This is a genomic window from Niabella beijingensis (assembly GCF_020034665.1).
Lineage (GTDB): Bacteria > Bacteroidota > Bacteroidia > Chitinophagales > Chitinophagaceae > Niabella > Niabella beijingensis.
The window spans coordinates 2,595,215-2,710,557 of record NZ_JAIQDI010000002.1 but is presented as its reverse complement, the minus strand read 5'-3'; the positions used below and the strand labels follow the sequence as shown (position 1 = coordinate 2,710,557).

The 115,343-nt window shown below is 47.8% G+C and carries 90 protein-coding genes, 2 tRNA genes and 2 riboswitches (2 of these 94 running past the window's edge); of the genes, 47 read left to right on the top strand and 45 right to left on the bottom strand.

The window, feature by feature from the left end:
- Both K7B07_RS27340 and K7B07_RS27335 read left to right on the top strand, forming a co-directional pair.
- A protein-coding gene (locus K7B07_RS27340; RefSeq protein ID WP_223713836.1) for a SusC/RagA family TonB-linked outer membrane protein crosses the window boundary here: on the top strand, positions 1 to 2,736 show its 3' portion. 390 nt of this gene lie to the left of the window's left edge; only the last 2,736 of its 3,126 coding nucleotides appear in the window; its start codon lies off the left edge, out of view; its stop codon occupies positions 2,734 to 2,736.
- A 25-nt stretch (positions 2,737 to 2,761) separates the two neighbouring features.
- Positions 2,762 to 4,465 carry a RagB/SusD family nutrient uptake outer membrane protein gene (locus tag K7B07_RS27335; RefSeq protein ID WP_223713834.1) on the top strand — a complete coding sequence of 568 codons (1,704 nt, stop codon included), beginning with the start codon at positions 2,762 to 2,764 and terminating at the stop codon, positions 4,463 to 4,465.
- Between the two features lie 78 nt (positions 4,466 to 4,543).
- On the opposite strand, the gene K7B07_RS27330 is transcribed toward K7B07_RS27335, so the two are convergent.
- The 4 genes from K7B07_RS27330 to K7B07_RS27315 all read right to left on the bottom strand — a co-directional run bounded on the left by K7B07_RS27330 (position 4,544) and on the right by K7B07_RS27315 (position 7,806).
- Entirely contained in the window at positions 4,544 to 5,527 is a 984-nt protein-coding gene (locus tag K7B07_RS27330) for a DUF6620 family protein (RefSeq protein WP_223713832.1), read from the bottom strand.
- Between the two features lie 196 nt (positions 5,528 to 5,723).
- Entirely contained in the window at positions 5,724 to 6,533 is an 810-nt protein-coding gene (locus K7B07_RS27325; protein WP_223713830.1) for a hypothetical protein, read from the bottom strand.
- A 38-nt stretch (positions 6,534 to 6,571) separates the two neighbouring features.
- Entirely contained in the window at positions 6,572 to 6,832 is a 261-nt protein-coding gene (locus K7B07_RS27320; RefSeq protein WP_223713828.1) for a transposase, read from the bottom strand.
- A complete protein-coding gene (locus K7B07_RS27315) occupies positions 6,832 to 7,806 on the bottom strand; it encodes an SPFH domain-containing protein (RefSeq protein WP_223713826.1) in 975 nt (324 codons plus the stop codon). The genes K7B07_RS27320 and K7B07_RS27315 overlap by 1 nt, the downstream gene beginning before the upstream one ends.
- Positions 7,807 to 8,361: 555 nt before the next feature.
- Between K7B07_RS27315 and K7B07_RS27310 the strand changes: the two genes are divergently transcribed.
- Positions 8,362 to 8,967 carry a DNA-3-methyladenine glycosylase gene (locus K7B07_RS27310; RefSeq protein WP_223713825.1) on the top strand — a complete coding sequence of 202 codons (606 nt, stop codon included), beginning with the start codon at positions 8,362 to 8,364 and terminating at the stop codon, positions 8,965 to 8,967.
- Positions 8,968 to 9,026: 59 nt separating this feature from the next.
- Here K7B07_RS27310 and K7B07_RS27305 read toward each other — a convergent pair whose 3' ends face one another.
- Positions 9,027 to 9,854 (bottom strand): hypothetical protein, encoded by an 828-nt coding sequence (locus K7B07_RS27305; RefSeq protein WP_223713823.1) that lies wholly within the window; start codon positions 9,852 to 9,854, stop codon positions 9,027 to 9,029.
- A gap of 99 nt (positions 9,855 to 9,953) precedes the next feature.
- Here K7B07_RS27305 and K7B07_RS27300 point away from each other — a divergent pair, with 99 nt between their 5' ends.
- The 6 genes from K7B07_RS27300 to K7B07_RS27275 all read left to right on the top strand — a co-directional run bounded on the left by K7B07_RS27300 (position 9,954) and on the right by K7B07_RS27275 (position 18,151).
- Positions 9,954 to 10,529, top strand: a complete 576-nt coding sequence (locus K7B07_RS27300) for a helix-turn-helix domain-containing protein (RefSeq protein ID WP_223713822.1) — start codon at positions 9,954 to 9,956, stop codon at positions 10,527 to 10,529.
- A gap of 263 nt (positions 10,530 to 10,792) precedes the next feature.
- Positions 10,793 to 11,854 carry an efflux RND transporter periplasmic adaptor subunit gene (locus K7B07_RS27295; RefSeq protein ID WP_223713820.1) on the top strand — a complete coding sequence of 354 codons (1,062 nt, stop codon included), beginning with the start codon at positions 10,793 to 10,795 and terminating at the stop codon, positions 11,852 to 11,854.
- A gap of 21 nt (positions 11,855 to 11,875) precedes the next feature.
- A complete protein-coding gene (locus tag K7B07_RS27290) occupies positions 11,876 to 14,974 on the top strand; it encodes an efflux RND transporter permease subunit (RefSeq protein WP_223713818.1) in 3,099 nt (1,032 codons plus the stop codon).
- A 25-nt stretch (positions 14,975 to 14,999) separates the two neighbouring features.
- Positions 15,000 to 16,340: a TolC family protein gene (locus tag K7B07_RS27285; protein WP_223713816.1), complete on the top strand. Its 1,341-nt coding sequence runs from the start codon at positions 15,000 to 15,002 to the stop codon at positions 16,338 to 16,340.
- 21 nt (positions 16,341 to 16,361) lie between these two features.
- Complete coding sequence (locus K7B07_RS27280) at positions 16,362 to 17,783, top strand: MFS transporter (protein ID WP_223713814.1); 1,422 nt, start codon at positions 16,362 to 16,364, stop codon at positions 17,781 to 17,783.
- Positions 17,784 to 17,878: 95 nt separating this feature from the next.
- Positions 17,879 to 18,151, top strand: coding sequence for a heavy-metal-associated domain-containing protein (locus K7B07_RS27275; protein ID WP_223713813.1), 273 nt, complete (start codon positions 17,879 to 17,881; stop codon positions 18,149 to 18,151).
- A 133-nt stretch (positions 18,152 to 18,284) separates the two neighbouring features.
- Here the strand turns inward: K7B07_RS27275 and K7B07_RS27270 are convergent.
- The 4 genes from K7B07_RS27270 to K7B07_RS27255 form a co-directional block, all read right to left on the bottom strand.
- Positions 18,285 to 18,356: transfer RNA gene (locus K7B07_RS27270), tRNA-Arg, on the bottom strand.
- 74 nt (positions 18,357 to 18,430) lie between these two features.
- The gene (locus K7B07_RS27265; RefSeq protein ID WP_223713811.1) at positions 18,431 to 19,021 is read right to left on the bottom strand and encodes a MarC family protein; all 591 of its coding nucleotides are present in this window, start codon (positions 19,019 to 19,021) and stop codon (positions 18,431 to 18,433) included.
- 52 nt (positions 19,022 to 19,073) lie between these two features.
- Complete coding sequence (locus K7B07_RS27260; protein ID WP_223713809.1) at positions 19,074 to 19,772, bottom strand: Dph6-related ATP pyrophosphatase; 699 nt, start codon at positions 19,770 to 19,772, stop codon at positions 19,074 to 19,076.
- 5 nt (positions 19,773 to 19,777) lie between these two features.
- Complete coding sequence (locus K7B07_RS27255; RefSeq protein ID WP_223713807.1) at positions 19,778 to 21,712, bottom strand: TonB-dependent receptor plug domain-containing protein; 1,935 nt, start codon at positions 21,710 to 21,712, stop codon at positions 19,778 to 19,780.
- A gap of 137 nt (positions 21,713 to 21,849) precedes the next feature.
- Positions 21,850 to 22,063, bottom strand: a riboswitch (cobalamin riboswitch).
- A gap of 116 nt (positions 22,064 to 22,179) precedes the next feature.
- On the opposite strand from K7B07_RS27255, the gene K7B07_RS27250 reads away from it, so the two are divergent.
- Positions 22,180 to 23,613 carry a TolC family protein gene (locus tag K7B07_RS27250; RefSeq protein ID WP_223713804.1) on the top strand — a complete coding sequence of 478 codons (1,434 nt, stop codon included), beginning with the start codon at positions 22,180 to 22,182 and terminating at the stop codon, positions 23,611 to 23,613.
- A 25-nt stretch (positions 23,614 to 23,638) separates the two neighbouring features.
- The gene (locus K7B07_RS27245) at positions 23,639 to 25,015 is read left to right on the top strand and encodes an efflux RND transporter periplasmic adaptor subunit (protein WP_223713803.1); all 1,377 of its coding nucleotides are present in this window, start codon (positions 23,639 to 23,641) and stop codon (positions 25,013 to 25,015) included.
- A 117-nt stretch (positions 25,016 to 25,132) separates the two neighbouring features.
- Here K7B07_RS27245 and K7B07_RS27240 read toward each other — a convergent pair whose 3' ends face one another.
- A complete protein-coding gene (locus tag K7B07_RS27240) occupies positions 25,133 to 27,382 on the bottom strand; it encodes a TonB-dependent receptor (protein ID WP_223713801.1) in 2,250 nt (749 codons plus the stop codon).
- A 52-nt stretch (positions 27,383 to 27,434) separates the two neighbouring features.
- Positions 27,435 to 27,545: riboswitch (TPP riboswitch) on the bottom strand.
- Positions 27,546 to 27,780: 235 nt separating this feature from the next.
- Between K7B07_RS27240 and K7B07_RS27235 the strand changes: the two genes are divergently transcribed.
- Positions 27,781 to 27,852, top strand: a tRNA-Met gene (locus tag K7B07_RS27235).
- Between the two features lie 90 nt (positions 27,853 to 27,942).
- A complete protein-coding gene (locus K7B07_RS27230) occupies positions 27,943 to 28,986 on the top strand; it encodes a tyrosine-type recombinase/integrase (protein ID WP_223713799.1) in 1,044 nt (347 codons plus the stop codon).
- A gap of 433 nt (positions 28,987 to 29,419) precedes the next feature.
- Here the strand turns inward: K7B07_RS27230 and K7B07_RS27225 are convergent, their stop codons facing one another.
- The 3 genes from K7B07_RS27225 to K7B07_RS27215 form a co-directional block, all read right to left on the bottom strand.
- Entirely contained in the window at positions 29,420 to 30,034 is a 615-nt protein-coding gene (locus tag K7B07_RS27225) for a nucleotidyl transferase AbiEii/AbiGii toxin family protein (protein WP_223713798.1), read from the bottom strand.
- 35 nt (positions 30,035 to 30,069) lie between these two features.
- A complete protein-coding gene (locus K7B07_RS27220) occupies positions 30,070 to 30,546 on the bottom strand; it encodes a helix-turn-helix transcriptional regulator (RefSeq protein WP_223713796.1) in 477 nt (158 codons plus the stop codon).
- A gap of 102 nt (positions 30,547 to 30,648) precedes the next feature.
- The gene (locus K7B07_RS27215; protein WP_223713794.1) at positions 30,649 to 31,014 is read right to left on the bottom strand and encodes an exonuclease/endonuclease/phosphatase family protein; all 366 of its coding nucleotides are present in this window, start codon (positions 31,012 to 31,014) and stop codon (positions 30,649 to 30,651) included.
- Positions 31,015 to 31,581: 567 nt separating this feature from the next.
- Between K7B07_RS27215 and K7B07_RS27210 the strand changes: the two genes are divergently transcribed.
- Positions 31,582 to 34,080, top strand: coding sequence for an RCC1 domain-containing protein (locus K7B07_RS27210; protein ID WP_223713792.1), 2,499 nt, complete (start codon positions 31,582 to 31,584; stop codon positions 34,078 to 34,080).
- Positions 34,081 to 34,331: 251 nt separating this feature from the next.
- Here K7B07_RS27210 and K7B07_RS27205 read toward each other — a convergent pair whose 3' ends face one another.
- The gene (locus K7B07_RS27205; RefSeq protein ID WP_223713790.1) at positions 34,332 to 35,009 is read right to left on the bottom strand and encodes a response regulator; all 678 of its coding nucleotides are present in this window, start codon (positions 35,007 to 35,009) and stop codon (positions 34,332 to 34,334) included.
- A 46-nt stretch (positions 35,010 to 35,055) separates the two neighbouring features.
- Positions 35,056 to 36,966, bottom strand: a complete 1,911-nt coding sequence (locus K7B07_RS27200) for a sensor histidine kinase (RefSeq protein WP_223713788.1) — start codon at positions 36,964 to 36,966, stop codon at positions 35,056 to 35,058.
- Positions 36,967 to 37,199: 233 nt separating this feature from the next.
- Between K7B07_RS27200 and K7B07_RS27195 the strand changes: the two genes are divergently transcribed.
- The gene (locus K7B07_RS27195) at positions 37,200 to 37,415 is read left to right on the top strand and encodes an MPN domain-containing protein (RefSeq protein WP_223713786.1); all 216 of its coding nucleotides are present in this window, start codon (positions 37,200 to 37,202) and stop codon (positions 37,413 to 37,415) included.
- Between the two features lie 79 nt (positions 37,416 to 37,494).
- Positions 37,495 to 37,698 carry a hypothetical protein gene (locus tag K7B07_RS27190; protein ID WP_223713784.1) on the top strand — a complete coding sequence of 68 codons (204 nt, stop codon included), beginning with the start codon at positions 37,495 to 37,497 and terminating at the stop codon, positions 37,696 to 37,698.
- 805 nt (positions 37,699 to 38,503) lie between these two features.
- Here the strand turns inward: K7B07_RS27190 and K7B07_RS27185 are convergent.
- Positions 38,504 to 39,154, bottom strand: coding sequence for a dihydrofolate reductase family protein (locus K7B07_RS27185; RefSeq protein ID WP_223713782.1), 651 nt, complete (start codon positions 39,152 to 39,154; stop codon positions 38,504 to 38,506).
- Positions 39,155 to 39,416: 262 nt separating this feature from the next.
- Here K7B07_RS27185 and K7B07_RS27180 point away from each other — a divergent pair, with 262 nt between their 5' ends.
- Both K7B07_RS27180 and K7B07_RS27175 read left to right on the top strand, forming a co-directional pair.
- Complete coding sequence (locus tag K7B07_RS27180) at positions 39,417 to 40,313, top strand: aminoglycoside phosphotransferase family protein (RefSeq protein ID WP_223713781.1); 897 nt, start codon at positions 39,417 to 39,419, stop codon at positions 40,311 to 40,313.
- Between the two features lie 415 nt (positions 40,314 to 40,728).
- Positions 40,729 to 42,354, top strand: a complete 1,626-nt coding sequence (locus K7B07_RS27175; protein ID WP_223713779.1) for a sulfatase family protein — start codon at positions 40,729 to 40,731, stop codon at positions 42,352 to 42,354.
- Between the two features lie 330 nt (positions 42,355 to 42,684).
- On the opposite strand, the gene K7B07_RS27170 is transcribed toward K7B07_RS27175, so the two are convergent.
- Both K7B07_RS27170 and K7B07_RS27165 read right to left on the bottom strand, forming a co-directional pair.
- The gene (locus K7B07_RS27170; RefSeq protein WP_223713778.1) at positions 42,685 to 43,263 is read right to left on the bottom strand and encodes a Crp/Fnr family transcriptional regulator; all 579 of its coding nucleotides are present in this window, start codon (positions 43,261 to 43,263) and stop codon (positions 42,685 to 42,687) included.
- Complete coding sequence (locus K7B07_RS27165; RefSeq protein ID WP_223713771.1) at positions 43,264 to 44,292, bottom strand: SDR family oxidoreductase; 1,029 nt, start codon at positions 44,290 to 44,292, stop codon at positions 43,264 to 43,266. It abuts the gene before it with no gap.
- Between the two features lie 442 nt (positions 44,293 to 44,734).
- Here K7B07_RS27165 and K7B07_RS27160 point away from each other — a divergent pair, with 442 nt between their 5' ends.
- Both K7B07_RS27160 and K7B07_RS27155 read left to right on the top strand, forming a co-directional pair.
- The gene (locus K7B07_RS27160) at positions 44,735 to 44,947 is read left to right on the top strand and encodes a hypothetical protein (protein WP_223713770.1); all 213 of its coding nucleotides are present in this window, start codon (positions 44,735 to 44,737) and stop codon (positions 44,945 to 44,947) included.
- A complete protein-coding gene (locus K7B07_RS27155; RefSeq protein ID WP_223713768.1) occupies positions 44,944 to 45,873 on the top strand; it encodes a lysophospholipid acyltransferase family protein in 930 nt (309 codons plus the stop codon). The genes K7B07_RS27160 and K7B07_RS27155 overlap by 4 nt, the downstream gene beginning before the upstream one ends.
- Before the next feature lie 130 nt (positions 45,874 to 46,003).
- Here K7B07_RS27155 and K7B07_RS27150 read toward each other — a convergent pair whose 3' ends face one another.
- From K7B07_RS27150 to K7B07_RS27140, 3 genes are all read right to left on the bottom strand, one after another.
- A complete protein-coding gene (locus K7B07_RS27150) occupies positions 46,004 to 46,465 on the bottom strand; it encodes a c-type cytochrome (RefSeq protein ID WP_223713766.1) in 462 nt (153 codons plus the stop codon).
- Between the two features lie 728 nt (positions 46,466 to 47,193).
- Entirely contained in the window at positions 47,194 to 48,783 is a 1,590-nt protein-coding gene (locus K7B07_RS27145; RefSeq protein ID WP_223713764.1) for a hypothetical protein, read from the bottom strand.
- 261 nt (positions 48,784 to 49,044) lie between these two features.
- Positions 49,045 to 50,493, bottom strand: a complete 1,449-nt coding sequence (locus K7B07_RS27140) for an amidohydrolase family protein (RefSeq protein ID WP_223713762.1) — start codon at positions 50,491 to 50,493, stop codon at positions 49,045 to 49,047.
- 622 nt (positions 50,494 to 51,115) lie between these two features.
- On the opposite strand from K7B07_RS27140, the gene K7B07_RS27135 reads away from it, so the two are divergent.
- From K7B07_RS27135 to K7B07_RS27125, 3 genes are all read left to right on the top strand, one after another.
- Positions 51,116 to 51,475, top strand: coding sequence for a SnoaL-like domain-containing protein (locus K7B07_RS27135; RefSeq protein ID WP_223713760.1), 360 nt, complete (start codon positions 51,116 to 51,118; stop codon positions 51,473 to 51,475).
- A gap of 218 nt (positions 51,476 to 51,693) precedes the next feature.
- Positions 51,694 to 52,668 (top strand): aldo/keto reductase, encoded by a 975-nt coding sequence (locus K7B07_RS27130; RefSeq protein WP_223713759.1) that lies wholly within the window; start codon positions 51,694 to 51,696, stop codon positions 52,666 to 52,668.
- Positions 52,669 to 52,787: 119 nt separating this feature from the next.
- Complete coding sequence (locus tag K7B07_RS27125) at positions 52,788 to 53,519, top strand: helix-turn-helix domain-containing protein (protein WP_223713757.1); 732 nt, start codon at positions 52,788 to 52,790, stop codon at positions 53,517 to 53,519.
- Positions 53,520 to 53,564: 45 nt separating this feature from the next.
- Here K7B07_RS27125 and K7B07_RS27120 read toward each other — a convergent pair whose 3' ends face one another.
- The 3 genes from K7B07_RS27120 to K7B07_RS27110 all read right to left on the bottom strand — a co-directional run bounded on the left by K7B07_RS27120 (position 53,565) and on the right by K7B07_RS27110 (position 55,277).
- Positions 53,565 to 53,864: a type II toxin-antitoxin system RelE/ParE family toxin gene (locus K7B07_RS27120; protein WP_223713755.1), complete on the bottom strand. Its 300-nt coding sequence runs from the start codon at positions 53,862 to 53,864 to the stop codon at positions 53,565 to 53,567.
- The gene (locus K7B07_RS27115) at positions 53,864 to 54,112 is read right to left on the bottom strand and encodes a type II toxin-antitoxin system ParD family antitoxin (RefSeq protein WP_223713753.1); all 249 of its coding nucleotides are present in this window, start codon (positions 54,110 to 54,112) and stop codon (positions 53,864 to 53,866) included. The genes K7B07_RS27120 and K7B07_RS27115 overlap by 1 nt, the downstream gene beginning before the upstream one ends.
- A gap of 340 nt (positions 54,113 to 54,452) precedes the next feature.
- Positions 54,453 to 55,277 (bottom strand): helix-turn-helix domain-containing protein, encoded by an 825-nt coding sequence (locus K7B07_RS27110; RefSeq protein WP_223713752.1) that lies wholly within the window; start codon positions 55,275 to 55,277, stop codon positions 54,453 to 54,455.
- Between the two features lie 453 nt (positions 55,278 to 55,730).
- Between K7B07_RS27110 and K7B07_RS27105 the strand changes: the two genes are divergently transcribed.
- Positions 55,731 to 56,255, top strand: a complete 525-nt coding sequence (locus tag K7B07_RS27105; protein WP_223713745.1) for a VOC family protein — start codon at positions 55,731 to 55,733, stop codon at positions 56,253 to 56,255.
- A gap of 36 nt (positions 56,256 to 56,291) precedes the next feature.
- On the opposite strand, the gene K7B07_RS27100 is transcribed toward K7B07_RS27105, so the two are convergent.
- The 4 genes from K7B07_RS27100 to K7B07_RS27085 all read right to left on the bottom strand — a co-directional run bounded on the left by K7B07_RS27100 (position 56,292) and on the right by K7B07_RS27085 (position 59,056).
- Positions 56,292 to 57,575, bottom strand: a complete 1,284-nt coding sequence (locus K7B07_RS27100) for a retropepsin-like aspartic protease (RefSeq protein WP_223713744.1) — start codon at positions 57,573 to 57,575, stop codon at positions 56,292 to 56,294.
- A 221-nt stretch (positions 57,576 to 57,796) separates the two neighbouring features.
- Positions 57,797 to 58,243 (bottom strand): DoxX family membrane protein, encoded by a 447-nt coding sequence (locus tag K7B07_RS27095; protein WP_223713742.1) that lies wholly within the window; start codon positions 58,241 to 58,243, stop codon positions 57,797 to 57,799.
- A 93-nt stretch (positions 58,244 to 58,336) separates the two neighbouring features.
- Positions 58,337 to 58,498 (bottom strand): hypothetical protein, encoded by a 162-nt coding sequence (locus K7B07_RS27090; RefSeq protein WP_223713740.1) that lies wholly within the window; start codon positions 58,496 to 58,498, stop codon positions 58,337 to 58,339.
- A 9-nt stretch (positions 58,499 to 58,507) separates the two neighbouring features.
- Entirely contained in the window at positions 58,508 to 59,056 is a 549-nt protein-coding gene (locus tag K7B07_RS27085; protein WP_223713739.1) for a hypothetical protein, read from the bottom strand.
- 270 nt (positions 59,057 to 59,326) lie between these two features.
- Here K7B07_RS27085 and K7B07_RS27080 point away from each other — a divergent pair, with 270 nt between their 5' ends.
- The 3 genes from K7B07_RS27080 to K7B07_RS27070 all read left to right on the top strand — a co-directional run bounded on the left by K7B07_RS27080 (position 59,327) and on the right by K7B07_RS27070 (position 63,716).
- Positions 59,327 to 59,704 carry a hypothetical protein gene (locus tag K7B07_RS27080; RefSeq protein ID WP_223713737.1) on the top strand — a complete coding sequence of 126 codons (378 nt, stop codon included), beginning with the start codon at positions 59,327 to 59,329 and terminating at the stop codon, positions 59,702 to 59,704.
- Positions 59,705 to 59,817: 113 nt separating this feature from the next.
- Entirely contained in the window at positions 59,818 to 62,097 is a 2,280-nt protein-coding gene (locus tag K7B07_RS27075) for a TonB-dependent receptor (protein ID WP_223713736.1), read from the top strand.
- A 50-nt stretch (positions 62,098 to 62,147) separates the two neighbouring features.
- The gene (locus tag K7B07_RS27070) at positions 62,148 to 63,716 is read left to right on the top strand and encodes a hypothetical protein (protein ID WP_223713734.1); all 1,569 of its coding nucleotides are present in this window, start codon (positions 62,148 to 62,150) and stop codon (positions 63,714 to 63,716) included.
- Positions 63,717 to 63,733: 17 nt separating this feature from the next.
- Here K7B07_RS27070 and K7B07_RS27065 read toward each other — a convergent pair whose 3' ends face one another.
- Both K7B07_RS27065 and K7B07_RS27060 read right to left on the bottom strand, forming a co-directional pair.
- Complete coding sequence (locus tag K7B07_RS27065) at positions 63,734 to 64,291, bottom strand: GNAT family N-acetyltransferase (RefSeq protein WP_223713733.1); 558 nt, start codon at positions 64,289 to 64,291, stop codon at positions 63,734 to 63,736.
- Positions 64,292 to 64,388: 97 nt separating this feature from the next.
- Positions 64,389 to 64,775: a hypothetical protein gene (locus K7B07_RS27060; RefSeq protein WP_223713731.1), complete on the bottom strand. Its 387-nt coding sequence runs from the start codon at positions 64,773 to 64,775 to the stop codon at positions 64,389 to 64,391.
- Positions 64,776 to 64,948: 173 nt separating this feature from the next.
- Here K7B07_RS27060 and K7B07_RS27740 point away from each other — a divergent pair, with 173 nt between their 5' ends.
- The 4 genes from K7B07_RS27740 (at position 64,949) to K7B07_RS27025 (ending at position 73,470) form a co-directional block, all read left to right on the top strand.
- On the top strand, positions 64,949 to 68,968 hold the full coding sequence (locus K7B07_RS27740) for a hybrid sensor histidine kinase/response regulator transcription factor (protein WP_262903594.1): 4,020 nt from the start codon (positions 64,949 to 64,951) through the stop codon (positions 68,966 to 68,968).
- Between the two features lie 173 nt (positions 68,969 to 69,141).
- Complete coding sequence (hepC, locus tag K7B07_RS27035; RefSeq protein WP_223713729.1) at positions 69,142 to 71,112, top strand: heparin-sulfate lyase HepC; 1,971 nt, start codon at positions 69,142 to 69,144, stop codon at positions 71,110 to 71,112.
- 82 nt (positions 71,113 to 71,194) lie between these two features.
- Positions 71,195 to 72,070: a heparin lyase I family protein gene (locus K7B07_RS27030; RefSeq protein WP_223713728.1), complete on the top strand. Its 876-nt coding sequence runs from the start codon at positions 71,195 to 71,197 to the stop codon at positions 72,068 to 72,070.
- A gap of 458 nt (positions 72,071 to 72,528) precedes the next feature.
- Entirely contained in the window at positions 72,529 to 73,470 is a 942-nt protein-coding gene (locus tag K7B07_RS27025; RefSeq protein ID WP_223713726.1) for a YihY/virulence factor BrkB family protein, read from the top strand.
- Between the two features lie 39 nt (positions 73,471 to 73,509).
- Here the strand turns inward: K7B07_RS27025 and K7B07_RS27020 are convergent, their stop codons facing one another.
- Positions 73,510 to 73,968 carry an NUDIX hydrolase gene (locus tag K7B07_RS27020; protein ID WP_223713724.1) on the bottom strand — a complete coding sequence of 153 codons (459 nt, stop codon included), beginning with the start codon at positions 73,966 to 73,968 and terminating at the stop codon, positions 73,510 to 73,512.
- 292 nt (positions 73,969 to 74,260) lie between these two features.
- Here K7B07_RS27020 and K7B07_RS27015 point away from each other — a divergent pair, with 292 nt between their 5' ends.
- Both K7B07_RS27015 and K7B07_RS27010 read left to right on the top strand, forming a co-directional pair.
- Complete coding sequence (locus K7B07_RS27015) at positions 74,261 to 75,058, top strand: 3-keto-disaccharide hydrolase (protein WP_223713723.1); 798 nt, start codon at positions 74,261 to 74,263, stop codon at positions 75,056 to 75,058.
- 44 nt (positions 75,059 to 75,102) lie between these two features.
- The gene (locus K7B07_RS27010) at positions 75,103 to 76,440 is read left to right on the top strand and encodes a Gfo/Idh/MocA family protein (protein ID WP_223713721.1); all 1,338 of its coding nucleotides are present in this window, start codon (positions 75,103 to 75,105) and stop codon (positions 76,438 to 76,440) included.
- A 345-nt stretch (positions 76,441 to 76,785) separates the two neighbouring features.
- Here K7B07_RS27010 and K7B07_RS27005 read toward each other — a convergent pair whose 3' ends face one another.
- Entirely contained in the window at positions 76,786 to 76,980 is a 195-nt protein-coding gene (locus tag K7B07_RS27005) for a hypothetical protein (RefSeq protein ID WP_223713720.1), read from the bottom strand.
- A 192-nt stretch (positions 76,981 to 77,172) separates the two neighbouring features.
- Between K7B07_RS27005 and K7B07_RS27000 the strand changes: the two genes are divergently transcribed.
- From K7B07_RS27000 to K7B07_RS26980, 5 genes are all read left to right on the top strand, one after another.
- A complete protein-coding gene (locus K7B07_RS27000) occupies positions 77,173 to 81,537 on the top strand; it encodes a CusA/CzcA family heavy metal efflux RND transporter (protein WP_223713718.1) in 4,365 nt (1,454 codons plus the stop codon).
- Positions 81,538 to 81,557: 20 nt separating this feature from the next.
- Positions 81,558 to 82,706 carry an efflux RND transporter periplasmic adaptor subunit gene (locus tag K7B07_RS26995; RefSeq protein WP_223713716.1) on the top strand — a complete coding sequence of 383 codons (1,149 nt, stop codon included), beginning with the start codon at positions 81,558 to 81,560 and terminating at the stop codon, positions 82,704 to 82,706.
- A gap of 825 nt (positions 82,707 to 83,531) precedes the next feature.
- Complete coding sequence (locus K7B07_RS26990; protein WP_223713715.1) at positions 83,532 to 84,116, top strand: DUF4142 domain-containing protein; 585 nt, start codon at positions 83,532 to 83,534, stop codon at positions 84,114 to 84,116.
- 348 nt (positions 84,117 to 84,464) lie between these two features.
- Positions 84,465 to 84,932, top strand: coding sequence for a low affinity iron permease family protein (locus K7B07_RS26985; protein ID WP_223713713.1), 468 nt, complete (start codon positions 84,465 to 84,467; stop codon positions 84,930 to 84,932).
- Positions 84,916 to 85,425 (top strand): CinA family protein, encoded by a 510-nt coding sequence (locus K7B07_RS26980; RefSeq protein ID WP_223713711.1) that lies wholly within the window; start codon positions 84,916 to 84,918, stop codon positions 85,423 to 85,425. Before K7B07_RS26985 ends, K7B07_RS26980 begins: the two co-directional genes overlap by 17 nt.
- A 20-nt stretch (positions 85,426 to 85,445) precedes the next feature.
- Here K7B07_RS26980 and K7B07_RS26975 read toward each other — a convergent pair whose 3' ends face one another.
- On the bottom strand, positions 85,446 to 85,841 hold the full coding sequence (locus K7B07_RS26975; protein ID WP_223713709.1) for a hypothetical protein: 396 nt from the start codon (positions 85,839 to 85,841) through the stop codon (positions 85,446 to 85,448).
- Positions 85,842 to 86,371: 530 nt separating this feature from the next.
- Here K7B07_RS26975 and K7B07_RS26970 point away from each other — a divergent pair.
- Positions 86,372 to 86,761: a VOC family protein gene (locus tag K7B07_RS26970; RefSeq protein ID WP_223713708.1), complete on the top strand. Its 390-nt coding sequence runs from the start codon at positions 86,372 to 86,374 to the stop codon at positions 86,759 to 86,761.
- A 125-nt stretch (positions 86,762 to 86,886) separates the two neighbouring features.
- Here K7B07_RS26970 and K7B07_RS26965 read toward each other — a convergent pair whose 3' ends face one another.
- Both K7B07_RS26965 and K7B07_RS26960 read right to left on the bottom strand, forming a co-directional pair.
- Positions 86,887 to 87,873 carry an alpha/beta hydrolase gene (locus K7B07_RS26965; protein ID WP_223713706.1) on the bottom strand — a complete coding sequence of 329 codons (987 nt, stop codon included), beginning with the start codon at positions 87,871 to 87,873 and terminating at the stop codon, positions 86,887 to 86,889.
- A gap of 211 nt (positions 87,874 to 88,084) precedes the next feature.
- On the bottom strand, positions 88,085 to 88,645 hold the full coding sequence (locus K7B07_RS26960) for an AraC family transcriptional regulator (RefSeq protein WP_223713704.1): 561 nt from the start codon (positions 88,643 to 88,645) through the stop codon (positions 88,085 to 88,087).
- Positions 88,646 to 88,846: 201 nt separating this feature from the next.
- Between K7B07_RS26960 and K7B07_RS26955 the strand changes: the two genes are divergently transcribed.
- The gene (locus K7B07_RS26955) at positions 88,847 to 94,636 is read left to right on the top strand and encodes an alpha-2-macroglobulin family protein (RefSeq protein ID WP_223713703.1); all 5,790 of its coding nucleotides are present in this window, start codon (positions 88,847 to 88,849) and stop codon (positions 94,634 to 94,636) included.
- A gap of 32 nt (positions 94,637 to 94,668) precedes the next feature.
- Here K7B07_RS26955 and K7B07_RS26950 read toward each other — a convergent pair whose 3' ends face one another.
- Positions 94,669 to 96,006: a GTP-binding protein gene (locus K7B07_RS26950; protein WP_223713701.1), complete on the bottom strand. Its 1,338-nt coding sequence runs from the start codon at positions 96,004 to 96,006 to the stop codon at positions 94,669 to 94,671.
- Between the two features lie 15 nt (positions 96,007 to 96,021).
- Complete coding sequence (locus tag K7B07_RS26945) at positions 96,022 to 96,228, bottom strand: hypothetical protein (RefSeq protein ID WP_223713698.1); 207 nt, start codon at positions 96,226 to 96,228, stop codon at positions 96,022 to 96,024.
- Between the two features lie 221 nt (positions 96,229 to 96,449).
- On the opposite strand from K7B07_RS26945, the gene K7B07_RS26940 reads away from it, so the two are divergent.
- Positions 96,450 to 97,859, top strand: coding sequence for an alkaline phosphatase (locus K7B07_RS26940; RefSeq protein WP_223713697.1), 1,410 nt, complete (start codon positions 96,450 to 96,452; stop codon positions 97,857 to 97,859).
- A 157-nt stretch (positions 97,860 to 98,016) separates the two neighbouring features.
- Entirely contained in the window at positions 98,017 to 98,721 is a 705-nt protein-coding gene (locus K7B07_RS26935; RefSeq protein WP_223713695.1) for a class I SAM-dependent methyltransferase, read from the top strand.
- Positions 98,722 to 98,791: 70 nt separating this feature from the next.
- Here the strand turns inward: K7B07_RS26935 and K7B07_RS26930 are convergent, their stop codons facing one another.
- The 6 genes from K7B07_RS26930 to K7B07_RS26905 all read right to left on the bottom strand — a co-directional run bounded on the left by K7B07_RS26930 (position 98,792) and on the right by K7B07_RS26905 (position 106,296).
- Positions 98,792 to 99,466, bottom strand: a complete 675-nt coding sequence (locus K7B07_RS26930) for a hypothetical protein (RefSeq protein ID WP_223713693.1) — start codon at positions 99,464 to 99,466, stop codon at positions 98,792 to 98,794.
- A 310-nt stretch (positions 99,467 to 99,776) separates the two neighbouring features.
- Positions 99,777 to 100,922 carry a PepSY-associated TM helix domain-containing protein gene (locus tag K7B07_RS26925; RefSeq protein WP_223713691.1) on the bottom strand — a complete coding sequence of 382 codons (1,146 nt, stop codon included), beginning with the start codon at positions 100,920 to 100,922 and terminating at the stop codon, positions 99,777 to 99,779.
- Positions 100,923 to 100,933: 11 nt separating this feature from the next.
- The gene (locus tag K7B07_RS26920; RefSeq protein ID WP_223713689.1) at positions 100,934 to 102,157 is read right to left on the bottom strand and encodes a hypothetical protein; all 1,224 of its coding nucleotides are present in this window, start codon (positions 102,155 to 102,157) and stop codon (positions 100,934 to 100,936) included.
- Positions 102,158 to 102,174: 17 nt separating this feature from the next.
- Positions 102,175 to 104,541, bottom strand: coding sequence for a TonB-dependent receptor (locus K7B07_RS26915; protein ID WP_223713687.1), 2,367 nt, complete (start codon positions 104,539 to 104,541; stop codon positions 102,175 to 102,177).
- 105 nt (positions 104,542 to 104,646) lie between these two features.
- Complete coding sequence (locus tag K7B07_RS26910; protein WP_223713685.1) at positions 104,647 to 105,411, bottom strand: LytR/AlgR family response regulator transcription factor; 765 nt, start codon at positions 105,409 to 105,411, stop codon at positions 104,647 to 104,649.
- A gap of 27 nt (positions 105,412 to 105,438) precedes the next feature.
- On the bottom strand, positions 105,439 to 106,296 hold the full coding sequence (locus K7B07_RS26905) for a GLPGLI family protein (RefSeq protein WP_223713683.1): 858 nt from the start codon (positions 106,294 to 106,296) through the stop codon (positions 105,439 to 105,441).
- A 192-nt stretch (positions 106,297 to 106,488) separates the two neighbouring features.
- On the opposite strand from K7B07_RS26905, the gene K7B07_RS26900 reads away from it, so the two are divergent.
- The 4 genes from K7B07_RS26900 to K7B07_RS26885 all read left to right on the top strand — a co-directional run bounded on the left by K7B07_RS26900 (position 106,489) and on the right by K7B07_RS26885 (position 113,086).
- Complete coding sequence (locus tag K7B07_RS26900; protein ID WP_223713681.1) at positions 106,489 to 108,066, top strand: sensor histidine kinase; 1,578 nt, start codon at positions 106,489 to 106,491, stop codon at positions 108,064 to 108,066.
- Positions 108,067 to 108,075: 9 nt separating this feature from the next.
- Positions 108,076 to 108,762, top strand: coding sequence for a response regulator transcription factor (locus tag K7B07_RS26895; protein WP_223713679.1), 687 nt, complete (start codon positions 108,076 to 108,078; stop codon positions 108,760 to 108,762).
- Between the two features lie 109 nt (positions 108,763 to 108,871).
- A complete protein-coding gene (locus tag K7B07_RS26890) occupies positions 108,872 to 111,664 on the top strand; it encodes an outer membrane beta-barrel protein (protein ID WP_223713677.1) in 2,793 nt (930 codons plus the stop codon).
- Between the two features lie 120 nt (positions 111,665 to 111,784).
- Positions 111,785 to 113,086, top strand: a complete 1,302-nt coding sequence (locus K7B07_RS26885) for an esterase-like activity of phytase family protein (RefSeq protein ID WP_223713672.1) — start codon at positions 111,785 to 111,787, stop codon at positions 113,084 to 113,086.
- Between the two features lie 98 nt (positions 113,087 to 113,184).
- Here the strand turns inward: K7B07_RS26885 and K7B07_RS26880 are convergent, their stop codons facing one another.
- Positions 113,185 to 113,691 (bottom strand): transposase, encoded by a 507-nt coding sequence (locus tag K7B07_RS26880; RefSeq protein WP_223713670.1) that lies wholly within the window; start codon positions 113,689 to 113,691, stop codon positions 113,185 to 113,187.
- A gap of 53 nt (positions 113,692 to 113,744) precedes the next feature.
- On the bottom strand, positions 113,745 to 114,206 hold the full coding sequence (locus tag K7B07_RS26875) for a MarR family winged helix-turn-helix transcriptional regulator (RefSeq protein WP_223713669.1): 462 nt from the start codon (positions 114,204 to 114,206) through the stop codon (positions 113,745 to 113,747).
- Positions 114,207 to 114,474: 268 nt separating this feature from the next.
- Between K7B07_RS26875 and K7B07_RS26870 the strand changes: the two genes are divergently transcribed.
- A protein-coding gene (locus tag K7B07_RS26870) for a hypothetical protein (RefSeq protein ID WP_223713668.1) crosses the window boundary here: on the top strand, positions 114,475 to 115,343 show its 5' portion. It continues 31 nt past the right edge of the window; only the first 869 of its 900 coding nucleotides appear in the window; its start codon is at positions 114,475 to 114,477; its stop codon lies beyond the right edge, outside the window.

The window sequence follows — 115,343 nt, the reverse complement described above, 5'->3', positions numbered from 1 at the left end:
GATGTTACCGGTGCTGTGGCCAAGGCCGATCTTCAGGTGCAGAAACAATCACCCAACCCGAATGTGATGTCTTCTTTAAGGGGGACGGTTCCCGGGCTTACCGTAGGGCAGGTGACAAGGGCCGGTAGCGACCCCACACTTATGGTACGCGGAAGAAATTCCATCTCCGGTACCACATCGCCCCTGATCGTGGTGGACGGACTGATCTACAGGGGATCGCTTACCTCCATCAACGCTTCGGATATCGCCAGCATCGACCTCTTAAAAGACGCCAGTGCCGCAGCCGTTTACGGTTCGCAGGCATCGAACGGGGTGGTGCTCATTACCACCAAAAGCGGTGCCAGTGGTGCAGACCGGATCAGCATCGACTACAGCGGGTCCTACTCGATACAGGAGATGACCCAAAAAGATATGCGCCCTGCATCGGGAGCGCAGTACATTCAAAAGCTGGGCGATTGGTACCTGTCTGAAAGCAGGGATCCCAATGACATGACGCAAATGAACCCTGACTGGGACCCCTCCACCAAACTTGCGGGTGTGGAAGCCGATAATTATAAGAACGGCTATGAAGCCAACTGGTGGAACCTGATGACGAACTCCCGGCCAAGGATCCAGAATCACAATATCGGGTTGAGCGGGAAATCGAAGAAGATCCGTTTTTATCTGGGCTACGGTTATTTCGACCAGACTAACCTGGTCAAGAACGATAATTACCGGCGGAACAGCGTGCGGCTGAACCTGGAAGCCAAACCCTTTGACTGGTTGACGGTGGGAGCGCAAACGGGATTATCGATAAATGATTACAGCGGCGTGTCGCCTTCCTTCTCGGATATCATGCTGCTGAAGCCCTATACACTGCCGTTCGATCCCAAAACAGGCCAGATGCTGGAGTTCTACGCACAAACAACCACACCGACGGCGCTGGAAGTACTCCGCCGGTCGAAGGACCTGGACCGTAACCTGAACTTTATCGGCAACTTCTTTGCCAGCGTGGATATCCCGTACATTAAAGGCCTGAACTACCGGGTGAATTTTGGCAACAACTATATTGCTGCAAACCGGTTCAACTATAATGCGCCTAATACAGAAGCCACGGCCTATAAAACCTATATGACCGACTATTTCCAGACATTGGACAATATCCTTACCTACAAAAGGGATTTCGGCGTTCATGGAGTGGATGTGACCTTGCTGTACGGGGCAGAGGTTAATAAGCACGATGGTACAAGTACATCGGCAGGCGGTATCACCAACGGCATCCTGTATTACGACCGGCTGGATGTGGGAGACCCTGCCCGGCTTACCGTGTCAAATGATGCGGCGATCCTGCCCTGGAAGGAGCAGGCGCTGTACCAGATGGCCCGGGTTTCCTATTCGTTTGACAAAAAATATATCCTGACAGGAACTGTAAGAAGGGATGGCTTTTCCGGTTTTTCTGAAAAGAACAAATGGGCCGTATTCCCTTCACTGGCCTTTGCCTGGCGCCTGAACCAGGAAAAATTCTTTGAGTCTGTAACGGGGGTAAACGACCTGAAACTGCGACTGTCCTACGGCTCTACCGGTAACAGGACCGTCGGCCGTTATCAGACCCTTGCCCAGATGAATGTGGGGCTGGCCAACGGATACCTTTATGGCGCATCGGGCGGACCGCAGCTGGGCTCTTTTTTAAGCCAGCTGCCAAACCTGAACCTGCGCTGGGAAACGACGAACTCATTTAATGCCGGAGTGGATTTTGCCTTTTTTGATAACCGGCTTTCCGGTTCGCTCGATCTGTATTTTTCCAATTCGAAGAACCTCCTGAACTCCCGGGCCACACCGACAATAACCGGGTTTAACAGCTTCCTCATCAATATCGGGAAGATCCAGAACAGGGGACAGGAGCTGAACATCACCGGTATTCCTGTTGCTACAAAAAATTTCAGATGGCAGATCGGTGCCAATTTTTTCAGGAACCGGAATAAGGTGCTGGATATAGACGGAACCGGAAAAGACCTGATCAACGGCGGCGACCCGATACTGAGTTATTTTATTGGTCAGCCTTACGGTGTGGTCTATGATTACAAGATCACGGGGATGTACCAGCTTGGGGAGGAAATTCCCGCAGGCCTTGCAGAGCAGGGTTTTAAGGCCGGCCAGTACAAGATCGAGGACCTGAATGGCGACGGCGTTATCACACCGGCGGATAAACAAATACTGGGTAAGCTGGACCCTTCGTTCAGTCTGGGCATTTCCAATAATCTTCAATACAAAGAATTTGAATTAAAATTCTTTATCAATACCATACAGGGGGGCAGGGATGGTTACCTCGGAGCGCCGGGCATCATGCTGCAAAACCCGGACAATATCCGGAACAACAACGGATTTGTTTATGATTACTGGACGCCCAATAATCCCGGTGCGCGTTACAGGAGCGTGGCCGCCTATGTTGCAACACTGGGCGAAAATTTCGGTCCCTATGTAAAGCGCAGCTTTGTACGGCTCCAGGATGTAACGCTTACCTATAATTTTTCACAACGGTTTCTCGAACGGGTGAAACTGATAAAGGCATTGGGGATATACATCAATGCGCAAAACCTGCTTACCCTTACCAAATGGGACGGATGGGATCCGGAATCCAATCCTGCGGCCAGTCAGCGCTCATCATTGGGGCTGAGGATCCCCGGCGGGCTGGGACTGGATCAGAACGGGTATCCTGTGATGAAAAATTATTCCCTGGGAATCAATGTGACCTTTTAATGTGTTCAACAGTAAACTTCAGAAAATGAAAAAAGCAACCTTATATCTTCTCGGCCTCGGTTTGATACTGTCGTCCTGCAGCAAGGATTTCCTGGACGAAGAGCTGCTTTCGGTGTATACACCGGAGAGCTCACTGCAAACGACTGCCCAGTTTCAGCAGGCCACCAATAATGTATACAACGGCGTCCGGAACATTTATATGGGTAATATGAACCTGGATGCTTATTTCGGATTGTATTATGCCACTGATTTTGCATTTAACGGTACAGACTATGATCCGGCGGCCAAGTTAAACGCCTACAAGGCCACGATGGTGCCAACCTATTTTATTCCGCAAACGATCTGGTCGGCATTTTATAAGATCATTACCAATACCAACCTGATCATCAGCCGGGTGCCGGGCGCAACCCAGCTGACGGATGCGGATAAGAACAGCTTTATGGGGCAGGCATTATTTTTCAGAGCCTACTCGTATAATGTACTGGCTAATCTTTTTGGCGGCGTACCCATTGAACTGAACGAGCTGAAAGAACCCCGGTATGATTATGTACGGGCGGCCAGGGCAGCGGTATATGAACAATGTAAAAAAGACCTGCAGCAGGCAATAGGGTTGTTGTCCGATATTGATAAAGTTACCGATGGCGTGGTGAACAAACAGATCGCGCAGCATGTGCTTACAGAAGTGCTGATCTCGCTTAAAGACTATGATGGTGCTATAGCGAGTGCATCAGATGTGATCAATTTTTCCGGTGTATCATTAATGGCCAACCGGTTCGGAAAAAGATCGGCGCAGCCCGGCGATGTATACCGCGACCTTTTTGAATACGATAACCAGAGTTACAGCGGTGGCAATCATGAAGGGTTGCTGGTAATACAAACCAAGCTGAACAATGCGGCTGCGGTAGGGGACCAGACCGCCTGGGCGGTTGTGCCGAGCCTGACGGGGGTACGGATCCTGGAGTCCACCACAAAGACCAAAATACCGATACTCTTCAATTCCAAATTCGTTGACAGTGTTTCATCAAACGGCATCGGGTGGATCCGGCCGACATCTCATTTCTTTTATGAAATATGGACCCCCGGCGATATCCGTAACTCGCCCTATAATATCGTCAGGGATATCCGGATCTCGGGTGTCCCCGCTACATCTCCTGACTATGGTAAATGGTATGTAAAGGACGGGTATAAGGACAAAGTGCAACCGGCAGATTTCAGGGATACCATTCGCAATTTTTACCCGGTGATCCGGAAGACCTCACCATCGGCCGGCGATTTTGTGGCTGCAGCAGGTCCGTCTATCATTACCAATGTCACCAATCCGTTCGGCGGACTGTTACTGAATGGGGCCTCCCGGTTATTTATGCAGAAATATATGGCCCGCCTGGCAGAGACCTATCTGTTACGGGCGGAAGCCTATCTTGGAAAAGGAGAAACCCAGAAGGCGGCCGATGATATCAATGTACTGCGAAACCGGGCCCATGCCACACCGGCAACGGCGGCAGCAATGAATATCGATTATATCCTTGATGAACGGTTGCGGGAGCTGTACCTGGAGGAATTCCGGGCGGTAACCCTTACGCGGCTGGGTAAATTATTCGATCGTACTCATCGGTACAATCCGCGGTCGGGACTGACCATTGAAGCCTATCACAATCTTTGGCCCATACCCGCAACGGAGATCACCCAGAACACAGAAGCAGTACTGGAACAGAACCCGGGGTATCAATAACCGGCAGGGGATGTGGGCCTGCCGGAAGGAGCAGTGTTATTGCTGTCCGGGATTTAACAGCGATGGTAAGAGGTCCCGTCAGAACTCGACGTCATCAGCAATGTTCCCGCCCTGTTCTGCAGCAAATTTTTCGGAATATTCTTTCTGCTTTTGCAACTGGTAATCCATATAGTGCTGCACATCCGTCATATTAAAGGTTTGATTTTGCGCGGTCATCCAGTCCATGGCCACCGCCTGGAAGTCGGAAAGATTGATGCCGTAATTTTCGAGGATCCATTGTGCACCGTCGAGGCCGTATTCATAGGCCGCTGTGCGCGCGCCGCAAAGCTCCTCATAAAAATAGCGGTCGGTTTTTAATTTTTCCAGGTTGTCGCCGGAGCTTCCGGCAACAGCGGGTGCGGCTTCGGGCTTCAGTTTGCTTAGTTTCGGATGCTGGTCGGCTGCAGCAAAATATTCGCCATATTTGGTCATGATGCCATAAGTGGGATCCTGTTTCATCCGTTCGGGCCACAGCAGGTTTACTTCGTCCCATACCGGTTTTTCGATACCAAAAGTTCTTAATACCGTTTCTTCCGGGATGCCTTTTGCCATGGCATGAGCGAGGGCGGCATAATCATAAAGCGAAACACCATGAATGGGATCATACAAGGCATTCCCATCTTCAGTTACCTGGTTAAAGCCCTGCGTGGCAAAGCCGGAGATGTCCAGTGAATTGGCCATTTCAAAACGCATGTACTGATCCTGATCTCCTCCGTTCCATTGGAAATAAACCATCCGGATGGCCTCCCGGCGCAGGTTCCGCTGGTCGTCCGCGCTTAGTTCCTCATCCTGGTCGTTGAGCAGTTCCTGGTATTTTTTTTCCGCCGCGGCATCAAAGTCTTCTTTGCGGTAATGAGTGCCGTGCTGGGTCACCGGGTCATACCGGTCGTGCTTTGGTTGCTGATGGTCAGCCATGCCTGCAGAAGCTGCTGTTTCCGGCTGGTATTGGTTTGCGGTTGTTTCCTGTTGCTTTTGAGCATCTTCTTCGCTGCCCAGCAGGTTGTTGAATAATTTCTTGAACATGGAATTGTATTTTATATGTTATTCGTTAAAAGTGAACGGTGAATAGAAGCCCGTACTATGTCATACATCAGGTGTTGTGCTGCCTGTCGCCCTGAGCCCGACGAGGGCGTATGGAAAGGGCGTTAACACGCACCGCCTGATATTTGTTGCAAAAAAATACGCTTGACATAGTATTATGAAAAGTTTGTTAGAAGTTTTATTTAACGGACCGGTTGAAGTCGGCCAGCTGCCGTTCATAAAATTTTTCATTGGATTCGGTAAGATCCGGTACCAGTTTATTCCATTCGTCGAACATGGCCCGCAGGTAAACGCGGTAAAGTTCCGGCCGCTGGCTCGCATCATTATTATATGCGGCGAGCAGGTGTGCGGTGCGCGCTTCTGCCAGATCCCTTGCGATCCAGTTCAGGCTTCGCGCAAGGGTACTGGGCTCATAGGTATTTTGCGTGCTGCATGCGGGACATTTGAGATAAGTAGTGGTGAAATAAATCTTTTCTATGGAAATGGGCGCTCCGCATTGCTGGCAGCGGAACCGGTCCCTGAGCTGTTCGTGTTCTGCCAGTATTTTTTGATACAATGCTTCATGATCCTGTTTGGTGGCGGCTTCCAGCTGACCGTACCAGCTTTGACAAAAGGCTTCGAACTGCCGGTAGCGACCGGAGCAGGTCTCACTAAATTCTAATGCTGCGTTAAATGATCCTGCTTGGTCGAGTTGCCGGTAGAAGGGGCGGACCTTTTCTTCCTCTGTCTGCCGGGCTTTTTCCCTTACCTGGTTGATCTGCCCGCGCAGCCCGCTGAGGACCTGTCCTACATTGGCTTCATATACCGCATCGGTACTGCTGCGCATGGCTTTCAGTTCCGGAATGGCAGCGGTGCAGAGTTCTTCCACCCGCTCTTCAAGTTTTTTCAGGAAGGTAAACCAACGCTCCTGCGTTTCGTGAATCTGGCGTGTCTGCCCCGGGGGCAAAGCGCTTTCGTCCCCGTTATTATTATTGAATAGACTGAACATAATTGGTGATTGGGTGATGAAAACAAACGGATGCCGGGTCAGACCGGTTGGTTGTTCTCTTTTGAATTGTCTTCTTTTTTTATATGTAACCCGTCGGTAAGCGTTACCTGCATAAATTCAAAACCACAGTAGGCACAATGGGTCAGTCCGTCGTCCTTTGCCCTGCCGGCGCCGCAGTTCGGGCAGGTTTTCGTGCCGATGCTGGCATCTTTTGATTCCGCAGGCCCCCCGTATTTCTGTTGTGCCTGTGCTTTGGCCTTTAATTTTTCCAAAAAGGATTGAGCCTTTTTTTCTTCCATTACAGTTGTGTTAAAAGGTCTGCTTTTTTTGCCTTGTATTCGTCTTCGTCGATCAGGCCATTCTCAAAAAGGATCTTCAGTTGCTGAAGTTTTGCAGTGATATCGTTGGGGGGCGGGGTAGCGGCCGGCGCCTGTTGCGGTGTGGCATTCGTATTGTTCTGCTGTACCTGGTTCAGCAGCACGCCCATGGCCAGCGCCGTTTGCGTGGCGTCGTTGAGAGCGGTGCCTTTTTCCCCGATGGCATTGGCCGTATTGAACCGGGTGAATTTATCCATATCGGCCACCATATTCATATTGGTCACCTTATCATAGAAGGCGGTCACTTCTTCCGGCAGGGTAACACTGGTAATGATGAACTGTGTTAACTCCAGTCCCAGCGTTTCAAAATAGGGTTTCAGATGCGGTTCGATCTTCCGGCTGAGATCGGTAATATTTCCTGCCGCGGAAGTAAGCGGGATCTGCTCCTGGGCCAGCACTTCGCCGAATTTCGGTGCTACAAAATCGCGCAACTGTCCCTGTAACTCAAAAATAGTAAGCCGGGGAAAGGTGCCGGCATAGGTCCTGAAAAATTTCCCTGCATCAGCGATCTTTATATCAAAGCTGCCAAAAGCGCGCACCCGCACCTGCCCGAACTGGGAATCCTGCATAAGGATCGGTGCCGGGGTACCCCATTTATTGTTGATAAAATGGTAGGTGTTGAAAAAGTAAACATCAGCTTTAAACGGACTTTCAAAACCATACTTCCAGCCTTTAAGCCGGCTTAGGATCGGTACGTTCTCTGTTGCCAGACGGTGCAGCCCGGGCTGGAATACGTCTGCCAGCTGTCCCTGGTTCAGGAGCATGGCCTGCTGGCTCTCCCTTACGGTAAGCTGTGCCCCGTTCTTTATTTCCCTGTCCTTGTCGGCAAATTTCCACATCAGCAGGTTAGGATCCGGTGTGGGCGATTCAATGATTTCAATAAAAGGTAGGTTCATGTGTGTTAATTTAAAATACCGGTGTACAAAACAACGGATCCGGTTGTATCATTTGTTCCCGGATCTTTTTCACAGCCCTTGGGAATGAAAATACGATCTTTTTATTTCCGGCTGAGGAAAAGCGGGGTGTAAAACATAAAGGTAACAACGGCCTTGTCGATTTTTTCATTCGTAATCATTTTTTAACAGCATCCGATAAAAGGGATCCGGTGTTTAGAAAGAGCGGCAATACAGCCTGTACATGATCTCCCTGGCGGAAACCGTTTTGCTATTCCTGCTGCATTGTGCGTTGGGACCTGTTCCCGCACTTTTCAAATTTGAACTATTGAGCTGGATCATCAAAGTCTTGAACTCCTACACAATTGCTACAAGGGGCATCCGGAGTGTCTATAAATTGTCTACGTGCATATGTATATAATTGGTTTTTAGTTTCTTGTGATTTGTTTCTGAAAAATCCCCTTCTGTTTTATTTTTCAGGATCGTTTGATTGCGGAATCCGGAATTTTGTGCTTTATTTGAGTTTGTAAAGGTTGTTATTTAATAAATCGGCTCAAGTTGAAATTACCATCTGCCTATTACCTGAATCCGGATGTCACGTTCCTTGCCAGGGATCTTCTCGGCAAAGTGCTTTTCACCCGGAAGGGGCGTGCGGTAACCGCCGGCATAATCGTTGAAACCGAAGCCTACTTTGGTGTACAGGATAAAGCCTCACACGCCTATGGCGGCCGGCGTACAAACCGGACGGAAATACTTTATAGTCCGGGCGGGGTTGCTTATGTATATTTATGTTACGGCATGCATTATCTTTTTAATATTGTTAGTTCTTTTAAGGATGAACCTCATGCAGTGTTGGTAAGGGCTGTTGAACCATTAATCGGTAAACAAATAATGGAACGCAGGCGGAACATGCCCGCTACCAGTGCTGTAATTTCATCCGGTCCGGGTTCTGCAGCCAGGGCCCTGGGAATTGACGGCAGCTTTAATAAAAAAAAATTGACCGGGCAGGAGATCTGGATCGAAGATCACAACATCCGGTATACTTCTGATGCGATCATAACAACACCGCGTATAGGCGTTGCCTATGCCCTGGAAGATGCGCTTTTGCCCTGGCGGTTTTTCGTCAGGGACAATAAATATGTTAGTAAGCCCAATAAGAGCTGAAGCGCCTGTGCTTCGGCCGGCGGGTACAAGCAGGCAACAGCCGGCTGGGATTGCCCCGGTTACTGTGCATTGCTTTCCGCTACGTTAAGCGTGAAATCTGCTGTGTACAGCTGGTTACCGGTCTGGAACTGGATCCACATCCTGTAAATCCCCGGCCGGGAAAACAGGATACGGCCGATGACCGGATAGTTCTCATCCGCTTCGGAATGGAGGTGTTGAAACGACTTATCATTTCTGCGGACCAGGATAATATGTGCCATGGCTCCGAGACAAGATGTAAGGTCGGTTGCCCGCAGGGGTACACCATTTTTCCGGATCGTGACCGCTATCTTGTTTTGAGTTTCCGTTCTAAATGCCTGTTCTGTGATGATCTTCATTTGAAGATCCCCGGATGAGAACACCAGTTTCTCCATCATTCCTTCACTCTTCGGGGGAAGTGCGCCTTTTACATATAGCTTTAGTTTATCAGTGATCGAAGGGTGGCGTTTCGACCGGAAATCGGCAAATAAAATATAATTTCCCTCAAAGGGGAATATCAATGTGACGCTGTAAGCTCCGCCCGTCACAAATCCCGGACGAACCAGCCGGAACCAGGTGAGGTCTTCGCTTATAATAACCAGCCGGAAATCGGCCTCCTGAGGCGATGATGCCTTGTCTTCAGGATCATTGAAGTTGGAGGGGCCGAATATAAGTGTTGCCGCCTGATGGACACGGACCTCCTGTCTGAAATTAAGGAGCAGCATCCTTACTGCATTGCAATTCGGAGTTCCCTTATTGTACTGATTCATGTTGCTGTTCTTTGGATGAATGCAAATTTCATTGAGCGGGCCTGCCGGGATGTTGTCTTTTGGAGACGCATCTTTATAAGATTTACATTTTTTCTTCACCAGCGGGTCGGAAAATATTAAAATCTTGTAACATATTTCCAGAATTGAACAACAGGCGACGGCAGAATAAATTGCAATTTGCTTTTATAAAGGCATGCTATGCAGGATCATAAAATTTCCATTAAAGGAATGGTCTGCGGTCGTTGCGTTCTGGCTATCCGGCAAAAGATGCAGGAACTGCAGATACCGGTAACGCGTATTGGATTGGGTGAAGTGATTACCCGGTCGCTGTTATCCGGCCCGGATATGGAAGCCGTTCAAAAGGAACTGGCGCACCTGGGCTTTACATTACTTGAAAATAAAAAATTCCGGATGGTGCGGGAGGTAAAGGCGCTCGTTGACCATGTATACTCGGGCAGTTATGACTTCGGGAACAATTTTAAATTTTCCGGTCTGGCATCAAAGCAGCTGAACAGAGATTACAAGGCGATCAGTTCGGTGTTTAATGAACTGGAGCAGACAACCATTGAACAATACATTATTGAATACCGGATAGAAAAGGTCAAAGAGCTTTTGGTGTATACAGAAGATACACTCTCCGATATTGCGTTCAGGCTCGGATTCAGCAGTGCGGCGTATTTATCGAGACAGTTTAAATTCCTGACCGGTTTAAATACCTCTCATTTTAAAGAAGTGCGCCGGGCAAAAAGCATCCAAAAGACAGGGGAGTTATAGCTGACCGGGAAAAGCCCGGAGAGCTGGTTTCAAAACACCATTCTGTTATTTGTTGCTGCCGCTGGCAGACCATTCCGGTTTTCTGGAGCATAGATGCTGCTCCAGTGTTGCACCGGGCAATGCTGCCAACCGGCTTTTGAGGCCGTCCCCTTTTTCTTAGAATATTGCAAATCTTACTCCCTATAGTATAACACCCCCGGGATCGCAGTCTTCTACATTTGTGATCAATAAAAATGTTAGGTGTTCATATTAATCACAAAACTATGTTACGAAGATTTATTTACCCATCGATGTTGCTGCCAGCGGTCTTAATAATACTGCTTGGAGCATGTGATAACAGACCGGCGCCAAAAAAACAGGCCGGCAAGGCGGAGGCATCACCAGCCTTGCCGGTTGATATTACCGTTGCCCGGGAAGCTGACCTCAGTCAGCAGGAGGTGATCACCGGAACAACATTGCCTTTCCGGGAGGTGATAGTAAGAAGCGAGGTGGCACAACGGGTGCTGCAGGTTGGTTTTCATGACGGGGCCTTTGTATCACGGGGACAGCTGCTCTATAAATTAAACGACGCAGACCTTCAGGCCCGGTTACTGCAATTGGCCGTCGAATTAAAAATGGCCAAACTGGATGAACTCCGGCTGGCTGAGCTGCGTAAAACAGAAGCCGTCAGGCAACAGGAATATGATGAGGTAGCTACCCGGCTGAGCGTTCTTGAAGCACAACGGGAACTGTTGCGGGCGGAACTGTCAAAGACCTTGATCACTGCACCGTTTGCCGGAAAGATCGGCATCTCTAAAATGGTAGCAGGTGCCTATGTGACCCCCAACACCGAACTGGTCAGCCTGCAGGACCAGCACCAGATTAAAATTAATTTTTCTGTTCCTGAAAGGTACCTGCCGCTGATCAAAAAAGGAAATGCGGTGGAGTTCCTCACGGAACTGGCTCCCGAAAGGTACCCGGCTACCATCATAGCAACGGAACCTGGTGTGGATGCGGGCAGCAGGAGTATCCTGGTGCAGGCAGTTGCTGCAAATCCCGGAAATAAGCTAAGGTCCGGGCTTTCTGCTAAGATCTTTTTTTCTACCATAAGTGCCGGTACAAAAGGGATCATGGTACCTACCGAGGCGCTGCTGCCCGGTGGTGAAGGGTATACTGTTTATCTGCTCAAAGGCGGCACCGCACGAATGACACCTGTTATGATCGGTAACAGAAGCGAGTCACATGCCGTGATCACATCAGGTCTGCAACACGGCGATAGTGTGATTGTATCCAACACGCTCCGCCTGAATGATGGAGCTCCGGTGCAGGTGGCCACCTCAAAGTAATTACCTCAAACTTTTATCGATATGAATTTACCAGAGTTAAGTATAAAAAAACCGGTACTGGGTGGTGTTTTCTCTGTGCTGATCATCATACTGGGCTTCGTGGGATTGAAACAGCTTGGCATCCGGGAATTTCCCCTAACAGAAGCACCGGTTATATCTGTCGTTACCTTTTATCCGGGAGCAAGCCCCGATGTTATTGCTTCAAAGATCTCAAGACCCATTGAGGAGTCGCTGGCCGAAGCAGGAGGGGTCCGGACGATCTCTTCCGAATCAAGAGAACAGGCCAGTGTTATTTCTGTTGAGTTCAACCGCGATGTTGATCTTGAGGATGCCCTGAATGATGTCCGCGACAAGGTGGCCAAATCCAGGAGCCAGCTGCCTGCGGACGTTGACCCTCCCATTGTGGAGAAAGCCAGTTCACCGGATAACCTGGTTGCTTTTCTGGAAGTAGAGAGCGACACAAAGGATATCAAGGAGGTAAGTCACCTGGCTTCAACCGTTATCAAGGATCGCATGCAATCCATACCGGGGATCAACAGGGTGGCGGTAGTGGGGGAGCATAAATATGCTATGCGGCTTCGGTTTGATCCTGTAAGACTTGCCGCCTATCAGCTCTCGCCGGAAGATATCCGGCAGGCACTTCTGCGGGAAAATATGGACCTGCCCTCCGGTAAAATTGAAGGGAGCGCTACTGAGCTGAGTGTACGCACTATGGGACGCCTGACCACTACGGAAGATTTTAATGAAATGATCATTAAACAATCAGATGCAGCTGTCGTACGGCTGAAAGACATCGGCTTTGCTGAACTCGGCGAGCTGAATGAGCGCACGGCTATCATCAATGAAACGGATAACAGCAATCGCCAGGGCGTGGGAATTGCCATACAGATCCAGCGTGGTGCAAATGCGATACAGGTAGTGGATGAGTTTTACCGCCGGTTGGATCAGCTCCGGGAAGAGGTTCCGAAAGCGTACCGCCTTATCGTAGGCTTTGATTTTACCAAGCCGGTCCGTGAATCCATCAAAGAGGTGGAAGAGACGCTGTTTATTGCATTTGGCCTGGTGGTGCTGATCATCTTTCTGTTTCTGCGGGATTGGCGTTCCACGATAATCCCTGTGCTGGCCATCCCGGTATCGATCCTTTCTGCTTTTTTTATCATGTATGTGGCGGGGTTTTCTATCAATGTGCTGACGCTGCTTGGGCTGGTACTGGCCATTGGACTGGTTGTTGACGATGCGATTGTGGTGCTTGAGAATATTTATAAAAAGGTGGAAGAAGGTATGACTCCCGTGCAGGCCGCCTTCAGGGGATCAAAAGAGATCTATTTTGCAGTAATATCTACTACCATCACCCTGGCGGCGGTGTTTCTGCCAATTGTTTTCATGGGTGGGATCAGCGGCCAGTTGTTCAAAGAATTCGCTATCGTGGTGTCCGGCTCCGTGCTGGTATCGGCATTTGTTGCATTAACGCTTTCGCCGATGCTGAGCGCCTATCTTTTAAAAAAACAGGAAGGGCCAAACTGGCTTCAGCGTGTTACCGAACCTTTTTTTATTCACCTCAATAACGGCTATGCCCGTTTGCTGAAAGGGTTTATGAAAGTACGCTGGATGGCCTGGATATTTCTGGCGGGAGCAGGAGCGCTGATATATATTGTCGGCAAAAAACTGCCCTCTGAGCTGGCTCCCGTAGAGGACCGGTCCAATATGAGCCTGATAGCGATTGCTCCGGAAGGGGTATCATTCGATTACATGAAAAAACAAATGACTGCTGTTGGCAAGTATGTCAACGATTCTACTGACGGCCTTTACCAAACATATTCGATGGTGGCCGTTTCCTTTATCCCGGCTCCTGCTCCTGTAAGTTTTGCGGTACAGAGTATCTATCTTAAAGAACCTAAAGAACGCAAAGCATCCGTGCAGGACCTGTACAATCAGTATGCCGCGGCATCGGGCAATTTCAGGGGCATGCTGCTCTTTCCTTATCTGCCGCCTACCATCGGAACGCGTTATGGCGGCGGTATGCCCGTTCAATTTGTATTGCAGGGACCCCATCTGGACACGGTGGCAGTTGCACTCAATAAATTCCTCACTGCTGCCCGTCAAAGTAAAAAACTCATGTTTGTGGACGCGGATCTTAAGATCAATAAACCAGAATTGCAGATCAGCATCGACCGGCAGAAGGCCGCGTTAATGGGAGTGTCCATCCAGGAAGTGGCCCGGGCGCTGCAGTTGTCGCTGTCGGGACAGCGTTATGGCTATTTTTTACGGAACGACCGGCAATACGAAGTGATCGGTCAGCTGGAGAAGGAGAACAGAAGTAAGGTGAGCGATCTGCAATCCATTCATGTACGCTCTGCCAGCGGCCAGATGATCGCACTGGATAATCTGGTCACAATAACGGAAGGCATCAGTCCGGCGGCGATTTACCGTTATGATCAATACACTTCAGCTACGGTTTCCGCGGGACTGGCACCAGGGGTCAGTCTGGCGGAAGGCATCGACGAAATGAAGCGCATTCAGAAAGAAGTATTGGGGATTAATTTCAAAACATCGCTGGCGGGTCAATCCAGGGACTACGAAGAAAGCCAGGGAAATATCATGTTCACACTTATCCTTGCGCTGTTGCTTATTTATATGATTCTTGCAGCCCAGTTCGAGAGTTTACGGGATCCCCTGATCATCATGCTCACCGTACCTATGGCGGTAACAGGCGCTGTGCTTAGTCTGAGCTGGTTTGGGCAGAGCCTGAATGTTTTCAGTCAGATCGGCATTATCACCCTGGTAGGACTGATCACAAAAAACGGGATTCTTATTGTAGAGTTTGCCAATCATTTGAAAGCGACGGGCCTTTCAAAATCCGAGGCCGCCCTTCTGGCAGCCGAGCAGCGTTTCCGTCCCATCCTTATGACCTCGCTGGCCATGATTTTCGGAGCACTGCCGATCGCCATGACCCAGAACAGCCGCCAGTCATTGGGGATCGTTATCGCAGGAGGGCTGGTCTTTGCAGGTGTTTTAACGCTTTTTATTATTCCCGCAGTGTATTCCTATTTATCGGGCAGCAGGCGCAGAAAAGTGGCGGTAGAGGAGCCGGAGGCAGATGAAGTGATCGAAGTGGTGTGATCTATCATTCTAAAAAAGAACAAAAATGAAATATGAAGTAATCATTGTATTGTTTCTGACTTTATTCAGTACCAATGGCACTGGACAGCAGGTAAAAAGGATCAGTCTTTCGGAAGCCCTTTCAATGGCCTCAGCCGGAAACCGGGAGCTGCAGGTACAGGTACTGGAAGCGGCACGTCAAAAAGAAATCACCCGGGAAGTAAAGAGCCTGCTGCTGCCGAATGTGGCTGCAGGGGGCAGCTATCAGTATTATTTTGACCGGCAGATCATCTTTCTTCCCGGTTCTTTTGCAGGAACATCGAAGCCGGTACAGGAAGTGGCGGTAGGAGGGAAACATGCCTTTAATAGTATGATTACTGCCAGTCAGCCATTGGTAGATTTGGTTGCCGGAAAACAGGCAGAGCAGGCCCGGTATGATGAGCAAATCCAAAGAGAGAAGACCGGAGACCTGGAAGGGCGGTTAGGTGAGCAGTTATCCATAGCCTACTTGAATATGCTGTTTATGCAGGCGCAGATCATTTTGCAGGAACAAAGTCTCTCCCGGAATAGAAAGGCACTGGATGATACGCGGTCATTGTTTTTGCAAGGCAGGAGTCTGAAGGCGGATACCTTACGTGCCTTTATTGCTGTAGAAAACCTCAGGTCCTCGATCTCTTATCTTAAGAACCGCCTCAATGTCTCCGGCATTTATCTTAAAAGACTGATCGGTCTGGATGACTCGGTTGAAATGGAGCTGTCGGACAGTCTTGCCCCGGAAAATGAGCCGTCTGGGTTTTATGAACTTGGCGGAATGCTGGAAACCGCTGTGCAAAAACGCAATGACATAGCAATACAGAAACTGACAATGGTAAAAGAGCAGCTGGGACTCGCTGCGGCTCGGGCAGAACGTCTGCCAAGGGTTTCGGCAGTCGGGCACTATCAGTTACAGGCTCAGGCCGACAATATCCGTTTGAGGCGATATGCATGGCCCCCGACCTCTTTTCTTGGTGTACAGGTTTCCGTTCCGGTCTTTTCAGGTTATCGTATCCGGTCCAGGATCAGCCAGGCAGAGATCCGGATAAAACAGGAGAGGATCGGCCTGGATGACCTGCAGCATTCCGTCAGAGCAGAACTGGCTGCATTGACAGCAGAATGGAAAGAGACGGGTCAACAACTGCAGTTGCAAAAAAGGACGATGGAGCTGGCGGGCATCAGCTATTCCGTGATGGACGACCGCTACCGCAACGGACGAAGCACCCGGCTGGAATTGTCGGATGCCGAACTTGCCCTTACACAGTCGAGGATCAATTACCTGCAGGCTGTATACAGCCACAGGGTTGTGCAGGTACAGCTGCGCCGGGCACAAGGCTTATTAAAACTTCAATAATTCATTCATCTATTTTTTATTATGCTTTCACAAACAACACAAACAGTACAGTCGGCGCCTTATAACAAACGCTGGGCAGCATTATTCCTTTTATGCACAGCAGAGTTTATTGTCATTATGGATACTTCTATTATCGGAGTCGCTCTTCCGGCAATTAAAACGGATCTGGGGTATTCGCAATCGGGGTTGCAATGGATCTTCAATGCTTATGTTATTGTACTTGGTGGTTTTCTGCTTTTAGGCGGACGGCTTTCTGATCTTTTTGGTGCCCGGAAGATATTTATGTGGGGGTTCGGCATACTGACCGCGGCTTCCCTGTTAGCAGGAACGGCATGGTCTGAAGCGATACTGAACATCGGAAGGGCGTTGCAGGGATTGGGGTCGGCGCTGATCGCCCCTTCTGCCCTTGCATTGCTGTTAAGCAAATTTACAGATCCGAAAGAACTGAATAAAGCTTTAGGCTTTTGGGGCGCGTCCGCCGCGGCCGGCGGTTCTGCCGGCGTATTCCTGGGCGGGGCGATCACACAATGGCTCTCCTGGCACTGGGTATTTCTTATAAATATTCCCATCGGCCTGATCGTGCTTTTCCTGAGCCCCTCACTTTTACTAAGGGGCATTAACAGAAAGGGACGTATCGACTTCGGCGGTGCCATCCTGGGAACAGCGGCATTTGTTGTTATGGTATATGCCATTGTGGCGGCCGAAAGCAACGGCTGGCAATCGGTACAGACCTGGGGAATGCTTCTGTTTTCAGTTGTATTGCTTCTCGCTTTTATTCTTTTACAGAAAAGCAAAAAAGATCCCATTATGCCCCTGTCCGTTTTCCGGGCATTTAACCTTTCCGCCGGGAACGGAGTGATGGCCCTGATGGCGGCAGCCTGGATACCGTTATGGTTTTTCTTAAACCTTTATCTGCAGCAGATCCTCAATTTTGAAGCTTTCTACAGCGGTCTGGCCTTACTGCCAATGACGGTTACGATCATGCTTTTTATGATGGTGATCACCAGCAGGCTGATGAGTAAATTCGGTATCAAAGCCAACCTGGTAGCAGGTTTGCTGGCATTAAGCATGTCTTTATTTCTTTTCAGCACCGCTCCTGTAGGAGGCAGTTTCCTCGTTCATGTGCTTCCTGCTTCCCTACTGGGTGCCATCGGGATGTCGCTGGCATATATACCCGGAACGGTTGCTTCCATTTCCGGAGTAAAGCCGGAAGAATCCGGACTCGCTTCAGGTCTTGTAAATACCAGCTATCAGATCGGGTCGGCTCTGGGGCTTGCCATCATTGTGGCTGTATCATCTGCAACCACGGCGCGGTTAACGCATGCAGGGCATACGGACACCAACGCGCTGAACGGAGGTTTTCAAAAAGCATTTCTTGTAGCGGCAGTGATAAGCCTGATCGGGGCATTCGTTGCTGCTTCCGGAATAAAAAAAGCCCGGTGACCTGGAGGCAATAAACAGGAAGATTCGAAGAAAATCATATTCAGATGGCTGCATCCCGGGGTTGCATCCGCTGTCAAATATCAAAATCAATTACAATGAAACATCTAACCGTCAAAGTACCGGCAATGCAGCGCACGCATTGCCAGACAAAAGTCTTTAACGCAATCAGAACCATTCCGGGGGTCGGCGTAGAGAACATTACAGCAGGCCTGGTGGTCGTGTCCGTGGAATCATGGGAGCTTAAAGATCACATTGTGGCCGCCATCGAAACGGCAGGGTATTATGTGGAGCTGGCAACGGCTATTGCCGAAACTCCTCAAAAGGATAATTGCTGCCTCACAGGAGTGCTGCATATTTTAAACCTTTAGAAAGCACCCGGCAACAGTTTGATGGCCGGAGGGCCATTGAATGATTGAAAATGACAATAAGATCCTGTGGAGCAGGAATAGCGGGGCTGGTATAAAAAAAGGCACTGTGAAATTTTTCACAGTGCCTTTTTAGTAGCCTCGACAGGAATCGAACCTGTATCTGGAGCTTCGGAAACTCTTATACTATCCATTGTACTACGAGGCCGTTGTGTTAAAGAACTGCTGCCGGTTTTTCTGCCGGCGGGCAAATATAAAGAACTTTATTTCAATTACGGCAATTTATTGCAGGTGTTGGAATAAACCCGCCGCATTGGAGGCAAATATTTTTATGGCGATAGCCAGCAAAATTACGCCAAAAAACTTTCTGATGGCGATTAATCCGCTCGGTCCCAGCAGTTTTGCAATACGCGTGAGGGATTTTAATACGATATAGATGATCAGCAGGTTCAAAAGGATGGCAATTAATATGGTGACCTCCTTATAATTCGCCTTTAAGGACATGATGGTAGTGAGTGTTCCCGAACCGGCGATCAGCGGAAAAGCAAGCGGAACGAGAGTGGAGGCCTTTACGTCACCGTCCGATTTAAAGAATTCAACACCCAGCACCATTTCCATGCCAAGGATGAAAATGACGATGGAGCCGGCAACGGCAAAGGACTTTACGTCCAGTCCGAGTACATTCAGAATAGGTTCTCCCAGGAACAGGAAGAGGATCATCAGCGATCCGGCAATAAGAGTGACTTTGAATTCCCGGATGCCACCGATCTTATTCTTCATGGAGATCAGGATGGGAATGGAGCCGATAATATCAATAATGGCAAAAAGTGTAAAAGTTACGGTCAATATGGCCTTGTAGTTTACGGAGTCCATGCCCTTCTTTTCCTGCAAAGGTAATTGTTGGCCGCATAAAACCATTCCTGGCTCACGGATTCTTTAAACAAAGGTGCCGGAATGCTACCTGCCTGCCTGCATCATCCGGGGCGGGAAAATGACTGGTAAAAAAACCGGCGCTCTTGTAAGCCACAGGGCGGGTAAAGACCGGCCCGTCAAAACAAAAACTATGGTACTCGCCGTTCTCCCCGCAGGGATCTGCCGTTGCGGGAAAACCGCTGATAAGCGCCGGATCAAGCAGCCGGCCACAATAGGCGGCATCGAGCATCGATTCATTGATGCAGCAGATCACTGCCTTAAATCCGGATTCAAAAAAACGGTGCAGATAGATCGCCGTACCGATCTGCCATAGGGGGAAAACAGCCTGCATTCCTGCATGCTGTAACTGCTGCTCGCGGTAAGAGCGCAGATCTTCCAGGAATATATCGCCAAAGGCAATGGTAAAGATACCTTCGGTTTTTGCCTCGCCCATGGCCTGTTGCATGGCTGTTTCATAGCCCTGTGCTTCGCCCGGTGGCAGGCGAACCGGGAGCAAAGGAATGCCGGTACTTTCCGCCTGTGCGGCGATCAGGCTTTCCGGTATTTCATGCATCGAAGAGCGACGGGCATCATTAAATGTGGTTAACAGGTACCGGACCTCATACCGGCCTTCCTGCAACAAACGGTACAAACAAAACGCAGCATCCTTGCCGCCGCTCCAGCTGAGTATTATGGGGATCTTTCCTGTCACTGCTTCTATAAATCAATCATAAGCCCTCCCATAAAATTAAATCCCCTGGTATTGTACCCCGGGGTATCAAAATAGACCTGGTCGGTCAGGTTTCTGAAATCGGTATAGATTTTAATCTGAGGTGTGAAGGCATATGATGCGTAGAAGTCCACCGTGTAATAATGCGGAAGTACCGGTGCACCGGCATCAAATTCTCCTTTAAGACGGTTACCCACAAAACGGAAGTTAGGATTGAGGGTTAGCTTTTTAACAGGTGTTAGTACCAGACTGCTATTGAAGATGAAATTAGGGCGACGATATAGGTTGTTGATAGTGCCTGAGCTGTTTTTCCCCTGTCCATCCACGTAACTCAGATTGTTTGAAAAACTTCCTGTTTTCCCCATAGCAATGGAACTTTCCATTTCAAACCCATAATCATGCTGTTCATTCTGATTCATATAATAGCTTTCAAAGGTCGAGGCATCAGTATAATAAATAATTAAGTCTTTAATATCCCTTTTGAAGCCTACCAGACGGAACCAGCTTTTGCCTTCATCAAAATTTGTTTGCACACCAGCTTCATAATTCATACTCTTCTCCGGCTTTAACTCGGTTTTTCTATTGCGGTATTCTCCATATAACTGGTATAGTGAGGGCTCTCGAAAGCCGCTTGATATGTTTACAAAAATTTTGGTACTATTACTTACATTGTAAGAAGGGTTGAAGGAGAACGTGGCGTTAGATCCGTATTTACTGTTGTTGTTGATCCTGACTCCCAGTTCATTATTGAACCCTTTCAGGTCCAGCAATAAAAAGGAAATATATCCTGCAAAATTATTAAACTTCGCGGAATCCCTGCCGAGGGGCGTTTCATAAATGCCCAGAGAAGAAATGCTCTTATATTGCTGGTCGGTATTTATTGCTGAATATTGCAGCCCGGCTAGAAGCGATGCATGATTACTAAAATAGTAGTTGCCAAAAAGGTCGGTAATATAGGAGCGGCCATCGTACAAACCATGCGACCATTTGGCATATCCTCCAATATGGATACTGTCGTCACTGTATTCTCTTTGACTGCTGATTATGCTTTGGGAAAGTGTGATGGCTGTTTTGGCACCTTTATAATTTAGTTTTAATGTATTGATCAGGTTCCTGCTGTTAATGGTATAATCTCTGTCGTCGGTAAAAGCTCCGGCATCGCCGTCGGCTTTATATTTACTGAACATTCCCATGTAGGCGGCAGAAAACCGGTCTGATATTTTATAACCGAGATTGGCCTGGACATTATTTTGTTTGAACCCGTCTTTGTCAAAATTGTTACTCTTGGTGCTGTCGTAGGCCGCAGAAAAACCGTTGCTATTGATCTGGTTATACGCAATATTATAGTCGAAGCGGTTAATGGCTCCCCTCACACCGATATTGCCTTTAAATGTTTGATAAGAACCATAGCTCAGGTGCGCATTGGGCGCTATCTTTTTGGTTCCTCCTTTTTTTGTAACAATATTGATTACACCCGCCATCGCATTGCTTCCCCATAGTGTACTCTGCGAGCCTTTAAGGATCTCGATCCGTTCAATTTGCCCGACATTGATGTTATTGATGTCAATAGGGGCACTGCTGTTCTGCGAAGGGTCATTGATCGGAGTGCCGTCTATTAAAATCAAGGTATTGCCTGTAGCGCTTCCCCTGAAATAAAGTTCCTGATTGCTCCCCAGGGCATTATTTGCTCCTGCGGTAAAAATTGCACTTTGCGTGTTGAGGATTTCAGTCAAGGACTTGTCCAGGTTTCGTTGCAAAGTTGCCTGGTCAATAATGGTTACAACCTTGCCTGTTTGGTTTTGTTTTAATGGTGTTTTTGCAGCAGTAACAGATACTTCGTCGAGATTTGTTGTTTGCTGATCCTGTGCCAGTAACAGACCGCTGTAAAAAACAGCAGCCATCATCAAAACCTTTTTGTTCATTGTTTAAGATTTTAGGTGACGGCTCCCGGTGGAAATAAAATAGTAGAAGAATGTTCAGAGCGCCTCAAAAACAGGCCGCCAGGAAAGACTGCTAATATTGTACTTTTCTCCCGAAAGCTGAATATTGTTTTCCGGAATGCACCGGCGCGGTCCTGGCAGGTCTTCTGGCTCAAGACCTTGCCGGCACCTTCCCGTAACAGGGTTACAGTGGTTTGCTGCCGGCAATTTTTACTCCTTCGGCTCCCAAGGAGGCCGGAGGAGGTCTCTTACAGCTACGGGGATAGCGCCGGGCTTGCACCGGACTTCCCTTTTCATTTTCCCGGAGGAAAAACCAGATCCGCTGCAAATTTAAGGGGTCCATTATGTTTTTTGATCATATAGCGGCTGAATTCCTTTTATCATTGAAAGAACACCTCCGGAAGCCGCTGTTTTAACTATTGTTGAATGCTTTACGCTATTTTTGCTGAATGAAGAATGCTTTATTGATATTGACTGGCTTTTGGGTAACGCTTGCGGCACAGGCACAGGAAAAATGGAGCCTGGAGCAATGTGTGGAATATGCAGTGGAGCACAATATTTCCGTGAAACAGACTGATGTGCAGGCGCGTATTGATAAACTGACACTGGACCAAAGCAAGGCCGCTCTCTTTCCGACTGCCAACTCCCAGCACAGCCTCGGATATCAGTTCGGCCGCTCCATCGACCCTACCTCAAACCAGTTTACCACAAATGAAATCCTGTTTGCGAATCACTCGCTGAATGTAAATGCTGACCTGTTCAACTGGTTCCGCAAAAGAAATACGGTGGCCGCAAACAATTTCACTTATGAGGCCAGCGTGGCAAAATTTGAAAAGGCACGGAATGATATTGCGCTCAACGTAGCCAATGCCTACCTGGCGGCACTGCTTTCAAAGGAGCAGATCAATGTGGCAACCGTACAGGTGCAGCAAAGCCGGGAGCAGCGTGATAATGTGAACAAACAGGTAACGGCCGGCGCGCTTCCGGAACTGAACCTGGCAGAGATGCAGACCCAGCTCGCCAACGACAGCGCCACGCTGATCAGCGCCCGGGCGGATTTCCGGCTGAAGCTGCTGCAACTGCAGGCCCTGCTGAACCTGGACGCGGCAGATCCTTTTGATGTACTGTCGCCTCCGGTAGACAGCATACCGGTAGAACCCCTGGCAGAACTGGATCCGGCCCTGGTCTTCAGCTCGGCGATGATTAACCTGCCGCAACAGAAGATCAATGAGCTGAATGTAAAGGCGGCTGTCAAAAACGTACTGGTGGCAAAGGCGGGGATGTATCCGTCGTTCAGCCTGTTTGGCGGACTGGATTCGCGGTACTCCAATGCCCAGAAATTATTGCCGGTCAATTACCAGGAAGGGGCTGTTCCGATTGGGTTTGTAAACATAAACGGCACTAATTATGTAGTGAACACACTGGAGAAAGTGCCTACAGGGTTCAATAAAAATACCTACTTCCGCCAGCTGAGTAATAACTTCAGTCAGAACCTGGGCATCGGCCTGAACATTCCGATCTTTAACGGCAACCAGGCGCGCACCAACTGGAAAAAAGCAAAGCTGAACGTGGAATCACAGGAACTGTTGCAGGAACAGGATGCACAAACGCTGAAACAGGATATTTACCAGGCGCATACGAATGCGGTGGCAGCCATCGAAAAATACAATGCCTCCCGGATCGCTGCAGTATCGGCGGAACAGGCGTATGATTTCGCCCGAAAACGGTTTGAAGTGGGGCTGCTGAAACCGATTGACCTGATCACGAACCAGAATAATTTATTCAAGGCAAAAATAAACATGCTTTCAGCACAGTATGATTATGTATTTAAATTGAAACTGCTGGAATTTTATAAAGGGCGGGGCATTAAACTGCATCATTAACAGACATCCTGTTTAAATTTGGATCATGAAAAAGAAATGGAAACGCATATTATGGATCGTTGGCGGCATTGTGCTATTGCTGGTGCTGTTTGGACTGTTCTCCAATAAGGATAAAAACCTGGTAAAGGTTTCTGCCGAAAAGGCGGCCGTCCGGTCGATCACAGAAACAGTGACGGCCAGCGGACAGATTTACCCGGAATATGAAGTAAAGATCAGCCCGGATGTGAGCGGTGAAATAACCGAACTGACGGTTCAGGAAGGCGACAGTGTAAAAAGAGGGCAGGTACTGGCCCGCGTTTACGCAGATAATTATGCGCTTGACCGGGATGAGGCCTCTGCCCGTCTGGGACAATCTCAGGCCAATGTGGCCAACAGCGAGGCTGCGCTGGGAGCGCTGAAGGCAACCATGGAGCAGGCACAGCAATCTTACGACCGGAACCGGAAACTCTTTGACGACCGGGTGATCTCAAAATCAGAATTTGAGCAGTTTGAAGCTGACCTGGCCTCAGCAAGGGCCAACTACAATGCGGCGCTTCAGAACATCCGAAGCCTGCAGGCAGGGGTGCGGTCTTCACAAACCGGGCTGGTAGCGGCAAATAAGGTGCTGGGACGTGCAACCATTGTTTCACCCATAAACGGTGTGATCTCTTCATTGAAAGTGGAGAAAGGAGAGCGGGTTGTGGGAACCGCCCAGATGGCAGGTACCGAAATGATGACGGTGGCGGATATGAATACTATGGAAGTACGGGTGAATGTAGGGGAGAATGATATTGTAAAGGTGAATATTGGTGATAATGCCGACGTTGAAGTGGATGCCTATACCGGCCGCAAATTCAATGGTATCGTCACCAAGATCGCGAGCAGCGTAAAAACAGCGGCCGCCACTGCAGGTACCACTACTACCAATGATGTAACCAATTATGAAGTACGCATCCGGATTGATAAGGATTCTTACCAGGATCTGGTTGATCCGGCACACCCAAGGAAATTTCCTTTCCGACCGGGAATGAATGCCAGTGCCGATATCAAGACCAAACGGAAGGAAAGTATTGTAAGTGTTCCGATCTCGGCCGTGAATGCGAGGGTAAAGGGCAGCGACAAGAGCCTGAGCGATACCCGTAAGGAACAGCAGGGGCAGAAAGGGCAGGAAGGCAATAACTCTGGTGAAGAAACCAGTACAGGCGACATGGAAGAAGTGGTATACCTGCTGATGAAAGACGGGGTGGTGAAAAAGCGCATTGTAAAAACGGGGATCCAGGACATCAATTATATCGAGATCACCGCAGGACTAAAGGCCGGTGATGAAGTGATAACAGGGCCTTACAGCGCCGTAAGCCAGACACTGAAGGATGACATGAAGGTAAAAGTGGTTTCTAAAGAAGAATTATTTAAAGCAAAATAAAAATAACTTGTAATAAACTGCAAACAGATGAAGCAACCAGCCGTCAGACACTAAAAGCTGACGGCTGATTGCTTATAGCAGAATGCTCCGCTATCCATTATTCCGGGAGCTCAATGCCTAAAGCCCAAAACTTAACCCGATATTCCAGTTGGTTCCTGCCTGGGGAAAGTAATAGTTCTCCGTGGTATAAGCCCCTTCCGACAGGTAGCTGTAGGTATAACCGTTGTTCTCGTATTTCTTGTCAAAAAGATTATTGACCATCAGCAGCACACTGATATCCTTAAACGTTTTTGTGCTGAGCTGGTAACGCAGGCGCAGATCGGTAAGTGCGTAGGGATTAATGCTTTTCTGTTTGTCGGAGGCATTGTCCAGGTATTGTCTGCTGACATATTTTTCCAGCAGGTCGATGAATACATGCTGGTTGCCGGTGATGCGGTACAAGGGCTCCAGTGTAATACCCGCACCCGCAATCGTACTGGGAGAAAAGGAAATGTCGGTATTGTGGTATTCCCGGGCTACCTGCCCGCCGTTATCATAATCATCCCCATATTGGGTGATGGACCGGATCTTGTTCCTGCTGAAAGTGGCATTGGCATTGAGCTGTATCCATTGAACGGGTTTTAGCGAAGCAAAGAACTCCAGGCCTGCCCGGTAGCTGGAGGGAACATTGGTGCGGGCATAGGCACCTACATCGTTTACCTTACCGGTAAGGATGAGCTGGTTCTTATATTGCATGTAATAGCCGTTTACACCCGCCTGAAAACGCCGGGCGGTATATTGGTAACCGGCTTCCACATCCTGCAGCTGTTCCGGCTTTGGCTGTTCGGTGGGAGCAGCTTCAAAGTCGTCGCGATTGGGTTCCTTATTGGCAATGGCATAGGAGGCGTACAGTTTGCTGGATGCATTATCCGTGTGATTGATAAAATAGCTCAGCCCTGCCTTGGGATTAAAAAAATTATAAGTGTTGTTGATGGCGGGAAGATCAGGCGTCTTCCGGAACCCGTTAATGGTATAGTTTACATTCCGGTATTGCAGGTCCACAAACCCGTAGAAGTTGGCAACAAGCTGCTGTTGCAATTTGGCATATACATTGAAATCTTTTTTAAAAGCGGTGAGGTCATACCATTGATGATCCAGCGGAACGCCATATTCTGCCCACTTTACAAACCCATAGTGATTGCCATCGTACCGGGTGTAGGCGCCACCAAAAACAAAATTAGTGGAGGCGGTATTATAAGTCGTGGAAAACACCCCCCCATAATAATAGTTATCCAGCCACAGCTGCCGTGTCAGGTTCACCTTGCGCAAGGTATCACCCGGGGCTTTTATAAAATCGGGGAGGTAGTAGTCGGAGAATTTCTCTCCTTTCTTATACTCGTTGTAGTAGCCCTTTCCCCTTGTTAAAAAGGTACCGATGTTGAGCAGCCAGCTGCTGCTGAGTTTTTGATTCAGGAACAGCTGGTAATAATCCTGCCAGTAGTTGTCCGTCTGATCCTTATAATAAACGCCCTTGCTGATCTCTCCCAGCGTGTTGGTGGTGCGGCCCTGCTGTTCCAGCGCTTTCTGGTAATCGGTGTTTGGCTCCTTGTCGGTAAAAATCACGCCCACACCGTTCCAGGCCTGGCCGGTGCGTTCTTTACCTGTAAGGTAGTTGAACTTAAGATTGGTGGCGCCGCTCTCCGAGGTCCAGGAGGCGATGACATGAGCGGCCAGCAGATCAGAGGAGGCCCGGTCGATAAAACCGCTGGAACTGAGCTTGGACAGCCGTACATCAAACTGGAAGCCGCTTTTCAGCAATCCTGTACCGGCCTGCAGTGTATGTTTCCAGGTGTCAAAGGATCCGTAGGAATTACTTACGGTAACACCTGCCGTTTTGCTTTGTTCGAGATTGGAAATATTGATAGAGCCGCCAAAAGCACCCGATCCGTTGGTGGATGAGCCAACACCCCGCTGAATCTGAACGGTGGTGGTAGAAGATGCGAGATCCGGAAGATCCACAAAAATAGCGGCCTGGGATTCGGCGTCATTGACGGGGATGCCGTTCATGGTCACATTGATGCGTGTCATGTCCGTACCCCGTATCCGCAGCGATGAATAGCCAACGCCCACACCATCATCGGAGTTTACCACGACAGAAGGGGTCTGGTTCAGCAGGTAGGGCATGTTTTGCCCGAGGTTCTGCTGTTGCAGGTCTTTGGAAGTTACGTTCGTTGTGGTAAAAGGCGCCTTGCTGCTTAAGCGCAGGGAGCGCACCTCTACCGGGGATAATAAATAAAAACTGTCGGCTTTTGCAGTTGCGGAATCGGTTTGTGCAAAAGAAAGTTGTGCTGCCAATAGCAGGCAGCCGGAAAAGAACATCCTCTTCATTTGTTTTTTTCATTTTAAAAATTAAAAAAATAATGAGAGGGAAATGCTGAAAAAGAAAGGAGCCATCCTTCCCTGCGCAGGCATTACCCTGATCAGGTTTACGGGTATTATCTCAGCCGTCCTCCCCGCCTGCGCGGGGGATCAAGCACCCCGGGAACCAGTCTGCCGTGAAAAGCAGACATTGAAAATCTCATTGTGTTTGATGACCGGCATCAAACATTATCTCCTGTTTGAAAATAACGGCGCAAAACTATTGATTTTGTTTTAAAAAATAACCGGTTATTTTTCATCAGCCGTATTTACTGGAATACAGCAGCAAATCTCCATCTACGTAAACTTTTTTAAAACAAAAAACCGAAATGCTTTTGCAGTCTCGGAATTTCTTTCTATATTTGCAGTGCGAGGTAGAGCAGCGGTAGCTCGTCGGGCTCATAACCCGAAGGTCCTGGGTTCGATCCCCAGCTTCGCAACACAAATTGATACAGCGTAGTGATTATTAGATCGTTACGCTGTATTTCTTTTTAGATTGTTAACCACTTGTGTGTCGCAAAAATGTTGCTATGAACACACAAGAAAAAAAAATTTTTGCACCAGTTTCTGTTGCTTATGAAACCAATTATTCCGGGACCTTACAGATAGGATGGAACAACTTTTTGCCAAATCGGAATACGTTTTTGGAAACGATTACTGATGCTGATTCTAAAGAAACCGAGACTGTACCTGGTACCTCCACAGAATCAAAAGATGACTGGAAAACAAACCCGTTAAAAAGAGCAATTATTCTTAATGCGGGGGAATGGAGGCTGTCTACCCGCAGGGCTTATGCAACGGTGGCAGATTCATTTTCTGAATTTTTAGGCGATTTGAGTCCAGCAATGGCCACAACGGAAATTGTTCACAATTTTATTGTTTGGCTGTTGGAACGGGAGGCATCCAAGAACAAGCTCAATAAGTATAGAAACGAGCTGCATACATTATATGATAAAGCAATCGGGTTTGACCTGCTAGAAGACAATCCTGTTCCAAAAGTAAAAACGAAGAAGCTTAAAAGAAGATCCAAGCATTATTTTGATGATGAACAGATAGCTGCTTTTAAAAGTATAGAAATCCAAAAACAAGTGTGGCTGGGCATTCAATTGTTATACTATTGCTATATCCGTCCTAAAGAACAGCGTTTCCTGAAAATAAGTGCCATTGATTTTGGAAGATCAACTATTGAAATACATGGGGAGGATAGTAAAAATGATCGTACCGCCAGGGTCAGAATCCCCCGGCAGCTTATGGAGCAATTGCAATTTCTGAAAGACTTTCCGTCACATTACTATGTTTTTGGCAGAAATAAGAAGCCGGGAAAAGTGCAGGTTGGGCATAACTGGCTAAATTATGAACATACCAAACTTTTGAAGCAACTGAATATTACCGGGAATTATTCTGTTTATAGCTGGAAGCATACAGGTGTCGTTAAAGCGGTAAAGGCCGGAATTAATATTAAAGAGTTACAGCTGCAGTTAAGGCATCATTCTCTTGATATGGTAAATGAATATCTAAAAGACCTAGGAATTTACGATAGTGATGAATTGCTGAATGCTTTTCCAACACTCTAATTTTTTATACCGGTTAAGGTCGCGCAATGTCCACGAAAGAAGCTATTTTGTGGAGTGAAGTCCTGCTGAAAATGTCCACAAAACGGAAGTCCAAAACCAAAAAATACAAAATATCTTACCATCTTACCCAGTTGTATGTAATTATTTGATAACTAAATTAATATACACTGGGTAAGATGAAAAATACCTTAAGAAGATATTACCTATCTTACCTCAAATGGGTAAGTCGGGTAAGAAGCGGGTAACTTCCGGGTAAGATTTGAAAATGTGCTGTAAATGAGGCAGATTTTATGTTTGATAAATGCCAGGTAAGATGGGTAGGTTTTTTTTGATAATTGAGCGATTGAAAGGTTTTGGGGAGCTGTGTATTGTAAACAGATAAAAAAAACCGACAGTTTTGCAAGGATATCGCGGTTCATTTAACCTGGCTGTTTTAGCTGGTTTCTTTGACTGCATCTTCAATATCTTCTTTTATAAATTCCCAATGCTTCCCATTAAGGCAGATTGGATCAAAATCTTCATCAGCGATACTGAAATCAGTAAAATTGCGTAGGATCAGTGCTTTATCATGGCTGTAAGGATAGCGTTGCTGGTGGAGCACCAGCATTGTATTAATGGGGTATGCTGATAAGAGTTCATGCAGATCCCAGAAATCTTTTTTGCGGCCGCCCCGTTGTACTACATCGAGCTTCATAGCAATGATTTCTTCTGGGGTGGCCAAGCGGATATCGTCTTCGATTTTTGGGGGCTGAATAAAGGCGTCTGTATAGTAGACGTCCAACTTAATATTGTTTTCCGGATCCGGACCAATGGAGTAGGACTTGCCGATAGCCGGCTGAGCGCCGGAGAATGAATCTACATTTTTAAAAGTGCCTTCCAGGAACTCCTCTATTCTTTTAAAATCGATACTGCCATATGGAGCATCTGTAAACAGGTCAATATCTACAGAGATCCTATGCCCCAGCTGCAGGCTTAATGCTGTACCTCCGACTAAACGGAACGAATCAAATTCCGTGGCTTTCATTAAGATGTGCAAGGCTTTTTTCAACAGGTTGTTTACAGTATTGTAATATAGCATGAATTTTAAGGTTTATGGTGTAGTTGCATAGGTGCTGTTTTTTGACTGTTGAGTGCTGCATTGATTTTTGACTGGCCATAGAAACGAAAGATTTCTTTTTTTTCGCTATCGTTACCCCGTTCATATACCCGTCGGATTACTGCGTTGGATTGCTTCTGCCAGTTGATGTGGTTGATATTGGTGTCCCAGAAAAGAGATTTCCGCAGCTTTGATAAATCAGGAGTATGCCCTGTCAGCTTTTCTTTTTCCCTTTCGATATCGTAAAAAGCTTGTAGCAGCACAAAGGTTCCTTCCTCCAGCTGCAGTTCTTTTTCAATTTTAAGCGCCAATGCTGTGGGTATGTTCCTTTTGCCTTTTACAATTGCATTGAAGGTTTGCCGATGTTCTCCTAAAGTTGTGGCAAAAGGACTTTGTTTGAGGGAGCGTTTTTCCAACTCCCGCATCAAAATAATACCAGGATGGATCCCCTTGTATTTTTCCAATTGCTTGTTCATATTACAAATGTAAGCAAATTTGATTACATTAAAAATCAGAGTGCCATTTGGAATGATAAGTATCTTATAATTAGTTAGTAGTGACTATAGCTAAGTCTCGGGATTTAAGGGATCTGGTTCCTGGGGAGGCAGCAGCCTGGATGATAGGTACTGATCCGTATGAGCGATCGAAATTTCCACCCACATTGGTAGGTGATCCGACATCTGGTGCGTACGCCAGTAGGTTTTATAATAAGCGGTTTTGTTTGCCCGGGGTGTACCGGCGTCCGTGGTGTGATAAGCGTCTCCCATTTCAGGAACATATTCTGCTTCATCTTCTGTCCGGAACACTACATCATAATAATCAAATACACCCGCCTTTCCGGTAGTTTCAAAAAGACCTGGTCGCACCTTAAAAGCTACCTGGTCGTAGAATTTATTTTTTATAGCATTGGAGGGGAGATGCTGCAGCTCCATCGCATGTCTGCTATGATGAGGGAAAATGCTTCTTTGGGATCGGTGCGTTTTAACATCTCCAAATTATAAAAAATGAATTTTTCCGGATTGGATGTAGGTGGTTGCAGCATTTGTGCACAACGTTTCTGGAATATCGATCCGCTTAAAAAAACTTTGCTATTGTAGTAGCGTTCGTGTCTCCAAGTGATAATTTGATGCTACCGCAAGGTTCAGGCTTAGCTTAAATGATTGCCTGATTTTTTCTGAGCTTTATTGGGAACTATTAAAAAGGATAAGTTTTCAGACCGAGACAGTTGTTTGATAATAATATCACTCCTGCCTTATCGTATTTTTTCATAAGAGATATTCAAGTTATACTATTCTTTTTTTACACGTTTTTAACAACCTGTAGATTGCAGCAATAATATGTTGTTCTTAACAATTACTGCAAATTACTATCTGTTATGGGTTTGCTCTAAAAATGCAGATCTCAAATTGGAAGCCCAACAAAACTATTAAACTAAACAAAATATGAAAGTGTCATTATCCAAAGCTTACCAGCTTCGAAACAAAAATCTCATTTTTAAAATGAAGCCAACTACTCATATGTTGCTTCTCAGTTTCCTGGTTTCTTCTTTTGCCCTTCCCATGTGCGCTAATGCCCAGTGTGGCAGCGGTGGACTGGGATGCCCGGGTACCAACTATGCCAATTATGGAGTTAATGCTACAGGGGCTGCCACTATTGAGTATGATAACTTCGTATCCGGTTTTCACACCTCTACTGCCCGTGAAACAACCGGAGAACTGAAGATATGGGGGGCTCGTTCAAAATATGACGGTAGTGGCAATTTGCTAACTCCGACGGCTATTAACGGTATTAACTTTCCCGGGCTTACAGGTACCCCTCTAAAAGTTACCCTGGGGGGAAATTACACTACAGCCCCCCAGACCATATTGTTAACCACGGATGGACTGTGGGCCTGGGGCGCCGTTGCTCAAGTAGTAAATACCGGTGTAAAAAATACAGCCGCCTTTGGAAAAATAGCCCTGGGTCTTCCACCGGGAGTAAGCCCTCTCGATATAAAGATGCTTTTTGGAACTTATCAGAACCTGGCTATTACAACTTGCAGCGGGGATGTATGGGTGCTAACCACCTATAACGCCAGTATGCGTGGGGATGGCGCCAGTGGTTTTACTTCTTGGGCCAGGGTAACCAAAGCCGACGGAAGCAATCTCACGGGCGTTGTTGCCACCAGGGGAGGCTATGGTGCATTTTTCGCGCTAACCAACACGGGGGAGCTTTACACCTGGGGCCAAAGAACATATCTTGGTGATGGAACTGCTCAGGTTACCAGGAACCGTGCTACTTTAATGACACCGCCTTCCACCTCTGACGGGCCTATTAAAATGATAGGTGTTGCAAATGATTATACCAGCGGTGTGTCTTATTATGTCCTTTATGAAAACGGTAAGCTTTTTTCCATGGGCTATAACGCCCACAGGCAGCTCGGGGATTTCACTACTACAATCCGTACCTCCTGGGTACGGCCACAATATGCGGTTGGCAACCCTATGGACGATATCCTGTGGATATCGCCCAATGAGCATGATCCTAACTATGCGGCTATCAATGTGATCAATAAACAAAATCATCAGATATTTTGTTGGGGAGAGCAGAATGGAGGTATGCTGGGAAGAACAGATGGTAGTCTTAATCCTGGTCAACCTGCGGATCTGGCCACGAGCAATATTGAGGGGGTAGAGACAGGGGGACATACGACTTTAGTGGTGAACGCCTGTCGTTCCAGTTTTGGTTACGCGGGGCACAAGATATATGGAAGCATGGGAGATGGTACTAATGCCAGTTATTACACCAGCAACTACTCTTTTGAATCCAACCTTCTAAGCCTTTGTGGCCTGGCTACACAGGCTCCTAAAATCAATGTTTCAGGATCGCCTTCCATAAATGATAATGGCGAAATTTGCGTAGGAACTTCTGTAGTGCTTAGTCCGACGCCTGCCGGAGGAACGCTTTCCATCACCAGCGGCGGTGCTTATGTCACACTTACCGATAATGTGCTTCATTTTACAGCCGCCACTCCGGCCAATACACCGGTTGTAGTAAGCTATACAGTATCAACCCCATCCTGCGGAACGGTTACGGAAAGCCGGCGCTTTCTGTCAGCCGTGTGTACCCCGACTGTTACCATACCTGGGAGTATTTGGAATGACGCAAATGGTAATGCTGTACAGGGCCCCGGAGAAACGGGTATGTCTAATGATATGTGGGCCAACCTTGTGGGCCCGGATGGCAAAGTAATAACTTCAATAAAAATAAATGATGATGGCACTTTTGAGTTAGTTATAAGTAAAAGTTTATTAACGGCATCGGGGGGCTATTCACTAATACTTACTAATACTCCTCAAACTCAGGGAGCAATTCTTGCAAGTGCCGATATACCTGCTAACGGGTATGGTTATACCGGAGTAAACCGTGGTTCCGGTTCAACAGCAGACCCGTCCAACCGGACCGGTATAGTGAATCTGGGCGACTTAAGTGCAGCTGCAGACAATAGCACCACCAGTATTGTTAATATAGGAATTTCTAACGATCCTGCAGTACTGCCGGTTGTATTTGGTACTATCGGCGCAAAATGGACCGGAAATAGTTTGAAAGTGACCTGGACAACCGAAAATGAAAACTATAATGATCATTTTGATATAGAGGCTTCAATAAACGGCGTTGACTTCATAAGCGTAGGAACGGTTAAGTCAGCTGCACAGGATGGAAATTCAGATAAAACGATACAGTACGAATTCACAAAGGATATGACCGGTAACACACTCGCTTCTATACTGGGAATTGGCATGTTAACGCTGGGCTCTATAGGTGTGTTCAGAAAGCGTAAACTTCGCTTGCCTTTTACACTTGTTATTATGTGCGGGCTTACCGCCATCTTATTCAGCTGTAGAAAATCAAAATCCGATGAACTTGCTGGAAATGGAGAGGTATTTATCAAAGTGACCCAGGTTGATAAAGACGGGAGCCGATCTTCTTCAAAAGTAGTTAAAGTAGTAAAGGAATAATACATTCCGGGACTCTAAAGGGTTTACTAAAGGACAAAGGCAGAGATCGACTCCGGGCTTTTTTAAGCCAGGGTTTCGGTCTCTTTTTTATCTTATTCACTTTATTTATTCGATGTTCAGGTCTTTTATTTTAAACGCTTGAATGGACGAGGATACCCCCATGTCATAGAACCTGTCAAGTAGCCAAAGTACTTGCAAAATCTCAAGCCGTTTTGAGCAGAATCCCAGGCGACAAGATAGCTGTCCCCTGACTAAAGTTCATCAACCATTATCACACCATTCTGAATCGCGAACTTAATAATGCCCGCTAGTGTTTTGGCATTTACCTTACGCATAATATTGCTCCTGTACTGTTCTATTGTACGTTCCGAAAGATTTAGGTAGCGGCTGATTTCCTTGGTCGTTACCTGCTTGCATAAGAGTCGAATCAGCTCGATTTCCTTGCCGGAGAATTTGGTGTTTCCAATAATGTGTTTGAGCGCAAAATCATCTGTGGCAGTTGAGAAACGGTTGATAATATGTGTTCTTGCCTCTTTGCAGAAATAATCCCTTCCCCGCATTAACAGATGGATGGCATTTATGAATTCCTTGTCGTCCTCCCGTTTGATTACATAACCATCTATCCCGGCTTTTAACATCTTTATGATTATATCAGAACTGTAGGAAAATGAATAGGCCATAATTTTGACAGAGGGCAATTTTTCTTTTAGCTGCCGCACGAGTAAATCTCCAGGCATATCCGGAAGATAAAAATCTACGATGATTAACTCGGGGAAATTCCGGAGTGCCTGACTCATACCCGATGCGCCATCGTGCGCCATGTAAAAAGTTTCAAATAACGGGCCTGCTATTAATTTTATACCGTTGGCCACCATTTTGTGATCATCGATTACCAATATTGACTTGTATGTTGAATTAGTAGCGTCCATTCAATTTCTTCTAAATGATTATCATTCTGTCTGTTTTTCTGCAACCTTATCTTAATAGTATTGACAGTTGTATCGAGTACCCATTAGGATGCTGATTCTGTATCTTATAGTCTCCATTAAGGCCGTTGATCCTTTCTTCAATATTTTTCAACCCCATACCTTCGCTTTTTTTATCGCCATCCCAACCTTCGCCGTTGTCTTTGTAAGTGATGGAGAACCGGTTATTGTTTTGCTCAAAATTCACTTCAATTTTGCTAAATTCGGCGTATTTTATGGTATTCGTGATGCATTCGTTTAGAATCGCTTTTAGTTCAGTGTATTGGTAATGACTGATAAGGCGTTTTTCATTCAATGACTTGCCGATGGAATAAGCAAAACTGTTATCGGGGTTTAGTTTTTGCAAGAGCTGTTCAACATCATCAATCAAATTGGCAATGATATATTGCTTATCCGATCTGAGATCATGCGATAAACTGCGGATAAGCATCATAGTATGATCGATTTGTTTTTCCAGTTCGTCTTTTTTTGAACTGTTATTGCTCCATGAGCGCACCAGGGCTTTGGCATACAAAAGGGCGGGGCTGGCTTCATCATGTATATTCCGCGCAAGATTCATCTTGAATTTTAAAAACCGGGCCTGCTGCCGGTGACGAACAAATCTTATTACGAATATGCCAACCAGGAACAAAAGCCCGAGTGCTACACCTGTCAAAATTAATTTTCGTTCGGTTGCTTTCTGCCTTGCTGCAGCTTCTTTCAGTAGAAATTGTTTTTCTTCTGCCTCAGCTTGTGCATACAGTATATTATCCACATCCTGTGCAAGTAGAGAACGCGATGAATCAAGGATTCTTATAGCTTTGACCAAGGTATCCGCGCTTTGTTTAAAAAGCCCCAGATTGTACAATTCTTTTGATTTGTAAGTTTGATACTCGAATAAAAGATAAGGTTTTCTTCCATTTTCTACAACGCGCCTGTAAATATCAAGGTAGCGGGCAGTGCTATCGTGGTTGTGTTGTGTAAGAAAATAATTGAGTTTCCAGAAGTTGAGATTGATGTCGATGAGGTTTTTTCGTTCTTGAGGCGTTATTGCATTGTTTCGTAATGCTTCCATTTGTTGTATTGCTTCCCACTGCTTACCGGGATCTTTCATTGCCGATGCCCCTTTAATTGCTGTGAGAATTTGCACATGAGCGGTAGCGCTCATTAAATTATTGTCTGTACTATATTTTTCCCTCGCTATATTTACAATTTGCTGCATTAACTCAGCTGTAGCATGACCATTACTTATTTGCATGAGATCGTAATAAGCAGTTGCAATAAGGTTGAGAAGAATGACGGCCTGGCCCAGATCCTTTGCATTCAGCTCCCCCTTTTTAGCCAGTTCTGGTATTTTATTTATATAGTTTTTTGATTTATCGTAGAGCGCAATTGTTTTCTCCGGCGAACTAACCACATCGTAGTATCCGGCAAGGGAGGATAACGCAGAAAGCGATGGCCTGTTATTATGCGCAGCACGCTCCAGTTTTTCAATTTTTTCGGTGTAGTATAGCTTCTCGCCCATACGGCTGGTCATATGTGCCTGGTTACTTAAAATGACGTAATAGTTGCGTTTCTGTTCATAAGTACTGTCATCCGCCCATATCGTTTTCCGGTAGCTACTTAGCAGCTCAATAGCCTCCTTGTTGGTGAAATTAATGTTGGCTGACAGCAACAATCTCATCGTAGTGTAAACAGAGTCGAGATACTCTTTTTTTTTGATGCGACCGGTTGAATAGGCCCGGTCAATTCTGGAGATTACTTTTCGGGCAGAATCTTTTACGTTGTCACCATATGCAGCTGGTGAAATAAGATGGAATAGAAGAAAAGCGATCAGTATCTTTTTTAAGGAGAGCCTATTGTGAGCAGAAACGAAATTATTTTTCTTAAGGGAGGGACGCAGGTTCAATAAAACTTTCATTGGTAAAATATTACTTCGATCTCTTTGAGTTTGGTTGGTGATATAAAAAAGTAATTTAAATGGCTTATAACAGGTGCAAAGAAAAGAAATAATAATCAGAAATTGGCTACTATAGCATTGTACGGAAATGTTGTACGTATATTTTCAATGAACATATAGTAGAAGTACGGTATTGTTTAAAGACACTCAGATAATATTACTATTTTTATTTATGAAGTAAGTTCATATCAGCTATGATAAAAAATAACGTAACCGACACCCCTTTTTTGGGATTTGAGTACGCTCCTGAAACACTAATTAAATATGTTGAGGCTGCTGGCATTTTTACTATTTTATTATCGGGCGGAGCTATAGTGCATTTTCACCCGGATAAGGTTGAGGCGTTTCGTAATTGGTTAAAAGAACATAAAGTTCCTGATGCACGTACCCAATACACTAAGTATTTATAATTGCTGAAATGGTATTTCCATAGATTAGCAGGCCCTTTTTTTGATAAATCTGACTTTTTAAAAACAACCGATAGCTACTATGACCCTGGAACAATTTTTAACTGCAGATACCGCCACCCAGCTAACGGCCCTGCACAACAAACAATTTATACGGGAGCGGCGTGGTGCCGATTATAAGATCACTACGTACCAACTGTATGATTTTTACCTGCGGACATGGGAATCCTTGGCAGGGGAGGATACATGGTGGTTTACATGTTTTGAAATGATGCCTGATGAATAAAGCTTTTCGTCGTTGCTGTAAGTATCCTGTCAGCTGCACCGTTAGTAACCGAACCACATTAAAAAATGGAGAGGGGGACAACCGGCGATTTTTTCATATGCTGATACTGTAACAGGTTTGTGTGTAAAAGGACAACCACCTCTTATTCAAAAGACAGTTGTCCTTTGTCTGAAAAACAGCGCGCCTTACGGCAGGCCGGATCAGAGGCCTCCCAAGAGTCTTAACAATGCGTCAAGAATGGCCTTCAGAAATTCGCTTAAGGAGTCTAATGGCATAATTGTGCTATTAAAGGTTGCGCCTACTCTATTGCAGGGTTTTCGGCAATCCCCTTTTTTACATAAAGGAACAACTGTTGTATGTATGCTGGTTTATGAGGGCATCACAATACATGGCAGCTTACAACTATTTAATTGGTTCGGGGCAATTAACACATCACGCTTAAAATTACAAAGCATTTTTGATAAAAAAAAATTTTGTAGTTATTTAATCATGGTTGGATTGCGTGAAGAGTGCAGGGGATAGGAGCCTGACCTTACAAGGTCAAATCAACGGTTCCATTCACCTGCGAACTTTCAGGCCCTTTCATTTACAATGGCGGTAACAAAATCGGCACCAACATCAAGCCCCAGAACTTGATTCCAGCCACCTTTTAGCATTAAAAAGCAGTAGCAGAAACAGATGATTCCCCATTGGCTTCCGCGTTGATTTTATAAATGACGATTTTAAAAGCCGGAGCTATCCCGGTGCAATCTTCTTTGGGAATGCCGATTGAATTTTGAACCCGGAATAATCAGGGTGTTAATAATCAGCCGTTTTGTTTTGCTATAAAAACATGCGTAGCATTTTCGCCCTCTACGCGTTGCACCTGGGTGTAGCCCAGTGCGTTCATATCAATTCCCTGGAACAAATGCTCGCCTGAACCTAAGAGAACGGGAGAAAATGCGATGTGCAATTCGTCAATATGACCTGCTTCTAAGTATTGTCTTATTGTTGAAACACCGCCACCAATCCGGATGTCTTTTCCATTGGCGGCCTTTCTGGCCGCTTCCAATGCTGCCTCAATACCATCGGTCACAAAATAGAAAGTGGTTCCTCCTTTCATAGTTATGGGTGCTCTTGCATGGTGTGTTAGAACAAATACCGGCACATGATACGGAGGTGTTTCGCCCCACCAGCCTTTCCATTCATCATCCGGCCAGGGGCCGCGAACGGGGCCGAACATATTCCGCCCCATGATCCAGGCGCCGATATTCTCAAAGGATTTTTCAGCAATTTCATGATCGATTCCTCCGGTACCACCGTCTTTGTTTATCATTTTATGAAACATTTTTGTCGGGTAGATCCAGTTGTGCAGTTCTTCTCCTCTTATACCAAGGGGGACCGTAAGCTCCTGCTTAACACCTGCGCCAAATCCGTCGAGGGACACCGAGAAGGCGGCTACTTTGAGTTTGCTCATATCAGGAATATTTTTGTTATTGTGTGTTGCATCATCTATAAGATACAAAAATCAGGGAAAAAATTAATTTTGCCGCAGTGTATTTACGACGATCTTGCTGGCAACATGCGACAACTGTTCCCTGGAATTTAAGGGATGCATGCATGTTTTGAGCCTGCTGCTCCCTGCCTTCAAATCATTTCCGGGTAACCGGATGTTTTGAAAAACGTGGTTCGCCGGTGTTACGATTATCAGTTATATTTACCTGTCAGCGCATGGAAAAATGATACCTGTGGATCTGAATACGGCAAAAGAATTAATAGACGAACAGTTTCGCCCGGCAAAAGGGCTTCCGATAAGGGAAGTGGTTTCCGCCGGGTCCGAAAATTTTATTTTCCGATTGGGGAACGATTGGACGGTACGGTTCCCGAAAAACGAAGCTGCAGCATTGCAGCTGAAAAAGGAACTTGCCTGGCTTCCTGTTATTGCTGCGCGTATGACTGTTCCAGTACCGATACCTTATTTTACCGGTGCCCCAAATTCAAAATTTCCATTTCAATGGGCTGTTTTTAACTGGATAGACGGACGTATATACGAGCCGGAGTTGTTACAGCGTACCGACGGTGCGGTAGCGGTTATGGCTGATTTCATTTGCTCTTTGTGGAAGATCGATGCGGAAAACGGACCAGGGCCGGGCAGACAGAATAATTTCAGAGGGCAGGCGTTAATAGAAAGGGATATAGAAACAAAGAGCGCAATAAATCACCTGCCTTCCGGTTACAATAAAAAGACCTTAGGTTTAATTTGGGAAAAAGCATCCCGGGAAAAGACCTGGGACCAGCCGCCTGTTTGGATACATGGTGACCTGCATTGGGGTAATATTATCACATTAAATGACAAGATCAACGGCATCATTGATTTCGGAACCCTGGGTGTTGGCGACCCGGCAGTTGATATCATGTGCGCGTGGATCCTTTTTTCCGGAGAGAAAAGGGCCCTGTTTAAACAAAAACTGAACGTGGATGATCCGACATGGATCCGGGCGATGGGATGGGCGTTATCGTTTGCTGTCATTGCATTGCCCTATTATTTGCCGAAGAAACATTTACTGGCGGACATAGCCGTCTTTACCCTGGAAAATATAATGATTGATTTCGCAAAATATCCTGTGTTTAACTGATACGACTCATCCTTGAGAGCTGCATTTTCGGTGTATTAACAGCCGGGCTTTTGAGCGGTTTGGGAAGGGGATGAACTGTCTGTGTCCTCCGGGTACTGAGTCAGGCAGCTGATCCCTGGCTCCGTTAGCAGGAAATGGACGATCGGTTTTTGTATTCTTTCCTCCCTCTATAGCAGTGTACTGCTTTCCGCCGGATTATTGGTAGCTTCACTTGAAACGATTCGACAAAAGAATGAACAAAATGTTTTTTTTATGTTCATTTCCTTTGTTCTGATTAAAAAGAAGCCAAAAGGGCAGTTGCGGAGGAGTTATAGTTGGTTTTGGATCACGGCGGAAGCTGTATAAGCCGGCTATAACAGGTTCTGTCTGATGGCGTTGTGTGCTTTTTGCTTGCTCTAAATGTTTATTTGTTCATATGAAAAGGTTACTAATATTATTATCGTTGCCCCTTTGGGTTGCTGCTAAACTATCGGCTGCTGATGAAATCAGATTGCCGCAAAAAAAAAGGCCCAATATTCTGTTTGCCATTAGTGATGATCAAAGTTACGACCACACCGGTTTTTCAGGTAGCGGGTTTGTAAAAACGCCGGCATTTGACCGGATTGCTAAAGAAGGTGTCTTTTTCTCGAATTGTATTGCCGGGTCGCCCGGATGTGCGCCTTCCCGCAGTTCAATCGTTACGGGGCGTTATCCGTGGCAAAATGAGCAATCAGGACAGCACGCATCGAGCTGGATGAAAGCATATGTGCCCTTTGTTGACCTGTTAGCCGGAAATGGATATTATACGGGTTATACCGGTAAGGGTGTCGATCCGTTTCAGTATGCCCGGGACGAAAAAGATTCGTTGTGGAGGGAACAAAACGCCGCTGGTAAATCTTTCAATGCGATAAGATATAAAGCCGGCGACATTTCAGATATAAGACCTGCTAAAGGAATCAGTAATATAAATTACTTTGAAAATTTCAGGGATTTCCTGGATAAAAAAAAGGACGGTCAGCCTTTCTTTTTTTGGTATGGCGCTATGGAACCACACCGGGGATTTGAAAAAGATTCATGGGTCAGGAATAAGAAAGAACTGCGAGATGTTAAAGTGCCTGCTTTTTTACCGGATAATGGAATTGTAAGGGGGGATTTACTTGATTATGCTGTAGAAATCGAATGGTTTGATTTTCATCTGCAAAAAATGCTGGAATACCTCAAAGAAAAAGGTGAGCTTGAAAATACAATTGTGATCGTAACATCCGACAATGGAATGGCATTTCCAAGGGCCAAGGCAAACGGTTATGAATATGGCGTCCATGTTCCTTTTGCAGTTCGCTTCCCAAAAATGTTTCCTGAAGGAAGAATTATTGATGATCCTGTCAGCTTTGTTGATATAGCCCCTACTATTTTGGAACTGACAGGTACTTCTTCAAAAGAAATGAAAGCAATGACCGGGACAAGTATTTTAGGTATTCTTAAAGAAAAGAAGCAGGGAGTTGTGGACACGACGCGAAAATATGTCTACTCAGGCCGGGAGCGGCACTCTGCATCCCGTTATCTTAACCGGGGATATCCTCAAAGAGTGATACGAAGCAAAGAATTTCTGCTTGTCTGGAACATGAAGCCGCGGCGATGGCCTGCCGGTGATCCGCAACGGATAGATCCTGCTGATAAAAGCAAGCTATTGCCTAAATATGGTATAGATGATAAAGGTGTTTATCATTCGGAGTGGGCTTTTACAGATATTGATAACTCTCCCACAAAGTCATTTACAGTGGCCCATAAGGATGAAAAAGAGGTACATCGTTTTTTTGAATGGGCAACGGCCAGAAGACCGGAATTTGAACTTTATCAGATTTCTTCCGATCCGGGTTGTTTAAAAAACCTTTACAATGAGAGGATGTATACAACCATACAGGGGCAGTTAAAAAAAGCATTGATGGAAGAGCTGATCAAAACAAAAGATCCCCGTGTGGCAGGACCTGATCCTGAGATATTCGATTCGTATGAACGATATTCCGGACCAATGCGGGAGTTTCCCGATTCCGGATCAGATTAAAATAATGACCCGTTATTGATAAGGAGGCGTATTGACCGTCTGGTTGGATGGTTGGGTGTATCGATGACAAGGTGGTAAAACAGGGGTTGGTCATAAAGCGGGGAAGCGGCAACTGTTGGGCTTTGTGCGTGGCGGGTACCGCTACCGCGGGTTATGGCGGTTCTGTGCGCTGACACAGCGGTTAATAGAAAATAGGAAAATAGCGCCAACCTAATGACGGTATACCTGTACCCGGCATTTGTGCGGTGTTAGTAATAGCTAAGAACTTATTTGATTCTGACCGTTTGCCCGGCTTATGATCAGGGGCGGCTGTTTTGCCGTTATTTTTAGTTACTGTTTATGAGCCAGCTCTTTCCGGATCCTGCTTAACGATTGCGGCGTAATTTTCAGATAAGACGCAATGTACTGTTGGGGTACCTGTTGTGCCAGATTAGGATAGCGTTTTACAAACTCCAGATATTTTGTTTTGCTGTCTCCGAAATTCAAAAAGTCATTGTCTTTGATCTTGTTCATCAGGCTCGCTTCAGTCAGGGTCTTAATGAAAATATACAGATTTGGTGTCTCGTCGCTTAATTTTTCGATAACCGATTTGTGCACGGTGTAAAGTTCTGAATGGACGGCTGCCTGGCAGGCGTCTGTTGCAGGTGTTGCCGTATAATAACTTTCCAGGTCAACGAAAAACTGATTTTCCCTTATGAAATATTTGGTGACCTCGTTTCCGTTGCAATCGGCTGCATACACCCTCAGAATACCGTTTTCTACAAAAGCGATTTCCCGGGCGGTTTTGTGGACCTCCTGAAAATGATCATTTGTTTTTAACAGTCTTCTTTTGAAATGAGCGGCAACCTGTTCAATAGCATCTTTGGAAAGAATACCGCCAAAACTCAATACTGATCTCAATTTTTCCATTTACTTTACTATTCCGTTATCGAAAACGCTTTTTGCACAAGTTGTTACAGCTTCCTGTGGCGACAAAGGGTACCATCCCAGTTCCTTTTCTGCCTTGCTAATATCGGTCTTTCTTTTTACACCCAGGTCCATCAGGATCGGTTTGAGGGATGTTTCAACAATCGAAAACAGCCGGGTGGCAAAATTGGGAAGCTCAGCGGTGGCTATTTTTCTGCCGGGATATTCGCGTTTGAGTATAAAGGCGATCTCCTTAAAAGTCAGATAGCCGGAAGACGCAATATATCTTTTGCCGGCCGCCTGTGGCATTTCCATTGCCTTAATTAACAGGTCGGCGACGGAGCGGACGTCCACAATGTCAAAGCCTATTTTTGGTAGCGCCGGAGAACTGCCGTCTAAAATTTTAATAACAATATTAGCGGATGTTCCAAAATCGCTCTCCAGAACGCTCCCCAGGATCGCTCCGGGCAGAATGGTCGTTAATTCCAGGCCGGAGTTGTTTTGCCGAATGAAGTCCCATGCGGCTTTTTCGGTAATCGCTTTGCTTCTGATATAAGGTGTTGTATCTTTTTTACAGGTCTCGTCTGTCCAGTCTTTTTCGTTGAAGACCTTGTCCAGATCGCTTTTGGATTTTCCATATATAACTGCCGCTAAAGAAGACACCATCACCACCCTTTTAACGTTATTGGCTGCTGCTGCTTTCAGTATATGCAGGGTTCCTTCTTTTGCAGGAAGGAGCAGGTCGCTTTCATGCTTGGGCAATGTTCGTGGAAAAGGAGAAGCGATGTGCTGCACGTAATCTATGTTTTTAGTGAGCCGGGGCCAGATGGCTCCGTCGTTCAGATCTGCTTCAGCGAAGGATAACCGGCTGCTGTTTGCTGTATGTCTCCCGATGACCTCCCGGATGGAATTTATTCGTTCGCTGTTGCGCAATGTGCCGACGACGGCATAGCCTTTATTCAAAAGCCGGATAGCCGTATGTGCACCCAGGAAACCGGTTATGCCGGTCAGTAATATTCTTTTGTTGTTCATAATTTTAATATTTAACGAGGTGTGTTGATTATTAGTAAGACGAATGCCTGTAAGGAAGCGGGTAAAGCTACCCGGCGCCTGGAAAAACGATCACTGCGGGCATGTGTAATATGGAAGGTGTATTGTTCATTGTTTCTACTCTTATGCAAAGAATAAAAAGAATAATTGTATCGGAATTACCATTTGGTAAAAAATGAAAATGCTGCTCCGGGGAGACATTGTTGCGATGACTGCACGCTGATAAACAATCCGGAAAAGCCGGGTTTGAACCGCTGCGGCAAACGGAAGTCTGCATATCGGTCTGGCCTGTTGCGAAATAGCGTCTCTGTTATAATCTTTTCAGCCCTCCTTTTATATCATTCCTACAGAATGTTAAAAGTATGTTTAAACGCTTGCCTGCATAGGGGGAACCTTCCTGATGGTTGTATTTCCTGGAAGAAGCATGAAAAAAAATATACAAAACAACCGGATTGCGCAGCAACTGATCAGAAATGACATTAACTATGCCGCATATTTGTCATTGCTGGCTGTAGTGCATATCTGGCATTTTACAGCACTTGGTTTGAAGCGCGCATTTTTTAAACAGATTATTTACAGGAACAATATGGCCGGTATCTCCAACGGCTGGTTTGTGTCTAAGGGTTATTCAAGATGAAAAAGGCCATCAATCACACCAGACAAACAGCAAGAGGCGTTGCAGCCGGCGGGAAACAACGTTCCCTTACTTACCTGTTAACCGCCCTGCTGATATACCTGTGCAGCCTGCTGCCGTTTACCGTTTTGTATGCTGTAGCGGGACTGATTTATTTTCTTTTCTTCCGGTTGTTAAAATACCGCTACGCAGTGGTCTTTCAAAATTTGTCACGTTCCTTTCCGCAGATGTCGTACAGGGAAATCGATGCAGTTGCCAGCCGGTTTTACCGGCATTTCAGCAAATTGCTGGTGGAGGTTGTAAAACTGATGTCGATAAGTGAGTCTGAACTTAAAACCCGGCTGCATCTCCGGAATCCTGAATTAATAGAATATTATCATCGCCAGAACCGCCCGGTTATTGCAATGATGGGACATTGCGGCAACTGGGAATGCCTCAGTATATTACCCCGGTATTTTACCTCGCAGGTATACGCCGTTTACCGGCCCTTATCCAATAAAGGGATGAACCGGTTGCTGCTTTACATACGCTCCAGATTTGGTATGAAATTGCTGCCCATGTTGCAGGCTCCCCGGTATATGTTGCAACATAAGCAGGATCCCGCCTTATATCTGTTTATCGCCGACCAGTCGCCCGACCCGGATGCCAGATGCCGGGTGGAATTTATGCATCAGTCTACATTGATGTTCAATGGTGCCGAAAAACTGGCCCGGGCTACCGGTGCGGCTGTTGTCTATTTAGAGCTGAACCGTACCTCTGAAAAACACTGGGAGGTCAGTTTTTCCCTGGTGGCGGAGAACCCCTCAGCAATGCCGGTACACGAAATCACCCGGGTCTATGCCCATAAACTGCAGCAAACCATCTGTAAAACACCCGATCAATGGCTATGGACGCATAAACGCTGGAAACATAAAGCGCATACGGTATAAAGAACGCATGGCATTTCCCGGGAACGGGACATCTGTCCAGGTCATCATCAGGCGTCCGATGATCCGAGGTATAACAAGGTATTGCTGATTGTATGAGTGAGCAATAATGCAGGGGGGCTTTCAAACCCTGTTACTTTTTCCCTTTTGCATAGTATTGGGTTACCTCGCTTTTTAACACTGCAGCAGCGTTGTTGCCAAAGCTTTTTCGTATATAGGTTAACACATCTGCGATCTGCTGGTCGGTCAGCATTTTAAAAGGAGGCATGTTGTTGGAATAGTACTCTCCGTCAATCTCAACGTGCTCCTGAAGTCCGTTCTTTACTATTTTAACAAGCCTGGATTTTTTACCCAGAATGTTGCTGGTGCCAACGAGTGGCGGATTTAAATTCGGAACGCCCCCACCGTCCGGTTGATGGCAGGAAAGGCAGAATTTCTGATAGACCAGTTTACCTCTTCTTATAGACAGAGTTGTTTCCGAAACCTGTGCAACCGGTTTGTGGACGACCGGTCTCCTGGCTATTGGTTTTTTGGCCACCTGCGAATAACCGTTAAAAGAAATGATAAAGAGACCCAGGGTGAAAATTTTCCGCATCTTGATTTTTTGTATTGTCGCTAAACTTTGTATCTTATTTCTATGACCTGTGTATGTACTGTTTAGTGATGACAAATATGAATATTCGTTTTGAAATGGGAATCGTTTTTATTGGCAATTTGGTAATCGATATTGTCATCTCCACATCAGCGTTTCCGATACCGCCGGAGCTGATGAAGATTAAAAAAAGGTTCTATCCCGGCGATGATGAATGTCATTGATCTGATTTCAAAAAACTAGCTGGTCCGGACGTTTCCTTAGATGAGCGGTGACGAAAGAGAGCTGAACAGGACGCTCCTGCTTTTTTGCCGTCATATAGAGGACTGTTCCAGGTACAAGATTCCGTTAACAGTATTTTCACGGATTTAACATTGGGGTAATTTGACAGACTGAACTTTGCGGTTCTATCTGTTAAACCAGCAAAAGTGAATAAGAACTCAGTTTCTGAAAAAGAAAAACGCAGGCGCCGTTGTCCATACTGTAAAACGGGCAGGCTTGACGAACGGGTACACCGGCCGAAATGGGTAAAGACGGTTCTGTTCTTCCTGCCATTGCGAAGGTACGTCTGCTATAAATGCAAACGAAAGTCTTATACACTGACGATATAACTGGCAGAACCAACAAATTATGTGCAATACAAAAAGATCCGGCCAGGCGGCTGCCTCCAGAACGCGGATATTGCGTTTCAGTTGAGTACGGTTAATGGAGCGCGGCAGGTCAAAGTGTTCTTACGCCTTTCGTCTTAATGCCTGCATCAGGTAATAATGCCATACCGGGGGGAAAACTACCTGTCGGGCATTTTGCCAGTATTCGAGGACGGGATTGATCGCCGCATCTTTTTGCAGGGAACTGATGCGTTCTGTTTCTGAAATTTTTTTGATCTGGGTCATCATGCTTTCTGTCTTTTTAAGATCCCCTTGTTCAGAATAAATTTTTGCAAAGGCTGTCAAAGTGGTGATCTTGCTGTCGAATAGTATATGTTTGGGTATAATCCCTATTCCGTCTTCTCCTTCTTCCAGCAGGTGCACTATTTTTTGAGGGTCCTGTTTTGAAAACTTTTCCGGGAACTCCGTCAGCACAAAATCAAAATAATCATTTCCCAATAACTGCAGCCCGGCCAGCAGGTTCTCTAAATGCCTAAGCAGTATTTTTTCGGATTGCATTACGTCAAATTTCCAAACGCCAAAACGGTTTAAGTGTTTGTTCCCGGTGATAAAATCATCAGGGAGCCAGTTATTGATATCATAATAGAAATGCCAGTCGGCAGGTGCAAGCGTCGGCCGCTTTTCCTGCCACTGTAAAATAAGACTGTGCTGGATGGCCTGTTTGCAAAAGAGCGCTCTTTCCGCTGCATCCAGATCAATCTGTATAAATATCCGGTGCCCCGGGCCTCCGTATTTCCGGTCTTCCAGATCCTTATACCAGCTCCATGTTTTTCCTTTTTCAATCTGTACGTAGTTCCAGTTGGCAGGCCCTAAACGGGCGTCGATCATTTTATGAATGAGCCCGATTTTTTCAGGTCTTTTCTCAAGCGCCTTTTTATCTTTTTCATATAATGCCTGCAGCTGGCCGGTGCTTTTTGAGAGTTCCAGCAGGTAGCGGACGATATAGGTCTCTTCTATTCCTGCTGCCAGATCCAATTGGTATTTTAGGCCCGGAAAACTCAGGTAATTATCCTGGTTGTGCCCTGTTTTCTGTTTGTTCAGCTGGTTGCGCAGGGCGATATTGCGGAGCCGGGTATAATCATCGTCCGTTAACAGGCGGTTAAAGGTGGCCGGGACGCCTTCCGTTTCCCCAAAATCTTTATTAAAGACCGCATTGGTGAAAAAATTATACCATTTTCCCAGCAGGGTCAGGTCCTGCTGTTCTTCTGCCTCAAGCATAATGGTGGTTGCCAGTTTTACAGCGGACATTTTTTGGGGCATCTGCCGGTCTGCTTCCGGCAAAAGCTGCAGGCTGCATAAACGTGCCCAGAGTACATCCCCGGCATCGCCATACAGCTGCACGTCCCCGTTTGTATTTACGGCATAGCCGATCGTGGTGTCGCCGTCATGTACCCATCCGCTTTCGCCGGCAGAAGGTAACTGCGCATCGGTTATGCCGAGCTGGGGATAATTTGCCAGTGGTATCTGATATACAAAACGATATTTAAGCAAAATACCGATTACCCGGAAATGCGTGTAACTGGTGTCGAAAAGTGCCATTAATTCATACAGGTTGTATAAAATATCGCGCCTGGTATTTAAATCATAGCCGGAAGCACGGTCAGTCAGATAAGTGGTGTCTTCGATCAGGTCTTCGATTTCATGCATAGACATAGGCTGGAGATTTATCAGGTTGATGAGGAGTGCATACAGGTACTGAAAGAAACAGGGGATAAAGATGTGGCAGAAACAACAGGATTCCTAATACAAAACGTCTATAAAATGTCTACAGCATATGAAAGTGTATTTTATAATGTCTACCTGTTGTTGCATCACCGGTAACTGTTGTTTCTCCCGGGGCATCCGATCGGCCGGGAGATAGCCGGGCATTTATAGCTATTCATCCTATTTGCTTTTGGGGAAGCCTGACCAGACTTAGTTTTTATTTCGCTCGGACCACTCATATTTGCCGGAATCCGACTTGTTTTTTTCCGCCAAAACAGACAGCATGCGGTTGATCTGTTCTTTTTTGATCCATCTTCCGTCGAAAAATGCACCGGAAATACTTCTGGTATTCCTTATATCAATCATAGGGTTGGCATCCAGCAACACCAGGTCGGCAAATTTTCCTTCCTCAATGGTTCCGGTTTTATCGCTTATCTGGAGCCAGGCTGCGGGAAGTCGCGTGGCAGCTGCTAAAGCCTCCGCGGGCGTTAGCCCTGCCTTTACCAGCAATTCCAGTTCGTCGTGTAACGAATAACCCCATACAACACCTGAAGTTCCGGCATCTGTTCCGGCTACAATAGGAACTTGCGCCTCTTTGAACGCTTTTACCAGCCGGATATGAAATGCGTTTAGTTTTTCAAAGTAGGCAACACGGTCGGCGCTGGTATTGCGATTGTATTGATTGGATGTTAACCATTTGCTTTGTACGAGCGGATGGACATAGGAGAGGTATTTTAAACTGCGGATGCTATCCAGCGTACGGGCCTGTTGGGCAATCCGTACCATAGTGATCAGCGTGGGGGAAAGCCAGGTTCCGTTTTTTTGGGCCAACCGGGCAAATCGCCGGGCATCCCGGTCGCTGAAATCATCCGTTTGCTTGGCATATTCCTCTGCGTGCGCAACGAGGTCAAAGTTGGGTACAAAGGCCTCTTCCAGTCTGCCCTTGAAGGCATTTGGAATATGGCCTACCACTTTCATCGATTGTTTCTTTGCTTCGTCAACGATGGCACGGTATGTTTCGATATCAAGACTCGAATAGACCTTTATAAATTCGTATCCCATTCCTTTGGCCACCCGTACAATCTGACGGCCATCAGCGGGTGTGTTGGCAATCATGCCGGAACCGTTTCCTCCGTCTATTAATGCCGCAAGGGCAATGCGCGGTCCGATCACTGCACCGCTTCTTATTTCATTTCTTTGTCCGAAATGTTCCGCCCGGCCACTTAACTCGAATGCAGTGGTGACGCCGTTTGCGACGTACAGTAGCATAAAATCCTGATCGTTCATGAAGAAAGAGGCGCCTTTTGTTGGATAATTCGTGCCAAAATTAATAGCTGCCAGGTTATGGACATGCATGTCGATAAGCCCGGGAATCAGCCATTTCCCTTTGCCGTCTATCATTTCAGCTGAATCAGGGATTGCTCCGTTGATGGCCGCTATTTTATTGCCCTTAACCAAAACAGTGGCATGTTCGATGATTTTGTTTTCAGGGGTCATAGGAATGACGGTGACATCCCGGATCGCAAACAGCCCTTGGACCGGGACTTTATCTGTGTTTGTCGCGCTGTTTGATCTTGAAGTAGTGCTGCAACCCTGGACGATCAGCGCCAGGCCCAGGAGGAAGCGTATGTAATAATTCCTGATCCGGATTTCTTTCATGTGTTTCTGCGTTTAGTGGGCAGGCTATGCAATATAACAGGTCAAATTAAAGATTTATTTGTGGGCATAGCAAATAATATGATAGCCCTGCCGTCCGGGATGAGGCAATTCTCCGGAACTGTCATAATACGTGGAAAACCGGACCTGGAAAAAGAAAAAAGCCAAGGTAGAAACCCCGGCAGTTAGATTGTATTTAAACCTGTTGATACAGAGTCCGCAATTTACAAAATATATAAGAGGCCTGTTGTAACGAATTTTAGTGACAAATATTCCGTATATTGTTGTACCTAAAATAATTGTATGTCCCGCCCAAATCCTGGAAACGGGTTTATAATCCTGCTGCTGTTGCTCGCCCTTATTGCAGTTTCCCTGATGTTACTGATATATTTCAGAGTTTAAGGGCTGAATTCGACACGAAAAAATGTAGCATTAGCGGGGGCCGGTAAAATGTACCGGAGCCGCCGGGGATAACACCCTGATTGCAACCTGGTTTAATAAATTCCCGGGTGGGGTGTTGAAACCTGTCAGGGCGCCTGATATTTCTGCGGGTTGGGTGCGTTTGCGACCCCGCATTCAACACCTGCCAAATCTGTAATTTTGGTTAACAAATAAAACTAGAATTATGACAGTAGAACAAGTCGCTTACCGTTTGGCCGAATACTGCCGTAAAGAAGAATTTAGTCAGGCCCAAAAAGAATTGTATGCCGCAGCTGCGGTTAGCATTGAGCCTTTCGAGGTTCCCGGTTTTGACAAAGAAACGGTAGGACTGGCCGCCCTGAAGGAAAAGGACCGGAAATTTAATGCCATGGTGGAGTCCCGGCATGGCAGCACCGTTTCTGAGCCGTTAATTGCGGGTAATGCCTTTTGTTTTGTGCTTACTATGGATCTTAAAATGAAAGGTAAAGACCGGGAAAAGATGTCGGAGCTATGTGTGTATACGGTAAAGGAGGGTAAGATTATTTCCGAGCAATTCTTTATGTAAACCAGCCGCCCCCAAAGAAATACTTAAGCCGGACCTGGGCACTGCTCCTTTAAGGGCAGCACCCGGTGGCGCCTATATTTGTAAAAGCCGGGTATCCTGGTGGTCCCGATTGGTTCGAGGATGGATTGCCTGAGCTTTCCAGGCAAGTAAATTGAGCCGCCCGGGCAAACTGCCGCTGCAATGAACACAGATCTTTGCAGGGTTAAAAAATCATGACAATGACAACAATCACAAAAATTGCATTAGGTAAGAACGGACCGCAGGTGTCTAAACTCGGATTAGGCTGCATGCGCATGTCATCCGTTTGGGGCGGACCGGTAAATGATGAAAAGGAAAGTATCGCTACCATCCGGGCAGCGCTGGACAGCGGAATTAATTTTCTTAATACGGGTGACTTTTATGGTAGCGGGCATAATGAACTGCTGGTGGGGAAAGCGATCAAAGGAAGAAGAGACGATGCTTTCATCAGCGTGAAGTTTGGCGCGATCTTCTATGGCGGCCAGATGCTCGGATTGGACCTGCGTCCCGTGGCGATTAAGAATTTTATTAATTATTCCCTGGTCCGGTTGGGCGTGGATGTTATAGATCTTTACCAGCCGTGCCGGCTTGATGGCAGTGTGCCCGATGAAGAGGTGATCGGTACCGTGGCCGACCTGATCCGGGAAGGGAAAGTGCGCCATCTCGGTGTTTCGGAGATAACGGCGGATCAGCTGCGCCGGGCAAATAGCATTTATCCTGTTTCCGCGCTGGAAATTGGATACTCCCTGGCCGATCGCCAGATAGAGGCAGAACTGCTTCCCGTGGCCAGAGAACTGGGGATCGGGGTGGTGGCATTTGCGAATACTGCGGAGGGATTGCTTACGGGGGAGATGAAAGCACCGCTTCCGGCAAACGCCTATCACAATCATTTTTCGCGTTTTCAGGGAGCGAACCTGGTAAAGAACCTGGAGAAAGTGGAAGTGCTGAAGGAGTTGGCCGGAAGGAAGGGGTATACGCCCGTGCAACTGGCGATCGCCTGGGTGAATGCGCAGGGAGCTCATATCATGCCGCTGGTTAGTATGAGTAAAAGATCAAGGCTGCCCGAAAATATCCAGGCAATGGAAATCCTGTTCACCCCGGAAGAGATGAGCCTGCTGAACACCTGTTTTGCACCGGGTGCCATACTGGGAAGCACCTATCTGCAGCGGTCGTAAAACAGGAGAAAAGCCCTGCAGTTTTATATCTTTACATAATGGCGAATCCTGCTGAAGTTATCCCCGGGGACATCTTTTTTTCTTACAGCTCTTCTGTGCGAAAGGAGAAAGGTGCATTTATGGAACACAGTACACTGGTAATGCAGGTCTCCGGTACTTTTACACTGGAGACGGCCAGTCAGAAGCTATCAATGGGCCCCGGTGAAATGCTGCTGATACACAAGAACCAGTTAGGGCAGATTACAAAGACACCCCTGGATGGAGGAAACTATCAGACCATTGTTATCCGGCTTCAGGAAGCGATGCTGCGGCAGATCGCCCTTGAGGAACAGATCGAAACGGGGCAAAAGTATATGGGGCCCTCCAACATTCTTATTCCCGGAGATGATTTTCTGCGTAGTTTCTTTCAATCCATGGTCTCGTATGTTCATCATCCGGAGGCGCAGATCACCCAGGCAGTAAGTGCACTGAAAATAAAAGAAGCCGTATATCTCCTGCTGAATATTATGCCCGGGCTCACCAGCTTCCTGTTCGATTTTACGGATCCTTATAAGATCGATCTGGAAAGGTTCATGCTTAACAATTTTCATTACAATGTTCCCATTGAAAAATTTGCACGGCTTACGGGCAGGAGTCTTGCGGGCTTTAAGCGCGACTTCCAGAAGATATTCACGATGGCACCGCGCCAATGGTTACTGGAAAGACGCCTTGCAGAAGCACAGCACCTGATCGAAAAAAAGAATAAAAAACCATCCGCCATCTACCTCGACCTGGGTTTCGAAAGCCTTTCGCATTTCTCTCATTCATTTAAGAAGCGGTTTGGAAGAGCTCCTACAGAGCGGGTGGGATAAGGGGATGCTGGTGTTGGATTGGTAAAAGGATAAGATTATCGCTTTTTAATCGTCCAGGTGTTTCTCAATATCCATTTGCTGGTGAAGGATCCGGATTATTTCAATGCGTTTTTCTCCTGTATTTATTTTGTAGAAAATGAAATGCGATTTTACACGGGTTCTTAGATAGTCTTCCCGTAAAGCGCTGTAGTCTTTTCCTGAATATGGGTTTTCCGCAATGTATTCAATTTCGTCAAGTAATAAATTATAGTATCGGTCGGCTTGTTCTACAGGCCATGTTTCGAAAGCGTAAAGCCAGATATTTTCAAGGTCTTTGGAAGCCTCGTTACTGATTTTATAGTTCATTACTTGCCGGCATGCTTTTGATGCAAATTGTTCAGGAAGATTTTTCGGTTAAACCCTTTTACAAAACCAGATCTTTCTCCTTTTTTCAATTCTTTTACCAGTTCATTTTTTTTAGTTTCCTCATGCTCGAACAATCTTAGTGCAGCCCGCACCACTTCGCTTACCGAAGAAAATTTCCCGGTTTGAATTTGTTGATTTATAAAGTTGTCGAAGTAATCTCCTAGTAAGATAGAGGTATTCTTTGCCATAATTTCATATTTTACTTCAAAGATGCCAATTCCTGGTACTTTAGCAAAATAGCCAATCTGGGGATCAGGGCAAACACATCTGATTTCAGCATCGATTGACTCCGGCGGAACGTTGTGTTTATAACAAATGTGTCATTTTGACCAACCGGGCTCCGAAGAGGCCTCGTGAATGCCGCTGTATTCCGGAACGGGAAACGGCTGGGAGCGATCAATACCCGCAGCGTTGCGATCATCCGGCAATGAATGCTCCTTCTTCCCGGATATTTTAAATAAGGTCCCAGGAGTGTAAACCGGAACAGGAGCGTGGTTTGCGAATATCCGGATAATGCATTGTTGTGGGTTACAACGCTTCTTCTACACATGCTGACTGCCGTATTGCCGAAGAAGTAGTGCCATATCTTTTCTTAAACGCTGTGTAAAAATGGGAGAGGTTCCGGAACCCCAGGTCCAGATAAATGGCTGCGGCCTTATGTCCTTTTTGGCTTATGAGGTGATAGGCCTCGGCCAGCCGGCGCTCTATGAGCCAGTCCTTTGGCAGGCGGTGGTATCTTTCGGAAAAGATCTTTTTAAATGCTGCGGGGCGATAACCGGCAGCCCTGGCAAAAGTGCTGATTGGCATGTTGAACATAAAATGCTGATTCATGAATGCGGACACATCCGTGCGGGGTGGGGCGGAAAAATCGAATAAAAGATATTTAAGATCGGGGTCGTCTTCTAAAAGCAGGCGGACGATTTCCCGGATTTGGACCGGTTGGACGGTACTGTGTTTATCGCCACGGTGATTTGAAGCCAGCGCGATCAGGTTTTCTTTAAGACGGGCGCCGGCTTGAAAAAACAGGTTCTGCTCCGGCGTGTAACGACCGTTGATAATAACACTGTTTTCAAAAGCCAGCTGCTGCAACATTTCCTTGTTTAAAACGAACGACAGGAATTGGCAGGGGCACTTTTCGGGGAGATATGGAGTGATCCTGATGATCTGGTTCCTCCTGATCAAAACAGCGGTGTTCGCCGTAATTGTGGCATGACCCAGGGAATGCAATATATGGGTTGTGCCTGATACCTGAAACCCCAGGAGGTGCTGATCAATAAATAGTTCGCGTCCCGGATATTTTTTGTTGTTATAGGAAAATCCCGGCCTGCCAGTTAGTTGTGTTGCTGTCTGCATTTTGGTTGTCGGTTAAAATGTTAACTCGTGGTCGTTGCTGCGGCCCCTCCCTGTTGCTGCTCAGCCAGGATCTTTCGGACCTCTTATCGCCTTTTTTCTTCCGGAGTGAGCTGCGGTGGCTGAAAAAGCGAATCCGCAATATATTTTAATTGTTCCTGATTGTTATGCGATCATCGTGCGGTATCTTTCTGTTATGTTGCCCGGCTTTATGTTTTGATTGCTATACAAGCGGGTAAATCCGCCGTTCTCCCGTCAAAGGTAACATATCTGTTGTAATCCGCATGTTTGAATAGTAAAAATGGGAAATTCTTTTTAAATCAAAACCCCGCATCCGGGCAGGTCTTTTCGGGAATGGATGAGTCGTGAACGGCCCTGGTATTGGCGCGAATACCCCGGGCAGGCAGAAGCATCGGTTTTAACTTTGTATGATCAGTAAATCAATAGTAAATAACTATGAAACAAATTCACAATACGATCACCGGGCTGGAACTGGCTCAGATCGGCTGGGTGGTCCCGGATATTCATGCGGCCATAGCGTTCCTTTCCGGTACGCTGGGTATTGCCGGTTTTCCCGAACCCGAACAAATCTGTGCGCAGGACCTGAACATGACCTATTACGGCAGGGTTGTGGCAGGTGAATGGCTGACCACGCAAACCTATAACGGAGGCTCTTTTATCGAACTCGTTCAGCCGCTTTCCGGTCAGAGCATGTTTCAGGATTACCTCAACCGCCATCCGGAAGGCGGTACGCAGCATCTTGCTTTCCGGGCAAAGGTGAATCGTTTTGAACAGATCACCGGTACATTACGTGATCAGGGATATGCGGTTATCAGCGAAGTGGATCATCCGATAGCACGGATGGCTTTTTTCGATACCTATCGGACATTGGGTGTTGTTACCGAGATCATGGGTATTACACCGGAAGGGTGGACCGCCATTCAACAGATGCAGCAGGCCGGACGGACACCCGGCTATTGATCTTTTACAATGTATTGACAATACCTCCAGGTGCTGTTAATCGAATTGAATGAACATCCGGTCAAAATTCAGCGTCAGTCTTTGAAAACGGGTAATAAGATCCTGGCCCAAATTGCCATATACCTGCTCCGAATTGATAGACTCTTTCAATACGCGCAGTTTGCTGATGGTGACTTTCTTGCCCAGGATATCAAAACTGCCTTCAATTTCAGCACCCTTGTAAGTCTTGCTGCCTCCCGCACCAGCGAAACTGACAGGAATGGTTTTATAGGTTGTGTCAATCAACCGCCGGTTCTTCTGATAATAGGGATAGTAAAGCATGGATTGCTCTGCACCTGTGTCGAAGCTGAAGTGCATACCGTCAATTGTGATCATCGGGGTGAGGCCGTCAATGGCCATATTGGAGGGATAGCTGATACCTGTTTCTTCTTCCGGAACAATAAAATAACCGTCCTTTGTAAGCTGTACTTCCCTGAAGGACTCGATCACCGGGAAGCCCAGGATCCCGTTGATCTGGTAATCTATCTGAGGGAACGCCAGCGCAGAATCCGGAAATACAAGAAAGACCGCATTTTCGACGATCACATTGCCGATGGTCATTTTTTTGCATACAGCGAGAGCGGCTTTGATCTTCGCGCCGGTAATGGCATCCACATCGATCGATGCGGGTATGATGTTCATCCCCAAACGGCGGGCGGTTGATTCCGTAACGGTAGACATATTTGCACCGGTATCAAAAATAAAAGCGAGGGAATCGGTTCCCATTCCGATCGTCAGATTGTTCAGGCCTGCTTTGTCTTTTTTCATTTTTAAATGAGTGGTTTTCTGAATGACGGTTTTCTGTCGCGGCTGTTGCTCCAGTGCCGTCCAGATCCTCAGGTTGTTCTGCAGGTCATCCTTTTCTTCTGCTGAAAGCAGGCTGCTGTAGTGGTGGAGAAGGGTTTCCAGCGCCGTCTTCGCTTTGCTGTAATTATATTGTTTCATGGCATTGTCCTCATGTACCCGGTACAGTTTCAGCATCAGGAAGTCCGGTAAGCGGTTTCCTGCAGCGATCAGCGGTGCTATCTTATTTTCCGACAGTCCGGGTTTATTAAAGGCATTATACAGCACTGCTGCTGTAAAGTTGCGGTAGTCTTCAGGGATGCGCTCTTTGTTGGTTTCAAACAGGGTGCGGGCATTAAAAAAATCTTTCTGCTGTATCAGGCGGTAGGTTTCATTAAACAGGGACAACTGTTCCTGGGCGGAGCTGATCTGTAAAGCGGCCATGATGAGGAACACCAGGGTCGCTTTTGTTTTTTTGAAATGGCGGGCTGTTTTCATATTTGTTTGAATTGCTGTTTTGCCCTTAAAAATACAGAGAATGATCCTTCCATGCAGTCAATCCCGGTTGTTTAACAAATACTGAAAACGGATTGGTACAGCGTCAGGCTACCCGGATCAATAGATGATCCCGGGTAAAAGGAATATAGCGATGAAGCAAAACAGGCATACACTGATAACCGTTCCGGATCCGTGGAATGGCCGACCGGAACAGTGCGTGTTTATGCGCGCCTGCGCAGCAGCTCATCAACGCTGTATCGGTAGCGGCCGGTGCCGCTGAGCAGGAAGGCCGCGGCTGCGCCGGTCCATACAGAATAATCCAGGCTGGGTTTGATGCCAAAACTATAGGTCATGGCCAGTGCAAAGCAAAGCAGCAGGGTGCCGGTTGCTGCTGCCGTAAACCTGGTTTTATACCCCGCCAGTAGCAGAAGGGCCAGCAGCAGTTCCAGGCTTGTTGCAATAACGGCCAGTAATTGATTTAACTGCGGCCCGGCATAGGAATTTACGGAGTGATTATAGACCAGGAAGTTGGCCCAGTTACCCCATGCCACATGGGCATCTCCCGGCTTTCCCCAGATGCCCCATCTGTCTGCCACAGCCGACAGAAACGAAGCGGAAAGGGCCACCCTTAAAAACAGCTGGGCCATAGTTGTCATTTTTGCATTCATAGATGATTCTTTTGAGCAGGATAAAATTAACCAAGGTAAATGATATACAGGTTAAACTGGTTTAAGAAACAAGGGGAAGCTATATTTTTTTAATTAAGTGACAACAGAGAAACGTGAAAAAAGAATCTTATTGGGGGCGGGTACACTGGCCGGAAACAGGTCTGAAAAAGCATCGTTTTCTTCTGCTGTTTCTCCTTCAGAATTTATGATCCGGTTCGCCAGCAGGAAGAGTTGTTCCCTGTTCAGCTGCTCCATGTTATTTGTTTAATTAACGGGCTGATCTGTATCCGATGGAGGCAGATGGTCAGCCCATAATTGTTTAATGATTTCTTCAGTGGTATACTCAAACCAGCGGCCGTCCCGGTCCTTATTTCGCTGAAACAACTGCCGGCGATAGCTGTTGAAGTTCAGCTTCAGCAAGACATGATAATATTCATCGAGGTAAAGGGAGAACAGGGAGGAGAAATTTGTTTGCTCCTGCCGGTATGCGGCCGGATCCTTTAAACGGGTGACGATCTCTGTTAACTCCGCCTTTGTGATATCCCTTGCCGGCAGCGGATCCGGCAGGCTGATCCGGAACGCCAGTACTTCTGCACCCTCCTCTTCCCACCATTCGCCCAGGTTGTATAGCGACAGGTCTTTGCCTGTAAGCTGGTGAAGTGCATCTTCCAGCTGCCTGTACGCATGCAGCTCCTCATCGCCGTGCTCGTCACACCAGCTGGTATATTTTAAAAGCGCCTCCAATACCACGGGATAATGCGCTTCCGCGGTTTTTAGATCGGGCTCCAGACCGGTTCTTAATTTTGTTGCCATTGTATTTTCTGAATGTAGTACTAATTACGGCAAAAAAAAGCTTACTGCAAAGAGAACCGGAAACCAGGGTTGTATTTTGTGTGGCACTTTTTCAACAGGGGGAAGCGATGTCCGCACCAGGAAGGATGCCTGGGTCTTTTCATAGTAAATACCGGCGGACTTCTTTTTTTTCGCAAGCCGGAATGCGGGCCTGTATTGTGTTTCAGCCGGCCCTGCAAAAGATGAAGTATTTGAATTGAAAATAACACCGAATCCCTACCTTTGCCGCAGGTGCAAAAAATTATTGCTGTAATATTATTTCTCGCCTTTGTCGGGCAATCTTTTAGCCAGGGGATCTTCTATCTGGATTACCTGGTGCAGAAGAAAGCATACATGGAACGCTGTGTGAACAAGGCGCGTCCGAAAATGCATTGTGACGGGAAATGCCAGCTGATGAAAAAGATCGAAGAGCAGGAAAAAAAGGAAAGAGGGCAGGCCCCGGAACTGAAACTGGCTGCCAAAGCGGAAGTATTGTCTTCCCGGAATGCTTTCCTGTTATCGCTGGAAGTGCTGCCGCAGAAAGAGAACCGGCAATTCTTTGCCGCAGACAGCAATGTTCCTGTTAACTATGCCTCAGCCATATTCCACCCTCCGTCCACGATCTGCTAACGATCGCCATTTCTGTTTTTTATTGGAAAGGTTATAACTGCAAGCTGTTGTATGCTTATGTATGCAGGGCCTTCGTATGAACCTTTCAACATCTTATTGATTTAAAGTCAGCCATGAAACATGTTCTTATACTGTTTCCTGGTATCCTGATGGCATGCACGGTTTTTGCCCAGTCGCGCAGGGGCATGGTGTATGATGCGGATACCCGGGAACCCTTATCCGGTGTTACGATCCGGACAACGACAGATACATTACAATCAGCACCGGACGGATCCTTCCTTATTGCAACCGGTGCACATGCTATTGACGCCAGCATTACAGGGTACATGACACAGCGGTTTAGTGACGGCAGCCTGAATGCCGGGCTAAAAAAGAATACGGGTTTAATGCAGGAGGTGGTCGTCAGTGCAGACCGTACCCTGCAGAAAAGGACCGAGGCCCCGGTTGCCATTGCTACCATTAATAAGCAGACCATCGAGGATACGCGGGCGCAGCGCCTGGATCAGCTGCTCAATAAGGTTAGCGGCGTGTTTATGGTGAGCCTGGGCAATGAGCAGCACGAGATGAGCATCCGCCAGCCCATGACCACCAAAAGCCTCTTTCTTTATATGGAAGACGGTATCCCCATCCGCACCACAGGAGTTTATAATCATAATGCCCTGCTGGAAATGAACCTGCCGGCAGCACGATCCATCGAAGTGATCAAAGGCCCTTCGTCTGCATTATACGGCTCGGAAGCTATAGGTGGCGCGGTGAATATCATTACGCAGAGCGCACCGGCCTTTGCAAGCGGACAGGCAAGTCTGCAGCTGAACGACCGGGGATACAAACGTGCAGACCTTCAGGCGGGAAGTACTTTTGGTAAATGGGGAGTACTGCTCAGCGGGTATTATGCTGATAAACACAACGGACCGATCGAATACAGCGATTTCAGCAAAAAAGCAATAACGCTGCGGAGTGATTTCCGGCCCGATGATAAAACGACCTGGACAAATACGCTGGCCCTGGTGGATTACTACAGTGATATGTCCGGATCGATCGACAGCATCAAATTTGCAAAAAGGGATTATACATCACTGCAGACCTTTACCTACCGGAAAGTATATGCACTGCGTTATAAGTCCATGCTCCGTCATGAATGGAACAGCAACAGCAATACGGATCTGGCCTTGTTGTACCGTGATAATACCGTCGGACAGAACCCTTCTTATTCCATTGCGAGCACCGCAGATCCGGCACGTTTCAGGGGGCAGATCAATGAGAACGCCTTTAAAACCTATGCACTGTTTGCAACGCATATCCAAAAGGTGAACTGGCTTCAAAGCAAGATCGTCGCAGGCGCCAGTGTAGACTACAGTCCGCAGCAATATGATGCCCGGTTTATTTCGGTGCATAAAGACCTGAACAGCGGAAAATTTACCAGCTATGCTGCGCCCGCTGTGGATTCCTTTCTCAGTAATTATAAGACGGGTATCATCAACCTGGCCAGTTACCTGAACTATGAGCTGGTACCGATTCGTAGTCTGAAACTGGTGCTGGCCCTGCGTTACGACGCCTTCCAGTATTATTTCATCAATAACCTCCCGGGGGCTTCAAGCGTAAGCACCGCATCTACTATAAGCCGCTTCGGACGATTCACTCCCAAGCTGGGACTTACCTATAACTTCAGGTATCTGGGGCTGTACGCCAACTACAGCCAGGGGTATGTGCCGCCACAGCTTACCGAGCTCTACAGCAGTGTAAAAGAAGCGCCGTATCTGTTGCCGCAGACATTCTTCAATTACGAGATCGGCGGATGGGCCGCCTTGCTGAAACAGAAACTGTATCTCGACTGGAGCCTCTACCGGCTGAAGGGAACAAATGAGATCATTTCTGTAAAACAACCGGATAATTCTTATAGCAATCAGAATGCGGGGGCCACCAAACATACCGGCATTGAATACGGCATCACTTATAAGCCGGTTGAAGACCTGTCCATCCGCTTCAGCGGCACCAATGCAAAACATGTGTTTGTCAGCAATACCGTTCGGGGTGTGGATTACAGCGGAAAGGAGATGAGCGGAGCGCCACGTTTTACAGCAAATGCGGAAGTTATATACAAACCCTTCTTTTTAAAAGGTTTTCGGATCAGCGCCGAATGGCAGCACCAGGGCCGGTATTTTATGGACGATCTGGACCTGTATACTTATAAAGGGTTTGATGTGCTGAATTTCAGGGCGGGTTACCGGCTGAAGGCGTTTGAACTATGGGTGAATGCCCTCAATGCAACGAATGTTTATTATTCTGTATTCGCGTCAAAGAATGCGACAACAAATGGGAATGCTGCCTATTCCTACAGTCTGGGTGATCCGCGGGAAATTACCATCGGGATCGCGTATCGTTTTGGTAAATAAAAGACCGGCCGGTTGGATACCGATCCCGCCGGCCCCAATCCTGTAAAAATATGCGTAAGAAAATTTATAAGCTGCACCGGGTACTTTCACTGGTTATTGCTCTTCCGGTGCTGTTGTGGGCGGTCAGCGGTTTTATGCATCCGATGATGACGAACCTGCGCCCGCAGATCGCCTCTCAATCCTATGTTGCACCAGGCATCGATACGGCACAGCTTATCGTACCGTTGCAGCAGGCATTACAGCAGAATGAGGTGGATTCCTTTAATAATGTGCATATCGTTCAGATGGGCGGACAGCAGTTTTACCAGGTCATCATAGATGGCTGGGGATCGGATACCCGCTATTTCAGTACGAAGACGGGGAACCTGCTTAAGGATGGAGATGCACTGTATGCCCGCTTTCTTGCGCGGGCCTTCCTGGAGGGTACAGGCAATCCGGGCTATACCGCCGGCCAACCCGAAGCCTTATCGGATCATGATTGTTGTATGATGGCCACAGCCCGCATCATGGACAGCCGGGGCGCAAAAATAACCGGCGTGGAGCGCATCACCCGATTTGATGGTGAATACAAATACATCAACCGCTTGCTGCCCGTTTATAAAGTGGCGTTCGACCGGCCGGACGGCATCCGTATTTATGTAGCGACCAATTCCGGACGGTTCGGGTTTGCCGTGGATAACCGCAGGGCGGCCTTTGACCGTTTCTTTGGGATCTTTCATACCTGGGAATGGATGAATGCACTAGGCACCACCAAATATTTTATCATGGTTGTGATAACGCTCCTGGGTTTTCTTACCACATTGCTGGGGCTCTACCTGTTCGTTGTTACCAAAACAAAAAGATCGGCACACCCGCTGGTAAAAGCGCGCCGGAACCACCGGTACACGTCACTGATAGCGTCGGTGTTCACACTGATGTTCACCTTCAGCGGGGGCTACCATGCGCTTGAAAAGTTATTACCGGTGAAGGTAAGGCCGGAGCAGCTGCCGCATACATTTTTGACGGCAGCCGTTGATCCGGATTTTAAAAAGCTGGGAGCAGCAGCAGGAGGGTATGCGATCCGCGACGTATCGCTTTGTACGATGAATGGTATTGTGTACTGGCAGCTTTATTTAAAGAAGGCTCCGGGTGTTACAGAAAGCAGGACCGATCTGATGAAAACAATGACGGCCGCAATGCCTGATGTGGTTTATGTCCGGGCGGATGATTACACGGTCCTGCAAAAAGGAGATGAACGATATGCCCGTTACCTTGCAGAACAGTTCCGGGGTGCTCCGCAAAGTGCTGATACACCGCTGGTGCAGCCCGTGACAAAGTTTACAGAAGAGTATGGATTCATCAATAAGCGTCTGCCCGTCTGGAGGGTCGGCTATTCCACCAACGGCAGGGAACGCTATTATATTGAAACCACAACCGGCGTGCTGGCCGCAAGGATACAGGACCGGGATCTGGCAGAAGGGTATAGTTTTGCTTTTTTTCACAAACATCATTTTATGGATTGGGGGGGCAAGATGACGCGCGACATCAGTACCCTGTTCGGAGCAGCAATGCAGATAGCCATGGTGGTGGTGGGGCTGCTGCTGTATTTTCGGTCCAGGCGCAGAAAGCAGGCCCCGTGATGCATTTCAGCCGGGCCTCAGCCCACAGTGGAGGCAAGGTCAAAGGTCATATACAATGCTACTTCGTCCTGGTCCGCACCGTTGTAGAGCTTCAGCCTGAAGCCGGTTATTTCAAACCCCTGCTTGCGGTAAAACCTGATCGCCGGCAGGTTCGTGTTCTGGGTTTCGAGTTCGAGCAGTCTGAAATGATGCATCCTTGAATGATCTATTGCCGCAGCAAGAAGCTTTTTGCCGATCTGCCTGCCCCTGTATTTTTCGGAAACAAGAAGGTTCTCAATATATAACGTGTTGTTCCATTGCCGGTGCTCACAAAGGATCCACCCGATGAGCTCATTTGCTTCATAAGCTGCAAACGAATGCCCCTGTTGCAGGATGCTGTTATACACGCTGATATCTTCATGGGTAGTGTTCCAGGTCTTGGTGTATTTTCTGAAGTTTTTTTTCAGTTCAAACCCTGTGATGTCCGGCGTATAGGTGCCGGTGACCGTATATATTTCCGTTGTGGTATAACCGTTGTGTCCAAACTGTTCGGTAGGGTTGCCTTCTATTGTTGTTAATGGGGCTATTCGTATCATTTTTTGTATCTGTTTTAAAAATAACAGCGCGGCTGTTCCCGCGGCGGCTTCGTACTTTTCTGAAAAGCCGGAAAATACCGGTTCTGCGCCATTGCCGTTAAAGGATCGATTTGGGTTCCTTTTCGGTGGAAAATTTGTTCTTATCGTTCCGATAGATGACCACATTTTCATTGCTGATGCTCACGATGCGTATGGCTTTGTCGATCCCTATTTTGTTAAATACCGATTCCAGGTAGGTGGTCACTTTCTCCATTTCAAATTCATACCTGCTGATCTCGTTTTCCAGTTTGTAGATCTGTTCATCATGGTCAACGATTTCCTGGGCTGCCAGATCGGTGATTTCACGGGCCGCAGTTTTCAGCAATTCATCCCGGACCGTTCTTATCTGCGTTACTTCATCCTCCATTTCTTTAATGTCGGATTTAAAACTTTCATAGTCCCTGAATGCGGCGGCAATCCTGGTGGTGGCTGTTTTAGAAGGCATCCTGACAATGTTTGACTAAAATTAATACGCATTTGCCGGACCACCAAACCTGTGCCCCGAATCCCCGTTATAAAAAGTATTAAAGCTTATCATTACATTTGTTTGTTTCGTGGTAAAAACGGACAGTATACAATAAAGTGAAAGGGCGGAATATTTTAAGACGTACAGGCTGTTTGTTGGTTACATTGCTGCTTTTTTGTGAGGTAGCGGCGCAGCCACCGGCCCGCTATTTCGGTAATATTTCGGTAGATAAAGGCCTTTCTCAAAGCACGGTGTTTGCGGTTGTTCAGGATTCTCTGGGTTTTATGTGGATGGGCACACAGGATGGACTGAACCGGTATGACGGCAAAAGTTTCAGGATCTACCGGCCCGTAAAGAACCTGCCGGGAAGTATCGGCTCCTATTATATAAAATGCCTGTTCACAGACCGGGAAGGGCGCTTATGGATCGGTGGCAACGGAGGCATCAGCTCCTATAATTACGAAGGCGATAGCTTTAATAATTATAACATCACGCCTCATCCGGGAGAATGGTATATCTCCGCTGTGATCCAGGATCCGCAGGGGATCTTATGGGCCTGTTCTAATTCCGGAGAGTTGTACCGGTCCGATAAGGCAGGCACCAGCTTCCGGGCGGTTGACTTCGACCGGGAGACATATGGTATAAAAGAACTGTACAGCATTACCCCCGTTGGCAAAAAAATGCTGCTGGGCACAGGGAACGGGTTGTGGTTGCTGGACCTGGATACTAAAAAAACCGAACCATTCAATGCCGGTGTGGGAAACGTGCGTATCAATACGGTATATGCAGACGGAAGCGATCTGTGGATCGGCACAGAAGGCGCGGGGCTGATACGCATGGATACAAAAGGTAAGCCGCCGGTGAATTACCGCCGCGGGACCTCCGGTATTCCCGATGATGATGTGCGCAGCATATGCAGGGATGCCACAGGTAATATATGGATCGGTACATTCAGGGGACTCGCCATATTGGATGCACAGGGCCGGATGCATAATTATTATCACCAGGCCGATCTGCCCTTTACGCTGAGCCAGAACTCTGTGCGTTGTATTTACCGCGATAAACAGGCGGGCATGTGGCTGGGTACTTTTTATGGCGGGGTTAACTATTACCACAGTCAGCAGATACGCTTTAACCAGCTGAGCCAGAATTCCGGCACACCTGCCCTTAATGATAAGGTGGTAAATGTGATCCGGCAGGATCATAAAGGCGGTTTCTGGATTGGTACCAACGACCGCGGACTCAATTACTGGCAGCCGGGTACTAACTCGATCAGATATTATACCCATAATGAAAACGGGCAGGGGCTTAGCTCCAATAATATAAAGGCCATCGCGTTTGGCGATAACGGCACTGTTTTTCTGGGAATGCACAATACAGGACTGGATCTTCTTGATCCCGCAACCGGCACCGGAAAAAATTTCCGTCATGATCCGGGCAATCCCCGCAGCATACCGGGCGATATGGTGTATGCGCTGTTAAAAGACCACTCCGGACGTATATGGGTGGGTACACGTAGCGGGTTCAGCCAGTTTCAGTATAAAGAAGCGGCATTCACGCCATTGTTTACCGACCGGACCGGCAGCCGGCTGAGTTCTGATGAGATCACTTTTTTGATGGAAGACAGCCGCCACCGGATCTGGATCGGCACCACCAGGGGCGTAAATCTTTTTTATCCGGACAATATGCTTTTCGAACCGCTTGCCCGGGCATCCCTCAGCAGCGATGTGATCAATTTTATAGCGGAAGATCCGGAAAAAAGGATATGGATCGGTACAAGGGACGGGCTCAATCTTTATGATGAGACCGCAAAATCCTTTATAAATTACAACCAGCGCAAGGACTTTTTAAGAGGCAATATCAACAGCATGCTACCGGATGACGAGGGTAACTTGTGGATCGCTGCCAATACAAGCCTGGTCAAATACCACCCCGGTACAGGAAAGCTCCAGTATTTCGACAGCAGGGACGGGCTACAGAACGGGCAGTTCAATACCTATGCTTCCTGTCGCGCTGCAGACGGAATGCTGCTGTTTGGGGGAATTAACGGGATCTCTTATTTCTATCCCCGCGCATTAAAGCAGGATGCGTTGCCCCTGCGTGTAACATTCACCGGACTGGAAGTGTTTGATCATACGGTGGTTCCGGGGGATGCTACCGGTATTTTAAAATCCCATATTAACCAGGCAGACCTGCTGCGTTTCGGACACGAGTATAAACAATTCGCAGTGTCGTTCAATACCTTTAACTATGTGTCTGCCAATCGTACAAAATACTTCTACAGGCTGGATGGGTTTGATAACGGCTGGCAGGAAACAGAGGGGGTACCCCGTGTCAGCTATACCAACCTGCAGCCCGGGAATTATACGCTGCATCTAAAGGCAGTGGGCCCGCAGGGAGAAGTAAGTCCGGAGCGCCTGCTGCGCATACGGATATTGCCGGTATGGTACCGGAGTACCTGGTTCTATCTTGTTGTGATATTGCTGATCGCCGCTGCTGCCTACTTTTTGTACAGGATCTTTACGGAGCGCATGCGGACCATGCATCAGCTGAAACTGGAGCGCCTGGAACGGGAAAAAGTAAATGATATCAACCAGGTAAAAACGGAATTCTTTACCAATGTATCACATGAGCTGCGAACCCCGCTTACACTGATCCTGGCGCCGCTGGAGGAGATGACACGTGAGCCGGTCGCTGATAAAAAGATACGCCGCCGGCATGAACTGATGCTGATGAATACCCGGCGTCTTTACCAGCTGGTGAACCAGCTTTTTGAATTCAGGAAAACAGAAATGGGTACCCGGCGGCTGCGGGTGTCGCGCAGCGACCTCGTCCGGTTTGCAAAAGAAGTGTACCGTTCCTTTAATGCCCTGGCTGAAAAAAATGAAACAGATTACCGGTTCTCGGCACCGGTGGAAGGACTGGTATTTTATTTCGACAGGGACGCGCTTGAAAACATCCTGTTCAACCTGTTGTCGAACGCCTTTAAATATACGCCTCTGCAGGGCCACATCACCCTTGGGCTTTCGCAGGAAGCCGGGCAGGCGGTGATACAGGTGACCGATTCGGGAACGGGAATCGAACGGCGGCATCTGGAGCATATTTTTGACCGCTTTTACCAGGTAGACCGCCAGGAAACAAACCTGGGCTCCGGCGTGGGGCTGGCATTTACCAAACGGCTGGTGGAGCTGCATCACGGTACCATAGAGGTGAATAGTGTTCCGGGGCAGGGAAGTGTATTTACTGTCCGTCTGCCCATGGATGACCCCGCTTATGAAGGGGATGTCAAGGTGGAAGGAGCTGCAGCAGAACAAATAAGTGATGATCCTGCCGGTGAGGTGGAGGAGCCGGTGACCCTGACCGGCGATAAGGAATCGGACGGTATGGAAACAGCGGCATCCTTACTGGTGGTGGATGATAACGAAGAAATGGTGCAGTATATAAAGGAATATTTCAGTACAAAATATACCGTGGAAACCGCCGGGAACGGGGAAGAAGCCCTGGAGCTCCTGCGGACCTATCAACCCGATCTGATCATCAGTGATATCATGATGCCGGAGATGGACGGACTGCATTTCTGCAGACGCATCAAGCAAAATATCCAGACCAGCCACCTGCCGGTTTTGCTGCTCACGGCCAAAAGCGAAACCCGTCAGCAGATAAAAGGTTTTGAAATGGGAGCAGATGCCTATGTGACCAAACCTTTTTCAATTGCCCTGCTGGATGCCCGGGTGCAGAGCCTGCTCCGTTCCCGCCGCCAGCTAAAAGAATATTATTCAGCCAGCAAAACGGTGGAGCCCGACAAGATCACCTTTAATACGATCGATGAAGAATTTTTAAGACAGGTGATCTCCGTTGTAGAGGAGAATATTGATGCCTATGATTTTTCGGTGGATAAGCTGAGCCGCGAGGTGGGCATGAGCCGCACCAACCTGTATCTGAAACTAAAGGCGATAACCGGCGAATCGGCCACTGCCCTTATCCGCCGTATCCGGTTAGGCAAGGCCGCCGGGCTGATCGAATCGGGAAAACACACCATTGGCGAAATCGCCTATTTATGCGGCTTTAATACTGCGTCTTATTTCTCCACCGCATTCAGGCAGTTCTACGGGTGCATGCCATCCGAGTACCTGGAACGGAAAAGAGATCCGGATGGCAGCGATCCGTTGTGAGCTGCCATCCGGTACTTTTTCCGGGGCATCAGCATCCGTGGATCTCTTATTTATCCCGTTTTTGGCTGTATTACAGTCCCGCTTCATCAAATTTGAAAGTTTTTTAATTGATTTTGAAAACCCGGATGTCTTCCGGGCGCTAGTTTAGTGCCGGATAAAACAGGATAGGCTGTATGAATAAGATAATTGCGATCGTTTGTTTGTTGATCCTGGCCGCTCAATACCCGGCCGCCCAGGAAATGCCCATTAGCAGGGAAAGTTTTGAAAAGATCAACCTGGGCTTCCCCGGACTGGAAAAAGTAAACGCCCGCGTAAATGAGGGAGAATACCGGGAGGCGGCTGCGGCCCTGCTGGATTATTACAGGAGCAGGACAGGAGTGCGTCACCTGGATTTTAATGCCGCCGATGCAAAACAGTTCGCCGGCAGAAAAGTAGACTCCAATACACTGTACCTGGCCAATAATGTGCTGCTGCACCGGTTTAAACCGCATAAAGGATATCCTATGTTTGACTATGGCCGTGACATTAACTGGCAATACCGTCCGGTGCAGGATCAGCTGCTGACCACATTCCTGCACCGGACCGCTTTCTGGGAACCGCTGGGGTTGGTATACCGGGCCACCGGTGATGAAAAATATGCGAAGGAATGGGTGTCCCAGGTGCGCGACTGGATCAGAAAGAACCGGCAGGGGGCTTATCCGGATGACCAGGAATATGCCTGGAAGGCCTTTGTGGTATCTTTCCGGCTGAATCACTGGTCGGGTTTTTTCAACCTGTTCCTTCACTCTTCCCATTTTACGCCGGCTTTTTTAATGGAGTTCCTGAACTCCTATAATGAACAGGCGGATTATGTGATGCACCATTATACGGATAAGGGCAATCACCGTTTATATGAGGCGCTTCACCTGATGTACGCAGGAAGTACTTTTCCGGAGCTGAAGGCAGCATCAGGCTGGCGTAAAAGCGGAATAGGAGTACTGAATGCGGAGATTGTAAAACAGGTGTTGCCGGATGGCATGCAGTTTGAGCTGTCTCCGGGCTATCATATCGGCACTATAAAAATTTTCCTGGATGCTTTACAGATCGCGCAACTCGGAGGTGTGGCACAGGAATTCCCGGAACAATACCGGAGCCTGGTGGAAAAAATGGTGCTGGCGGTTGGTAAATACTCTTTTCCGGATTACACCTATCCGCTGTACGGAAATGCTTTCCAGACCACAAAAAAGGCGATGCTGGATAACTACCGGACATGGGCGGCTGTTTTTCCAAAAAACAGGGTGATCGAATATTATGCGACTGATGGTGCTTCCGGCACCCGGCCGGATTATCTTTCATCGGTGCTGCCCGATGCCGGCTTTTATGCCTTCAGAAGTGGCTGGGGCAGGAACGCCACTGTAATGCAGATAAAGGCGGGACCGCCCGCGGCGTTTCATTCACATCCCGATAACGGCAACTTTGTACTTTGGGTGAAGGGCCGCGATTTTACGCCCGATGCCGGCAGTTTTGTATATGCCAATGTGGGCAATCAGGAAAATGCCAAACGGGACTGGTACCGCAGTACCAGGGCACACCAGACACTGACCCTGGATGATAAAACGATCATCAATAAGGCTTCATTAAAAAAATGGGAGCCCTGCGCGGAACCGGAAATACTGAGTTATGTAAACCCCGGCTATGGGGAACTGAATCACCAGCGGACCTTTTTATTTATCGACCGGACCTGTTTTATTATCATTGATAAAGCCTTTGGACGGGCAACCGGTAAACTGGGGATCCATTTTAATTTTAAAGAAGACAGTCAACCCGTGCTGGACCATAAAACTCACAGGGCTTATACCACCTACAGCGATGGGAACAACCTGCTGATTCAGAATTTTAACAGGGACAAGGTCGATATGAAGGAAGAGCAGAGTTTTGTGTCGTATGAATATCAAAAGGAAGAGCCACGACCTGCCTTTGCATTTGAAAAGCAGAAAGCAGACACAACAGCACAAATCTTTATGACCGTATTGTATCCTTACAGTGGTTCGGTGGTACCGGTTATAACGGTGAAGGAGCAGGCCGGCAACGATCTTATGAACGGGAAAATCGATCTTACGCTTATTGTAGATGGCGTAAGTAAAAAGATAACGGCATCCTTTTAGGCGCACCGGGAGACCGGAGTCCTTGTAAACAGGCTGGTAAGCGCACGCATCTAAACCTTTTCTAAACATAAAAATCTGCAACATGAACAAACGATTCCTTTGCTTTGGAACGCCCCTGGTAGTGCTTTCCTTTGCCACTGCCTGTACAAAAACGAACAATCCAGCCGCCCTGCAGGCTGCCGGCAGCATTACTGCAACGGGCCGCGCCACAGCCTTTTTTACCGCAGGTGATACGATACTGAATGTTAGTTATGAAAACGGCACGACCAGTTCGGGTATTACGGGTCTCAACCCAACGAATGCGCCTGCCCCGGATGCGGCGTATATGATTACCCCGGGCGGCAACAGTAACTATGCCATCGCACATAAGGTTACCCTTGGAGATACCGGTTATTATTCCAATGAGGCCTGGCGCAGTGAATCCGATGCGGATATGGCAGGGGCTGCCGCACGCTTTTTACCGGGTGATGAACGCCGGTACGAATTTAGTGTCTATCTGAAGGATTGGGAAGAGTGGAACAGCGCAAACCCGGCATATGGTGATAATATCTTCCAGTTAAAGGTTTCAGGCGGGGCGCTGGTACCGGTACGCATCCTTACCAAGCGCAATGCCATCGTAACACGCAATACCAGTTTCCAGGATAACCTGGTGGCCGACTTCCGCTCTTATATCAATCAGTGGATCCATTTCCGGATCGATGTAAAATGGGCCGATACCAATACAGGATATTTAAAGATCTATACCCGGCTGCCGGGCCAGACCAGCTATAACCTGGTGCTCGAACGGAATAATTATGCCACCTATACCGGAACGGGACTCCAGGGACAGCATGGCTATATCAAATGGGGTGTGTACCGGGAGGCGGGCAAGGACGCCGCCGGCAATGTGATCATCGGCGATAACGTACTTACCCGTATTGCCTTTCATGATGATATCCGGATCATCGCGTTAAATTAAACCGGCTCCGGACCCTGGGTGGTTTCCGGAAGAACCGGCATACCCGCTGATGCCGGTAAGAAAGCCGTAAATGATTATTTTTTATTGAAAATAAAAAATGGAACGGTTATTGTATAATAAAGTTATCATTCAAAGAACAAAGTCCGGGTTACCGGTTAAGATATTAAATTTTCTCATAAGCAGTTAGTTTTGGTTGCGCCCCCTGTTTCCACAGGGGGCTATTTTATTAAGGGAAGAATATCCGGTTTCTAACAGAAATACAACGGTGTGCTGTTGCCGGCTTATTTTTGCGGACGGGTTTCTCACCGGGTATGGCAGCGCTGCAACGGACCTATAAACGGTATGGTTTCTGTTGTAAATGTTGGGTATGGCCGGTGATTTTTCCGGAAGTGGCTCCCGCAGGAATGCGGCAGCCGGTAAATATTGTTTCTATCCATTCAGAACCTTAGGTAATAACTATGACTGCCTTTGTAAAAAAAATAAAACTGTTTTTTAAGGAAGCCGTTGCATTGCTGAAAGCGTCTGCAAAAGGGTTCTCAGAAGACAAGGTGCCCAAGCTCAGTTCTTCGCTGGCTTACTGTACGGTGTTTTCGATCGCCCCTTTACTGACCATTGTTATTGCTACTGCAAGTATCATCTATAGTAAGGATGCGATCGAAGGTAAACTGCACGCCGAGCTGACCGGTTTTGTAGGCGCCAAGCTGGCAGGGGATATCGAATTGTTTGTAGCCAATGCGGAGCTTAGCGGAAAGAACATGATTGCCCTGATCATTGGCGGAATTACCCTTATTATAGGTGCTACCGCTGTTTTTACCGAGATACAGGATAGTATCAATACCATCTGGAATGTAAAGGCCGTTCCTGAAAAAGGGTGGAAGAAACTGGTTGCAAACCGCCTGCTGTCTTTTTCCCTGATCGTTTCACTGGGGTTCCTGCTTTTGGTGTCGCTGGTGATCAGCACCGTGCTCACCGGTCTGCAGCACGAATTACAGCAATACCTGTCTTTCTCTTCTCTGTCTATTTTCAAAGTAGTGAGTCTGGTGGTCACCTTCCTTGTGATCACCCTCTTGTTTGCCGTGATTTTTAAAGTGTTGCCGGATGTACAGTTGAAATGGAAGCCGGCTTTGATGGGGGCCGGGTTCACCGCAGTGCTGTTTATGGTCGGCAAATTCCTGATCCAGCTGTACGTTACCCAAACCAATACGGGAGCTGTATTTGGTGCTGCCGGCTCTGTTGTAGTGTTTATGGTTTGGGTGTATTATACCGCATTGATCTTATACTTTGGGGCAGAATTTACGGAAGCCTATGCAGAACGCTACCAGATGCGCATCCGGCCCTCAAAATATGCGGTTCATTTAAAAACAGTTGTGGAAACCATCGAGCCCGGACCTGCGGCATAAGCGGTGTTGTCGATGTCCTTTTCCCCCGTATCCGGAATGCTATTGTGTGGATAAGGCCTGTACTTCATTCAGGAGTGGCACCTGTGCCGGGTTGATCCGTTGCTGGGCTTCATCGCCGGAGAACCATTCCCAGCGGTCTACTTCCGGCACCGCTATCATGCTGCCCGATCGCGGCGGCCATTCAAGGGTAAAGCTGTTGCTGCTTAATGCCGTCGTATCAATATCGCCCTCCAGGGCCCAGGCAATGATCCGTTTTCCTCCTTTCTGTTGCACAGGGGACAGGGGTAAAAAAATGCCATGAACCGCCTGCCCGGTTTCCTCTCTGAATTCGGTGCAGGCACGTTCCAGCGGATCTTCACCTGCGGCCAGTTCTCCCTTGGGTATCGACCACGCGCCCCGGTCCTTATTTTTCCAGAAAGGGCCACCGGGATGCACTAGGAAAAACAACAGATCGTTTTTATTTTTTTTAAATAATAATATGCCAGCGCTTGTCTTCATGATGACAAAGCTAATACACCGCCTGTTGATGCGGGCATCTTTTCCGGTGTTTTATCCTTTTTGCGGTCTTCTTTGCTTTTTCTTTTTTCAAAACCGGAACTTTTTCTTTTTCTAACGGCCGGGCCACCGGGGATGATGGAATACGAATGGCCGGGGTTCTATGTGTGTGTTGTTCTGACGCCGGTGTTCAACTTGTTTGATAGTTTTACTGATTATTTTATTATTTTAGCAGTTGTATCCACATTGCATACATGCTCTTCAATTTAATCGCTTATCAATCTTTTTTGCCTTTATGAAGTTATTCTCATTGGTGCAGCTGTTGCTGGCTCCCGTTTTTATGATTTTTGGAACAGACAGTACCTCTTTACCAACCTCAAAACCCATCGCCGGATATTCTGTACAGGAAGGGAAAGTGATCGATTTACTGGCTCCGCAAAACAGCTCCAAATGGCGGGGCTACAATGGTAAAACGCTGTCTCCCGGCTGGACGATCAGCGACGGTATGTTGTGGATGAACGACGCGGCAAAGCCGGATACGGCCTACAAAGGCGGACGCGACGTGATCTTCGGCGGACAGGAATTTGAATATTTTGAACTGACAGTAGACTGGAAGATCGCAGAGGGAGGTAACAGCGGGATCTATTATCATGTAAAGGAAGGCTACGGTTCCCCATCCAGCATCAGTCCGGAGTACCAGCTGATCGATGATGCCAACTATGCCCGCCTGCACAGCGATCTTAAAGATTACAACGCTCAGTTCGGAGCCGAGCATCCGGAGCAATTACAGGACTGGCAAAAGACCGGTGCCGATTATGCCATGCATACAACGGACGAAGCCAGGAAATTGCTGCATCCTGTTGGTGAATGGAATACCACGAAGATCGTGGTCGCCCCCGGCCGTACCGAGCACTGGCTGAATGGTGTAAAGCTATTGAGTTTTAAACCCTGGTCGGACGACTGGTATGCCCGTAAAAAATCAGGCAAATGGGCAAAAAGCCCCGATTACGGAAAATTTAAGACCGGCTATATCGGTTTTCAATATCACGGAAGCTCTATGTGGTTTAAAAACATAAAGGTACGACCACTTTAATAAGCCATTTACTAAAGATTAAAATCTAAAACAAAAAGACACATATGAAAAGAAGAAGTTTTATAAAAACCACAGCTGCGGGAACGGTTGCTTTTATGCTGCCGTTCTCTTCTTCGGCTTTTAACTCCGATAAAAAATTAAGGGTGGCCCAGGTAGGACTTGGTGCCATGGGCAACGGTGATCTGATGGCCATTGCTTCACACCCGGCTGTGGAGATCGTGGCGCTTTGCGACGTGGACAGCAATGCCCTGGATAAAGTAAAGGCTAAATATAAAAAGGCAAAACTTTTCGCCGACTATAAAGAGATGTTCAAAGCCATGGGCAGTCAGATCGATGCGGTGGTGGTATCTACAACCGACCATGCACATGCACCTGTTTCCCTGGCGGCCATGGATCTGAATAAACACGTGTACTGTCAGAAACCACTGACCCATTATATTTCCGAATCAAGAAAAATGGATGCAGTGGCTGCTGAAAAGAACCTGATCACCCAGATGGGCATCCAGGTGCACTCCTTTTATGATTACAAGCTGGCTACGATACTGATCCAGAAAGGGATCATTGGTAAAGTAAAAAAAGTGATCGCCTGGTCGCCGAAGGTCTGGGGATATGACGGCCCCGAACCACAGGGGAGCGATCCGGTACCCGCAGGACTGAACTGGGATCTGTGGCTGGGTACTGCAAAAAAGCGGCCGTATAAGAACGGGCTCTATCACCCGGGTAACTGGAGAAAATGTATCGACTATGGTTGTGGTACGCTGGGCGATATGGGCGTACATATTTTTGATACGCCCTATAATGCATTAAAGTTAAGCGTGCCGCTTACCGTTAAGAACGAATGCCGTGCTCCCAATGATTTTGGTCACCCGGAAAAAAATCATGTAAGCTATGTGTTTCCCGGAACACCTTATACAGCAGATACATTGGAGTGGGTATGGTATGATGGTAAAGGAGCACCGGAACTGCAAAGCGAGCTGGAGCTTCCCGGAGGCGAAGCCTTACCGGACCAGGGTGCCATGTTTATCAGCGAAAACGGTCAGCGGTTGTTATTGCCGCACTTTATGCAGCTGCCCAAACTGATCGTGGATGGCAAATTTGTTCCCATCGATATCAAGAAATATGATCCCGATGGTACTGCCGGAAAGCCGGTTACCAGTTATGATGCGGAGACCCCCAAGCATTATCATGAATTTGTGGATGCCTGTCTGGGTACAACCAAATGCAGCGCACCCTTCTCTTATGCCGCCAAGCTTACGGAAGTGATCCTGCTGGGTGTGATCGCTGCAAGGTTCCCGGGTGAAACGCTTCACTGGGATGGCGAAAATGCCCGCTTCAAAGAAGATAAGGCCAATAAGTTTTTAGCCGGAGGCGGAGCAGTATAGAACGGCTTCAAGTCAGAGGTTGTCATTCTGAACCAGGGCCGGAATGACAACCTTTTTTAGTTGCCGTTGATCACCGTAATGACAAACACACGCGCGGTCATTCTGAACTTGTTTCAGTATCTTACATAAACTATATATCGTATATTGAAAAGTAACGTTGGTATAACGATGCTGCATGCGGCACATTATGTTCTTAACAACAAATAATACGCCTCTTTTAAAGAAGGGATGGTTTCATTAAGCCACATGTTTTATATTTGCCGGATGAGACAAAGAGCAGGCCTCTTATTGCTTCTTTTTCTGTTACACAATACGGCATTTAACCAATTATTAAAGCTCCCCACTTTAGTGGCACATTTTCAGGAGCACCAGCAGCGGAATGAAGGTATTGGTATAGCTGAGTTTTTGTGTATGCATTACTGCGGGCCGGATATTAACGATGATGATGATGACAGGGACCGTCAGCTCCCCTATAAAAATATTACGTCCGGCACCATTCAGCACACTTTTATACCGCTTGCAAAACCTGTTTCGATTCACTGTACTTCTATAACAACCTCGTGTGTCCCTTATATTCTTTTAAAGGACCATAACATCCCCGACCCTGCACTTGCTGCGCTCTTTCGTCCGCCGCGGACCCATTTTTAATTCTTACAGGATCATTATTGTGCTTTCTGCCGGCTCCGGCCGGTGGAAGGAATTATTTACTATTTGAATTAACGAAAAAAGATTATGCTAAATAAGATTATTAGCTTTTCTGTAAAGAATAAGCTGATTGTTGGTCTGCTGGTACTGGCGCTAATCGGATGGGGCAGTTTTGAAGTGAGCCGGTTGCCCATCGATGCCGTACCAGATATAACAGACAATCAGGTGCAGGTTATCACGGTTTCCCCTGCACTGGGTGCACCGGATGTGGAGCGGCTGATCACCTTCCCTATAGAACAGGCCTGCAGTAATATTCCGGGCCTGAAACAGATCCGGAGCTTTTCGCGTTTCGGCCTGTCGCTGGTCACCATCGTGTTTGATGATGCAACGGATGTTTACTGGGCGCGGCAACAGATCAGTGAACGGCTGCAACAGGTACAGCAGGAGATTCCCGAGGGAGCAGGGTCACCGGCCATGGCGCCTGTTACCACGGGGTTGGGTGAGATTTATCAATATGTGGTACGGCCCAAAGCGGGCTATGAAGGTAAATACGGCCCCATGGAGCTACGCACTTTGCAGGACTGGGTAGTGCGCCGGCAATTGCTGGGCACGCCGGGTGTGGCAGATGTGAGCAGCTTTGGCGGTCAGCTGAAACAATATGAAATAGCGGTAAAGCCGGAACAGCTTAAGGCGTACAATATCACCATCGGCGCTGTTTTTGATGCGCTGGAAAAGAACAACCAGAACACCGGTGGTGCTTATATTGAAAAAGGGCCTACCGTATTGTATATACGCAGTGAAGGACTTACCACCGGCCTGGAAGATATCGAAAAGATCGTGGTAAAGAACCTGGACAACGGCATGCCGCTGCTGATAAGGGATGTGGCTGCCGTAGGGCTGGGAGCGGCTACCCGGTATGGTGCCATGACCTTTAACGACAAAGGGGAGGTGGCCGGAGCTGTGGTGATGATGCTGAAGGGGGAGAACTCGTCGGCAGTGATAAAACGGGTAAAGGAAAAAGTGGCGGAAATACAGCAATCATTGCCCGAGGGTGTGGTGATTGAACCCTTCCTCGACCGTACCAAGATGGTGAATAATGCGATAAAGACGGTGGAAACCAATCTTGTCGAAGGCGCGTTAATCGTGGTGTTTGTCCTTGTTTTCTTCCTGGGCAATCTGCGCGCAGGGCTTATTGTTTCTTCCGTTATCCCCCTGTCCATGCTGTTCGCCATCATACTTATGAATAAGTTTGGGGTAGGAGGTAACCTGATGAGCCTCGGTGCGATCGATTTCGGTCTTATCGTTGATGGTACGGTCATCGTGGTGGAGGCCATCCTGCACCGCTTTTCCCATTCCCGGCATTTCAGGAACACAGGTGTGATTACCCAGCATACCATGGATGCGGAGGTGAACGCCTCAACCGGAAATATGATCAAATCTGCTGTCTTCAGTCAGATCATTATCCTGATCGTATACTTCCCCATACTCTCCCTCCAGGGCATTGAAGGCAAAATGTTCAAACCGATGGCGTTCACGGTAGCCTTTGCCATCCTGGGGGCATTTATCCTGTCGGTGACCTATGTACCGATGATGAGTGCATTATGCCTCAGCAAAAAGATCCGCCACAAACGTACCCTGGCCGACCGGATGATGGGTTGGCTGGAACGCCGCTACCAGCCATTGCTGAAACGTATGCTGCAGTTACCCCGAACGGTTATCGCTACCACGCTGGTGCTCTTTGCGATCGCTGTTTATCTGCTTGGCAAAATGGGCGGGGAGTTCATACCGGAGCTGGAAGAGGGCGACTTTGCTGTAGAAACCCGTTTGCTTACCGGAAGCAATCTGAACACGACCATTGATGCGACGCAAAAGACAGCGGGTATCCTGCTTAAAAAATTTCCTGAAGTGGAAAAGGTGGTGACCAAGATCGGCAGTGCTGAGATCCCAACAGATCCCATGCCGCTGGAGGCAAGCGATATGATGGTGATATTGAAAGATAAAAAGGAATGGACCTCTGCGCATTCCTTTGATGAACTGGCAGAAAAGATGACAAAGGAACTGTCTGTAGTGCCCGGTGTAAGCGTGGGCTTCCAGTTCCCGGTGCAAATGCGTTTTAACGAATTGATGACGGGTGCAAGACAGGATGTGGTCTGCAAGATATTTGGAGAAGACCTGGACTCCCTGGCATGGTATGCACACCAGCTCAGCGAAGTGATAAAGACAGTGGAGGGCGCGATCAACCTGTATGTGGAAACCGTTACCGGTATGCCGCAGGTGGTCATACATTACGACCGCGATGCCATGGCTACCTACGGGCTGAATGTAAGTGACATCAACCGCGTGGTAAATACCGCTTTTGCAGGGCAGACCACGGGATTGGTTTACGAGGGTGAAAAAAGGTTTGACATGGTGGTACGCCTGGCTGGCGAATCCCGTAAGAATATTACAGATGTGCAGCGACTGCTGATCCCCACTGCCAATGGCCTGCAGATTCCGCTGGAACAGGTGGCCCGTGTGTCGGAGATAGAAGGCCCCAACCAGATCCAGCGGGAAAACACCCGGAGACGGATCATTGTAGGATTTAATGTTAATGGAAGGGATGTACAAAGTATGGTTACAGAGCTTCAGCAAAAAGTGGCAACGCAGCTCAAACTGCCATTGGGATATTCTATTGTTTATGGCGGAGCCTTTGAAAACCTGACAGCTGCCAAACAACGCCTGGGCATCGTGGTGCCTATTGCGCTTATCATGATCTTCCTGTTATTATACTTTGCATTTAATTCGGTAAAACAGGGGCTGCTGATCTATACCGCCATCCCGCTTTCGGCGATCGGGGGGATCCTGGCGTTGTGGATCCGGGACATGCCCTTCAGTATTTCTGCAGGAGTTGGTTTTATAGCACTCTTTGGAGTGGCGGTGCTGAACGGGATCCTGCTGGTAACAGAATTTAACCGGTTGAAAAAAGAGGGCTGGGATGATGTGAAGCGGATCGTTATGCATGCCACAAAATCAAAGCTGCGTGCAGTGCTGATGACGGCGTTGGTGCCTTCGCTGGGTTTTATCCCGATGGCCGTTAGCCAGGGTGCAGGTGCCGAGGTGCAGAAACCGCTGGCGACGGTGGTAATAGGAGGTCTCATTATTTCTACGCTGCTCACCCTTTTCGTTCTGCCGGTACTTTATATCCTGTTTGAAAAAGGATTCCGCTATTTCCGGCTCGTAAAACGATCCGTTGCGGTTGGTCTGCTGGTACTGTTCCTGCTTCCCGCTGCGGCCCCGGCGCAGCAGTCCGTTAGTTTGCAACAGGCGGTGGACACGGCCCTCAAGAACAATCTTTCCCTGCAGGTGTCAAAAACGGGAGTGCAATATTACCGTGCGCTGGAACGGAGTGCCGTGGATATAGATAAGACGGAGCTGGGGGTTGAATATGGAAAGATCAACAGTGGGGCCAATGACAACCGGTTCACCGTATCGCAGGCTTTTCAGTTTCCTGCGGTTTACCGGCATCAGCGGAATGTGAACAATACCAATGTCAACATCAGTCAGGCTGCCGTCCGGCTTAAGGAAACAGAAGTAAAGATGTTGGTAAAGCAGTTGTTCTATTCCCTGCTGGTAATGCAACAACAAGAGCGGCTGCTGCTGGAGGCCGACAGCATGTATGCAGAAGTGTTGAAAAAATCTGACTTACGGTTGAAGCTGGGTGACGTGGACAGTCTGGAAAAATCCACTGCAGAGAACCTTCGGTTCCAGGTCGCCAATCAACTGGCATTGCTGCGGGGGGATTATGAGGCAACGCTGAGCCGGTTCCGCATGGTTTTAAATACAGCAGCCCCCCTGGTGCCGGTTGGTGATGATATTAACTACCGGCTGGATCATCTTCCGGATACGGCTGTTATTGATCATACCCCGACCATAGAACTACAGCAGTTTGAAACGCAGCGCACGGCGCAGCTTTACCGGCTGGAGAAAAGCCGCATGCTGCCCACGCTGAACCTGGGTTATAGTAATACCAGCATCATCGGATATCAGCGGGTAGGAGATGCAGAGACCTACTTTAATGGGGGTAACCGCTTCTCTGCGGTAAATGTAGGCATCGGCATCCCGTTATTTGCAGGGGCACAGCGTTCCCGTATACGGTCGGCGGCCATCCTGTTGCAGCAACGGGAACAGGAGTTAAAGACGGTGCGGCAGCAGCTGAATACGGATCTGCTGAATGCAATACGTATTTATACGCGCAACAGCGGACTGGTGCGCAACTACCAGCATGTGTTATTAAGGAATGCAGCAACCGTTATTAACGGGGCCTCCAAAAGAATGAACAGCGGGGAGATCAGCTATCTCGACTGGGTGATACTGGTGAACCAGGCGCTGGAAACGCGCAGCCGTTATTTTGAAATGGTGGAGCAACTCAACCAATCGGCCTTTACGGTGGAAAAATTAAGTGGAATCAATTGATCATAAAAAAGAGCATCGTTATGCAAAAGATATTATTACTGGTATTGGGTGTTTGCAGTTTGTTTGCAGCCTGTAAGCAGGGCCAGCCAGCGTCAAAACAAAACGAAAAAAATAAAACGACCGCGGCAGCACCGTCTGAAAATAATGTGCGTTTAACGGCGGAACAGATCCGGAATGCCGGAATAGAACTGGCCGGACCGGAAGCAAAGGAAATGCATACGTTATTAAAAGTAAACGGGGTGATAGATGTGCCGCCGCAGAATATTGTTTCAGTAAGCATGCCGCTGGGAGGCTATCTAAAAAGCATGAAGCTGCTGCCCGGTATGCAGGTGAGCAGGGGGCAGGTGCTGGCCGTGCTGGAGGACCCGCAGTACATACAACTGCAACAGGATTACCTGATGGCCAGAAGCAAGTTAGGCTTCCTGGAAACCGATTTTAACCGGCAGAAAGAACTGAATGCTTCAAAAGCCAATAGCGATAAGGTGTTTCAACAGGTAAAAAGCGATTATGAAAGTCAGCGGGTGCTGGTCCGCTCGCTGGCAGAAAAGTTGCAATTGATCCATGTCAATCCGGATCGCCTTACGGACCATACCATTACCAGCCGGGTGAACATTTATTCACCGCTCAGTGGTTTTGTAACAAAAGTAAATGTGAATCCCGGCAAATATGTAAGTCCTACCGATGTGCTGTTTGAACTCATCAACCCCGGAGATATTCATCTGAGTCTTACCGTATTTGAAAAAGATGTATTGGACCTTGTAAAAGGACAGCGGGTCAGCTGCTATACCAATAATAATCCTAATGAGAAATACGGTGCACGCATCCACCTGATCACGAAAAATATTGGTCAGGACCGTTCCGCGGAGGTGCATTGCCATTTTGACCGCTACGATAAACGCTTGCTGCCGGGTATGTTTATGAATGCGGAAGTGGAGCTGGATAATGCAAAGGTAACTGCTGTACCCAACGATGCGGTAGTTCGGTGGGAGAATAAGAACTACGTTTTTATGGCTAGAGGCCAGGGCGAATTTCGTATGGAGCCGGTGGATGTCGGCAGTGTTAACGGCGATTATACAGAAATAAAGTCAACGCTTCCCGCCGGACAGATCGTGAGCAGGAATGCTTATTCGCTGCTGATGAAAATGAAAAATACCGGAGAGGAAGAGTAGCATAAAAAGATAGACCCCTGTGGAAACAGGGGTCGCAACCAAAACTAACTGCTTATGAGAAAATTTAATTTTCGGACTTTGTAACTTATTAAACGCGCTGGGGTGAAGATTATTGTATTTTTTTATTAAAAAAAAGAAAAATGCGGGTACGGTACCATTTACTGGTATACAACTTATTAAAGGCCAGTACAAAAAATGTTAACTGCTTTATTTATATAGAATATTTATATGCAACGCAGCGGGCATGGAGTACTGAATGGGGCGTCCCTTTATGGGCAGTTGTTGCAATTTCTGCTTATCGCCGCCCTGGCATTCATCAGTATAAGGGCTTCCGCTGACCGGCCGGGAACGAACTGCTGATTAAAAAGATGCTATTTTGTAATACCGAAGGGTAACGATGCATTCAGCGTTTTACCCAAGGGGAAGACAATCATTAGCTGGTTATCTACATGTGAGCCGTACACTTTAATATACTGAGTGGATTCGGACTGCTGAAGTATCATCGGTGATTTTTGCCTTAAACACTTTATACTTTCCATCTTTTGTGTACCGATTTTTTGCGTCGTATTTGATCTAATATCCATCCCGGTCAGGTAAAAAAAAATAACAGGAGTGCTAATGTGGTCGTACGAAACTGTGGAATATATTCCCCGTTTTTTCAACGAATGTGTATGGAAAAGCGAATGTTTTAGGCTGTGAATATAAGTGGAAGCGTTCCGGAGGCCGGTAGTATACAGGAACGATAATTGTATTTTACTATTGCCGGGATCGCTAAGCAGTACCTGCTTCTTGATGACCCGTTAAAGCATTTTAAAAATTATATGTATGAAAACAACAAACAAACTCCTGATCACCGCCACTGCAATTTTCCTATGGAGCTGCGGCGGACAAAACTCCAATGACCCGGCAGCCAAGGCAGACAGTGTGAATGAAGCGGTGACCGATAGTGCGCAGTCGGCCGGTATACCGATGGCAGCTCCTGCAGAGGACGATGCTAAATTTGCAGTGGACGCAGCAAACGGCGGAATGGCTGAAGTACAGCTGGGGCAGCTTGCCCAAAGTAAGGCTACGGATCCGAAAGTAAAAGAGTTCGGTCAAATGATGGTGACCGATCACTCCAAAGCCAACGAAGAATTGAAAACATTGGCAGCAAGTAAGAATATAACCCTGCCGGCTGCGCCCAGTGAAGCAAATCAAAAGACAGAGGCCGATCTGACCTCAAAGAGCGCTGCCGATTTTGATAAGGCCTACATCAAACAAATGGTAAAAGATCATGAGGCGACTGTAAAACTTTTTGAAGACGGCCAGAAAAATGTCAAGGACGCCGATATCAAAGCGTTTATTGATAAGACGCTTCCTGTATTGAGAACCCATCTTGAACAAAGTAAAAGTCTGGATAAGGCAAAATAACTCCATAGTTCGGTGTCAGGCTGATCGTTGAAGTAAGTGACCATAACAGATAATGCAGATGCGGCGCACCGGTCATTATACAGTTCCGGGATATCCCTCGTCTGTGTGTTTTTATTGACAGCGTACCCGAGGATACCGGTTTTCAGGCCCGCTTATCTTAATGTAGATGCGTTCTTTGGGATTGCGAGTCTGATAAAGATTTTTTGCCGGGCAGGTCTGGCAGCGCAACAGGAAACAGCGCATCCGTCCGGTAATGGTCTTCCGGCTCCTGGCTTCCGGAGTCTTTTTTTGCGGTCATTTATAAAAAGGAATGGCATGATTTTCTAATGCCTTTTTGAAACATGCAATATGAAAGCAAAAGCTTCCTGGTTTGAAAGTGCTGCTAATAAAGTAACCCGCTGGACGGGTTCGTCCGCAGCCTTTGGTATTGCGGCAGGCGTGATACTGGTATGGGGGATTTCGGGCCCGGTGTTCGGGTTCTCCGATACCTGGCAGCTGGTCATAAATACAGGCACTACCATTATAACCTTCCTTATGGTATTTCTTATTCAAAAAACACAGAATAAAGATTCCAAAGCCATCCAGTTAAAACTGAATGAACTGATCGCTGCCAGCAGGATGGCCAGTAACCGGCTGGTAGATGTGGAAGACCTGAACGAGCAGGAACTGGATACGCTGCATAAGTACTATCAAAAACTGGCAGATGCTATGGCAAAGGAAAAAGACCTGCATACCTCGCATTCCATTGATGCTGCGGAAGCGCTGCACCGGCTTAAAATTAAAAGCTCTGTAACCGGCGATGATAAAGCAGCATGAAACGGTTATTGAAACCTGCAGCCGCCTGATGGCGGAACAGCAACTTACTATGGCGAGTGCTGAAAGTGCTACGGCAGGTAAGCTGGCCTATGCTTTTTCACAAACGGAATATTCCGGGACCGTGTTGAAGGGGGGATTGATAAGTTATGATGCTGCCATAAAAGAAAAGATCCTGAAAGTGCCCGTTGCATTGGTGGAACGCTACAGTCCCGAGTCGAAAGAAGTGACCCGCGAAATGGCCCTCCGGATCAGGGCGCTTATGAAGGCGGATATTTCCGTGGCTGTTACCGGACTTACAACCCCCGGCGGAAGCGAAAGGCCGGGAAAGCCTGTGGGTACCATGTTCTATTGTATCGAATTTAAAAAAAATATCATCGACCGGTGCAAGATCTTTAAAGGCAGCGCGGATGAAATAATTGATGGGACCATTGAACAGATCGCAAGGACGATCATACGAATGTTGCGGACTTCAAACAATAAGCGTGAAGAATGATTACCGTCAGGCACGGTTGTTTATATCGGTTTTACCGATTCCTTTAACACTGTTGCTGCAGGTATACCTTCCGGCGAAGGGTCCATCTTTAGTCCGGAAAGTTTTTTGAAGCCGCCCCCTTTCTCCTGTATCAGTACTTTCATGCGGCTGCCCATGCCCATAAGCACTGTTTGCGACAACAGGAAGCCCGACTGAAGCGTAAAACCGCAAATTTCCTCCAGCTGCCTGGCTATTATGATTCCGAAGGCAGGAGTAAGTGTGGCGCAGGTATAAAAATCTTCTTGTGGTGCCGTGGGGTGCTCCTCTGCGGTGTAATAGCCCAGCAGGGGATGATACAGACACAATTCCATATAATCCCTGAAGGAGATGGCGCCGGTGTCTTTTATTTTTTGTATGATCAAACCGGAAAGGTCCATACCCTTCCGGGTTCAAGAATAGCACCAAAACAAGCAGGTATTGCCATGTTTGGCCGCAACAGGGCGTATTAAGGCGTTTCTCCTAAATGGGTATTGAAGATCATTTGACGAAAACAAAAGGAACGGCAGCAGCACAGGAGTTGTTTTTTTTAAGCGTAAAATAATTTTTTATTGATGTCCCCTGGCTGTGAAGATGAATCTGGCAAGGAATTTGTTAAAAGTATATTAACCTCTTAGCGTTATTCAGCATGGATACATGATCCATACAGCATTCGATTCATTGGTTATAAGGTTAGCAGTTTGCATTTACTATCAGTATGTCCATAGCTCAACTTATGCACCACTTTCAAATGGCACAGAGTTCTTCTGTGCCATTGATGTTTAGGGTGCGTTAGTGGTTAAAAGGAGGACACTGAAACCAGAGGCGGGCGATACGGGCTGGTTGCTGATTGCCGGCAGACTGTCTGCCGGCACTTTAAACGGTAATACCTTCTTTTGCAATCAGGATTTCTTTTTATTACTTTAGAGTAATGAACAACGATACCTTTTTTGCTCCCGAGCTTTTTATCCCCAATGGCGTACGCGATGTTTCTTTTTATGAAAGGGCATTCGGTGCTGTCGAGCTGCGGCGCTTCTCCAATGAAGACGGCAGCATTCATGTATCCGAGCTAAGCATCAGCGGAACCTTATTTCATCTGCACGAAACTACCTCAGCCTCCTGTTATTTTTCACCTGATGTACACAACGGTACCACGGTTTGTATCGGCCTTTTTGTTGCTGATGTGGATTCCGTAATGAAACATGCCATCAGCGCCGGTGCTGTGGAAATCAATCCGGCACAGGATTATGAATACGGATACCGGCAGGGTGTAGTCAAAGACCCCTTTGGGCATTACTGGCAGGTGCAGCAAAAGATATAAGTTTATCGGTTGTTTCCTGATCGGACAACTATCCGGAGCATCAGTACCGGTATGCATCCGTGGCAACGCTTATCACTGCCCTGCGGAAAATGAGATTACGGTCGTACCATTTTCAGTTCCCTCATCTAAGCAAACAACTGCTTTTTGATAAATGCTGCAGCCTGCAATACGGCGGTTTGTACTGCGGGAATATGTGCCAACGGGTTCAGCATCCCATAATCATGGATCATCCCCTGGTAGCGGGTGTGTGTTACAGGTACGCCGGCTTCATTCAACTTGCGCGCATAGGCCTCGCCCTCATCGCGCAGTACATCATTTTCTGCAGTTTGTACCAGGGCAGGGGGCAGCCCCTCCAGCTCTTCCGGCCGCGCCTGCAGCGGTGAAGCATATTTGTGTTTACGGTCCTCCGGATTTGTGGTGTAGTTATCCCAGAACCATTGCATCATATTCCTGGTAAGAAAGCGATCCTTCGCAAAAAGATTATAGGAAGGTGTATCAAAACCGGCATCTGTTACCGGCCACAAAAGTACCTGGGCTTTTATGGCCGGTCCATTTTTGTCTTTTGCCATCAGGGTAATGGCGGCTGTCATATCACCTCCCACGCTGTTACCGGCAATAGCCAGGTTCTTTCCGTCCACGCCAATTTCACTTCCATGCTCGGCTACCCATTGTGTGGCCGCATAAATTTCATTAATGGCTGTGGGATATTGGGCCTCCGGCGATGGCGTATAATCCGGAAATACCGCTGCCGCCCCACTTTCCACCACCAGGTCGCGCACCAGGCGCCGGTGCGTGGGATAATCGCCCAGTACCCAGCCGCCTCCGTGTATAAAGATAAATACGGGCAGATCTCCGGTTGCTCCCCTGGGTTTTACGATATGGATGTTTACGCTAAGCCCGTTCTGCGTAATGTTTTTTTCCTGTTCCTCGATACCGGAGTCATTCATCTTCACTGATTTTTGAGCATCCACCAATACCTGCCGCGCTGCTGCGGGTGACAATTCTTCTATGGGTTTGCCGTCGCCGGTGTTAAGTGCTTTTAAAAAACTGCGGACCTCCTTATAGATTTTCGGATCGTTTGCTGCGTCGGCAGCCGCTTGTTCCTGTGTCATAACCGGGCGGTTTAAAGGTGAATGAATCAGATAAATTAATTGATCGTACAAAACTAAAAAGCAAATACCGGGCCGCCAATGGAAGCAAGGAGTATATCATTGTATTTTTTCTCCTGAGGAGATGGATTCAGCCAGGTTAAGCCGGTATGTTTGCCGGCTTTTTGATTTTTTTGATGATTACATCCGCGACATATAATGCCGGCTGTTTTTTCTATATCATATCCAGCGGTTTGCGTTTTTCCGCTCTTATATTTTTAAAATGACTGGGTGTAAACCCCGTTACTTTTTTAAACTGATTGCTTAAATGGGCCACGCTGGAGTAGTTGAGCTGAAAAGCGATCTCACTGAGCGAAAGTTCATCATATACCAGCAGCTCCTTTACCCGTTCAATTTTCTGGTGGATAAAGTATTTTTCAATGGTAGTCCCCTCGACCTCGGAAAACAGGTTGGACATATAATTATAATCATGATGCAGCTGGCTGCTCAGGTAGTCCGACAGGTTCACTTTTAATTCCCCGTCCTGCTGATGTACCAGCTGGATGATATGCCTTTTAATGCTCTCGATCATCCGGCTTTTTTTATCGTCGATCAGTTCAAAACCCAGCTCATTCAGTCCGGCTTCCAGCTTTTGTTTTTCACCCGGGGTAATATCCCGTTCCAGTTCCACTTCGCCCAGTTCCACGGAAACAGGTTGCAGATGCAATTTCTCCAGTTCGGTTTTTACCGCCATTTTACAACGGTTACAAACCATATTCTTTATATACAACTTCATTGGCTTCTTATTTAAGGTTCCGGAAAAGATACGGTCTTTTCCGGGGCCGGTAAAATTAAGCATTTAACACATGATACACTGCCTGGGTTGCCGGGAGCATGAAACGGAGTAAATGATCAGAGATCTGTGGTCAGAAAAATATTTTGTACCGCTTATGTAATTTCTTTGCCGGCTGCATCCTGTGGGTAGCACATCTATATTATGAGAAAAACGAACCTACTATTACTTGCTTTATTGCTCCTTACGGGAATGCTACGCGCGCAAAATCGTTTGACTGCCAGCGAAACCAACGGCCCGCTTACCGATGTCTACCGCCTTACGGATAAGGAAACACAGCAGCTGATCCGGGAGCCCCGGGCAGTAACGGAAGCTTTTTTGCATACACGGGCAGACCGCTACGATACAAAGAACGGAACACCCCGGCCGTTGCCCTATGGGAATTACCTCAGCGTCAAAGCTTATGGTAACCAGTTACACTACACCCTGGTAACAAACGGGAACACCCGCCTTTCTTTTATTAACAATAAAAAGGAGTTTCAGTTCGTGATCACTGATCCGGCGGGCAAACCGGTAACCGATGCACAGGTATTTACCTCCCGGGGGAAGCGGCTGTTTTACAATAAGCAGGCGCATTTGTATAAAGGCCGTTATCCCCGTAAGGATGATTATCTGAAAGTGGTATACAAGGGAGTGAGCAGCTATTTTACCTACGAGGCGGATGACCGGGACGATGAGGGGCGGCCGTCTCTCGGGAGGCGGATACGCACTGTCTTTCCGGTAAAACAACTGAGAACACTTTTTGCCGGGAAACCGCAACAGCAGGGGGTGCGCGGCGCACACAGCAGTTTCTTCGTATTCAGTAAGCCGAAATACAAGCCCTATGATACTGTAAAATTCAAAGCCTACCTGCTTTTTGAAAAAAACAGTTATAAAAAGGACCGGCCGTTACAGGTAATGCTCAATGGGCCGTTCGGACAAAAGAAACTGGCCACGCTCCGGCCTTACCGGGACGGGGGCTATGAGTACCAGTTTGTACTGGCAGACTCGCTGCAACTGATCCTGGACCGGCAATACGGTATCCTGCTGGTGGATTCAGTGACCGGTCACCCGGTTACCTGGGCCTCCGGCAATTTTCAGTATGAAGAGTATGAACTAAAATCCCTGCGCTTTAGTGTACGTGCAGATAAAAAAATACAGTATCCCGGGGTGCCGCTCACTATCTTTATGAAGGCAACGGACGAGAATGAGCTCACCGTGCCCGATGCACGGGTGGAGGTAACGGCCCGCACGCGGACTGTTACCGCTTATTACGGGGATTCTGTTTTTATACCTGACACCCTCTGGAGGACCACCCTGAACCTGGATCCGGTGGGTGAGACCAAACTGCCGGTTCCGGACAGCATTTTTCCGCAGGCAGCGCTTTCTTATAATATTCGTTTCAGGATGCTGAACACCAATAACGAAATGCGGACTGCACAGCTGTATCTGAACTATAATGCACAAAAGAAGAAAGAAAAAGGAACCATTGACACGCGCTTTGTGAAGGACAGTCTGTACCTGGAATACCGGGAAGACAGCCTGCTGAAACCACAGGAGGGCTGGCTTTACACCAGTGCCGGAGAAGCGATCGTAGACTCGCAGCGGGTGCGGCTGCCCCTGGCCCTTCAGCTCAACTACCAGGCTTCGGAATATGAAGTGGTGCTGGATAATGGGGTGGAAACGGAAACATCGCCTTACCGGTTCAACGATGCCATAGAGATCGGTGCCGCCCAAACCGAAAAACAACTGTACCTGGTGGTGGCCAATGAACACCGGATCCCTTTTTGGTATACCGTGTTCTCCGGCAACACTGTTTTAGTAAAAGGTTATGCCACTTCCCTTGATACCGTGATAAAACATAACAACAGGGATGCCGCCCATTTCCGCATCAATTATTTCTGGGGCGGCGAGGAAAAACAAAAGGAAGTGAACAGTTTTTACAATGCGCAGGGGCTGAATGTAAAACTGACAGCACCGGATGTAGTGTATCCCGGTCAGCGGGTGCGGATGAAAGTGGAAGTAACAGATGCCCGGAACCAGCCTGTTCGAGATGTGGATGTTACGGCATATGCCCATACGGCCAAGTTTGACAGCCCCGCGCCGCAGGTGCCCTATTTTGGCCGCTCTTTTTATCAACGGAACACGCGCCCGTTTGAGTTTAAAAGCGAAACGATAACGGCCACGGGTGCTCTTTATATGAACTGGCAGAAATGGGGCCGGCAGCTCGGACTCGACACCATCGAATATTACCGTTTTGTAACCCCCAAAAGTATCTACCTGTTTACAGAACCGGCACAGGACAGCATTACACAGTTCGCACCGTTTGTGGTAAAGGGAGGCGCAATCGAACCGGTAAGTATTGTTTATGTGGATGAGGTGCCGGTCTATTTTGAACAGGCCGAACAATTGCAGCGCTATGCTTTCCGTATCAGGCCGGGCACGCACAGTATCCGCCTGCGAACACCGGAACATGAGGTGTGGATGCGGGATTTTTATTTCAAAAAAGGGACGCGGACCGTATTCAGTGTGCTTGCAGACACCCTGAATACACAGGCAAGGGTAACGCCGCTGAAGCAGGTGCTGAGTTCCGGCGAACGGCACCGGCTCAATCAATATTTCCTGCGTGTGCAGAATAATTTTGGGGGCGATCAGGCATTTATCAGCTATGATTCCACCCGGCTGTTGCTGAATCCGCCCGATGTACGGAGTCGCTGGGGCAGCGATATGCTGGTAGGGCCCATCCGCCCCGACCGCCTGTTTTTTCAATCGGCGCCGGTCGATCAGTTATTTACAAAAGAGCCGGGATTTGTATACACATTCTCCCCGGGACTGATCCGGCAGAAGTCTTACCCGGGGCTGTATACCTTTGACACGCTTCTTACAGGCGGGAATGCCCTGAGCAGGAATTACCACCAGCAGGTGCTGCGGGATGCGGATATTGACAGCATATGGAATGATTTTTTTGACCTGCGCAGCCGCACCACACAATTGTTTTCGACGCGGTCCGTGGATGATACTGCCAGCGGCAGGTTGCGCTTTTATATCGATACGGCATTTACTAATAAGCTTCCGTATATAAAAAACATTATACTTACCGATCCCTCACGGCCTCATTTCCTGCTGGTGTACAGCGGATCCACCACAGAGTTCGCGCCATTGTCGCCGGGACGCTACAGTCTTTTATTCCTGTTAAAGGATAACCGTTCTTTTAAAGCAGATAGTGTACAGGTGCTGCCACACGGGATCAACTATTTTTCCTGGTCTTCGTTTAAGGTGCAGGCAGCAGACCGGTTTACATTTTTGCTGGACCAGTACATCAAGGGGGAGCACGGCTCCCGCTATGGGTATTCCAGGTCGGCGGTACCTGAAACGATCATAAAATTGTTCAATAAGTCGTACTTTGATCTCCGCGTGCTGGAAGAAGAAATAGCAGGCATCGTTATAACACCGGAGGGGAAACCCGTTCCCGGCGCTGCCGTTGAGATCGCCGGTATGGACCGGCAGGCCGGCACGGTTACCGACAACGAAGGCCGCTTTAAACTAAAGGTGCCCACGAGGGGTATACTCGCGGTTTCAGCCGTGGGTTTTATCACAAAACGGATCGATGCATTAAGCACCGCAACGGACACCATCGTACTGGAAGAGGCGAAGGGACAGCTGGAGGAAGTAGTGGTGGTGGGTTATGGTATGCAAAGGAAGCAGAACCTTACAGGAGCAGTTAGTACCATCTCCGGCAACCGGCTTTCCACTGCATTAAGCGGACGGGTGGCGGGCCTTTCTGTTATGGATCAAAAACAACTGCTGATCAGGGGGAGCGGGACGCTGCAGGGTAAAAAGCCGCTGGTCATTGTGGACGGCGTGCCTTTTGAGGGGGATATCAATTCGCTGAACCCTGATGATATTGAAAACATGGACCTTCTTAAAGCGGCCGATGCCACTGCCATTTACGGCGCAAGAGCCGCTGACGGAGCGATCCTTATAAAAACCAGGAAGGGGAATAGCGTGGTCAATGAAGCCGGTGTGTTGCAGGAGGGCGGACAAACCCTGCGTACCCGCTTTTCCGATGAAGGGTTCTGGCAACCCCGCCTGGTAACTGATGAGAACGGTGCGGCCTCATTTACCGTTACCTTCCCGGATGATATTACCAGCTGGAAGACCCGCCTGATCGCTATTACAGACCAACGGCAAAGTGGTTACCTGGAGCGGTCCATCCGTTCTTTTAAAACACTCAGCGCCAATTTTGTTTCGCCGCAGTTTGCGGTGGAGGGCGACAGTATGAACGTCATCGGCAAGCTGATGAATTATACACCCACAGCAGAGAAACTGGTGCGCACCTTTAAGTTCATGGATACCACGTTGCGTAACAGCGAGCTCACCATTACTCACGCCCACCTGGATACCATAATGATCGCGGCGAGGGGTACCGACAGTCTGCATTTTGAATACACGCTGAAACAGCCGAACGGTTATTTCGACGGTGAACGCAGGAGTATACCATTATACGCCGCCGGAGTAAAGGAAACCGTTGGCTGGTTTTCCGTATGGACCGGCGACACTACTGTCCGGTATCATTTTGATAAGAATAAAGGGGTTGGTACCATACGGGCAGAAACCTCTGTATTTCCCGTGCTGCTGGATGAGATGGCCCGCCTGCGCGATTATGAATACCTGTGTAATGAACAGCTGGCATCCAAACTCAAATCCCTGCTGCTGGAGAAAAAGTTGCGGACCTATCTCAAAGAGCCGTTCCCCTATGAAAGGAATATCGGGACGGTGCTGAAAAAACTGAATGAAAATAAATCCCTGGACGGGCTCTGGGGCTGGTGGCAGGGCACAGCGGTAGAACCCTGGATCAGTCTGCATGTGGTAGAAGCCCTGCTGGAGGCGCAACGCCAGGGGTATGCTACCCAGCTGAATGCCGATCTGCTCTATCGCTACCTGCAAGGCCGGGTCGCCGATCAGGGGGCCAAAGCCGATCCCAAGCTGGTACGGCTGCTGGCACAGTTGAAGGGCAATCATGTGATCCGCGACTGGGTACAGCTGAAAGAAGCAGATACCCTTTATCAAAAACGGAAAAAGACCTTGTATGAACAACTGGAGCTAATGGATCTGAAGCAGCAGGCAGGCCTAAAAGTAAGTGTGGATTCTTTATTAAAGCAACACCGGCAATCGATGTTTGGTGGTATGTACTGGGGTGAGGAAGGCTGGCGGTTCTGGAACAACAGCATCCAGAACACCCTGCTGATGTATAAGATACTGCGGCGTAACGGGGGGCACAGTAGTGAACTGGGACGCATCCGGCAATACTTCCTGGAGCAGCGTAAAGATGGTCAGTGGCGCAATACTTACGAATCCTCCCTGATACTGGAAACCATCCTGCCGGAATTGTTCGATAGTAACCGGAAGCCAAAGCCGGCGGCGGTGGCGATCAACAATACCCGCTTTGAAAAGTTCCCGTTTGAACAACAATATGAGGCCGGTGCCAGTTTGCAGATAAGAAAAGAAGGAGATATGCCCGTGTATTTTACCGCCTACCAGCAATTCCAGAACAGGGCACCACAGGCTGTGTCAAGGGATTTTACCGTCACCTCAACCCTGATGCAGGAAGGCCGGGAGGTACAAACATTAAAGGCCGGCAAAACCACGCTGCTGCGGGTGGAGGTGGCCGCCAGGGCGGATGCAGACTATGTAATGATCGAAGTGCCTATACCCGCAGGCTGCAGCTATGAAAACAAAATGCAGCGGTTCTGGGGTGTGGAGACCCATCGGGAATATTTTAAAAATAAAACAGCGATATTCTGTACCAGAATGCCACAGGGTAATTATACGTTCGACATCCTGCTGACACCGCGTTATACGGGCAGCTACGTGCTGAACCCGGCTAAAGCCGAGCTGATGTACTTCCCCGTTTTTTATGGAAGAGCGGGAATGAAGAAAGTGGAGATCTATTAGAAATCATCCCAATCAGACCGGACCATGGGCTGTTACAGTGTTTCCGGAAAAGGGTCGGAAAAAGGTTGCCGGCATTCCAGCTGTCCGAGCTCCGTATCCTGCAACTGGCAGGCCCTGAGCGCGGCACTGATCTTGTCAGCGTCCAGCTCCTGGCCGATAAAGACCAGCTCATTCATGCGGTCGCCCCATTGCGGGTGCCACCGGCCTTCAATGGCCTTTTGATGATATCTGAAAGATGGAAAATGCATGCGTTCCGCAAAGGGCATACTGCACCACCAGATGCCGGCGCGTTCCAGCCGGGAGCTGCCGCCTGCCTGGGAAAAATTCAACGCGTCCTGCGGACGGGAGGCCAGCCAGAACAAGCCTTTGGCACGGATGATATTGGAAGGATAATCCGTACGGAGATATTCCCAGAACCGCTGCGGATGGAAGGGCCGCGGATCGCGGAATACAAAGGAACCAATGCCGTATTCTTCCGTTTCAGGGGTATGATGGGCTGCCTGTAATTCCTGTTGCCAGCCTGCAGCCGATTGTGCTGTTTCAAAATCGAACGCCTGTGTATTCAGTATTTCGGAAGGATCAACCCGGCAGAATGTTGTTTCGATAAAACGCGCGCCGGGGTTGAGTTTTCGGAGCAATGCCTTTATCAGTCCGGTGGTTTTTCCCCCGGCAATATCTGTCTTGTTCAGCACGATCACATTTGCAAATTCCACCTGGTCGGTAAGCAGGTTCACAATAGTGCGTTCATCCGCATCGCTGTTGGCCAATGCGCGGTCGGCCAGCAGCGCATCTGTTCCGAAATCCCGGAGGAAATTATAACAGTCCACCACCGTTACCATTGTGTCGATATAACTGAAACGGGAAAGATCGATCCCCGAAGCTTCATCGGCATAGGAAAAGGTTTGTGCCACAGGTATGGGCTCGCTGATTCCCGTGCTTTCGATCAGCAGGTAGTCGAACCGGTCCTCCGCCGCAAGTCGTTGCACTTCTGCCATCAGGTCGGCACGCAGGGTGCAGCAGATACAGCCGTTGGAAAGTTCTACCAGTTTTTCTTCCGTACGGGAAAGCACGCCGGCTTCTTCCACCAGCCGTGCATCGATGTTCACTTCGCTCATGTCATTTACAATAACGGCTACTTTCAGGCCGCTTTTATTGTGCAGCAGGTGATTGAGCAGGGTGGTTTTCCCGGCACCCAGAAAACCGCTCAGAACGGTAACGGGTAATTTTTTTGAAGGATAAGGTTCAATGGCCGTTGTGCTTTTTGTGGATAAGGACATGGTTTTCTTTTTGTGGTTTTGAATGCTGTTCTTTTGCATGATGGTGTCCGCAACTGCAACCGAGGGTGCAGCAGTACCAGAAAAGCGCGGCATAACGGATACAGTTCTTCATGGCTGTTGATTTAAAAAAGTTTCAAACCATCGAATCACCTGCCGCAGATGGCCGGCACCATACCGGTCTGCGAACCGCTTTGTTTCCGGATGTGTTGCATCACGATAGATCCTCAGCCGTTTCTGTGCAAATGCCTCAGTAAGACGGATACCGCAATCCTGCTCGAGGCAATGCCGCCATGCATGGTAGGTATGGGGGATCATTTATTTTATTTATGAAACAATGTTGCAAATATAGGATTATAAAAATAAAATGCAACTTTGTTGCAAAAAATATTTTTTATTTATTTTTATGGAATAGATACAATTTGATAACAGGAAACGAGGATAAATTTTGCCGCAAGGATTGTATGCTTCGTAGTGAGAACCGCTATTTTGCGGCGCATCTGAAATCATAATTATCAACAAGCACAATATTGAAAGCAATGAACCGTAAACATTTTTTTAGAAACAGCTCGCTGGCGCTGGCCGGGACGGTATTATCAGGAAACCTGTTCGGACAAAAAGCCGGTATCAAAACTGCCCGCGCTGCAGGTCGCGTTAAAAATATCATTTTCATGGTAAGTGATGGAATGAGTACCGGTACACTGAATATGGCCGACCTGCTGATGCAACGGAAATACGGCAAACGAAGCACCTGGCTGCAATTGTATGAGGAACAAAAAGCGGTGCGCGCATTGATGGATACGGCTTCGGCCAATTCGCTGGTAACAGATTCCGCAGCCGGCAGCTCTGCCTGGGGCGGGGGAGTTCGCGTGCCCAACGGCAAACTAAATGTAGGTGCAAACGGTGAGCAATACAAACCGATTCTTCAAAAATTTAAGGCCACGGGTAAAGCGGTAGGCTGTGTTACCACGGTGCCTATCGGACATGCAACACCCGCAGGTTTTTGTGTGAATAACGGCAGCCGCGGTGATATGGACGAGATCGCAGTGCAATACCTCGATCTGAAATTTGATGTCATGCTGGGCGGCGGTGCAGACAATTTCAGGGCAGACACCCGGAAAGACAAGACCGACCTGTTGCAGCAATACCGGCAAAAAGGATATACGGTGGTGACCGACCGGAACGGATTGCTGCAACAGGCGGTTACCGGTGCGCCGCTGCTGGGCGTATTCTATGACGGGGGACTGCCTTATGCACTGGATCGCGAGCATGATACTGCCCTGCAGCAACAAACACCCACACTTGCAGAGATGACCAAAAAAGCAATCGAAAAATTAAAGCGTAATCCTAACGGGTTTGTCATGCAGGTGGAAGGCGGAAAGGTGGACTGGGGTGCCCATTCAAATGATGCGGCAGCGATGCTGTACGATCAGATCGCTTTTGATGAAGCCATAAAGGTGGCGATCGATTTTGCAGCGGCGGACGGACAGACACTGGTGATCATGACTACCGATCACGGGAACGCCAACCCCGGTCTGTTCTACGGAAAAGAGGCCAACCGCGATTTTGACCGGCTGCAGCAGTTTCAGCATACCAATGACTGGATCCTGAACGGCATCACGCGCGATTTTACCGAAGCGCAGGTAATGGAGCGACTGGAAGCGGCACAGGGCTTTGCCTTAAAGAAAGAAGAAGCGGCACAGCTGCTGAAGCATTACACACAACTGAATGAGACCGGTGTTTATAATACCAAACACCTGCCGTTCCGGCCACTGGCCGCAATACAGCAGGAGTACTTATCCATTGGCTGGGGAGCCATGGACCATTCGGCAGACTATGTGGAACTGGCCATGTACGGCCCGGGAAAGGAGCTGCTGAAACCTTTTGTAAAGAATACAGACCTGCATCACCTCATGCTGCAGGCAACGGGTGTGATGGCGGGGAACTAACAGCTTCGCAGTATATCCGGTCATAAAAAAAGGGTCTGTTCGATCATATGTACCGAAGCCGGTTGGTTGGATCAACCCCAGCAAAATAAAAATACCGCGGGAATGGCAGCGCTGCGGAGGGACAGCAAATCTTCCGCTTTTTGTAATCAGATTACGAATGAAACCGGGACCTTTGCAGGAAATAGTTATGGAAAAAAACTCCGGGCACGAAACGGATTTCCGGGAACTGGCGGCGCAGCTCCGTTGTCCTTCGGGTGCCGGCGGATCCGAAGTGGCGGCACAGATGTTTGCAGCAAACAGGAACATGATCGGGAAAACAGTGGATGTCCTGGAACTTTCTGCCGTGCAGGAGGTTCTTGAGATCGGTTTTGGAAGCGGTTTGCATGTGCCGGACCTTTTTGCAACCAACACCAGCCTGCGCTACCATGGGGTGGATATTTCCGATCTGATGGTGGAGACCGCGCAGGCCGGCAATCAGCAGCTGACCGCTGCCGGCAAGGCTGTATTTCTCAAAACGGAGGCTGGAATGCCCCTGCCTTTTGAGGCGGATCATTTTAACGCGATCTTCAGCGTCAATACCCTTTATTTCTGGCCTGCTCCGGAACATCAGTTTGCCGGCTGTTACCGCGTACTGACAGCAGGCGGGCGCATGGCACTGGCCTTTATCGAGCGATCCTTTGGAGCAACGCTGCCTTTTACCCGGTTCGGGTTCACCCTTTATGAAGCCGATGAAGTGGAACAGTTGTTTGCCGGAGCGGGATTTGCCGGCATTACCACCATTCGTCATGAAGAGCAGATCGTCAGCAATACCGGCAAACCGGTGATGCGGCCTTTTGTTGTCATGGTGGGTAAAAAAGAATGATCCACCGGAGGGGCACCGGTCATTATCCTCACAGAAAGCGCTTGTACGCCGCAGTAAAAGGTCCGCGCTGTTATTCTAATGCAACGGAGATCAGTTGCTGCAACTGTGCCTTATTGTTTTTATACATTTCAAAAGCTCCGATATTGGCCATTACAAAATTTCTTAAATAATCGTTCGGTCCTTCTTCGTGGTTGGTTGTTTTACTTTTGTTATTGTGACCTAATGACTGGATGGTCCTTATCGGTCCCCAGGGGATACCCCACCAGCCGAGCAGTAAGGTGGTTGTAATGGCATTACCGTTCGCCCTGTCCAGGCAGCCGGGACAGGCGATCTTCAGTTTTTTATTCTGGATCGTTACTATTAGAACACTGATAGTACTGCTGATCAGCGCGCCATTGAGCGGCACAGCGGCGCTTCCGCATTGCGGGCAATTTAAATGACGGGCCAGTGCGCAGTAAGCGTCGATTTCTTCCAGGCTGTGTGTTTTATTCTGTACACGTACGGCATCGGCAGCCGCAGTGCCCAGGTTACGTTTTTCTATCTCCTGGTTTACGATTTCCTGTGCCTCAGGTGTCAGTCCGGCAGCATCGTGCAGCGCGATGCGCATCAGTTCATGATTGTCCAGTTGCTGATAGTATTCCCGTACCTGTCCGGGATCCAGTCCTTTGCTCATAAGGCAGTGTTGTTTTGCTGTTTTTGATATATTGGGTCTTCTGAATGCAAAATAAAGAAATTCTGCGTTCATCCTGTTATACTGCTCCGGATTAAAATCGGATCGGTGTAATCGAATGATCAAAAACAGCCCGGTAGCTGGCATTGTGCCTCCGCTGGTCTTCCTGCAAAAATGCGGAGCTTTCTGGTCCGGATCTCTTTTCGCTTATTCCTGCTTTTTTTGCCAGCAGTAATGCCTGAGGATCAGGATCAATGGAACTGCAAGAAGAATCCAGGACAAAAGGTCCCAGACGCCTTCTTTGACCAGGCATAATACAAGACCTGCAAGTGTCAGTATGAAAAGCAGGAGCGGCTTGCCCCATAACCGGAGGAAAAGCGGTTGTTTATTCTTTGGCATAATCAATTGCTTCTTTTTCTTCAATAAGTGACCACTGTTGTCTGGCGGCCTTGCGCCGTTTGATCCATAAATACAGCCCTGTGATCAGCACAATGATGGTGGCAAGATCAAAGAGGGTCCAGATGATCTTGAGCGGCAGGCCTCCATAATCACCAAAATGCAGTGGTTGCGAAATGAATAACCCGTTCACATACCAGGGCATCGCCCGGATATCCGTCAGCTGTGCTGTTTTGGCGTCAATAAGCGCCGGCTTCAGTAAGCGGGAGGTGACAGGGCTTTTGCCATTCATGAACACGGCGTAGTGGTGTTTGCTGGAAAAAATGCTGCCGGGGTAGGCGATGATCCTCATCTCCATATCGGGTGCTGCACGCTGTGCCACTGCCACTGTGCTGTCGAGTGATGCCAGTTTGCCTTCAACCGGTTTTTGATGAACATAGGGCGCTGTCATTTCTGCCAGCTGTCCGCGCTGCCATAACGCCAGCACCACATCCGACAAACAATTGATGATACCGGTAAGCCCCACAACTGCAGCCCAGCAAAGCGTGATGATGCCGATAAGATTATGGGTGTCCAGCCACTGCAGTCTTTTTGATTTATACTTGCGGACCATCCCGAAATCAAACTTCTTCATAATACTGCCATACAATACCACGCCGCTGATGATGGCAATGACAAAAATGATGCCCACCAGGCCCAGGAACAGTTTGCCGCCGATACCCAGGAACAGATCGGCATGAATCCGAAGTATCTTTGTCATGATGCCATTCGGGTTCAGTGACGGCATGGGGGCACCGGTGAACCGGTTAAATGAAACGTAACTGCTTTTTGTATATTCGGCATCCATACTGGGTGCGAAATCGAAGGTTACTTTTTCAGGTACCTCATCATCCCAGAAAATATACCGGGGAATTTTGTCCGGGTTGTTCCTCCGGCCTTCCTGTAACAGGGAGTCGAGACTCTTTGGCGTTCCGGCGGCAACAGCCGGATGATGTTCCGGCTCCAGCCATTCCTCAATCTCGTGATGGAATATAAGTGGTAATCCAGTAATACACCACATCAATAAGAAAAGAGTACAGATAAGACTGGTCCACTTATGCCACCAGAACCATTTTTTGGCAGTAGCTACTTTCATATTGTTGAAAATTAGTCGTCTAGTTTTATAAAGCCGGATATCAGTCCGGCATCGGTAACGTCAAATGCTTTTGTTGCTGTATTGTTTGCTGTATTCAGTAAATAATAACCATGTTCTCCTGTGGCGGAGTTGCCGATCCACAAGTAGATCTTTCCGTCAATTTCGGTGATCGCCTGTTCGTTGGAATGGGCATACCTGCTGGCCGGCGTGCCGGTGATCCTGGAGGCCTGCATGGTGTTCATGTCTACGGCGTAATAACTCCATATAGGATCGGCGAGGTTGCTGTAGTCCGCAGCTAATGGCTCGGAAGGGGACTGGATATAAAGCTTGCCGTTTTTTACAAGGGCGGTCACCAGCGAGTTCTTGGCCTGTAAGGCGGATGCCCTGTAGATCCAGGTCCTGTCAAAATCTGTTTCACCTTTTTTGATACGGACAATGGCGGAATTGGTAACACCCTCCGACAGACCTGATGCATAAAAGTAAAGCGCCCCGTCATCGCCCAGCGACCACATTTTATTGGCGCTTGAACCCCATCCGAAACCTTTAAGACCATCGTACCGGATCTTCTTTTCCAGTTTATTGGTGGCAATATCTATTACCGCCAGTTCTGTATAATTGAATACATCATCGCCATAACCTCCGCGTTGCAGGGAGGCCCCGTAGGTAATGCCCGCATAGAGTTTGCCCTCTTTTGATGCCAGTGTATGCTGGCCTACTGCCTGGTAAGCTGCCGTGGAAGGATCGATGCCGAGGGAGGAAAGGTCGATCTCCCCGGTACGTTGCATGGTTGTGGGGTTGAAGAGCTGCAGCTTCATCGTTCCCCGCGTGGGGTCCAGGTAGTACCCGGCCGTTTCATTTACGATATGGAACATCTGCCCGTTGGCCAGGAAGCCGGCTTCTGTGATCTTGCCGCTTCCGTCGACGGTAAGTTTTTGGATCCCTGCCGTACCGGAAATGTTTGACCGGGTGAAGATCCACCTGCCGAATTTGGTAAACCCAAATGCGGATTTGAACTGAACCGTATTGCTCCCCGCATTTTTAAAATCCCCTTCGGGCATTTTGTTGTAAGCCGTCATGTATCCGGTTGTTGCCAGATCCTGCGAATTGGTGAACAATACATAATCGGATTTTTTGCCTGAAGCATCGTCTGTTTCCGGACTGTCGCTCTTACTGCATGAAACAAAAAACAGGCTGCACAGCAGTGCCCAATAAGTATGTCGGCGAAATAGTTTCATAATCACGTGTATAAATTTTATAATGAATAATTGAGTTTTACTGAGAAATTCCTTCCGGGATTTTGTATTTTAAAGTTGTCATAAATGGCTTCGTTAAACAGGTTCTTTACCTGCAGGCCGATCGAATAACGGCTCTTGTAAGGGAAATAGGTGAAACCGGCCGTTACCAGGTGCTGGTTGGGAATGATATTCCGTGCATCAAGATTGGCCCTGCCGAACAATCCCAGGAAGCCATCCGGCTCCAGGTCCCTGGGAATATAGTCCAGGTAGTATTCCCTTACAAATGAATAGTAACAGTAGATGCTGATGTTATCTTCGGCTAAAGCGACATGCCGGAATTTTGCATTCAGCCCGGCATTAGCGAAAAAATAAGGGGTGTTACGAAGGCGGGCACCTTCAGTAAGCTGGTAACCGGTATTAAATACCCTCAGGTTCTGATAAGTAAAATTGGCGGATGCATCCAGCCAGCGGGTAATAAAATAACGACCATCCGCATCCAGTCCGTAGCCATGTACATTTTCCACATTCTGACTCTGGGAAAACAGGAGGTTGTGGGGCATCAGCAGGATCATGTCCTTTGTACGCCGGTAAAAAGTATTGATCTCTGCTGAATAATTGCCGGGAACAGCGACTTTGTAACTTAAACTGATGTTAATGCTGCGTTCGGGTTTCAGGTTGAAATTAGAGAGCTTCAGATTACCATCTCCAAAAAGCTCATCCAGCTCCGGCAGCCGCAGGGCCGACTCCCCCGAAAGGTAAAAGGAGGCGTACTGACTTACATTAAAGCGTAGCCCTTCTGATACGCCCCAGGCACTTCTTTTATTTTGTGTGGTCACTTCATTGCCCTGAAAGTCGGCATCTGTGGCATTTGTCTGGTACCGGAACCATTTCAGGGCAAAACTGTTCTGCAATTTTTTGCTGGGAAAGTCTGAGGTGAGGCCCAATGCCACAATGAACTTTTCATAACCGGCCGGAGGGGTAAGTGCATCCACTCCGTTTTTGAATTTGTTGCCATAAGGATCTTCACCGGTTCTGCGGTATTTATTGTAAACGGCATTCAGGTTCAGCCGGTGATGCCCGTTCAGGGCATAGGTGAGATTGGATCTTGAAATATAATTTTGAAAAAGGATATCCGACAAACTGCCTTTGGCAGAGAGCTCCCCGATACCTGAAGGGTTATAAGTGTAGACGCCTCTCCAGTCGTAGGAGCCGTGTGCTGTGTCGATGGTTTTTGAACGGATAGCGCTATAGGCAACGAACTGGTTAATGGAGAACTGATCATTCCACAGTTGTTTTTTGTAATTGAGCGCAGGAACAACGGCGTTCTGCAATCCTTTTGCCGCACCAAAGGGCTGGTCCATGGTACTGCCGAACTGGAGCTGCCGGTTGATGGAAAAAGCGGTGACGGACAGTTTTAATTCATCTGCCCATGACAGATTTTTTACACCGGTATATCCTTCAAGATAGTCATTTGAAAACTTGTTATGAAAGAGCCTTGCCCGGTAATCTTCCTTGATGCCGGTTTCGGGGTCCAGCGTTTGAACATCCGCCCGGTAGTCGTTGTCGGAATAATTATAGAAACCGTTGAGGCCGGCAAAGAACCGGCCCGATCTGTTGGTGTGGTATGTGTTTAAAGAGACCCGGTGTGTATTAAACGAACCGAACTCGTAAGCAACATTCAGGAAATTTGTAAAGGTATGCCTGCCGATCATATTAACGGCACCTCCCAATGCATCTGCACCCAGGGAAAAGGGCAGCACGCCTTTATATACTTCAACACGGTCCAGCATGTTGACCGGCACCAGGGAAATATCAAAGCCCGAACCCAGGTAATCCAGCGGGATCCCATCCTTGAAGAATTTTATCGAGCGGTTTTGAAATCCGTTAAGCATCAGGTCGCTTCTTCCTCCCAATCCTCCCGTCTGCCGTATCCTTATGCCGGCGCTCCGGTTCATTAATTCGATGAGGGTGGAGGGCTGCTCTTTAAAGGCGGCCGTGTTAATGATCTGTGTTTTTAGTTCCTGATGTGCGGAGGATGAGGAGACTTTTACCTCATCCAGGCTGCCGGTTTGTTTTTTCAGGGTGAAATTGATAACGACCGTTTCTCCGGCCCGGCAATCGATCTCCTGCTGTTGTGGATTGTTGTTAACAGCAGAAGCAATGATCTTATAGTGACCGGGTTTTAAATTGTTGATCGCATAATTCCCGTTCTCGTTGGTTGTAGTGCCATAGTCCGTGCTGTCCAGAATGATGGTTGCAAACGCAGCAGGGCTGTTGTTCTCTGTGAGAACACGGCCTTTTAATTTGACCTCCTGCGCAACAGCAGCTTCAGCAAATGCAAGAGACAGTAAAGTAGTCAGTAACGTTATGATTCTTTCCTGCAAAACAAAAAATTTGCGCGAATTTAGAACCACATATGGTGTGAGGTTTTACGAAATCGGAAATACCATTTACGAGATCGGGAATTTTGCGGAGCCGCTGTACGGGGATCAGGCGCTTAACCAGGTAAGGAACTCCGTTGCCTTTGCCTTGTGTATGACAATGTCCGGCAATGCACTGGTCTTTAGTTTTACCACCAGTTTCCGGGAATAGCCCTGCAGTACCTCCCGGATGGCTTCCCTGTTTAGCAGCAGCTGCCGGTTTACGCGGTAAAACTTCCCGCCGCAGATCTTTTCTGTTTCTTCCAGTGTTTTACTCAGCGGATAACTTCTGTTTTCCATTGTGGTCAGCTGTAATGTTTTGTTCCGGCATTCAAAGAATGCAATATTCGTTATCTGTACCGGTGTGATCCGGTCGCAGTACTTTACCAGCAGCCGCGTGGGAAGCTCTGTTTTGTTTTTGGCGGAACCCGGTCCTGTAATATGGGACTGATCGTATGCCAGCTTTTTAAATATGGCGGTCTGTATCAGGACATATTTATGAATAGCCTCACTGATGCTGTTTTTATTTAAGGGCTTTAAAATATAATCAATGCCGTTTGTTTTAAAAGCCTGCAATGCATATTGGGTACCGGTGGTTATAAATACGATAGGAGCAGATATCGCTGTCTTTTCAAAAATATGAAAACTGGTACCATCTGCCAGTTCAATATCGGAAAATATGAGATCGGGTGCCCCGTTCTTATCAAAGTAGGCGGTGGCTTCGGCCACTGTAAAAAGTTGTTTGACTACCCGGATGCCCGGGTCCAGGCTATCCAGGATGTCTTGCAGCTGTTCCGCTGCAAATGGTTCCCGGTCTATAATAACTACTTGCATGGATAACGTCTTTATGGTTGTGCGGTTTCACATACCCACCGCCTGGATGTGTATATTCCCGCTCCTGTCCGTATTCTTAAACTGTTCCATCATTCTTTTTCTTGACCGTTCCATTTCGGCTTTAAATGCAGCGCGGGAAATCCGGGTCTTTCCTGAGGGCTCCCGGATCTTATCCACCGCCACTTTTGACGAAATAGCGACAGCCGTGTATACCTGTCTTCCGTTGTTGATATCCATCTCCAGGATCATTCCGGGCAGCTGCTTCTGAAAGGAGGCAGGGCCGGCCGCTACCGGTATGCTGCCGGTAAACCAGGCAATGATACTGGTGGTATCCGCTACTTCTTTCTCTTCGAATTTTCCGTCCTGCATCCTGGGGACCATCCGTTTGCCATAGCGGATAGCGGTGGCTTTCTGGCAGGTATAGCCGAGTACGGTTTTCGTGATGCCTTCTATTTTCCATTTTAGCGGCATCACCGTGTCCCGGATCAGGTATTTTTTTTCATTGAGTTCCCGTTGCTCTGTAAGCAGGCCTGTCGTAAGGTCAGTGTACATGACGGCGTCATCACCGCCAATAAAATTCAACCGGATCTGCGTATTGCCGGCCTGCGGGGCCGGTTCGGCGGCTTCCGGCTGTTCTATTGCCGATTGCCACAGTGTTTTATTATTGCCGAACAGGAGCTCGAAGTGGCTGATGCGTGGCTGGTCCAGCTGTTTTTGCAAAGCCGCTGCTTCCGGTCCCTGTATTTCCCTGCCACCGGCTACGCGCAATGTACCGGCACCTTGCATCTGGATCGTACTGCGGTAGGTTATCATACCCTGCTGTTGCTGGCCCCATACCACGACTACTATTGAAATAGCGGCGGCCGTAAAGAATATTTTCTTCATGATTTTTTTTCAAAAGTAGTTTCGGCAATGGCAATAACAGGTTAATCCGTCTTGCTCTAAGGTTAATAAAGGTTAAAGTTTTTAGACGTCCGGTGCAGAATGGCTAATTTTGACACATTACCGGCAGCGGTATTTTTTTCTTTATGTATCGGAACGGATAAGCTGATGAAAATGCGGGGTTTACTATTTTTAATGATCATTGCATTTCTGGTGCTCACCGGGTTTCAGATCTGGTGGTTGCAAACCAATTATACCAATGAAAAGAGTACATTCAATATAAAGACGGCTTCCACCTTCAATGAATTGGTCCGGGAAACAGAAGATTCAATTGTACAGACTGCAATTGCGCGTCAGTTCCCTGAATTTAAAAAATTCAGCACCACGGCAATGCCTGCAGGACGGTTCCCGGAGCACACTGTTGCGGTGCCCCGGATGTTCTTTACACAAAGAAAGGAAGCGGATGCTGAACCCGGAAAACGGGCTGCAGGTAATATACTTGTCAGGTATGGTTCCAAAGATTCCTTATATGAAGCTGCCGGAACTGTTGCCCCCGCAGCACCACCGGTGGAACTGCATCAGATGGGAGCGACAATGAACAGTGTTGATATGGATAACGGTACGGAAACGGAGGGGCATACTTTCAGGAAAGGGGTAAGGGTACTGTCCACACGGATGGCTCCGCTCGTTTCCGGTGTGACAGGCGTGGCTATAGGCCGGGCCCCCGATAAACGAACGGGGGATTTTCATTTCGCGTTTGCCGACAGTACCGGGAAAATGGTTTCACTTAAACTGGATTCACTGCTGGCGTACCCGTTTGATCTTAAGCGGTTGTCCCGCGCTTATGCCGCTAGGCTCCGGCAGATGAAGGTGAATACTTCGTTTGCGATCCGCCCTGTGGCTGCGGATAAGTACCACGACACAACAATGATCAGCGCCCTGAGCGGAAATACGCTGTATCTGCTCAGCTTTCCCAATGCGACAGCATTTCTGTACAAGACCATCGCATTACCTATAACATTTTCTGTTTTCCTGATCGCACTGACGGGTATCACTTTTGTATTATTATACCGGGGACTGCAAAAGCAACGGAAACTGACAGCGATAAAGAATGAGTTCATCAGCAATATGACGCATGAACTTAAAACTCCCATTGCTACGGTTGGTGTTGCCATCGAGGCGTTAAAGAATTTCAGTGCTATTGATAATCCGCAGAAGCGAGAAGAATACCTGGAAGCATCGCAAAAAGAACTGCACCGCCTGTCACTGCTCGTGGATAAGGTAATGCGGCTCTCCCTGATAGATAAAAAAGGAATACAGCTGAATAAAGCACCGCTGAATTTATCGGAAGTGGTAGCAGAGGTGACCCGTTCGATGCGGTTGCAGTTGGAGCGGAAACAGGCTGTTGTTTCAGTTTCCGGGACAAAGGAGGTTCCGGTTTATGCCGACAGGATGCATTTGGAAAGTGTGGTGTTTAACCTGCTGGATAATGCATTGAAGTACAGCAAGGGCCATCCTGTTATCAAGATCGACCTGCAAAAGCAGGCCCGGGGCGCACAACTGTCGGTGAGCGATAACGGCATCGGTATTCCACCCGAATACCGGCAAAAAGTATTTGAAAAATTCTTTCGCGTACCGCACGGGGATACGCATAATGCAAAAGGGTATGGCCTGGGGCTGAACTATGTATGGCAGGTGGTAAAGCAGCACGGAGGTACCACCACCTTATACAGCAAGCCGGGGGAAACAATATTTGTTATTACGATCGGTTAAACAGCTGAAATGAGTACAACACGCATTCTCTATATTGAAGATGAGCTTTTTCTGGGAAAGATCGTTAAGGAAAGCCTTGAAAGCCGGGGATTTGAAGTGATTATGGAGCGCGATGGCGATAAGGCCATTGCACTGATGCAGGAAACAAAACCTGATATATGTGTAACCGATATCATGCTGCCCAATAAGGATGGTTTTGCCATTGCTGCTGAAATCAGAAAGATCGACAAACAGCTGCCGATCATTTTCCTTACCGCCAGAACACAAACAGAAGATGTGGTAAAAGGATTCGGTTTAGGAGGCAACGATTATATCCGGAAACCGTTTAGCATGGAAGAGCTGATCGTACGTGTAGAGCACCTGCTCCATAAGAAGTCTCCGAAAAACGGACAAACAGGAGATGCCGCTGTCGTGATCGGGCAATATGTTTTTCAGCCGAGGAAGCAACTGCTGACCTTCGGTGAGGAAGTACGTAAACTGTCCTTCCGGGAAAACCGGTTATTACAGCTGCTTTATGAAGGACGGGAAGATATTGTTCAGCGAAGGGTCATCCTGAATGCGCTTTGGGGCAGTGACTCTTTTTTTAACAGCCGCAACCTGGATGTGTATATCACCAAGTTGCGGGCGTACCTGAAAAACGATCCTTCGCTGGAGATCATCACTGTTAAGGGGATCGGATACCGGTTTGTTATATAATAAAGTGCCGCCGGGTAGGGTGTCTTTTAACTTTGATTAACCTTAAACCCATTTTGATTAACTGCTATTTGCTTTGAGTCGGGATAGTTTTGACGCGAAATAACTATTCATGATCAAGCCATTTCTTTTCTTTGTTTTTATTTATTGCTGTCCGGTTGCCGTTCTGGGACAAAAGAGCGGCACAGTAAAAGGAATCCTGATTGACACGCTCAGTAACCGCCCTGTTGGTGCTGCAACGGTGTCTGTACTGGATAAAAAGGACTCCTCACTGGTATCATTTTCCTTGTCGGATGACAACGGGGAATTTGATTTTACCAATATCCGGAAAGGGACATACTGCTTGCTGGTAACGCATGTGGCCTATCAAAACACTGATCTGTTCTTCACTATCAGCGATGAAATAAAAAATGCCGACCTGGGCCGCATCAGCATGACGGATCTGCATGCCGTTTTGAAGGAAGTAACGGTTAAGGCCGAAGCAGCCCCCGTGACCATGAGCGGAGATACGATCCAGTACCATGCCGGCTCCTTTAAAACAGCTCCTGACGCCAGTGTGGAACAGCTGCTGAAGAAGCTGCCCGGTATACAGGTAGACAAGGACGGAACGGTTAAGGCGCAGGGTGAAAAAGTGACAAGAGTATTGGTGGACGGGAAGGAGTTTTTCGGTAAGGATCCCAGTGTGGCAACAAAAAACCTTGCGGCGGCTGTTGTTGACAATGTACAGGTGTACAATAAACAGAGCGACCAGGCACAGCTTACGGGCTTTGAGGACGGAGATTATGAACGGACCATTAACCTGAAGTTAAAGGCCGATAAAAAGAAAGGCGTATTTGGTGAATTGTCTGCAGGCGCAGGCAGTCAGGGCCGTTTTGCTGCAAAGGGCAATCTAAACAGTTTTGAAGGCGCACGTCAGACCTCCGTGCTGGCCGCGGGAAATAATGTTAATGAAAATGCCTTTACATTTTCCAATATGTTTGGTTCCGGCCCCGCTTCTCCGCCGGGAGGTGGTAAGGCTGCTGCTTCCGATGGCGCTCCGGAAAGCTCAGATGAGACAGGTGGTATCAACAGGATACTGGGTACGGGCATTAATTACAACAATGTATTCGGAAGCAAGGTCGACTGGCAAAGCAGTCTGTTTCTGAACCGGTATGATCCTTCAGCAGAAACGTATCTTGAACGGCAGAATATCTCATCCGGCGGAGATAACTACTCTACAAAAACATCGAAAGCGTTTAACAATAATACATCGGGGCGCTTCAATATAAATGCGCTTTATGCGATCGATTCCACGCAGGCGTTGCGGTTCCGCCCCGACTTTAATTACCAGGACAGCAGGTCCCGCTCGGAATCGAACTTTGATAGCCGGTTGGGTAACGGAAGCAGGATCAACGACGGATCCACCATCAATACGACCCAAAGTCACGGGTTTGCTTATACTGCAGATCTGATGTACTGGAAGAAATTCCGGAAACAGGGAAGGACGTTTTCCCTGCTGTTGCAGCATTCGGTCTCGAACACGGATGGCACAGGTTCGCTGCTGACACATCTTAACTACTACAATGCCTCCGGCCTGATACAGCAACAGGATACGACCGATCAGCAAAATGAGAACAAAAATAACAACACCAGCTACAACGTGAAAGCGGTTTATAGTGAACCTTTGGGAAAGCAATCGCTGCTTGAATTCAGTGCCGGAAGGAGTGTAAATGATAATGCCTTCCGGTATGCTGTTTATGATTTTAATAATATCACACAGCGGTACGATTCGCTCAACGGACAACAGTCGGGCGATTTTGATAATAAATACAGCTATATCAACGGAGGGCTTCGTTTCCGCCGGCAGGAGCGGAAATACAGTTATGCCCTGGGACTTTCCTGGCAGCAGGCGCTATTGGCCGGCACCATCGGTGTAGCAACGGGGGATTCGGTCCTTCACAAAGGGTTTTATAATTTTTTACCCAATGCACGATTTCAATATAATTTTACAAAGAATAAACGGTTGGTTCTTTCTTATACTGCCAATACCCGGCAACCCACGGCATCGCAGCTTCAACCCGTCCCGGATCTCAGCGATGCATTGAATATCCTGTATGGCAATCCCGACTTGAAACAGGAACTGGTGCATAAGGCCAGTACCAACCTGTTTCTTGTAAATCCATACACCAACCGGAATTTCTTTCTGTATTTTTCCGCCGAGATGACGCAGCACAAAATTGCAAACGATGATTCACTGGATCTGCAAACGGGTCAGCGTTCTACAAAGCCGGTGAATATAAATGGGGGGTATCATTATTTTAACAGGGCCAGCTATAGTTTTCCCCTCCGGCTGTGGGGCGCACAGATCGGCATTTCAAATACGCTTCGTTATGATATCGACAAACAGTTTATTAACGGGCGTTTAAATACCATTAGAACGCAGATGGTGGAACCTGCATTGCGCCTGGACATAAGTCCGTCGGATGCGATCAGTCTTATGGTTGCCGGGCGATGGAGTGCGAATGCCACCAGTTACTCGATACAACCGGCTTCCGGCACCGGGTATTTTTCTCAGTCCTATGAAGCCGGGATCGACTGGCAGCTGCCATTCAGTTTTTTCCTCTCCGGTGATTTTACCTACCTGCTGAATAACGATCTGGGCGATGGTTTTAATAAAGGGATCCTGCTCTGGAATGCCAGCCTTAGTAAATTCTTTTTGAAGAACAACCGTGGGGCATTAAAGCTAAAAGCTTTCGACCTGCTGAACCGCAATACGGCGATCAGTCGCTCTGCCAGTCAGAATTATATCGAGGATCAGCGCAATACCACGCTGCGGCAATATTTTATGCTGAGCGTTACCTACAGTCTCGGAAAAACCGGATTGAATCAGCGCGGCCGTGGCGGCCGGCAGCAGCTGCTGCGGTAACATTGTTGGTGCAGCGGTTCATGTACGTCGGGTGCTGCACATTAAATGAATATTAAGTTTTGATGCTTTAACGATAATGTAACAGACCGGCAGTTGCTTTACTGAAAATTTTCAAGCCAAATGAATAGAAAGATCAGTCTGGGCCTGAGCCTGCTTACGGTGATGGCATTTGCTGCCTGCAAAAAAAATAGGTCGGGAAATGATAATCCCGCCCCGGCTTATCCCGATGTTGCAGAAGATAAACACCCAAAAGTATTAACGGTTACGCCCAACAACATTACTTTGTATAACGGAGGATATGGTTCATCCCTGGCACAGGATCCTTATGACCGGTCGGTGTTTTACCTGTTAACGGATAGAGGGCCCAATGTAGCGGAAGCTGCCACTAACAGCATTATGATCGCGGACCCCGGTTTTGTTCCCCAGATCGGAAAATTCCGGTTGAAAGGTGATTCGCTGGTGCAGGAATCAACGATCCTTTTGAAGAACAGCAGCGGCGCCCCTCTTAACGGGTTACCCAATCCTTTGAATGCCGGTGCTACAGGGGAAAACCCCTTTGATCTGAATGGAAAGGAACTTCAGCCCAGCGAGGATGGAATAGATTCGGAAGGGATGGCATTGGCTCCCGACGGCAGTTTCTGGATCAGTGATGAGTATGGGCCGCATATCATTCATGTGGACAGGAACGGCAAAACACTTGAGAAGATAAACCCGTTTTCCACAGGGAGCAAAAAGCTGCCGCTGGTACTGGCAAAACGCCGCCCCAACAGGGGGATGGAAGGGCTGACCATTACACCTGATGGAAAAACGCTGGTGGGTATTATGCAATTTCCTTTGTATAATCCCTCTTCTGCTGCGATAACAAATTCTCTTGCGATCCGCATCCTGACCTTTGATATTGCTACAGGCAATACAAAGCAGTTTGTTTATATGATGGATAACTGGTCGTTGCAGGCTGTCAGCGAAATAGCGGCAATTGATAATAACAATTTCCTGGTACTGGAGCGGGACGGGCAGTTCGCAACCGCTGCAAACCGGACAACGGTTTTCAAGAAGCTGTTTAAGATAAGCCTCAGCGGAGCTACTGATATTTCTGATCCGGCGAACGGAGCCAACGGGAAACTGTTTGGCGGGAAGACCGTCGAAGAACTGAAAGATGCCGCCAGCCTGGCCGCCAACGGTATTGTGCCTGTGACAAAAACACTGGTTGCCGATTTGATGAAAGATATCAGTACAGTATATCCGCATGATAAAGCAGAAGGACTTGCGATTATCAACCCTTCCCTGATTGCTGTATCAAATGACGATGACTTTGGAATAACGGGGGCCGACAAAATATATCAGCAAAAAATTCTTCCTTTTACAAATAAAGTTGACCGGAACAGTATTTATTTTATAAAGCTCTCTAAACCGCTTTACTGACCGGCTGCTTGCCGGATGCATATCAGGGGAGGCAGTGGCTCATCCTTTTCAGGGACACCTGGAAAAAGAAGAATATGCGCGGACGGTCCCGGCCGCAGCTATGCGTTTTTCAGACCCGCCAGTTTGACCAGCAAAGGGATTTGTCCAAATGATACGGCAAAGAAGATACCTACCCTGATATAGTTCAGGATCCTCCATTGCCTTGTCCGGCTCAGAAGATCGGCGCCGGAAGGTTTGCCGTTTGCGATAGCCTGAAACTCGATAATATTGGGTGCGAAATAGAGGAGGGTCCATGCGCGCAGAACAAAGTGAACGGCAAACAGGAGCAGGAGTCCGTTCCTTACCGGCCCGATCTTCCAGCAAAAAGCAATGGCCAGGATGAATGTTATCTCGTGGATGGAGTGTGCGATGATCCAGAAGGTCTTGAGATCGGCACCATAGGGTTTTTTGAAGAACTGAAAAGACAACGGAGGAGCGGCGGTCCATTTGGGAACAAGTACCGCCGTTTCAAAAAGCTGTGCCCCGTTCAGTAAAAAATAGGCGAGGATGGTCACCAGTAGCCCTGCTTCGGCTCTTGAGAGGTATTCCATATTAACGTTGGTCATGGTAAAACGATTTAGCGCCGATGCCGCCGCAGACAGCAGTACCGGCATGTGGTTTATTTGTTGTTTTCGTTGAGTTCCCGGATCAATGTCTGCATGATTTCGATAGAGGACCGGAGATAGCCTGCGATCAGCCGGACCTCCTTTTTGTCATAAGTCGAAATAAGTTTTTCTATTCTTGTTTTCAGTTGCTGATTGGATTGCGTAAACAGCTTCTGGGCCCTGACTTCATTGGCAGCGATCAGCACTTTCCGCCGGTCCGCCTTGTCAAATGACCGGCTGACAAGCTTTTTCTTTTCCAGCCGGTCGATCATGGCGGTTACTGCGCCAGTGGTAAGACCGGTGAATGCTGATAGTTCGCCTGCTGTAAGCGGTCCCCGCCGCAGGATCAGGCTCAGGTATTTGTGGTCAACTCCCGTCAGGCCAACACTTCGTGCAATGGCGGTATGCATCAGCAGCGTTACATCGGAGATCTCCCTCCCCAGGTCGCTTAGGTTTTCAGTTCCGGGTTCCTGCATATATCTTTATGATTAATTATCTTGATTATAAAGATAAATAGAATTTTTTATTCTCCCGGATTTTTTTGCTGAGCCAGACCGGACCTGTTTCAGCTACCAGAGAAACACAGGAGTAACCCCGGTCAGGTACCGGGTGGATTGTGGTGCCCGGTGACACCGGTTGGGGATGAATCCGTAAAAGAAGCACCATCTGCAGGCATATTTACTTCTTCGATCACTTTACGGAAACCCGTAAATTCTTTATTTTATACGTTGCCATCTTTGCCGTATGTATAAGGATTACATCGACCAGATACTGCAGGATTATGAACAAAAAAAAAGCTCCGGTATATTGCATCTAAATCTTAGTGCGCCAACTCCGGCCCGGCTGAGAGATGAATGCCGGATCGTATGTACCGAGAAATGGCAGCGGAAAGATGAACAGACCCTGCGGAATTTTTTTGGAAAGACCGGCGATGAGAGGACGTATCCGCGTATCATCGAAAATTTTGACATCGACAAGTTCCGGCCTCTGATCAATTTTATAAACAATCCAAAGATCAGAACCGACGAAAAAAATATTGAATTGCTGGCCTGGCTGACCGGTTTTGAACCCAGACCCTATACAAGCTGGGAAAAAAATGGCATCCGCGAGCTGGATGAACTGGTTATGGAAGTGGCTGTGCCGGAGGAAGAGCACAAACCGGTTGGCGAAGTGCAGGAGGATAATACAATGGAGGGGAATAAAGAAGAGGAGGTGGAAGTGTTTGCGGCGAAACCGGAAGCGCCGGTTAAACCCCGGTTCCGGTTTAAAATCAGAACAGCTCCTTTAATAATTTCTGTGCTGGCATTGCTGGGGATACCTGGTTACCGCTATATCACGTGGGATCATTCAAAGGAAGACGCCTGCATGTACTGGACCGGCGATCATTACCAGCAAATACCCTGCAATCAAAAAGTGTACGGAGCCCTGGTGATACCGCTTGATACGGTAAAGCTGCTCCATTTCAGGAAAGTGACGCGACCGGATACGATAACTGAAGCAGATATTAACCGGATGTCCTATATAAGACTCAACGGCGGCATAGAATTTTATACAAGAAAAGGGGAGCATCCGGTGTATACAGAACGAAGCCTGAGCCCTTTAACCGAGCATAT

What these genes read in the sequence shown, in the direction of transcription:
- K7B07_RS27335 (WP_223713834.1), top strand. Translation starts at nt 2,762, where the DNA reads ATGAAAAAAGCAACCTTATATCTTCTCGGCCTCGGTTTGATACTGTCG.
- K7B07_RS27330 (WP_223713832.1), bottom strand. Translation starts at nt 5,527, where the DNA reads ATGTTCAAGAAATTATTCAACAACCTGCTGGGCAGCGAAGAAGATGCT.
- K7B07_RS27325 (WP_223713830.1), bottom strand. Translation starts at nt 6,533, where the DNA reads ATGTTCAGTCTATTCAATAATAATAACGGGGACGAAAGCGCTTTGCCC.
- K7B07_RS27320 (WP_223713828.1), bottom strand. Translation starts at nt 6,832, where the DNA reads ATGGAAGAAAAAAAGGCTCAATCCTTTTTGGAAAAATTAAAGGCCAAA.
- K7B07_RS27315 (WP_223713826.1), bottom strand. Translation starts at nt 7,806, where the DNA reads ATGAACCTACCTTTTATTGAAATCATTGAATCGCCCACACCGGATCCT.
- K7B07_RS27300 (WP_223713822.1), top strand. Translation starts at nt 9,954, where the DNA reads ATGCAGGATCATAAAATTTCCATTAAAGGAATGGTCTGCGGTCGTTGC.
- K7B07_RS27295 (WP_223713820.1), top strand. Translation starts at nt 10,793, where the DNA reads ATGTTACGAAGATTTATTTACCCATCGATGTTGCTGCCAGCGGTCTTA.
- K7B07_RS27290 (WP_223713818.1), top strand. Translation starts at nt 11,876, where the DNA reads ATGAATTTACCAGAGTTAAGTATAAAAAAACCGGTACTGGGTGGTGTT.
- K7B07_RS27285 (WP_223713816.1), top strand. Translation starts at nt 15,000, where the DNA reads ATGAAATATGAAGTAATCATTGTATTGTTTCTGACTTTATTCAGTACC.
- K7B07_RS27280 (WP_223713814.1), top strand. Translation starts at nt 16,362, where the DNA reads ATGCTTTCACAAACAACACAAACAGTACAGTCGGCGCCTTATAACAAA.
- K7B07_RS27275 (WP_223713813.1), top strand. Translation starts at nt 17,879, where the DNA reads ATGAAACATCTAACCGTCAAAGTACCGGCAATGCAGCGCACGCATTGC.
- K7B07_RS27265 (WP_223713811.1), bottom strand. Translation starts at nt 19,021, where the DNA reads ATGGACTCCGTAAACTACAAGGCCATATTGACCGTAACTTTTACACTT.
- K7B07_RS27255 (WP_223713807.1), bottom strand. Translation starts at nt 21,712, where the DNA reads ATGAACAAAAAGGTTTTGATGATGGCTGCTGTTTTTTACAGCGGTCTG.
- K7B07_RS27250 (WP_223713804.1), top strand. Translation starts at nt 22,180, where the DNA reads ATGAAGAATGCTTTATTGATATTGACTGGCTTTTGGGTAACGCTTGCG.
- K7B07_RS27245 (WP_223713803.1), top strand. Translation starts at nt 23,639, where the DNA reads ATGAAAAAGAAATGGAAACGCATATTATGGATCGTTGGCGGCATTGTG.
- K7B07_RS27240 (WP_223713801.1), bottom strand. Translation starts at nt 27,382, where the DNA reads ATGAAGAGGATGTTCTTTTCCGGCTGCCTGCTATTGGCAGCACAACTT.
- K7B07_RS27230 (WP_223713799.1), top strand. Translation starts at nt 27,943, where the DNA reads ATGAACACACAAGAAAAAAAAATTTTTGCACCAGTTTCTGTTGCTTAT.
- K7B07_RS27215 (WP_223713794.1), bottom strand. Translation starts at nt 31,014, where the DNA reads ATGGAGCTGCAGCATCTCCCCTCCAATGCTATAAAAAATAAATTCTAC.
- K7B07_RS27210 (WP_223713792.1), top strand. Translation starts at nt 31,582, where the DNA reads ATGAAGCCAACTACTCATATGTTGCTTCTCAGTTTCCTGGTTTCTTCT.
- K7B07_RS27205 (WP_223713790.1), bottom strand. Translation starts at nt 35,009, where the DNA reads ATGGACGCTACTAATTCAACATACAAGTCAATATTGGTAATCGATGAT.
- K7B07_RS27200 (WP_223713788.1), bottom strand. Translation starts at nt 36,966, where the DNA reads ATGAAAGTTTTATTGAACCTGCGTCCCTCCCTTAAGAAAAATAATTTC.
- K7B07_RS27195 (WP_223713786.1), top strand. Translation starts at nt 37,200, where the DNA reads ATGATAAAAAATAACGTAACCGACACCCCTTTTTTGGGATTTGAGTAC.
- K7B07_RS27190 (WP_223713784.1), top strand. Translation starts at nt 37,495, where the DNA reads ATGACCCTGGAACAATTTTTAACTGCAGATACCGCCACCCAGCTAACG.
- K7B07_RS27185 (WP_223713782.1), bottom strand. Translation starts at nt 39,154, where the DNA reads ATGAGCAAACTCAAAGTAGCCGCCTTCTCGGTGTCCCTCGACGGATTT.
- K7B07_RS27180 (WP_223713781.1), top strand. Translation starts at nt 39,417, where the DNA reads ATGATACCTGTGGATCTGAATACGGCAAAAGAATTAATAGACGAACAG.
- K7B07_RS27175 (WP_223713779.1), top strand. Translation starts at nt 40,729, where the DNA reads ATGAAAAGGTTACTAATATTATTATCGTTGCCCCTTTGGGTTGCTGCT.
- K7B07_RS27170 (WP_223713778.1), bottom strand. Translation starts at nt 43,263, where the DNA reads ATGGAAAAATTGAGATCAGTATTGAGTTTTGGCGGTATTCTTTCCAAA.
- K7B07_RS27165 (WP_223713771.1), bottom strand. Translation starts at nt 44,292, where the DNA reads ATGAACAACAAAAGAATATTACTGACCGGCATAACCGGTTTCCTGGGT.
- K7B07_RS27160 (WP_223713770.1), top strand. Translation starts at nt 44,735, where the DNA reads ATGAAAAAAAATATACAAAACAACCGGATTGCGCAGCAACTGATCAGA.
- K7B07_RS27155 (WP_223713768.1), top strand. Translation starts at nt 44,944, where the DNA reads ATGAAAAAGGCCATCAATCACACCAGACAAACAGCAAGAGGCGTTGCA.
- K7B07_RS27150 (WP_223713766.1), bottom strand. Translation starts at nt 46,465, where the DNA reads ATGCGGAAAATTTTCACCCTGGGTCTCTTTATCATTTCTTTTAACGGT.
- K7B07_RS27145 (WP_223713764.1), bottom strand. Translation starts at nt 48,783, where the DNA reads ATGTCTATGCATGAAATCGAAGACCTGATCGAAGACACCACTTATCTG.
- K7B07_RS27140 (WP_223713762.1), bottom strand. Translation starts at nt 50,493, where the DNA reads ATGAAAGAAATCCGGATCAGGAATTATTACATACGCTTCCTCCTGGGC.
- K7B07_RS27135 (WP_223713760.1), top strand. Translation starts at nt 51,116, where the DNA reads ATGACAGTAGAACAAGTCGCTTACCGTTTGGCCGAATACTGCCGTAAA.
- K7B07_RS27130 (WP_223713759.1), top strand. Translation starts at nt 51,694, where the DNA reads ATGACAACAATCACAAAAATTGCATTAGGTAAGAACGGACCGCAGGTG.
- K7B07_RS27125 (WP_223713757.1), top strand. Translation starts at nt 52,788, where the DNA reads ATGGAACACAGTACACTGGTAATGCAGGTCTCCGGTACTTTTACACTG.
- K7B07_RS27120 (WP_223713755.1), bottom strand. Translation starts at nt 53,864, where the DNA reads ATGAACTATAAAATCAGTAACGAGGCTTCCAAAGACCTTGAAAATATC.
- K7B07_RS27115 (WP_223713753.1), bottom strand. Translation starts at nt 54,112, where the DNA reads ATGGCAAAGAATACCTCTATCTTACTAGGAGATTACTTCGACAACTTT.
- K7B07_RS27110 (WP_223713752.1), bottom strand. Translation starts at nt 55,277, where the DNA reads ATGCAGACAGCAACACAACTAACTGGCAGGCCGGGATTTTCCTATAAC.
- K7B07_RS27105 (WP_223713745.1), top strand. Translation starts at nt 55,731, where the DNA reads ATGAAACAAATTCACAATACGATCACCGGGCTGGAACTGGCTCAGATC.
- K7B07_RS27100 (WP_223713744.1), bottom strand. Translation starts at nt 57,575, where the DNA reads ATGAAAACAGCCCGCCATTTCAAAAAAACAAAAGCGACCCTGGTGTTC.
- K7B07_RS27095 (WP_223713742.1), bottom strand. Translation starts at nt 58,243, where the DNA reads ATGAATGCAAAAATGACAACTATGGCCCAGCTGTTTTTAAGGGTGGCC.
- K7B07_RS27090 (WP_223713740.1), bottom strand. Translation starts at nt 58,498, where the DNA reads ATGGAGCAGCTGAACAGGGAACAACTCTTCCTGCTGGCGAACCGGATC.
- K7B07_RS27085 (WP_223713739.1), bottom strand. Translation starts at nt 59,056, where the DNA reads ATGGCAACAAAATTAAGAACCGGTCTGGAGCCCGATCTAAAAACCGCG.
- K7B07_RS27075 (WP_223713736.1), top strand. Translation starts at nt 59,818, where the DNA reads ATGAAACATGTTCTTATACTGTTTCCTGGTATCCTGATGGCATGCACG.
- K7B07_RS27070 (WP_223713734.1), top strand. Translation starts at nt 62,148, where the DNA reads ATGCGTAAGAAAATTTATAAGCTGCACCGGGTACTTTCACTGGTTATT.
- K7B07_RS27065 (WP_223713733.1), bottom strand. Translation starts at nt 64,291, where the DNA reads ATGATACGAATAGCCCCATTAACAACAATAGAAGGCAACCCTACCGAA.
- K7B07_RS27060 (WP_223713731.1), bottom strand. Translation starts at nt 64,775, where the DNA reads ATGCCTTCTAAAACAGCCACCACCAGGATTGCCGCCGCATTCAGGGAC.
- hepC (WP_223713729.1), top strand. Translation starts at nt 69,142, where the DNA reads ATGAATAAGATAATTGCGATCGTTTGTTTGTTGATCCTGGCCGCTCAA.
- K7B07_RS27030 (WP_223713728.1), top strand. Translation starts at nt 71,195, where the DNA reads ATGAACAAACGATTCCTTTGCTTTGGAACGCCCCTGGTAGTGCTTTCC.
- K7B07_RS27025 (WP_223713726.1), top strand. Translation starts at nt 72,529, where the DNA reads ATGACTGCCTTTGTAAAAAAAATAAAACTGTTTTTTAAGGAAGCCGTT.
- K7B07_RS27020 (WP_223713724.1), bottom strand. Translation starts at nt 73,968, where the DNA reads ATGAAGACAAGCGCTGGCATATTATTATTTAAAAAAAATAAAAACGAT.
- K7B07_RS27015 (WP_223713723.1), top strand. Translation starts at nt 74,261, where the DNA reads ATGAAGTTATTCTCATTGGTGCAGCTGTTGCTGGCTCCCGTTTTTATG.
- K7B07_RS27010 (WP_223713721.1), top strand. Translation starts at nt 75,103, where the DNA reads ATGAAAAGAAGAAGTTTTATAAAAACCACAGCTGCGGGAACGGTTGCT.
- K7B07_RS27000 (WP_223713718.1), top strand. Translation starts at nt 77,173, where the DNA reads ATGCTAAATAAGATTATTAGCTTTTCTGTAAAGAATAAGCTGATTGTT.
- K7B07_RS26995 (WP_223713716.1), top strand. Translation starts at nt 81,558, where the DNA reads ATGCAAAAGATATTATTACTGGTATTGGGTGTTTGCAGTTTGTTTGCA.
- K7B07_RS26990 (WP_223713715.1), top strand. Translation starts at nt 83,532, where the DNA reads ATGAAAACAACAAACAAACTCCTGATCACCGCCACTGCAATTTTCCTA.
- K7B07_RS26985 (WP_223713713.1), top strand. Translation starts at nt 84,465, where the DNA reads ATGAAAGCAAAAGCTTCCTGGTTTGAAAGTGCTGCTAATAAAGTAACC.
- K7B07_RS26980 (WP_223713711.1), top strand. Translation starts at nt 84,916, where the DNA reads ATGATAAAGCAGCATGAAACGGTTATTGAAACCTGCAGCCGCCTGATG.
- K7B07_RS26975 (WP_223713709.1), bottom strand. Translation starts at nt 85,841, where the DNA reads ATGGACCTTTCCGGTTTGATCATACAAAAAATAAAAGACACCGGCGCC.
- K7B07_RS26970 (WP_223713708.1), top strand. Translation starts at nt 86,372, where the DNA reads ATGAACAACGATACCTTTTTTGCTCCCGAGCTTTTTATCCCCAATGGC.
- K7B07_RS26965 (WP_223713706.1), bottom strand. Translation starts at nt 87,873, where the DNA reads ATGACACAGGAACAAGCGGCTGCCGACGCAGCAAACGATCCGAAAATC.
- K7B07_RS26960 (WP_223713704.1), bottom strand. Translation starts at nt 88,645, where the DNA reads ATGAAGTTGTATATAAAGAATATGGTTTGTAACCGTTGTAAAATGGCG.
- K7B07_RS26955 (WP_223713703.1), top strand. Translation starts at nt 88,847, where the DNA reads ATGAGAAAAACGAACCTACTATTACTTGCTTTATTGCTCCTTACGGGA.
- K7B07_RS26950 (WP_223713701.1), bottom strand. Translation starts at nt 96,006, where the DNA reads ATGCCGCGCTTTTCTGGTACTGCTGCACCCTCGGTTGCAGTTGCGGAC.
- K7B07_RS26945 (WP_223713698.1), bottom strand. Translation starts at nt 96,228, where the DNA reads ATGATCCCCCATACCTACCATGCATGGCGGCATTGCCTCGAGCAGGAT.
- K7B07_RS26940 (WP_223713697.1), top strand. Translation starts at nt 96,450, where the DNA reads ATGAACCGTAAACATTTTTTTAGAAACAGCTCGCTGGCGCTGGCCGGG.
- K7B07_RS26935 (WP_223713695.1), top strand. Translation starts at nt 98,017, where the DNA reads ATGAAACCGGGACCTTTGCAGGAAATAGTTATGGAAAAAAACTCCGGG.
- K7B07_RS26930 (WP_223713693.1), bottom strand. Translation starts at nt 99,466, where the DNA reads ATGAACGCAGAATTTCTTTATTTTGCATTCAGAAGACCCAATATATCA.
- K7B07_RS26925 (WP_223713691.1), bottom strand. Translation starts at nt 100,922, where the DNA reads ATGAAAGTAGCTACTGCCAAAAAATGGTTCTGGTGGCATAAGTGGACC.
- K7B07_RS26920 (WP_223713689.1), bottom strand. Translation starts at nt 102,157, where the DNA reads ATGAAACTATTTCGCCGACATACTTATTGGGCACTGCTGTGCAGCCTG.
- K7B07_RS26910 (WP_223713685.1), bottom strand. Translation starts at nt 105,411, where the DNA reads ATGCAAGTAGTTATTATAGACCGGGAACCATTTGCAGCGGAACAGCTG.
- K7B07_RS26905 (WP_223713683.1), bottom strand. Translation starts at nt 106,296, where the DNA reads ATGAAGAAAATATTCTTTACGGCCGCCGCTATTTCAATAGTAGTCGTG.
- K7B07_RS26900 (WP_223713681.1), top strand. Translation starts at nt 106,489, where the DNA reads ATGATCATTGCATTTCTGGTGCTCACCGGGTTTCAGATCTGGTGGTTG.
- K7B07_RS26895 (WP_223713679.1), top strand. Translation starts at nt 108,076, where the DNA reads ATGAGTACAACACGCATTCTCTATATTGAAGATGAGCTTTTTCTGGGA.
- K7B07_RS26890 (WP_223713677.1), top strand. Translation starts at nt 108,872, where the DNA reads ATGATCAAGCCATTTCTTTTCTTTGTTTTTATTTATTGCTGTCCGGTT.
- K7B07_RS26885 (WP_223713672.1), top strand. Translation starts at nt 111,785, where the DNA reads ATGAATAGAAAGATCAGTCTGGGCCTGAGCCTGCTTACGGTGATGGCA.
- K7B07_RS26880 (WP_223713670.1), bottom strand. Translation starts at nt 113,691, where the DNA reads ATGACCAACGTTAATATGGAATACCTCTCAAGAGCCGAAGCAGGGCTA.
- K7B07_RS26875 (WP_223713669.1), bottom strand. Translation starts at nt 114,206, where the DNA reads ATGCAGGAACCCGGAACTGAAAACCTAAGCGACCTGGGGAGGGAGATC.